This window comes from Flavobacterium sp. GW823-FHT06G12, assembly GCF_058794775.1.
This window is the reverse complement of the sequence record NZ_JBXAHE010000002.1, coordinates 386733-502075: the sequence shown is the minus strand read 5'-3', so window position 1 is coordinate 502075 and position 115343 is coordinate 386733. Positions and strand designations below refer to the sequence as shown.

Annotated in this window: 114 protein-coding genes and 1 pseudogene (1 of these 115 only partly in view); 47 read left to right on the top strand and 68 right to left on the bottom strand. The window is 33.8% G+C overall.

The features are described from left to right. Window positions 1-129: the final stretch of an acyl-ACP desaturase gene (locus AC1Q5Z_RS09140; RefSeq protein ID WP_198855107.1), read on the top strand. Its footprint begins 867 nt before the window's first position; 129 of the gene's 996 nt are visible here — the last part of the coding sequence; its start codon lies off the left edge, out of view; its stop codon occupies window positions 127-129. Window positions 130-278: 149 nt separating this feature from the next. Continuing rightward, on the top strand, window positions 279-932 hold the full coding sequence (locus AC1Q5Z_RS09135; RefSeq protein WP_198855108.1) for an HD domain-containing protein: 654 nt from the start codon (window positions 279-281) through the stop codon (window positions 930-932). Window positions 933-1266: 334 nt separating this feature from the next. Here the strand turns inward: AC1Q5Z_RS09135 and AC1Q5Z_RS09130 are convergent, their stop codons facing one another. From AC1Q5Z_RS09130 to AC1Q5Z_RS09110, 5 genes are all read right to left on the bottom strand, one after another. Further along, the gene (locus tag AC1Q5Z_RS09130) at window positions 1267-2193 is read right to left on the bottom strand and encodes an alpha/beta fold hydrolase (protein ID WP_343584651.1); all 927 of its coding nucleotides are present in this window, start codon (window positions 2191-2193) and stop codon (window positions 1267-1269) included. Between the two features lie 366 nt (window positions 2194-2559). Then, complete coding sequence (locus tag AC1Q5Z_RS09125) at window positions 2560-2685, bottom strand: FeoB-associated Cys-rich membrane protein (RefSeq protein ID WP_286972067.1); 126 nt, start codon at window positions 2683-2685, stop codon at window positions 2560-2562. A 7-nt stretch (window positions 2686-2692) separates the two neighbouring features. Beyond that, entirely contained in the window at window positions 2693-4792 is a 2100-nt protein-coding gene (gene feoB / locus AC1Q5Z_RS09120) for a ferrous iron transport protein B (protein WP_343584653.1), read from the bottom strand. After that, window positions 4792-5031: a FeoA family protein gene (locus AC1Q5Z_RS09115; RefSeq protein ID WP_008465698.1), complete on the bottom strand. Its 240-nt coding sequence runs from the start codon at window positions 5029-5031 to the stop codon at window positions 4792-4794. The genes feoB and AC1Q5Z_RS09115 overlap by 1 nt, the downstream gene beginning before the upstream one ends. A 103-nt stretch (window positions 5032-5134) precedes the next feature. Next, complete coding sequence (locus AC1Q5Z_RS09110; RefSeq protein ID WP_278020050.1) at window positions 5135-5800, bottom strand: SCO family protein; 666 nt, start codon at window positions 5798-5800, stop codon at window positions 5135-5137. A 226-nt stretch (window positions 5801-6026) separates the two neighbouring features. Here AC1Q5Z_RS09110 and AC1Q5Z_RS09105 point away from each other — a divergent pair, with 226 nt between their 5' ends. After that, entirely contained in the window at window positions 6027-8084 is a 2058-nt protein-coding gene (locus tag AC1Q5Z_RS09105; protein ID WP_488755575.1) for a M13 family metallopeptidase, read from the top strand. Window positions 8085-8152: 68 nt separating this feature from the next. On the opposite strand, the gene AC1Q5Z_RS09100 is transcribed toward AC1Q5Z_RS09105, so the two are convergent. From AC1Q5Z_RS09100 to hemB, 3 genes are read right to left on the bottom strand one after another with little or no spacing between them, the layout of a single operon-like run. Continuing rightward, window positions 8153-8551: a c-type cytochrome gene (locus tag AC1Q5Z_RS09100; RefSeq protein ID WP_492444450.1), complete on the bottom strand. Its 399-nt coding sequence runs from the start codon at window positions 8549-8551 to the stop codon at window positions 8153-8155. Between the two features lie 11 nt (window positions 8552-8562). Continuing rightward, window positions 8563-8904, bottom strand: a complete 342-nt coding sequence (locus tag AC1Q5Z_RS09095) for a cupin domain-containing protein (RefSeq protein WP_492444449.1) — start codon at window positions 8902-8904, stop codon at window positions 8563-8565. A 1-nt stretch (window position 8905) separates the two neighbouring features. Next, window positions 8906-9901 carry a porphobilinogen synthase gene (gene hemB / locus AC1Q5Z_RS09090; RefSeq protein ID WP_343584665.1) on the bottom strand — a complete coding sequence of 332 codons (996 nt, stop codon included), beginning with the start codon at window positions 9899-9901 and terminating at the stop codon, window positions 8906-8908. 266 nt (window positions 9902-10167) lie between these two features. On the opposite strand from hemB, the gene AC1Q5Z_RS09085 reads away from it, so the two are divergent. Both AC1Q5Z_RS09085 and AC1Q5Z_RS09080 read left to right on the top strand, forming a co-directional pair. After that, on the top strand, window positions 10168-10800 hold the full coding sequence (locus tag AC1Q5Z_RS09085; protein WP_492444448.1) for a hypothetical protein: 633 nt from the start codon (window positions 10168-10170) through the stop codon (window positions 10798-10800). Window positions 10801-10804: 4 nt separating this feature from the next. Then, entirely contained in the window at window positions 10805-12682 is a 1878-nt protein-coding gene (locus tag AC1Q5Z_RS09080; RefSeq protein ID WP_343584669.1) for a hypothetical protein, read from the top strand. Window positions 12683-12735: 53 nt separating this feature from the next. Here AC1Q5Z_RS09080 and AC1Q5Z_RS09075 read toward each other — a convergent pair whose 3' ends face one another. The 11 genes from AC1Q5Z_RS09075 to hemA form a co-directional block, all read right to left on the bottom strand. Further along, window positions 12736-13632 carry a fructose bisphosphate aldolase gene (locus AC1Q5Z_RS09075; protein ID WP_492444446.1) on the bottom strand — a complete coding sequence of 299 codons (897 nt, stop codon included), beginning with the start codon at window positions 13630-13632 and terminating at the stop codon, window positions 12736-12738. 83 nt (window positions 13633-13715) lie between these two features. Further along, a complete protein-coding gene (locus AC1Q5Z_RS09070) occupies window positions 13716-14654 on the bottom strand; it encodes a DUF4421 family protein (RefSeq protein ID WP_492444444.1) in 939 nt (312 codons plus the stop codon). Between the two features lie 143 nt (window positions 14655-14797). Continuing rightward, a complete protein-coding gene (gene hemF / locus AC1Q5Z_RS09065; RefSeq protein WP_492444443.1) occupies window positions 14798-15703 on the bottom strand; it encodes an oxygen-dependent coproporphyrinogen oxidase in 906 nt (301 codons plus the stop codon). Beyond that, window positions 15700-16245 (bottom strand): GNAT family N-acetyltransferase, encoded by a 546-nt coding sequence (locus AC1Q5Z_RS09060; protein ID WP_492444442.1) that lies wholly within the window; start codon window positions 16243-16245, stop codon window positions 15700-15702. The genes hemF and AC1Q5Z_RS09060 overlap by 4 nt, the downstream gene beginning before the upstream one ends. Then, window positions 16242-16625: a hypothetical protein gene (locus AC1Q5Z_RS09055; protein WP_198855124.1), complete on the bottom strand. Its 384-nt coding sequence runs from the start codon at window positions 16623-16625 to the stop codon at window positions 16242-16244. Before AC1Q5Z_RS09055 ends, AC1Q5Z_RS09060 begins: the two co-directional genes overlap by 4 nt. Before the next feature lie 3 nt (window positions 16626-16628). Beyond that, complete coding sequence (locus AC1Q5Z_RS09050; RefSeq protein WP_492444440.1) at window positions 16629-17306, bottom strand: hypothetical protein; 678 nt, start codon at window positions 17304-17306, stop codon at window positions 16629-16631. 120 nt (window positions 17307-17426) lie between these two features. Then, on the bottom strand, window positions 17427-17978 hold the full coding sequence (locus AC1Q5Z_RS09045; protein ID WP_492444438.1) for a transposase: 552 nt from the start codon (window positions 17976-17978) through the stop codon (window positions 17427-17429). A 113-nt stretch (window positions 17979-18091) separates the two neighbouring features. Continuing rightward, window positions 18092-19117, bottom strand: a complete 1026-nt coding sequence (hemE, locus tag AC1Q5Z_RS09040; protein ID WP_492444436.1) for a uroporphyrinogen decarboxylase — start codon at window positions 19115-19117, stop codon at window positions 18092-18094. A gap of 106 nt (window positions 19118-19223) precedes the next feature. Beyond that, entirely contained in the window at window positions 19224-19889 is a 666-nt protein-coding gene (locus AC1Q5Z_RS09035) for a uroporphyrinogen-III synthase (protein WP_492444434.1), read from the bottom strand. Next, on the bottom strand, window positions 19889-20812 hold the full coding sequence (hemC, locus tag AC1Q5Z_RS09030; RefSeq protein WP_343584690.1) for a hydroxymethylbilane synthase: 924 nt from the start codon (window positions 20810-20812) through the stop codon (window positions 19889-19891). The genes AC1Q5Z_RS09035 and hemC overlap by 1 nt, the downstream gene beginning before the upstream one ends. A gap of 103 nt (window positions 20813-20915) precedes the next feature. Beyond that, window positions 20916-22166: a glutamyl-tRNA reductase gene (hemA, locus tag AC1Q5Z_RS09025; RefSeq protein WP_111377704.1), complete on the bottom strand. Its 1251-nt coding sequence runs from the start codon at window positions 22164-22166 to the stop codon at window positions 20916-20918. Window positions 22167-22392: 226 nt separating this feature from the next. Between hemA and AC1Q5Z_RS09020 the strand changes: the two genes are divergently transcribed. The 8 genes from AC1Q5Z_RS09020 to AC1Q5Z_RS08985 all read left to right on the top strand — a co-directional run bounded on the left by AC1Q5Z_RS09020 (window position 22393) and on the right by AC1Q5Z_RS08985 (window position 29149). Then, entirely contained in the window at window positions 22393-23268 is an 876-nt protein-coding gene (locus AC1Q5Z_RS09020) for a helix-turn-helix domain-containing protein (RefSeq protein ID WP_492444433.1), read from the top strand. A gap of 263 nt (window positions 23269-23531) precedes the next feature. Further along, the gene (gene hemH, locus AC1Q5Z_RS09015; protein WP_343584693.1) at window positions 23532-24551 is read left to right on the top strand and encodes a ferrochelatase; all 1020 of its coding nucleotides are present in this window, start codon (window positions 23532-23534) and stop codon (window positions 24549-24551) included. Window positions 24552-24560: 9 nt separating this feature from the next. After that, window positions 24561-25007 (top strand): hypothetical protein, encoded by a 447-nt coding sequence (locus AC1Q5Z_RS09010; protein WP_492444431.1) that lies wholly within the window; start codon window positions 24561-24563, stop codon window positions 25005-25007. 4 nt (window positions 25008-25011) lie between these two features. Next, the gene (locus AC1Q5Z_RS09005) at window positions 25012-25560 is read left to right on the top strand and encodes a CopD family protein (protein ID WP_343584697.1); all 549 of its coding nucleotides are present in this window, start codon (window positions 25012-25014) and stop codon (window positions 25558-25560) included. A 234-nt stretch (window positions 25561-25794) separates the two neighbouring features. Next, complete coding sequence (locus AC1Q5Z_RS09000) at window positions 25795-27210, top strand: sensor histidine kinase (RefSeq protein ID WP_198855529.1); 1416 nt, start codon at window positions 25795-25797, stop codon at window positions 27208-27210. An 11-nt stretch (window positions 27211-27221) separates the two neighbouring features. Continuing rightward, window positions 27222-28004: an enoyl-CoA hydratase/isomerase family protein gene (locus AC1Q5Z_RS08995; protein WP_286969772.1), complete on the top strand. Its 783-nt coding sequence runs from the start codon at window positions 27222-27224 to the stop codon at window positions 28002-28004. A gap of 236 nt (window positions 28005-28240) precedes the next feature. Then, entirely contained in the window at window positions 28241-28639 is a 399-nt protein-coding gene (locus tag AC1Q5Z_RS08990; protein ID WP_492444428.1) for a hypothetical protein, read from the top strand. Window positions 28640-28663: 24 nt separating this feature from the next. Then, a complete protein-coding gene (locus AC1Q5Z_RS08985) occupies window positions 28664-29149 on the top strand; it encodes a DinB family protein (RefSeq protein WP_198855134.1) in 486 nt (161 codons plus the stop codon). A 50-nt stretch (window positions 29150-29199) separates the two neighbouring features. Here the strand turns inward: AC1Q5Z_RS08985 and AC1Q5Z_RS08980 are convergent, their stop codons facing one another. The 3 genes from AC1Q5Z_RS08980 to AC1Q5Z_RS08970 all read right to left on the bottom strand — a co-directional run bounded on the left by AC1Q5Z_RS08980 (window position 29200) and on the right by AC1Q5Z_RS08970 (window position 32290). Beyond that, window positions 29200-29853, bottom strand: coding sequence for a metal-dependent transcriptional regulator (locus AC1Q5Z_RS08980; protein ID WP_198855135.1), 654 nt, complete (start codon window positions 29851-29853; stop codon window positions 29200-29202). A gap of 101 nt (window positions 29854-29954) precedes the next feature. After that, complete coding sequence (locus AC1Q5Z_RS08975) at window positions 29955-31823, bottom strand: Nramp family divalent metal transporter (RefSeq protein WP_492444426.1); 1869 nt, start codon at window positions 31821-31823, stop codon at window positions 29955-29957. 74 nt (window positions 31824-31897) lie between these two features. After that, window positions 31898-32290 (bottom strand): Fur family transcriptional regulator, encoded by a 393-nt coding sequence (locus AC1Q5Z_RS08970; protein WP_198855137.1) that lies wholly within the window; start codon window positions 32288-32290, stop codon window positions 31898-31900. A gap of 93 nt (window positions 32291-32383) precedes the next feature. On the opposite strand from AC1Q5Z_RS08970, the gene AC1Q5Z_RS08965 reads away from it, so the two are divergent. The 6 genes from AC1Q5Z_RS08965 to AC1Q5Z_RS08940 all read left to right on the top strand — a co-directional run bounded on the left by AC1Q5Z_RS08965 (window position 32384) and on the right by AC1Q5Z_RS08940 (window position 38480). Beyond that, window positions 32384-32737, top strand: coding sequence for a MerC domain-containing protein (locus tag AC1Q5Z_RS08965; protein ID WP_198855138.1), 354 nt, complete (start codon window positions 32384-32386; stop codon window positions 32735-32737). Window positions 32738-32747: 10 nt separating this feature from the next. Beyond that, window positions 32748-33653: an NAD(P)/FAD-dependent oxidoreductase gene (locus tag AC1Q5Z_RS08960; protein ID WP_492444423.1), complete on the top strand. Its 906-nt coding sequence runs from the start codon at window positions 32748-32750 to the stop codon at window positions 33651-33653. 192 nt (window positions 33654-33845) lie between these two features. After that, the gene (locus tag AC1Q5Z_RS08955) at window positions 33846-36098 is read left to right on the top strand and encodes a TonB-dependent receptor (protein WP_492444421.1); all 2253 of its coding nucleotides are present in this window, start codon (window positions 33846-33848) and stop codon (window positions 36096-36098) included. A gap of 174 nt (window positions 36099-36272) precedes the next feature. Continuing rightward, on the top strand, window positions 36273-36737 hold the full coding sequence (locus AC1Q5Z_RS08950; protein ID WP_198855141.1) for a thioredoxin family protein: 465 nt from the start codon (window positions 36273-36275) through the stop codon (window positions 36735-36737). An 18-nt stretch (window positions 36738-36755) separates the two neighbouring features. Further along, window positions 36756-37916, top strand: a complete 1161-nt coding sequence (locus AC1Q5Z_RS08945) for a lycopene cyclase family protein (protein WP_492444419.1) — start codon at window positions 36756-36758, stop codon at window positions 37914-37916. 153 nt (window positions 37917-38069) lie between these two features. After that, window positions 38070-38480: a BrxA/BrxB family bacilliredoxin gene (locus tag AC1Q5Z_RS08940; RefSeq protein WP_111284876.1), complete on the top strand. Its 411-nt coding sequence runs from the start codon at window positions 38070-38072 to the stop codon at window positions 38478-38480. Between the two features lie 159 nt (window positions 38481-38639). Here the strand turns inward: AC1Q5Z_RS08940 and AC1Q5Z_RS08935 are convergent, their stop codons facing one another. Genes AC1Q5Z_RS08935 through AC1Q5Z_RS08925 form a run of 3 tightly spaced genes read right to left on the bottom strand, consistent with a single transcriptional unit; the run spans window position 38640 to window position 44337 of the window. Beyond that, the gene (locus AC1Q5Z_RS08935; protein ID WP_343584721.1) at window positions 38640-40007 is read right to left on the bottom strand and encodes an efflux transporter outer membrane subunit; all 1368 of its coding nucleotides are present in this window, start codon (window positions 40005-40007) and stop codon (window positions 38640-38642) included. After that, on the bottom strand, window positions 40000-43173 hold the full coding sequence (locus tag AC1Q5Z_RS08930) for an efflux RND transporter permease subunit (RefSeq protein ID WP_281634292.1): 3174 nt from the start codon (window positions 43171-43173) through the stop codon (window positions 40000-40002). The genes AC1Q5Z_RS08935 and AC1Q5Z_RS08930 overlap by 8 nt, the downstream gene beginning before the upstream one ends. Before the next feature lie 18 nt (window positions 43174-43191). Next, complete coding sequence (locus AC1Q5Z_RS08925; protein ID WP_198855145.1) at window positions 43192-44337, bottom strand: efflux RND transporter periplasmic adaptor subunit; 1146 nt, start codon at window positions 44335-44337, stop codon at window positions 43192-43194. Window positions 44338-44594: 257 nt separating this feature from the next. Between AC1Q5Z_RS08925 and AC1Q5Z_RS08920 the strand changes: the two genes are divergently transcribed. From AC1Q5Z_RS08920 to AC1Q5Z_RS08895, 6 genes are all read left to right on the top strand, one after another. Further along, a complete protein-coding gene (locus AC1Q5Z_RS08920; protein ID WP_343584726.1) occupies window positions 44595-45557 on the top strand; it encodes a polyphosphate kinase 2 family protein in 963 nt (320 codons plus the stop codon). A 63-nt stretch (window positions 45558-45620) separates the two neighbouring features. Further along, complete coding sequence (locus AC1Q5Z_RS08915) at window positions 45621-47297, top strand: SulP family inorganic anion transporter (protein WP_343584728.1); 1677 nt, start codon at window positions 45621-45623, stop codon at window positions 47295-47297. Between the two features lie 160 nt (window positions 47298-47457). Beyond that, window positions 47458-48816 carry an oxygen-dependent tRNA uridine(34) hydroxylase TrhO gene (gene trhO / locus AC1Q5Z_RS08910; protein WP_492444415.1) on the top strand — a complete coding sequence of 453 codons (1359 nt, stop codon included), beginning with the start codon at window positions 47458-47460 and terminating at the stop codon, window positions 48814-48816. A 24-nt stretch (window positions 48817-48840) separates the two neighbouring features. Next, entirely contained in the window at window positions 48841-49275 is a 435-nt protein-coding gene (tnpA, locus tag AC1Q5Z_RS08905; protein ID WP_343584732.1) for an IS200/IS605 family transposase, read from the top strand. 337 nt (window positions 49276-49612) lie between these two features. Further along, window positions 49613-50854, top strand: coding sequence for a peptidase U32 family protein (locus AC1Q5Z_RS08900; RefSeq protein WP_492444414.1), 1242 nt, complete (start codon window positions 49613-49615; stop codon window positions 50852-50854). Next, window positions 50854-51084, top strand: a complete 231-nt coding sequence (locus tag AC1Q5Z_RS08895) for a ferredoxin (protein WP_278020076.1) — start codon at window positions 50854-50856, stop codon at window positions 51082-51084. The genes AC1Q5Z_RS08900 and AC1Q5Z_RS08895 overlap by 1 nt, the downstream gene beginning before the upstream one ends. A 75-nt stretch (window positions 51085-51159) precedes the next feature. Here the strand turns inward: AC1Q5Z_RS08895 and AC1Q5Z_RS08890 are convergent, their stop codons facing one another. The 6 genes from AC1Q5Z_RS08890 to AC1Q5Z_RS08865 form a co-directional block, all read right to left on the bottom strand. Then, the gene (locus AC1Q5Z_RS08890) at window positions 51160-51627 is read right to left on the bottom strand and encodes an SMI1/KNR4 family protein (protein ID WP_492444412.1); all 468 of its coding nucleotides are present in this window, start codon (window positions 51625-51627) and stop codon (window positions 51160-51162) included. 50 nt (window positions 51628-51677) lie between these two features. Further along, window positions 51678-52715, bottom strand: a complete 1038-nt coding sequence (locus AC1Q5Z_RS08885) for an XAC2610-related protein (RefSeq protein ID WP_492444410.1) — start codon at window positions 52713-52715, stop codon at window positions 51678-51680. A gap of 27 nt (window positions 52716-52742) precedes the next feature. Beyond that, window positions 52743-53498, bottom strand: a complete 756-nt coding sequence (locus AC1Q5Z_RS08880; protein ID WP_343584742.1) for a hypothetical protein — start codon at window positions 53496-53498, stop codon at window positions 52743-52745. A gap of 81 nt (window positions 53499-53579) precedes the next feature. Then, window positions 53580-54122: a hypothetical protein gene (locus AC1Q5Z_RS08875; protein WP_343584744.1), complete on the bottom strand. Its 543-nt coding sequence runs from the start codon at window positions 54120-54122 to the stop codon at window positions 53580-53582. Window positions 54123-54141: 19 nt separating this feature from the next. Beyond that, the gene (locus AC1Q5Z_RS08870; protein WP_492444408.1) at window positions 54142-55482 is read right to left on the bottom strand and encodes an ankyrin repeat domain-containing protein; all 1341 of its coding nucleotides are present in this window, start codon (window positions 55480-55482) and stop codon (window positions 54142-54144) included. A 35-nt stretch (window positions 55483-55517) separates the two neighbouring features. Continuing rightward, the gene (locus tag AC1Q5Z_RS08865; RefSeq protein WP_343584748.1) at window positions 55518-56696 is read right to left on the bottom strand and encodes an ankyrin repeat domain-containing protein; all 1179 of its coding nucleotides are present in this window, start codon (window positions 56694-56696) and stop codon (window positions 55518-55520) included. Window positions 56697-57042: 346 nt separating this feature from the next. Here AC1Q5Z_RS08865 and AC1Q5Z_RS08860 point away from each other — a divergent pair, with 346 nt between their 5' ends. From AC1Q5Z_RS08860 to AC1Q5Z_RS08830, 7 genes are all read left to right on the top strand, one after another. After that, complete coding sequence (locus AC1Q5Z_RS08860) at window positions 57043-58437, top strand: PSP1 domain-containing protein (RefSeq protein ID WP_492444406.1); 1395 nt, start codon at window positions 57043-57045, stop codon at window positions 58435-58437. Then, window positions 58421-58900 carry a gliding motility lipoprotein GldH gene (locus tag AC1Q5Z_RS08855; RefSeq protein ID WP_198855159.1) on the top strand — a complete coding sequence of 160 codons (480 nt, stop codon included), beginning with the start codon at window positions 58421-58423 and terminating at the stop codon, window positions 58898-58900. Before AC1Q5Z_RS08860 ends, AC1Q5Z_RS08855 begins: the two co-directional genes overlap by 17 nt. A gap of 10 nt (window positions 58901-58910) precedes the next feature. Continuing rightward, on the top strand, window positions 58911-61217 hold the full coding sequence (locus AC1Q5Z_RS08850) for a penicillin-binding protein 1A (RefSeq protein ID WP_198855160.1): 2307 nt from the start codon (window positions 58911-58913) through the stop codon (window positions 61215-61217). Window positions 61218-61382: 165 nt separating this feature from the next. Next, entirely contained in the window at window positions 61383-62087 is a 705-nt protein-coding gene (locus AC1Q5Z_RS08845; RefSeq protein WP_492444403.1) for a CoA transferase subunit A, read from the top strand. Window positions 62088-62173: 86 nt separating this feature from the next. Next, window positions 62174-63055, top strand: coding sequence for a class A beta-lactamase, subclass A2 (bla, locus tag AC1Q5Z_RS08840; protein WP_492444402.1), 882 nt, complete (start codon window positions 62174-62176; stop codon window positions 63053-63055). Window positions 63056-63146: 91 nt separating this feature from the next. Continuing rightward, on the top strand, window positions 63147-63803 hold the full coding sequence (locus tag AC1Q5Z_RS08835) for a CoA transferase subunit B (protein WP_492444400.1): 657 nt from the start codon (window positions 63147-63149) through the stop codon (window positions 63801-63803). A gap of 151 nt (window positions 63804-63954) precedes the next feature. After that, window positions 63955-64374 carry a hypothetical protein gene (locus tag AC1Q5Z_RS08830; protein WP_492444398.1) on the top strand — a complete coding sequence of 140 codons (420 nt, stop codon included), beginning with the start codon at window positions 63955-63957 and terminating at the stop codon, window positions 64372-64374. Window positions 64375-64465: 91 nt separating this feature from the next. Here the strand turns inward: AC1Q5Z_RS08830 and AC1Q5Z_RS08825 are convergent, their stop codons facing one another. Both AC1Q5Z_RS08825 and AC1Q5Z_RS08820 read right to left on the bottom strand, forming a co-directional pair. After that, entirely contained in the window at window positions 64466-64993 is a 528-nt protein-coding gene (locus AC1Q5Z_RS08825; protein ID WP_198855165.1) for a DUF6646 family protein, read from the bottom strand. A gap of 49 nt (window positions 64994-65042) precedes the next feature. Continuing rightward, entirely contained in the window at window positions 65043-65777 is a 735-nt protein-coding gene (locus AC1Q5Z_RS08820) for a metallophosphoesterase family protein (protein ID WP_198855166.1), read from the bottom strand. 140 nt (window positions 65778-65917) lie between these two features. Between AC1Q5Z_RS08820 and dinB the strand changes: the two genes are divergently transcribed. Next, window positions 65918-67000 (top strand): DNA polymerase IV, encoded by a 1083-nt coding sequence (dinB, locus tag AC1Q5Z_RS08815; protein ID WP_492444395.1) that lies wholly within the window; start codon window positions 65918-65920, stop codon window positions 66998-67000. Window positions 67001-67103: 103 nt separating this feature from the next. Continuing rightward, window positions 67104-67604 (top strand): PAS domain-containing protein, encoded by a 501-nt coding sequence (locus AC1Q5Z_RS08810; RefSeq protein ID WP_198855168.1) that lies wholly within the window; start codon window positions 67104-67106, stop codon window positions 67602-67604. A 123-nt stretch (window positions 67605-67727) separates the two neighbouring features. Here AC1Q5Z_RS08810 and AC1Q5Z_RS08805 read toward each other — a convergent pair whose 3' ends face one another. From AC1Q5Z_RS08805 to AC1Q5Z_RS08760, 10 genes are all read right to left on the bottom strand, one after another. Next, the gene (locus AC1Q5Z_RS08805) at window positions 67728-69332 is read right to left on the bottom strand and encodes a fumarate hydratase (RefSeq protein WP_198855169.1); all 1605 of its coding nucleotides are present in this window, start codon (window positions 69330-69332) and stop codon (window positions 67728-67730) included. Window positions 69333-69409: 77 nt separating this feature from the next. Beyond that, window positions 69410-70153, bottom strand: coding sequence for a hypothetical protein (locus tag AC1Q5Z_RS08800; protein ID WP_343584770.1), 744 nt, complete (start codon window positions 70151-70153; stop codon window positions 69410-69412). A gap of 5 nt (window positions 70154-70158) precedes the next feature. Continuing rightward, window positions 70159-70620, bottom strand: a complete 462-nt coding sequence (gene tnpA, locus AC1Q5Z_RS08795; RefSeq protein ID WP_343584772.1) for an IS200/IS605 family transposase — start codon at window positions 70618-70620, stop codon at window positions 70159-70161. A gap of 328 nt (window positions 70621-70948) precedes the next feature. Continuing rightward, entirely contained in the window at window positions 70949-72388 is a 1440-nt protein-coding gene (locus tag AC1Q5Z_RS08790; protein ID WP_492444392.1) for a nucleoside recognition domain-containing protein, read from the bottom strand. Between the two features lie 110 nt (window positions 72389-72498). Then, on the bottom strand, window positions 72499-73572 hold the full coding sequence (locus AC1Q5Z_RS08785) for a winged helix DNA-binding domain-containing protein (protein WP_343584778.1): 1074 nt from the start codon (window positions 73570-73572) through the stop codon (window positions 72499-72501). A 75-nt stretch (window positions 73573-73647) separates the two neighbouring features. Continuing rightward, on the bottom strand, window positions 73648-74361 hold the full coding sequence (locus AC1Q5Z_RS08780; RefSeq protein WP_343584781.1) for a 3'-5' exonuclease: 714 nt from the start codon (window positions 74359-74361) through the stop codon (window positions 73648-73650). A 125-nt stretch (window positions 74362-74486) separates the two neighbouring features. Further along, window positions 74487-74963 carry a methylated-DNA--[protein]-cysteine S-methyltransferase gene (locus AC1Q5Z_RS08775; RefSeq protein WP_343584784.1) on the bottom strand — a complete coding sequence of 159 codons (477 nt, stop codon included), beginning with the start codon at window positions 74961-74963 and terminating at the stop codon, window positions 74487-74489. Window positions 74964-75130: 167 nt separating this feature from the next. Further along, window positions 75131-75946, bottom strand: a complete 816-nt coding sequence (locus tag AC1Q5Z_RS08770; protein WP_343584786.1) for a Rossmann-fold NAD(P)-binding domain-containing protein — start codon at window positions 75944-75946, stop codon at window positions 75131-75133. Between the two features lie 98 nt (window positions 75947-76044). Further along, a complete protein-coding gene (locus AC1Q5Z_RS08765) occupies window positions 76045-76494 on the bottom strand; it encodes a GNAT family N-acetyltransferase (protein ID WP_198855177.1) in 450 nt (149 codons plus the stop codon). Beyond that, entirely contained in the window at window positions 76479-77381 is a 903-nt protein-coding gene (locus AC1Q5Z_RS08760; RefSeq protein ID WP_343584788.1) for a LysR family transcriptional regulator, read from the bottom strand. The genes AC1Q5Z_RS08765 and AC1Q5Z_RS08760 overlap by 16 nt, the downstream gene beginning before the upstream one ends. Window positions 77382-77527: 146 nt before the next feature. On the opposite strand from AC1Q5Z_RS08760, the gene AC1Q5Z_RS08755 reads away from it, so the two are divergent. After that, window positions 77528-77923, top strand: a complete 396-nt coding sequence (locus AC1Q5Z_RS08755) for a rhodanese-like domain-containing protein (protein ID WP_492444388.1) — start codon at window positions 77528-77530, stop codon at window positions 77921-77923. 115 nt (window positions 77924-78038) lie between these two features. On the opposite strand, the gene AC1Q5Z_RS08750 is transcribed toward AC1Q5Z_RS08755, so the two are convergent. The 5 genes from AC1Q5Z_RS08750 to AC1Q5Z_RS08730 are packed head-to-tail and all read right to left on the bottom strand — an operon-like array spanning window position 78039 to window position 83643. Next, the gene (locus tag AC1Q5Z_RS08750; RefSeq protein ID WP_492444386.1) at window positions 78039-78458 is read right to left on the bottom strand and encodes an SRPBCC family protein; all 420 of its coding nucleotides are present in this window, start codon (window positions 78456-78458) and stop codon (window positions 78039-78041) included. Between the two features lie 2 nt (window positions 78459-78460). After that, on the bottom strand, window positions 78461-79330 hold the full coding sequence (locus tag AC1Q5Z_RS08745; protein ID WP_343584794.1) for a tetratricopeptide repeat protein: 870 nt from the start codon (window positions 79328-79330) through the stop codon (window positions 78461-78463). A gap of 30 nt (window positions 79331-79360) precedes the next feature. After that, complete coding sequence (locus AC1Q5Z_RS08740) at window positions 79361-81754, bottom strand: M28 family peptidase (protein WP_492444384.1); 2394 nt, start codon at window positions 81752-81754, stop codon at window positions 79361-79363. A 15-nt stretch (window positions 81755-81769) separates the two neighbouring features. Next, entirely contained in the window at window positions 81770-82117 is a 348-nt protein-coding gene (locus tag AC1Q5Z_RS08735; RefSeq protein ID WP_008465546.1) for a hypothetical protein, read from the bottom strand. Beyond that, window positions 82114-83643: a bifunctional GNAT family N-acetyltransferase/carbon-nitrogen hydrolase family protein gene (locus AC1Q5Z_RS08730; RefSeq protein WP_198855183.1), complete on the bottom strand. Its 1530-nt coding sequence runs from the start codon at window positions 83641-83643 to the stop codon at window positions 82114-82116. The genes AC1Q5Z_RS08735 and AC1Q5Z_RS08730 overlap by 4 nt, the downstream gene beginning before the upstream one ends. 177 nt (window positions 83644-83820) lie before the next feature. On the opposite strand from AC1Q5Z_RS08730, the gene AC1Q5Z_RS08725 reads away from it, so the two are divergent. Beyond that, window positions 83821-84153, top strand: a complete 333-nt coding sequence (locus tag AC1Q5Z_RS08725) for a single-stranded DNA-binding protein (RefSeq protein ID WP_198855184.1) — start codon at window positions 83821-83823, stop codon at window positions 84151-84153. Between the two features lie 74 nt (window positions 84154-84227). On the opposite strand, the gene AC1Q5Z_RS08720 is transcribed toward AC1Q5Z_RS08725, so the two are convergent. From AC1Q5Z_RS08720 to metG, 15 genes and pseudogenes are all read right to left on the bottom strand, one after another. Beyond that, entirely contained in the window at window positions 84228-84920 is a 693-nt protein-coding gene (locus AC1Q5Z_RS08720; RefSeq protein WP_343584802.1) for a DUF2461 domain-containing protein, read from the bottom strand. Between the two features lie 84 nt (window positions 84921-85004). Continuing rightward, window positions 85005-85190 carry a hypothetical protein gene (locus AC1Q5Z_RS08715; protein ID WP_026727441.1) on the bottom strand — a complete coding sequence of 62 codons (186 nt, stop codon included), beginning with the start codon at window positions 85188-85190 and terminating at the stop codon, window positions 85005-85007. A gap of 82 nt (window positions 85191-85272) precedes the next feature. Next, on the bottom strand, window positions 85273-85791 hold the full coding sequence (locus AC1Q5Z_RS08710; RefSeq protein WP_492444381.1) for a ferritin: 519 nt from the start codon (window positions 85789-85791) through the stop codon (window positions 85273-85275). A 95-nt stretch (window positions 85792-85886) separates the two neighbouring features. Continuing rightward, window positions 85887-87338, bottom strand: coding sequence for a hypothetical protein (locus tag AC1Q5Z_RS08705; protein ID WP_492444379.1), 1452 nt, complete (start codon window positions 87336-87338; stop codon window positions 85887-85889). Window positions 87339-87466: 128 nt separating this feature from the next. Further along, on the bottom strand, window positions 87467-88597 hold the full coding sequence (locus AC1Q5Z_RS08700) for an OmpA family protein (RefSeq protein WP_492444377.1): 1131 nt from the start codon (window positions 88595-88597) through the stop codon (window positions 87467-87469). Between the two features lie 178 nt (window positions 88598-88775). After that, complete coding sequence (locus AC1Q5Z_RS08695; protein ID WP_343584813.1) at window positions 88776-90125, bottom strand: hypothetical protein; 1350 nt, start codon at window positions 90123-90125, stop codon at window positions 88776-88778. A gap of 78 nt (window positions 90126-90203) precedes the next feature. Continuing rightward, window positions 90204-90833 carry a CatA-like O-acetyltransferase gene (locus tag AC1Q5Z_RS08690; RefSeq protein ID WP_343584815.1) on the bottom strand — a complete coding sequence of 210 codons (630 nt, stop codon included), beginning with the start codon at window positions 90831-90833 and terminating at the stop codon, window positions 90204-90206. After that, window positions 90833-91540, bottom strand: coding sequence for an HAD family hydrolase (locus AC1Q5Z_RS08685; RefSeq protein ID WP_343584817.1), 708 nt, complete (start codon window positions 91538-91540; stop codon window positions 90833-90835). Before AC1Q5Z_RS08685 ends, AC1Q5Z_RS08690 begins: the two co-directional genes overlap by 1 nt. Before the next feature lie 303 nt (window positions 91541-91843). Continuing rightward, a pseudogene (locus tag AC1Q5Z_RS08680) lies at window positions 91844-91963 on the bottom strand (DMT family transporter); the annotation flags it as partial. Between the two features lie 5 nt (window positions 91964-91968). Continuing rightward, on the bottom strand, window positions 91969-93075 hold the full coding sequence (locus tag AC1Q5Z_RS08675; protein ID WP_343584819.1) for an acyltransferase family protein: 1107 nt from the start codon (window positions 93073-93075) through the stop codon (window positions 91969-91971). A gap of 3 nt (window positions 93076-93078) precedes the next feature. Continuing rightward, window positions 93079-93972 (bottom strand): DMT family transporter, encoded by an 894-nt coding sequence (locus AC1Q5Z_RS08670; protein WP_343584821.1) that lies wholly within the window; start codon window positions 93970-93972, stop codon window positions 93079-93081. Window positions 93973-94099: 127 nt separating this feature from the next. Further along, entirely contained in the window at window positions 94100-95617 is a 1518-nt protein-coding gene (locus tag AC1Q5Z_RS08665; protein WP_492444374.1) for a flotillin family protein, read from the bottom strand. Between the two features lie 11 nt (window positions 95618-95628). Continuing rightward, window positions 95629-96192 (bottom strand): NfeD family protein, encoded by a 564-nt coding sequence (locus AC1Q5Z_RS08660; RefSeq protein ID WP_198855193.1) that lies wholly within the window; start codon window positions 96190-96192, stop codon window positions 95629-95631. A gap of 142 nt (window positions 96193-96334) precedes the next feature. After that, window positions 96335-96610: a hypothetical protein gene (locus tag AC1Q5Z_RS08655; RefSeq protein ID WP_492444372.1), complete on the bottom strand. Its 276-nt coding sequence runs from the start codon at window positions 96608-96610 to the stop codon at window positions 96335-96337. Between the two features lie 341 nt (window positions 96611-96951). Continuing rightward, window positions 96952-99087, bottom strand: a complete 2136-nt coding sequence (metG, locus tag AC1Q5Z_RS08650) for a methionine--tRNA ligase (protein ID WP_198855195.1) — start codon at window positions 99085-99087, stop codon at window positions 96952-96954. A gap of 389 nt (window positions 99088-99476) precedes the next feature. Between metG and AC1Q5Z_RS08645 the strand changes: the two genes are divergently transcribed. Both AC1Q5Z_RS08645 and AC1Q5Z_RS08640 read left to right on the top strand, forming a co-directional pair. Then, window positions 99477-100976, top strand: coding sequence for a family 43 glycosylhydrolase (locus AC1Q5Z_RS08645; RefSeq protein ID WP_492444370.1), 1500 nt, complete (start codon window positions 99477-99479; stop codon window positions 100974-100976). Window positions 100977-101230: 254 nt separating this feature from the next. After that, on the top strand, window positions 101231-101458 hold the full coding sequence (locus tag AC1Q5Z_RS08640) for a CDGSH iron-sulfur domain-containing protein (RefSeq protein WP_198855197.1): 228 nt from the start codon (window positions 101231-101233) through the stop codon (window positions 101456-101458). A 62-nt stretch (window positions 101459-101520) separates the two neighbouring features. On the opposite strand, the gene AC1Q5Z_RS08635 is transcribed toward AC1Q5Z_RS08640, so the two are convergent. Next, on the bottom strand, window positions 101521-102111 hold the full coding sequence (locus AC1Q5Z_RS08635; protein WP_343584832.1) for a hypothetical protein: 591 nt from the start codon (window positions 102109-102111) through the stop codon (window positions 101521-101523). Between the two features lie 13 nt (window positions 102112-102124). After that, window positions 102125-103027 (bottom strand): PhzF family phenazine biosynthesis protein, encoded by a 903-nt coding sequence (locus AC1Q5Z_RS08630; protein ID WP_278020107.1) that lies wholly within the window; start codon window positions 103025-103027, stop codon window positions 102125-102127. A 232-nt stretch (window positions 103028-103259) separates the two neighbouring features. On the opposite strand from AC1Q5Z_RS08630, the gene AC1Q5Z_RS08625 reads away from it, so the two are divergent. Further along, window positions 103260-104816: a patatin-like phospholipase family protein gene (locus tag AC1Q5Z_RS08625; protein WP_492444367.1), complete on the top strand. Its 1557-nt coding sequence runs from the start codon at window positions 103260-103262 to the stop codon at window positions 104814-104816. Here the strand turns inward: AC1Q5Z_RS08625 and AC1Q5Z_RS08620 are convergent, their stop codons facing one another. The 3 genes from AC1Q5Z_RS08620 to AC1Q5Z_RS08610 all read right to left on the bottom strand — a co-directional run bounded on the left by AC1Q5Z_RS08620 (window position 104817) and on the right by AC1Q5Z_RS08610 (window position 106384). Beyond that, window positions 104817-105266 (bottom strand): protease complex subunit PrcB family protein, encoded by a 450-nt coding sequence (locus AC1Q5Z_RS08620; RefSeq protein ID WP_343584838.1) that lies wholly within the window; start codon window positions 105264-105266, stop codon window positions 104817-104819. A gap of 186 nt (window positions 105267-105452) precedes the next feature. Continuing rightward, window positions 105453-105875, bottom strand: a complete 423-nt coding sequence (locus tag AC1Q5Z_RS08615) for an SMI1/KNR4 family protein (RefSeq protein WP_343584840.1) — start codon at window positions 105873-105875, stop codon at window positions 105453-105455. Window positions 105876-105880: 5 nt separating this feature from the next. Then, entirely contained in the window at window positions 105881-106384 is a 504-nt protein-coding gene (locus AC1Q5Z_RS08610) for a hypothetical protein (RefSeq protein WP_492444364.1), read from the bottom strand. 299 nt (window positions 106385-106683) lie between these two features. Here AC1Q5Z_RS08610 and AC1Q5Z_RS08605 point away from each other — a divergent pair, with 299 nt between their 5' ends. The 8 genes from AC1Q5Z_RS08605 to mgtE all read left to right on the top strand — a co-directional run bounded on the left by AC1Q5Z_RS08605 (window position 106684) and on the right by mgtE (window position 115232). Further along, window positions 106684-107223 carry a DMP19 family protein gene (locus AC1Q5Z_RS08605; RefSeq protein ID WP_198855203.1) on the top strand — a complete coding sequence of 180 codons (540 nt, stop codon included), beginning with the start codon at window positions 106684-106686 and terminating at the stop codon, window positions 107221-107223. 77 nt (window positions 107224-107300) lie between these two features. After that, window positions 107301-108221: a hypothetical protein gene (locus tag AC1Q5Z_RS08600; protein ID WP_198855204.1), complete on the top strand. Its 921-nt coding sequence runs from the start codon at window positions 107301-107303 to the stop codon at window positions 108219-108221. A 158-nt stretch (window positions 108222-108379) separates the two neighbouring features. Next, window positions 108380-109651 (top strand): serine--tRNA ligase, encoded by a 1272-nt coding sequence (gene serS / locus AC1Q5Z_RS08595; RefSeq protein WP_198855205.1) that lies wholly within the window; start codon window positions 108380-108382, stop codon window positions 109649-109651. A gap of 79 nt (window positions 109652-109730) precedes the next feature. Then, window positions 109731-110573, top strand: coding sequence for a prolipoprotein diacylglyceryl transferase (gene lgt, locus AC1Q5Z_RS08590; RefSeq protein ID WP_492444362.1), 843 nt, complete (start codon window positions 109731-109733; stop codon window positions 110571-110573). A gap of 76 nt (window positions 110574-110649) precedes the next feature. Then, on the top strand, window positions 110650-112431 hold the full coding sequence (locus AC1Q5Z_RS08585; RefSeq protein ID WP_492444360.1) for a tetratricopeptide repeat protein: 1782 nt from the start codon (window positions 110650-110652) through the stop codon (window positions 112429-112431). 140 nt (window positions 112432-112571) lie between these two features. Beyond that, entirely contained in the window at window positions 112572-112883 is a 312-nt protein-coding gene (locus tag AC1Q5Z_RS08580) for a DUF4286 family protein (protein WP_198855208.1), read from the top strand. Between the two features lie 173 nt (window positions 112884-113056). Continuing rightward, window positions 113057-113845 (top strand): 16S rRNA (adenine(1518)-N(6)/adenine(1519)-N(6))-dimethyltransferase RsmA, encoded by a 789-nt coding sequence (gene rsmA / locus AC1Q5Z_RS08575; RefSeq protein ID WP_198855209.1) that lies wholly within the window; start codon window positions 113057-113059, stop codon window positions 113843-113845. After that, a complete protein-coding gene (gene mgtE, locus AC1Q5Z_RS08570; protein WP_198855210.1) occupies window positions 113826-115232 on the top strand; it encodes a magnesium transporter in 1407 nt (468 codons plus the stop codon). Before rsmA ends, mgtE begins: the two co-directional genes overlap by 20 nt. Window positions 115233-115343 lie beyond the last annotated feature (111 nt).

Genomic DNA, 115343 nt, shown 5'->3' with positions numbered 1-115343 from the left:
AATGACGAAGCAGAAAAAGCACGTGATTACTTAATGAAATTGCCAGCACGTATGGCTAAAATCTCTGAAAGAATTGTGATTCCTAAAGAATCTCATATCTTTAAGTGGGTTGAACCAGCGAGACTTTAAATTTTAGATTCCTGATTTTAGATTTGAATTTGAAATTTTTAGATTAAAATTTAAAAAAGCAACATTGTTGCTTTAAAGTATATTGTTGATTGTTGGAGAATTAAAATTTTCAACAATCAACTTTTTTTATAAACCGTAAAAACTTCTGTATGAGCGATTCAGCATTGATTATTAAAACTATTGCTTTTGTTAAAGAAAAACTAAACGATGCCGAAGGCGGACACGATTGGTTTCATATAGAACGTGTTTTTAAAAATGCTCTTTTGATTGCCAAAGAAACAGAATGTGATCTTACAGTGGTGCAATTGGGTGCTTTATTGCATGATATTGCCGATAGCAAATTTCATAACGGAGATGAAACTATTGGACCGAAAACAGCAAGAGCGTTTTTAGAAGCCGAAAATGTTTCTGAGGATATAATTGCACATGTTGTTAATATCATTGAAAATATCTCTTATAAAGGCGGAAATTTCGAAAGAAAGTTCTCTTCGGTTGAATTGGATGTTGTTCAAGATGCAGATCGCTTAGATGCAATTGGAGCAATTGGCGTTGCAAGAGCTTTCAATTATGGAGGATTTAAGAACAGAGCTTTATATAATCCAGAAATTGCTCCTGTAACCAATATGACAAAAGAGGAGTATAAAAACAACAACGCCCCGACGATAAACCATTTCTATGAAAAGCTTTTGTTGTTAAAAGATAAAATGAATACCCAAAAAGGAAAAGAAATCGCTGCCGAAAGACATCGTTTTATGGAAATTTTCCTCGCTCAGTTTTATGCAGAATGGGAAGGGTTGAAGTAGATTTAATTTAGATATAAAAAGAAAAACGGCTCTAATCTAGAGCCGTTTTTTTATTTGGTGATGAATTTCTCTATAGAGATTTATGCAGATTTATAATCTCGATTTTAAAAAACACATAATTATAAAAGCGCATAAGAATCCTATTGAAAACCACAATAACTTTGTAATGCTATTATTTCTAACCATTTCTCTTTTTTCAAACCTTGTCATTTTGAATGTATTTTAAACACTTCAAAAGTAATTTTATAGAGAGTATGATGATGCCAAGAAAAGTCTTTAAATCATTAGAATAAGACAATTTTTATTTTAGTCTCAGTCGTCTTTCATCTTTTCCTTATGTAAGTTTCTGAACAAATCTCTCAATCACATTTTTAAATTCCTTGTTTTGTTCGTAATACAAAATATGTCCGCCCTTAATAATCTTAACTTCTTGATTTGGAAATTTGAACAGACGATAATGTTCTGGACCAATATTGTTGTCTTTGGTTCCTGAGATTATTAGAGTTGGAACTTTAATAGAAGCAGTTTCTTTTGTAAAATCACTAAAGTATAACGGACCGCTTAGTGCATGCTGTGCAAAAGAGGAATTCCTTTTTTCACTATTATCGATGCTGTCTAGTTTTTCTACATTTGCTCTATTGTCAGACAGCATTTTATAATCTAGGTCAGCTTTTTTAATTTTTGTTTTGGCTTCAAAAAATGTGTTTAAGATTGAATCCTTGCTTTTTACTGCAAAATCTTCTCCAAGAGTTTTACCCATAAAAGCAATTTGATTCAAAAGAGAGTCGTTAATATCTAGCGTAGCATTCAATAGAATTAAACCTTTTACATGTTGAGGATATTTCTCGGCATATTTGGTGGCTAAAATTCCCCCGAACGAATGTCCGATTACAAATACTCTATCTGTTTTAAGATGAACTCGAATTTCTTCAATATCAGCAATCATTCTGTCCATGCTGTAATTGTTATCTGCAGAAGATCCTGAGCGACCGCATCCTCTTTGATCGTAATAACACATTTTGAGTTTATCTTCTAAAACATTTCCGCCAAATTCTTCAAACGACTTGCTCCAAGCGCCAGGACCGCCATGTACAAAAATGCAGACATCTCCTTTTCCTGAAACTTTCAAAAATAAAGGAACTCCGTCTGAAGTTAGGAAAGTATTATTTGAATTTTGTTTTGCATCTGTTTTTGTTTGAGAGATTCCGCTCTGAGCAAAACATAAAAATAGAAAGAAAAATAAAGGAGTTTTTAGATTCATTTGAAAGTTTTTTTTGCTGTTTTAATATGATAAAAGTATAATTAAAACAGCAGAGAAAAAACTAATGATTATTTTTCATCATTAAATAAGTGATAATTGTCGCGCAGAAAAAACCTATTGCAAACCATAGTAATCGAGCAACTCTGTTATCTCGAATTATTTCCATTCTATCTTCTGGTGTCATCTTAAATAAATTTTAGAAGACAAAATTAATTTCAGAAAATATACAAATATGCCATTTCAGGTTTTATAAATAACATAATAAGGCATTTTTTAGGTTTGCAAAAAAGCTTCAAATAGAAATCAAAATCTACTTGAAGCTTTTAGCATTTAGTCTTAGTACCTTAGAATCTTAGAACCTTAAAATTACGAACATCCACAATCGGTTCCGCTGCCGCAATCTTTTTTCTTTTTAGATTTAAAGAAGAATTTTTTGATAAGGAAAGCAACCGCTAATCCTAATATCGCAAAGGCTATAATTTCTTGAAACATAACTTTTTTATTTTAAAAGTTGATACGCAATTAATGCGGCAAAATAAGCCAATCCGCTCATGAAAACTAACTGCATTGCAGGCCATTTCCACGAATTGGTTTCCTTTTTTGTAATGGCCAATGTACTGGCACATTGCATAGCAAAAGCATAAAAGAACAATAAAGAAATTCCTGTTGCAAAGTCAAATACTTTTTTTCCAGTATCTGGGCGAACTTCTGCTTGCATTTTGCTTTTTATGGTCGATTCGTTATCAGTATCTCCAACGCTGTAAATAGTCGCCAAAGTTCCAACGAAAACTTCACGCGCAGCAAACGAACTAATCAAGGCAATTCCGATTTTCCAATCGTAACCCAAAGGCTGAATTACAGGTTCAATAGCGCGTCCCATTAATCCGATATAAGAATTCTCTAATTTTTGAGAATTAACTTCATTTTCAAATTGTGTTTCGTCTAAAGTTGTATTGGCAAATCTTTCTTTTACAATAGTTTCTGCTTCGTTGAATTCTTTTCCTGGTCCGTAAGAAGCCAAGAACCATAATATAATTGAAATGGCAAGAATGATTTTTCCTGCTCCAGCAATAAATGCTTTCGTTTTTTCTACCACATTGATTCCGACGTTTTTGAAAAGAGGCATTTTATAGCTTGGCATTTCGACCACAAAATAAGTTTTAGATTCTAATTTTAAAACTTTATTCAAAATATAGGCAGATAAAATTGCGGCAAAAAAGCCTAAAACATACAGCGCCATTAGTGTTAATCCTTGAACATTTAGAAATCCGAAAATACGTTTGCTAGGAACAACAAGCGATATAATAATGGCATAAACGGGTAATCTAGCAGAACAGGTAGTAAATGGCGTTACTAAAATCGTAATAAGACGTTCTTTCCAGTTTTCAATGTTTCTAGTTGCCATAATTGCCGGAATCGCACAAGCTGTTCCAGAAATCAAAGGCACGACACTTTTTCCTGAAAGTCCAAACTTACGCATGATTTTATCCATCAAAAACACTACGCGGCTCATATATCCGCTCTCTTCTAAAATCGAAATAAATAAGAACAATACGGCAATTTGCGGAATGAAAATAACGACTCCGCCAATTCCCGGAATAATTCCTTGCGAAAGTAAATCGGTTAAAATACCGCTTGGCAATTCTTCTGCAACCCAGCTGCTTAATGAAGCAAAAGTGCTGTCAATGAAATCCATCGGAATAGTTGACCAGCTGAAAATCGATTGGAAAATCAAAAATAAGATAGCAAAGAAAATGAAATAGCCCCAAACCTTGTGAGTTAAAACACGATCAAGTTTTGCACGAATATCATTTGCCATTGAAGCATCGACCTTTAAACCTTCTTTTAAAACATCATTGATAAACTGATATCTTTTGATGGTTTCTTTTTGCTGTAAGCGCTTTAATTCTGAATGCGATTTGGTAAATGTACTTCTGATTTCATTTCGATCTAAATTCAAGAAATTGACATCTTGTGTAATTACCAACCACAATTTATACATTAACTGGTTTGGAAAAGCTTTTTGTAATTTTTCAAAATATTCTGGATCAATTACAGAGGCATTTAAACAAGGCTCGCTCGGAAGTGTTTTATAAGAAACAATTAGTTCTTTTAATTCTTCAATTCCTAAACCTTTACGCGAACTTACTAAAGCAATTTTTGTTTTTAGTTTATCTTCTAAATGCGGAATATCTAAAGAGATTCCTTTGCGTTCCATACGATCTGACATGTTGATGACCAAAATCGTTGGAATTTCAAGATCTTTTATCTGTGTGTAGATTAGCAGATTTCGTTTCAGATTTTCGACATCTGTTACAACAACTGCTACATCTGGATATAATTTATCATTTTTGTTTAGCAAAAGCTCGATTACCACACTTTCGTCCATCGAACTTGCGTTCAAACTATACGTTCCAGGTAGGTCTAGAATATTCGCTTTTACGTTATTAGGTAATTTACAGAATCCGATTTTCTTCTCAACCGTAATTCCAGGATAATTTCCGACTTGCTGGTTAAGACCTGTTAATTGATTGAAAACAGAAGTTTTTCCTGTATTAGGATTTCCGATAAGGGCAACATTAATATTCTGAACACTCATTACAAATTGGTTTTGATAAGTTCAACTTCAATTTCACGAGCTGTTTCTATACGAATTGCAACATGAGAACCATTAATATCTAAATATAACGGATCGCCAAAAGGTGCAACTTGAAGCAATTCAACTAAGCTGCCAGGAAGACAACCCATTTCTAATAATTTAAGTGGAATAAGATCGATATCAAAATCTTTGATAATGGCTTTTTCGCCTTTTTTCAGAGTGTGTATTGTATTTTGCAAGCTTATTTAGATTGAATTTAGATTGCAAAAGTAGGCAATTATTCTTTATTTCAAGGCATTTAACACTTCGACAAATGCTAAATGTTTCTAAAAATAAGGGATTTTACTCTTGAGACAGGAATTCGATGTCTTCTAAAAGGCGTTTTATATCTTCTTTATTTGTCCCATCATAAAAACCCCTAACTCGGCGTTTTTGATCGACCAAAACAAAATTCTCGGTATGCACCATATCATAAAGCTGATCTGGCCTTCCTAATTTAACAGCCAAGTATGATTTTCTGGCCATAGTGTAGATTTCTTTTTTATCGCCAGTAACCAAATTCCATTTGCTGTCTACAACATGATGTTTTATAGCATATTCTTTTAAAACCGAAACACTGTCTACTTCTGGAAAAACAGTATGAGACAACAACATTACTTTCGGATTATTTAAAACAGCTTTTTGCACCTCTTCTAGATTAGTTGTCATTTTTGGACAAATTGATCCGCAGGTTGTAAAGAAGAAATCGGCAACGTAAATTTTTCCTTCGTAATTTTTCTGAGTAATGGTATCTCCGTTTTGATTGATGAAAGAGAAATCGGCAATGGTGTGGTACTTGCTTTTGTACTGAACGGTACTGTCAACCAATTCAGGATTTACATCGGCAGGATTGTAAATTGGAAGTGTCTTTTTTGGTTTTAATGCAGAGTAAAACAAAGATATCGTAACAACCGAAAATACTATTAAAACAATAAAGAATTTGCGGTATTTGTATAAAAGCGATTTCATAAAAATAATTTGGCGCAAAAATACAAAAAGCAGATTTTAAAAACTTTACTGAATTATTTTTTTAACAGGCTTTTGTAACTTTTACTAAGTATTGTAGACAAATACCTCAGTGCTAATTTTCTATTTGTGAAATTTATCTGTCTTTTTGACTTTGCAGTTAGAATTTTAACACAATTTTTGAAATAATAACAATATGTTTGTATTTTCCCTTAAACTATAATTTTTTATGAAAAAACAATTTGCTAAACCTGTGTTTGGTGTGATATCTGCAATGTTTGCAATTACTGCATCCCAGGCACAAAATGCTCCAAAGGAACCGGGTATCAATGTTTCGTATATGGATACGAAAATTAGTCCAAGTCAGGATTTTTTCAAATATGTAAACGGTACTTGGCTAGAAAAAACAGAAATTCCAAGTGATCGTACGACTTGGGGAAGTTTTAATGAACTGATTAAAAAGACTGACAAAGATGTAATGGCAGTTTTGCAAGATGCTTCAAAAAATCCAAAGTACAAATCTAATACAGATCAAGGAAAAGCAATTAACCTGTACAATACTTATTTAGATTCTATTGGAAGAAATAAAAGAGGAATCGAGCCTTTAAAACCTTATCTGAAAAAAATCGATGCAATTAAAAATATTGCTGATGTTCAGAAATATTTGGTTGAAATGGAAAAAGAAGGAAATGCTGGATTTTTCGGAATTTACATTGGAGCTGATGATAAAGACAGTTCTAAAAACTCTGTAAATTTAGGTCCAAGCGAATTAGGGCTTTCTGATAAAGATTATTATACTTCTGACGATAAAGATTCGAAAGAGAAACGTGCAAAATATGAATTGCATGTTGCGAGAATGCTTCAGTTTATTGGAGAATCTCCAGAAAAAGCAAAACAAAGTGCTGCTGAAATTTTAGCTCTTGAAACAGAGTTGTCGCAACCAAGATTAAACAGAGTTGAAAGAAGAGACAGCCGTTTGCAATACAATCCAATGACAATTGCTGAACTTCAAAAGCTAACTCCATCGATCAAATGGAACGAATATTTTGCTGGTTTAGGAATCGTTAAATTAGAAAGTGTAATTGTGTCTGAGCCTAAATATATGACAGCTTTAGAAACTGTTTTCAAAGAAAACAAAGTTGCACAATGGAAAGAATACTTAAAATGGGATCTGTTAAACAATTCTGCAACTAAGTTGACAACAGCAATTGATAATGCTAATTTTGATTTTTATAGTAAAACATTAAGAGGAGCAATTAAACAACTTCCTGCAGATGAGAGAGGGCTTGCAGTCGTAAATCGCAATGTTGGAGAAGCACTTGGTAAATTGTATGTAGAGAAAGTTTTTCCTGCTGAAGCAAAAACTAAAGCGCTTGACATGATTCATAACGTTATTACGGCTTACCAAAACCGTATAAACAATTTGACTTGGATGTCTACAGATACAAAAGCTAAGGCAATCGAAAAGTTGAATAAAATTACCATTAAAGTTGGATATCCTGACAAATGGAAAGATTACTCTGCATTAACGATCAAAAGTATTGCTGAAGGCGGAACATATTTTGAGAATAATAAAAACATTGCAAAATGGAATTTCCAAAAAGGCATTGAAAAATTGGGTAAACCAGTTGATAAAACAGAGTGGCATATGTCTCCTCAGACAGTAAACGCCTATTACAATCCGTCTTATAACGAAATTGTATTCCCAGCAGCAATCCTTCAGCCACCTTTCTATAATTATCAAGCTGATGAAGCAGTTAATTATGGTGGAATTGGTGCGGTAATCGGACACGAGATTTCTCACGGATTTGATGATTCTGGAGCACGTTACAATGCAGAAGGAAATTTAGTAGACTGGTGGACAGAAGATGATTTGAAACAGTTTACCACTTTAGGAAACGATTTGGCAAATCAATACAGTGCTCTTGAGCCATTGCCAGGCATTCACGTTGATGGTCATTTTACATTGGGTGAAAACATTGGAGATTTGGGAGGAATTAATGCAGCTTACGATGGTTTGCAATTGTATTTGAAGCAACATGGAGACCCAGGTTTAATTGACGGATTTACTCCTGAACAAAGATTCTTTATTTCTTGGGCTACCGTTTGGAGAACAAAAACAAGAGATGAAGCAATTAAAAATCAAGTAAAAACAGATCCACACTCTCCTGGAATGTACAGAGCTTATGTGCCAATTCAGAATGTTGATGCTTTCTACAAAGCGTTTGATATTAAGAAAGGTGATAAAATGTACGTTGAACCAGAAAAACGAGTTAAAATCTGGTAATCATAAATTTTTATAATACTAAAAAAGGCGCTTGATAAAAGCGCCTTTTTTTATGGGATAAAAGTCAATTATTTCAAATGACTGTAGATGTAAGCTTCAATTGCTTTTAATTCTTCATCAGACATTGACTGCGTAATTGCAAAATTGGCTTTCATAACCTCAAACTGACTTGGGTCAACAATTGGTTCTGCATTTCCTTTCAGGAAAGTAACAATATCACCATTTTTGTCTTTATAGATTTTGGCAATTTCTTTAATGCTTGGCCCAACTACTTTTTGATTTGGCTGATGGCAAGCAAAACAATTTCCAGCTCCTTCAAAAAGCTGTTTTCCTAGTTCTTCTGGACTTTTGGCTTTTGCTGATTCTCCTTCAGAAACAGATTCTGTTGTTGCGTTTGTTGGCTCAGAAGCTTCTTTTTTGCAAGAGGCCAATGCTAAAACTGCAGATAGGAATAATACCTTTTTCATGTTTTTAGATTTTATTCAATTGTAATTCTGTCATTATTTGTTGAAGGCTGCGAAATAACCAAAAAATCTAATTGTTCTTGACTTTCATTAGCAATATAATGCTGTGTTTTCGCCTCAATCAATAAACCTTGATTTGCATTTACAATTTCAGTTTTTTTTCCGTGATAAAAAGTTGCTGTGCCTTTTAGAATGAAAAAGAACTGCTGAGAATGATTATGAAAATGCAGTTTTTCTTTGGTTCCGCTTGGCATGCTTTCTTGTTTAACAGATAAACCTTCAGTATCTGCCAAAATCCAGCTGTCGCAATTGTCTCCCCATAAATAATGAGAAGCATTTTGTTTGTCGACGATCATTTTATTTGTTTAATAAAATTGCCGCTTCTTTTGCGAAGTATGTCGAAATAAGATTAGCACCCGAACGTTTGATACACATTAACTGTTCCATCATAATTTTGTCGTGATCCAGCCAGCCTCTTTCAGATGCCGCTTTAATCATAGCATATTCTCCAGAAACCTGATAAACAGTTACAGGAACATGTACAGTATTTTTTATTTCGCGAACAATATCCAAATAAGCAATTCCTGGTTTTACCATAACCATATCTGCGCCTTCTTCTACGTCAGACAAAGCTTCTTTAATTGCTTCGATACGATTGGCATAATCCATTTGGTATGTTTTTTTGTCTTTTGGAACCACAACATCAGCTTCTTTTGGAGCAGAATCTAAAGCATCTCTAAACGGACCGTAAAAAGCGGAAGCGTATTTAGCAGAATAACTCATGATTCCAACATTTTGAAATCCAGCAGCATCTAAACCTTCGCGAAGGCGTAAAACGCGTCCGTCCATCATATCACTTGGCGCAACAAAATCGGCACCAGCTTCTGCGTGCGAAACGGCCATTTTTACTAAAGCATCAACTGTGCTGTCGTTTTCTACATCGCCATCTTTTATGATTCCGTCATGACCATAAATTGAATACGGGTCCAAAGCCACATCTGGCATAACAATCATTTCTGGACAAGCTGCTTTTATGGCACGAATAGCTTGTTGCATTAATCCGTTAGCATTCCAAGCTTCTTTTCCAGTATTGTCTTTTAGATTTTCGCTAACTTTTACATAAATATTTACAGCGCGAATCCCTAAATCATAAAGTTCTTTTACTTCTTCAACCGTTAAATCTATTGATCTTCTGAAAATTCCTGGCATAGACGGAATTTCGACTTTTACATTTTCTCCTTCAGCAATAAACATTGGAAACATAAAATCCGATGGACTTAAACTGGTTTCACGTACTAAAGAACGAATTGATTCATTTACTCTTAATCTTCTGCCTCTTTGTAATGGGAACATATAAATTTAGATTTTAGATTTTAGATTTCAGATTTTAACCTGAATTATGAAAACAGATTGATAAATCCTTATTCTAAAACTGCAGTTGTTTTTATTTTTTTTGAAGTTTATCTCACTTTTTAATGAGTGGTGCAAAGTTAAAGAAAAAGGAACAGAATAAGGCGTTTAGCTTGCCTCAGAATCCGTTAATATTATCTAAAAATTTAGATTTTTTATTGTTTGAGTCAAAGCATGGTTTTTCAGAATATTCCATCTAAATTTGTAAAATGAAGAAAATTCTCGCTTTATTTTGCTGTTTGCTCTTAACGAGCTGTTTTGAGATTACTGAAAGAATCAAACATCACGACAATCAAAGTGGTGAATATACACTGATGGTTGACTTTTCGAAATCTTGGTTTAAGACCAAATCGGCTATTTGGCTGGAAGAAGTTGATGGTGTGAAAATTCCGAACGAACAGGAAATTACCGCGAAACTTAGTGATTTTAAAGAAAAAGCGTTGAAGATTGATGGAATTTCAAATGTTGTTACAAAAACAGATTTTCAGAATTACGTTTTCATTATCAAACTTAATTATGCCAATTTAAAAGCTCTAAACGCAGTTGTAAATACGATAAACAATCAGCGCGATCAGATTCACTTTAGCGGAAGCGGTAAAACTTTTGAAAGAATTGCCTCGTATCCAATTCCCGAAAAAATAGTAAATGACCCAAAGAAAAAGAAAGATCTGGAAGAAGCCAGCATTATTTCTATTTATACTTTCGATAAAGATATTTTGTCTGTTGATAATGCAAACAGTCAAATTTCAAAAAATAAAAAAACGGTTTTTTTAAAGCAAAGTATGTACAGTGTTTTTAAAAAATCGACCTTAATGAATAATACAATCCAATTAACGCCTTGATTTTATGAAGTACTTTTACACTCTAGTTTTTCTATTTGCCGCCTATTTTACTTTTGGACAAACGAGTCCAGACAAATACGATTATTTTGTTCAGTTTAACGGAAATCAGCTTTCGAAGAAAGTAAACATAAACGAAGTGCTGAACCACTCAATTATTACTAGATACACTAGTAAAAAACCTGATTTTGATCTTCGTCAATATACTTCGATCATTCAATTAGATCAAAAAATTACGGTTCATGGGAATTTCTTAGATAGCGTTCCGTTTTATCAAGTTACCATTCCGATAAAAAACAAAGAAGCAGTAAGACAATATCTGATTGAAAAGCAAGGCGCAAACGGGAAGAATAGTACAATTGAGGAATTTGGAAAATATGCTGTTTTTACACCAAGCGGTTTAAAAAGATCATTTGTATGGAATGATAATTATTTGGTCATATTTGAATTGACAAAAAGACTTCCTAATAAATTTTACGCTTCTCCAGACGGACCTCCTGTTTTAAATGATTCAATAGGAATTTCAGAGCCGTATGAAGAAACGGTAATTGTAGATGCTCCGCCAGTGTACGGAGTAGAAGAAGCACCAAATCCGCCAAAAATAGCAGAACCATCTGTAATACGAGACGAACCAATAGCCGTTGAAGCACCAGCTGGATCAGTAGAAACAACAGACCAAGATTATCTGTACGATGGAAATCCTTATGAAGAATATACCGCAGAGCAGGCAGAATTTGATAAAAAACTAGCCGAACAGCAAAGCCAAATTATAAAAGGTTTATTTGAAAATGGTTTTACAACGCCAAGTTTTTCAAAAATAAATGCTTCGGCAGATATTTCGACTTGGGTAAATTATGGCGGACTTATGTCTAGTTTTTATTCTTTATACAATTATCCTTTAGCATTATTTGGAGGTTATGATAAATACCTGCCTATGCAGAAGAATTTCGGAAATTTTATAAAAGGCATTAATCTGGATTTTTATTTTGATAATGATAATTCTCGAATTGAAGAGGTGGTTGAATATGCTCCAGAAATTGCAAGTGTTGTAAGCAAAATCAGCGATAGAAAAATCAATAAAAATATCTTTAATTATTTTCCTGCAGAAAAACCTCTAGGATACATTTCGTATCACGTAAATACCAAAGCAGCGCTCGAAAATTTTCCATCATTAATGTCGGAATTATTTCAAAATCCAAAATTTGCGAAAGAAGATATTACGCTAATTACAGATTTGATTTCTACAATTGTTGACGAAGAAGCAACAGCAAAGCTTTTTGACGGTGATTTAAGCGCTTTTTTATATGATGTGAAACAAGTTGAGGTATTGAGCAAAAAATACGGTTATGACGAAAATTATGAAGAAACAATAACCGAAGAAAAAGTGAAAAAAGATGTTCCGTTGTTTTCTGTGATTTTTACTTCTACGCATCCAACATTTGGAGATAAATTATTGCAATTGGGTGTTCGTAAAAAAGTATTGATCCCAAACGGAAATTCATATATTGTTGCAGGTACACAAGATTATGGTGATATTTTTATTGCAAAAGACAAAGATGTAGTAATTGTTGCTAACACAAAAGATTATTTTGGTTCTGGGAAAGGATCTTTTGCAAAAGACACAAAGAAAGATTTGAGTAAAAACTATATTTCTGGAAAACTGGATCTTGCGAAAACCGTGAAAACATTTGGCAAAAAAGCAAAAGATTCAGAATTGGATCGAATGACTAAAATTTCATCTCAGTTTTCAGATATTTCTATTGAATCTCCTAAAAAGCTAATCGACAATAAATTGAAATTTGTTTTTAAACTAAACTCTTTTAAGTCTGATAAAAACATTATTCTACAGACATTGGATTTAGCCGAAGAAATGACTTCTAAATAATTGAAAAGAAAAATCCCTGAAACAATATTGCTTCAGGGATTTTTTTATGTTTTCTAAGTAATTGAAGCCTGATAAATACCTTTGATGGTTTCTTTTAATTCAGCATTAAAATCTTCATCAGACTGATTTGCGGTTAATCCTTCAGACAATGCTCTAGAAAAACTGGCAATCAATCCTTGGTTTTGAGAGAGTTTTTGATTTGCTTCTTCGCGTGAATAGCCACCAGAAAGCGCTACAACACGAACCACATGCGGATCTGAAATGAGATCTTTATAAAAATCGTTTACAGTCGGAATTGAAAGTTTCAGCATTACTTTTACCTCTTTATCCAATGAATTAAGCTGTTTTTGGATTTCTTGTTTCAGAATCTCTTCCGATTTTTCTTTATCAGGACTGTAAATATTAACTTCAGGTTCTATAATTGGAATTAAACTTTTGCTGAAAATTTGTTTTCCCACTTCAAACTGCTGGGCAACAACATCTCGTATTCCTTCGGGATTGGCTTCTTTTATTACAGAACGCATTTTAGTTCCAAAGATATTACGTTCTACAGCCCGATCAAGCAATTCGTTTAAGCCAGAAATGGGTTTCATTAGTTGTACGCCATTTGCAGTTTCTGCAAGACCTTTATCTACTTTCAAAAAAGGAATAATATGTTTTTTCTCCCATAAATAATCTGCTGTCCACTGTCCGTCGATTTTACGATCCATTGTGTTTTCAAACAAAATGGCACCGAGAATATATTGGCTGTCAAATGCAGGACTTTTAATAATTCTAGTTCTCATTTCATGTACAAGAGTGTACATTTCTTCATCGTTTGTATATTGGTTTTCTGCCACTCCATATTGTAAAAGTGCTTTAGGAGTACTTCCACCGCTTTGATCTAATGCTGCAATAAATCCTTTTCCAGAATGCATGAGATTTAATTGTTCTGTGTTTTTATTTCCCATAATAATGAATTTTAGTTTTTCATAAATCTCTGTAATTTAAGCATTTTTATCCTGTTGGCCGTTTATTTCAGATTAAGATTTCATCAAAGACCTATTTTTTCATTCACCTTATCGTAGACTTCTTTTACTTTTTTTGGAGGATCAAATCGATAACCAACAGACAGTTTTAGAGTAGAAATATTATCATTCAATCGCGGATCGACTTTGTCATCTTGCGCAAAACCAATTGTGTTAAGACTGGCAAAACCAAAAAAACGATCTTTGTTATAAGCCAATTTCAAATTGAAATCTGCTTGATACAAAGCAGAGGTGTCTCCGTCAATAATATTAATTCCGGCACCCAAAGCGAGTCCAGCGCCAATTAAGACGCGATCACTAATTACGAAATTGTAAAAATAGGAGGGCGCAAGTGTTATAACATAAATATCGCCAGGTGACGAATCGGGAGTATTTAAATCTAAATTGGTGTAATAAAAAGAGAAAGTCGGAATAAAACTTCCAGAACTTTTGGTCTGCCATTCGTTTTGACTTACCAATGTTTTAAAAGAGAATTTATCATTAAAAACATAAGCGGTCGATCCGCCAATTTTTGTTGTTCGCATGTTTGGCAATTGCGCAATTATATTATCATCACTAATATAAAATCCTTTCTGATTGATAAAAGTAAACGACTGCATCCATTTTTTTAAGTAAAAACGGGTATTGAAATTAAAATTCTTGGAATGAGAATCACCTTTATTTTGACTTAGAAATTTAGGAGCAAAACCAATTGTGATATCAATGATTTTATAGTTTAATGTAAAACCTATTTGTTCTCTTCGATTCGGAATTAGATTTACATATGTTTTCGGATCGGTATTATCTGAAGCAATCTGAAAACTATTGGAAGTATCTAGATAATAAATACTAGCAGTAATTTTATCATTATATGATTTAAAATACGGATTTTGCAGGGAATCTTTTTGGGCAAAGCACCCAAAAATGCTGATAAAGAATGTGGCGTAAATCAGTTTTAAACGCATAGAAACATAGTTTTAGATAAATTTCAAAAGAAGTTCCATTTTAATAATTCACATAGAGCTATGTGAAAAAATATAATTTTCTAAAATTACCTCTAAGATAGGTCTTTAAATCTATGTTTCTATGTGTTAAATAAATTTTTAGATTAAGAAATCCACTCACGAGGATTTGCCAATACATGGATTAATTTCTCTTCTTCACTACCTGCTTCTGGATGATGATCGTAAACCCATTGCACATGCGGAGGCAAACTCATTAAAATACTTTCGATTCTTCCGTTGGTTTTTAAACCGAACAACGTGCCTTTATCGTGAACCAGATTGAACTCAACGTAACGTCCACGTCGAATTTCTTGCCAGGTTCTTTGCTCTGGAGTATAAGAAAGGTTTTTTCTTCTTTCTACAATTGGAACATAAGCTTCAAGGAAACTATTTCCCACTTCGGTTACAAAATCGTACCAGTTTTCCATAGACATTTGCTCATTTGCTTTGCAGTAGTCAAAGAATAAACCGCCAAGTCCACGGGCTTCATTTCGGTGTGCATTCCAGAAATATTCATCACATTTCTTTTTATATTTTGGATAAAACTCTGGATTGTGTTTGTCACATGCTGTTTTACAAGTTTGATGAAAGTGTTTTGCATCTTCTTCAAACAAATAATATGGCGTTAAATCTTGCCCGCCGCCAAACCATTGTTCGATTACATTTCCGTTTTCATCGTACATTTCAAAATATCGCCAATTGGCGTGCACGGTAGGAACTATCGGATTTTTGGGATGTAAAACCAAACTTAATCCGCAGGCAAAGAAATCTGCTTCGCCAACACCAAACATTTTCTGCATTGTTTCAGGAAGTTTTCCGTGAACGGCCGAAATGTTTACGCCACCTTTTTCGAAAACAGCTCCGTTTTCAATAACGCGAGTTCTTCCGCCTCCGCCTTCTGGACGTTTCCATAAGTCTTCACGGAATTTTGCAGTTCCGTCAACCGCTTCTAATCCAGCGCAAATCTGGTCTTGTAAATTTTGTATGTATGCGTAAAATTTGTCTTTCATGATTTTATATATTCTGATTTAAGAAGTCCGAAATAGACGGTATTTTGCAAAGTGCCGTCACCATTTCTAAATTCATCTCTTAAAATTCCTTCTTGTTTAAAATTATGTTTTAATGCAATTCGTTGACTTGCTAAATTTACTTCTGATGTACAAATGAAAACTTTATTCATTTTTAATTCATCAAAACAAAATTCAAGCGCGTCTGAAACCATTTTGGATGTAATTCCTTTTCCCTGAAAATCTTCGTCAATAAAATAACCTAATTCACATTTTGAAATTCGATAATCGATAGTTTTTACACATAAATAACCAATTAGATTATTTGTTTTGATGTCTCGGGCGAAGAAATAATATCCTTCGCTATTTCTTTCCTTGTTTTTATTAACTGAGATAAAATTTTCTGCCTTTTCTGGTGAGTCAGAATTAGCTAGTGTTACAGGAAATGTTTTTCTAATATGATTTTTATTCTTGTCGATTAGTTTGTAAAACTCCTCAGAAAGAACTTTCTCAATTCGATCTGTTTTCCAATCTATAAAACTCATATGCGGTTGTTTTTTAAAGATGCGATTTTAGTATTTATTCCAAAAGAAAAAACCTTGCTTTCTTGCTGAATATATTGATAAACCGCTAATGCTTTTTCTGAAAAATTATAACTTTCGGTTTTAGAAAATTCAATTAAAATATCAGCAAATTGTTCTAATTGATCCCAATCAAGATGAAGGCGCATTAATAATGTGATTAAATCCTCATTGGAATAATCGACTAAAGTTTCAATGTTTAAAGCGAATTCTTTTAGTTGATTTTCAATTTCTGTCTTTTGTAAATCATCCAAAGGATAAGGCACAAAAACAAGAGTTCGTAACGTTTTGAGAACGTTATCAATTCTTATTTTTTCTTCATCTCGTAAGCCTTTATTTAGCATAATTTAGAATTTATTCGATTTGACAGTTGTTCGGCTAAAAATTAATTTCCCATTTTGAGAAGATTCCTTTTTTCCAAAGCCTTTTAGTATTCGATAAACAAAATACAAAACAGGCAAAGCATAATAAATAAATCCCATACAGATAGGCACATAAGGCTTTTCTATAAATAACCCGCTTGATTTAACGGTTTGGAAATAATGTGATTTTTCTAAAAACTCATTTGTCAGTCCGAATGGAGGGACTATAGAATTTCCAATGCAAACTGCTAGGATTAGGAAAAAGTAGAAAACCGCTTTTGCTGCAGATTTTCCCATTTGATACATTCTGACTTCTGGCGCTACATTTGAAAAGGCAAATCGCATTCTATTTAAAACCGTAAGCAGATAAATATAAAGAATGTTAGTATTAACTACTGATTCATTAAAAGAGTAGGCAAATAATCCGTAGAGTGGGAAAAACACAAAAAGTGACCATTTTTTTGGCATAACCGCCATAAAAACTCCTGAATGAACCATTATAAACTCAAAAGCCATCAAAACCGCTAAGTCATTTATAAGACTTACTGGGTGCAATTCTGGATGCGTCCAAACCATCAAAAACACATAAGCGTAGTACGCCTGAAATCCATATTCGATAAATGAAAACGGTGAGTTTCTGTTGAGGTTTAGATTCGCTAGCATATTTTTTCTTCCTGCAAGGTTTCCAAAACCTTGTAGGTATTAATTATATTGTATTTAAAAATAAACATTTAATAAACCTACAAAGTTTTGAAAACCTTGCAGGAGAACGGAACATAACAATCATTCAAATGTATAAACTTCATTTAAAATATCATTTTTTTGATTATGACAAAAAAGAAAATTAGTAGCTCCTCCAAACAATTCTATAATTTCATCACGTTCAATTTTTGTTTCCTTATTGGAAAAGAAAGCTTGATAAGATGAAAATTTGAAATTTTTAAAATCTAAATCAAAATGATGTTCCGGATTTAAATGAACATAAAGAATCAGTCGCCTTAAATAATTTTCATCTTTTAATCTTATTCTTTTAAAATGTTTTTCGAATAAACTTCCTGTTCTATTGGTTTGTTTATTAAATGCCTTAGCATAAGAATTAAATAAGTTTGAAAATGCTTGTGTAACCTCTTTTTCTTCTACATTTAGACGAATAACTAAGTGAAAGTGATTATTCATCAAGCAGTATGCAAAAACTGAAATTTTATGTTCTGTATATTTAGCTAATTGTTTTAAGAAATAAAGTTTGTTAGCGTCATTTTCAAAAATAGTTGTTCCGTTAATTCCTCTATTATAAATATGATAACAACAATCCTTACTAAGTGTTTCAAGTTTCATTTTTTATATTTACTAAAAAAGTAAGTTTTTACTGTAAATATAAAGAAGAACTTTTATACCTACAAGGTTTTGAAAACCTTGCAGGAAATCAAATCGAGATTGAACACTAAATACTAATTTCCGTATTCTTTCACAGCGTCAATAAACGCTTTTGCGTGGTCTACAGGGATATTTGGTAAAATTCCATGACCTAAATTTACAATATATTTATCTTTTCCGAACTCGTCGATCATTTCGTGAACCATTTTCTTGATAGTCGGAATCGGAGAAAGTAATCTTGACGGATCAAAGTTTCCTTGCAAAGTAATGTTTCCGCCAGATAAATAACGAGCATTTCTAGCCGAACAAGTCCAGTCAACTCCTAGTGCAGAAGCTTTACTTTTACCCATTTCGCCAAGTGCAAACCAGCATCCTTTTCCGAAAACAATAACCGGAGTAATTTCAGCTAAAGCATCAACAATTTGGTTGATGTATTTCCAAGAAAATTCCTGATAGTCAACAGGAGAAAGCATTCCTCCCCAAGAATCAAAAATCTGAACGGCGTTTACTCCCGATTTTACTTTTTCTTTTAAGTATAAAATTGTTGTATCTGTGATTTTTTGCAATAAAGTATGCGCTGCAACCGGGTTTGAAAAGCAAAATCCTTTTGCAGTATCAAAACTTTTAGAACCTTTTCCTTCCACAGCATAACAAAAAATTGTCCAAGGCGAACCAGCGAAACCAATTAACGGAACTTCATCATTCAACATTTCTTTAGTCAATTTCACAGCGTCAAAAACATAACCTAAAGTTTCATTTACATCTGGAACAATAAGTTGATTTACTTGTTCCATTGTACGAATTGGATTTGGAATAATCGGACCTAAATTATCTTTCAATTCAACATGAATTCCCATTGCGCGTGGCACTACTAGAATATCTGAGAATAAAATCGCAGCATCTGGAGCAATTCTACGAATTGGCTGAACTGTAATTTCAGCTGCTAATTCTGGAGTTTCACAACGTGTAAAAAAATCATATTTATCGCGAAGTTCTCTAAATTCTGGTAAATATCTTCCTGCCTGACGCATCATCCATACCGGCGGACGCTGAACTGTTTCTCCTTTTAATGCTTTTAAAAATAGGTCGTTTTTTAACATCTCTTATTTGTTTTTCCTGCAAGGTTTTCAAAACCTTGTAGGTATTATTTGTTGATTTATATTTAAACCTACAAGGTTTTGAAAACCTTGCAGGAAGTCGTAAACATTATTTGTATTCGTGAATTACATCTTCGATCACGTCGTCAATTGTTGGTTGATCTGCGATGATGATATTCTTTGTTATTTTTGATAAAGCTTCTGCGGTGGTATCTCCAATGCAGAAACAGATTTGTTTATTTATGGTATTGTGTTTCAGATAACTTTTAACTCCAGACGGACTAAAAAACAAAATTGCTTCGGGATTTGCTTTTATTTTCTGAGGTTGCAGCGTAGTTTCATAAACCTGAATTTCATTGAATTTAATTCCGTTTTCTTTTAAAGCTTCCGGCAAAGTATCTCTTCTAAGGTTTCCGCTGAAAAAAGTATAGCTTTCATTGCCATAAATCAAAGTGATAATTTCGGCCAAATCTGATGCATAACCGGTGTAGGCAATAACATTAAAACCGTTTTCTTCTAAAAGATTTTTGGTTTTAAGTCCAACGCAGTACACATTTTTCTTTTTTAGTTCTTCTGATTTTGGATCTGATAAAACACTATGAACAGCATTTTGACTTGTAAAAATTAGACTTTCGTTGAGGTCTTTTAATTCGAAAGGTTTGTTTTCTGTTTTAATAAAATCGGCTTCAAGTAATTCAACGCCATATTTCATTAGTTCTTGCTTATGAAAAGGAGATAATATTTTAGTAGATAATATTTGAACTGATTTTGCCATTATTTCTTCAGAGATTCTTTGATTTTCTGCATTAATTCCGTTCCTCCATTATTCAAAATCTCTTGCGCAGAGTTGAAACCTAGTTTTTTCCATTCTGAAATGTCAACCGTTTTATCAATTTCCAATTTTTGTTTTCCGTCAATAGAAAGCAAAACACCTTGAAAATGTAGCGTGTCTTCATCTTCGTTATAAGTCACCAAAGCTCCAATTGGGGCAGTACATCCGCCTTCTAAAGTTCTCAAAAACTGACGCTCGATATGTGTACAGATTTCAGTTTCAATATCATTTAATTGAGAAAGAGCATCCAAAGTATAGTTGTCATTTTCCATTGCCACAACAAGCATTGCTCCTTGTGCCGGCGCGGGAATCATCCAATCTAAATTGATAAAATTTTCTGGTTTTAAGTTGATTCGCTCTAAACCTGCAGCTGCAAAAACAGCTCCGTCCCAATCATTGTCTTGTAATTTCTGCATACGCGTATTTACGTTTCCGCGTAAGTCAACTACTGTATGATTTGGGTATTTGTTGAACCATTGTGCCTGACGTCTAAGACTTCCTGTTGCAATGGTACTTGGATTTGTAAAATCAGGATTTCCTTTATGCACTAGAATATCTAAAACATTGGCTCTTGGTAAAACTGCACCTTGAACGATACCTTTTGGCAAAGCCGTTGGAACATCTTTCATAGAATGCACCGCAATATCAATATCGCCATTGATCATAGCAATGTCCAGCGTTTTGGTAAAAATCCCTGTAATACCTAACTCATAAAGAGGTTTGTCCAGAATAATATCACCTTGAGATTTAACAGCCACAATTGAAGTTTTATAACCTAAATCGTTTAGTTTTTTCTCTACAGTGTGTGCTTGCCAAAGTGCTAATTCGCTATCGCGCGTTCCTATTCTGATTGTTTTTTCAGCCATGTTTTATTTTTTGAACCATATAAGTTATATAAGTAATTTAAGCAGTTTGGGTAAAACACAGTTTTTAAATGAACTTATATAACTTATATGGTTTAAATTTTATTTAAGATGCTTTTATTTTGAAGACTTTTTCGATCCATTCGATGCTTTCATCAACCATGGTATCGTCGTCTTTTAAATGATTGGCAAAATGTGTAGTGATTTTTTGAATGATTCGGTTACTGATGATTTCAGCTTGCTCTTCATTAAAGTCTGCGATTTTTTTACTTTGAAAATCTAGTTCCGAAGCTTTAATAGCGTTTAATTTTTCTTTTAAAGCATTAATTGTCGGAGCAAATTTTCTTCCTTTCATCCAAGTAACAAATTCTTCTTTGATTTCTTCGATGATCGCTTCTGCAGCCGGAATGTGTAATTTTCTATTTTCTAGAGTTTCATCTGTCAATTGAGACAAATAATCCATGTGAATTAAAGTTACACCTTCTAATTCCTCAACATTTTCATGTACGTTTTTCGGAATCGATAAATCCAGAATCAACAAAGGTTTTTTAAGATTTAAAATGGCTTTGTCAACCGTTGGGTTTTGAGCACCGGTTGCTACGACTACAACATCGGCTTTTTGAAGTTCTAAATGTAATTCAGAATAATCTTTAACAATCAGATTTAACTTTCCTGCTAATTTCTCTGCTTTATCTTTAGTTCTGTTGATTAAAGTGATATGCTCGTTTTTAGTATGTTTTACTAAATTCTCGCATGTATTTCTTCCGATTTTTCCAGTTCCAAAAAGTAAAATATTTTTGTTGCTGATATCTTCTACATTTTTAAGAATGTATTGTACCGATGCAAAAGAAACCGAAGTAGCTCCAGAGCTAATCTCCGTTTCGTTTTTAATTCTTTTGCTCGCTTGAATAACAGCATTTACTAGTCTTTCCATAAAAGCATTCGCTAAACCTAAAGATTTTGAATGAATGAAACTAGTTTTAATTTGAGATATAATTTCGAAATCGCCTAAGATTTGACTATCTAAACCAGTTCCTACGCGAAATAAATGATTTATTGCTTCTTGATTTTTGTAAACGAAACCAACTTTTTGAAAAGCATCAACAGAACCGTTGCTGTTGTCGCAGATAAGTTTTATTAATTGAAATGGATGTTCAGCAAAACCGTAGATTTCAGTTCTGTTGCAAGTTGAAGTAACTAGTAAACTTTCTATTCCATCGTTTTTAGCTTGTTCCAGCAGGCGAGTTTTCGCAACGGCGTCCAAACTAAATTGACCTCTAACCTCAGCATCAGCTTTTTTATAACTCAGACCAACTGAGTAAAAATAAAGGTGTTTCGGTACGTTATTGTTTTCCATAAATTCACTTTCATAAAAGTGCAACAAAATTATTACTATACCATCGATAAAAATAACGCTAAAAGTACTTTTTATGTCGCTGTATGTTTTTTTGAACCTAAATAGGTGTTTTGAGTAAAAAGGACTACTTTTGTAGCAAAATCAACTCCTTTGAAGTGATTAGTTTAGAGTCGTTCTAAATAACATTTTGAGTTTGTTTTGATTTTCGTTTCAAAAAAATATCGCTATGAGTTCTCAAGAAGTTATAAAAATTGAAGACGACTTTACGCTGATCCGTTTTCAAAACGATGATTCAGAACCTTTTTATGCACAGCACGAAATAATAGGTACTGGCCTGATACAGTTTCACTTCGGGATAAAAGGAAATGCAAAATTTTTATTCAATCAAGGCAATTATGCTTTAGAATTGAAAGAAGAAAAATCGTTGCTTTTATACAATCCACAGAAAGAATTGCCGCTAAATTTAGAGCTGGCTCCAAACTCGTGGGCAATTTCGGTAATTGTATCAATCAAGAAATTTCACGCCTTATTTTCTGCCGAAGCCGATTATATTACTTTTCTAAGTCCTGATAATAAGGATAAAAAGTATTATAACGAAGGAAATATCAGTCCGTCAATGGCAATTGTGCTGAGTCAGTTGTTTCATTATAACCTTCATCCTTCTATAAAAAACCTCTATTATAAAGGAAAAGGATATGAATTGTTGAGTTTGTATTTCAACAGAACCGAAGATCCAAATGCAGAACAATGTCCGTTTTTGATTGATGAAGATAATGTTTTGAAAATCAGAAAAGCTAAAGAAATTATTATCGCTAATATGGCCGAACCACCAGGACTGCAAGAATTGGCAGATGAAATTGGTTTAAATTTGAAAAAACTCAAAATGGGTTTTAAACAAATTTATGGCGATACAGTTTATGGTTTCCTTTTCGATTATAAAATGGATTTCGCTAGAAAATTATTAGATAGCGGTTCTTATAATGTAAACGAAGTTGGACTGAAAATAGGTTATAGCACAGGAAGTCATTTTATCGCGGCATTCAAGAAAAAGTTTGCCACGACTCCGAAGAAGTATTTGATGTCGATTAATGCGAATGTTTAAATTTTTTTGCCACTAATTTGCTTCGCCTATTCGCTATCGCTCGGGTCACTAATTAGCACGAATTAAAAAATCTGCAAGATCTGCGAAATCTGCGTGAAAAAAATTTTCGAATTAGCTAAATCAATTTTGAATATTCAATAATAAAGAAAAAGTAATAATTATCATATTTCGAATAAAGTACAGCGTTTACTTTTGCCGAAATTTTTAAAAACAAATAAAAAGCTTAAAGCCTAGCGCTTAAAGCCTAAAGCAAAAAACACATAATGAAAGGCGCACTTTTAATAAACTTAGGATCACCAGACAGTCCAACTCCAAAAGACGTAAAACCTTATTTAGATGAATTTTTAATGGATAAATACGTGATCGACGTTCCGTATTTATTAAGAGCATTATTAGTTCGCGGTATTATTTTAAGAAAAAGACCAGAAGAATCGGCTCACGCGTACGCGAAAATCTGGTGGAAAGAAGGTTCGCCGTTAATTGTTCTTTCTGAAAGAATGCACAAAAAAGTACAGCCTTTATCAAATGTTCCAGTTGCGCTTGCAATGCGTTACGGATCTATGACAATCGAAAAAGGTTTGCAGGAATTAAGCGATCAAGGCGTAACAGAAGTTTTGCTTTTCCCGCTTTATCCGCAATATGCGATGGCTTCTACATTAACGATTTTGGTTTTGGCAGAAGAAATTCGCAAGAAGAAATTCCCTCACATGAAATTCTCAGATGTTCCTGCGTTTTATAATAAACCAGATTACATTAAAAACGTTGCAGATTCAATTAAAAAACATCTGCGTGATTTCGATTACGATCAGTTAGTGTTCTCGTACCACGGAATTCCAGAGCGTCACGTTCGCAAGACAGATAAAACAAAATCACATAAAAAATTCGTAACCAACGAAATGTGTTGCGAAGTTGGAACTCCAGAAGCTGAATTCTGCTATAGAACACATTGCTACGAAACTACTCGTTTGGTAGTTGAACAATTGGGAATTCCAAAAGAGAAATATTGCGTTACTTTCCAATCAAGGTTGGCGGGCGACAAATGGCTTGAGCCATATACAGATGTTGAAATCGACAATATGCCTAAAAGAGGAATCAAGAAAATTGCGGTTGTAACTCCAGCTTTCGTTACGGATTGTTTAGAAACTTTAGAAGAAATCGCAATGCGCGCCAAAGAAGATTTTGAAGCAAATGGAGGAGAAGAATTCCTTGCGATTCCTTGCTTGAATGATGATGACGAATGGTGCCAAACGGTTTCTAATTGGATTAATGATTGGGCTAAATAATTTACATCAGTGAAAAAATCTATTGTATTGATGTCAATTATTTTGATTGTTATTCTTTTTGTCTCTATTGCAAAATTATTTTTTGGGACAGATAATAAAATCTTAAAATATTCAACATTAAATAAGAACCAAATAATTTTGGCAGGCGAGTGGTATAATACAAAAGATTCTACGGCAGGAATAAGTTTCAGAGATGATAAATTAGCCTTTTTCAAGAATTTTGTTTTTAATGATAATGAAATATATAAGTATTCAATTATCGATTCTATATATGAGGAAGGAAATTACAAAAATATTAAAGGTCAATACTTGATGATGTTGGGAATTTCTAATGACACCATTTATAAAAAAATTATAAAGAGAAATAATAATGTCTTAACCTTAAAGATTGATTCAGAAAATCAATCATATATCAGAAAAGGGTTAATTAAACATTTTAGAAAAATAAAGGAATAAAGGGATGGAATATTATAATTATTTAAAATCACTGCATCTTATATTTGTGATCACTTGGTTTGCAGGTTTGTTTTATATCGTGCGTTTGTTTGTTTACCAAATTGAGGCAAATGAAAAACCTTCGCCAGAAAAAGAAATTCTACAGGCACAATACAAAATAATGGCCTACCGTTTGTGGTATATTATTACATGGCCATCGGCGGTTTTGGCAAGTATTTTTGCTTTTTGGATGTTGTTTTTTACAGATGCGGGCCATATTTGGCTTTCGCAGTCTTGGATGCACGTAAAATTATGTTTCGTTTTCCTATTATATTTATATCACGGAAAATGTCATCAAATTTTTAAGCAATTACAAAGAGATGAGGTAAAATATTCCAATAATTTTATGCGTTTGTGGAATGAAGGCGCGACCATTATTCTATTTGCTGTTGTCTTTTTAGTAGTTTTAAAAAGTGCCATCAACTGGATTTTCGGTGTAATCGGAATTATTTTATTCTCGGTTTTAATTATGCTGGGATTCAGGTTTTATAAGAGAATACGAGAAAAAAAATAAAGAGTTTGCCACGAATTTCACAAATTAGCACGAATTAAATTTTATAATTTTTTGCCACAGATTAAAAGGATTTTAATGATTTTTTAGCGTTGCGTATAATCCCATCAATCATTTTAATCTGTGGCAGAAAAAAATAATTAGCGTAAATTCGTGTAATTCGTGGCAAAAAAGAAAATTATGCTAAACAACTTCAAAATGTCAATGCTATCGCTTCGTACCAGGATTTTCCTGTCGATGATTGTATTGATTGTTGTGGCATCTTTTTTATTGGCTTCGATTTCTATTATTCAGTTTAAAACTGAGGCCAAAGAATATCATCAGGAACGTTTAGAACGAAAAGAAAATGCGGTAAAAGAACATATCAATTACGTTCTGGCAACTACGACTTATCCGTTAAAAACTCAGAATCTGGATTTGATTTTTAAAGATAAAATCCACGAACTGGCACAGATTCATAAAATCGAAATCAACATTTACAGTCTTGACGGCAAACTTTTAAAATCTTCAAAAGAGTCTTTTGCGGTTGACAAAGCACCGCCACCAATTCCAGAATACATTCTCAAATTAGTTCGATCTTCGATTGAAAAGCGGTTTGTAGACATAAAAACGATTGATGGAGTTAAAAACCGATCTTCATATAGTTTAATAAAAGACGAAAAATTCAAACCACTCGGAATTCTGAATCTTCCGTATTTAGAAGACGACGGATATTACGATAACGAATTGAATACTTTCCTGATCCGTTTAAGTCAGGTGTATTCTTTTATGCTTATTGTGGCTTTTGCATTAGCATATTTCCTTTCAACTTATATTACAAAATCACTTAAAACCATTTCAGATCGTTTGGAAGAAACCAATTTGGATCAGAAAAACGAAAAAATTGTGTTAGAAGCTAACAGTAAAGAAGTCAATTTCTTGATAAAAGCGTATAATGGAATGGTTGACAAACTGGAAACCAGTGCGATTAAATTGGCACAAAGCGAACGTGAAGAAGCTTGGCGCGAAATGGCGAAACAAGTCGCACACGAAATTAAAAATCCGCTTACGCCAATGCGTTTGACGGTTCAGAGTTTCCAGAGAAAATTTGATCCTACTGCTCCTGATGTGAAGCAGAAAATGAATGATTACTCCGAAACCTTGATTCAGCAGATTGATACTATGACAGCTGTGGCCTCGGCGTTTTCGAACTTTGCTTCAATGCCGGCGCAACAAAATGAAACGCTGAATGTAGTTGAGGTTGTCGAACTGGCTTTGGACATTTTCAACGAAGATTATATTTCTTTCGAAAAAGAAGAAGAAGAAATCATTTCTAAAATGGATCGTACGCAATTGATCCGTGTAATTACCAATTTGGTTAAAAATGCAACTCAGGCCATTCCCGAAAGCCAGTTTCATAAATCAATTGTCGTATCTGTAAAAAGAAGTGGCAATAATGTTGAGATTGCAGTAAAAGACAACGGAATCGGAATTCAGAAACAAGATATAGGAAGGATTTTCGAACCAAAATTCACTACCAAAACCAGCGGTATGGGACTTGGACTCGGAATTATCAAAAACATTATAGAAAATTACAAAGGAACAATTACCTTTGAGTCAACTTATGGAAAAGGAACTACGTTTACAGTTTCTCTCCCGATCACGAACTCATAAAATATAGCGTCATGAACTACGAAAATCTTTTAATTTCTATTGAAGAAAATATCGCGACAATTACCATAAACAGACCAACAAAATTGAATGCTTTGAATAAAGCAACAATTAGTGATCTAAGTAAAGCGATAAAATTATTGGGTAAAAATGATGATATCCGCGTTATTATTTTAACGGGAAGCGGTGAGAAAGCATTTGTCGCTGGAGCTGATATTTCAGAATTTGCTAATTATACTATTGTTGAAGGCGCGCAATTAGCTGCTGAAGGTCAAGAATCCCTTTTTGATTTAATCGAAGGGTTGAAAAAACCTGTTATTGCAGCAATAAACGGATTTGCATTAGGAGGCGGATTAGAATTGGCAATGGCATGTCATTTTAGAATTGCTTCTGACAATGCAAAAATGGGACTTCCAGAAGTTACTTTAGGATTAATTCCTGGTTATGGAGGAACACAGCGTTTGCCTCAATTGGTTGGAAAAGGCCGTGCGATGGAGATGATCATGACCGCTGCAATGATTTCTGCAGAAGAAGGAAAACAATACGGTTTAGTAAATCACGTAGTTTCTCAAGCTGAGCTTTTGTCTTTTACGAATGTAATTGCTCAAAAAATCATTAAAAATGCGCCTTTCGCTATTGCGAAAGCTATAAAAGCAATCAATGCTAATTTTACAGATGGTAAAAACGGTTTTGATGTTGAAATAAAATCATTCGGAAAATGCTTTGGAACTGCTGACTTTAAAGAAGGAACAACAGCATTTTTAGAAAAACGTAAAGCCGAATTTACAGGAAAATAAAATTTTCTTAACCGTAAAAAATATTAATTTTTAGCCACAGATTATTTGGATTAAAAGGATTTACAGGAATCTGTGTTAATCTCTATAATCTGTGGCTGATTTTTTTGCTCAATTCTTGTGTTCTTTGCGTAAATCTTTGCGACCTTTGCGGTTAAAATAATAGACAAAGATTGTAAAAGCCTTAGTCCCGATAGCTATCGGGATAACATCTCAGAACCTTAGCACCTTTAAAAAAAATGTACGAACCAATATTTGCCCTTTTTTGTGAACGAGTTAAAGAAAGCATCCAAAACGGAACTTTTGCAAAACTGACTTTGGCCAAAACCATGGGCGATACAGAACTTAAAAATGTATATTTCCGATTGGTTCTCAATGAAGATAATACATTCTCAATTTCGCTGACTTTTAGATATAAAACAGAAGAAGTAGAAAGCATTCATACTTTAGATGAAGCCTTATTGATTTTAGGCACTCACATTAAAAACCCTTTTTTAACCGCGCTTTTATTTACAACTAATGATGATGTTACTTTTAAAGTAAATAAAAAAAATGCTGGAAGTATTATCGAACAGCTTCCAACGTTTAAAAATGCTTCGCCGGTTATGTTGGAAATGATTGAGAAGGGAATTGTTTAGAACTCTAATTTTCAAACTCAAATAATGGAAGAATTAAAGGGGATATTATGGCGACAATTTGGAGCTGTAATAGATATGCTGGAAAGTTCAATTTTAGTTTGTCCTGATAATTTTTGGGATAAAAAAGATTTTTGGTATTCTGTTTATCACACCATTTTTTGGATTGATTATTATTCATCTGTAAAACCAGACGAATTTTCTCCGCCACAACCATTTTCCTTATCTGAGTTTGATCCAGAAATAATTTTGCCTGAAAGGATTTATCTAAAAGAAGAATTGCTTGAATATCTTGAGCATTCCCGTAAAAAGGTTTTCCTTTTAATTGAAGGCTTAAATGAAGAAACTTCAAAAGAAAGATTCATTACAAAGAATAAGGATTTTAACAGAATTGAAATGATTTTATACAACATGAGACATGTTCAGCATCATGTTGGCCAGTTGAATTTATTGCTAAGACAAAACGTAGATGTAGCTGGAGAATGGGTTTCTCAAACGGATAAAAAATATTGATATTTGTGAAGATCCTAAGAACCGTTACATATAGCTCTGCAAAACAACCTCTAAACCAGCTTTACAAACAAATTAGAAGCAATTTTATTCGAAATAGATAATTCCGTACCATTCACTTTAATTTTAACTGATAGATCGAAGGATTCTTTAGAAAGCAATTCAATTTTTGAACCCAAAGCAATTCCTTGTTTGTCCAGATATTTCAAAAACTCCGAAGAAGTATCTTTTACGCCAACACAAACTCCAGTTTGATTTTCTTCAAGCTCTGATAAAAGGTATTTTTCAATTTTAATGATTCGCCCATTTGCATCTGGAATAGGATCTCCGTGCGGATCTTCGGTTGGATTTCCAAGAAAATCATCCAAACGATTAATCAATTGTTCCGATTTGATGTGTTCGAGCTGTTCTGCAATATCGTGCACTTCATCCCAGCTAAAGTTTAATTTTTCAACCAAAAACACTTCCCAAAGACGGTGTTTTCTCACAATCATTTTTGCAGCTAACTTTCCATTTTCAGTTAGTGATACACCTTGGTATTTTTTATAATTCACCAAATCTTTCTCTGCTAGCTTTTTAAGCATATCGGTTACAGAGGAAGCTTTCGTTTCCATAATTTCCGCAATAGCATTCGTGCTAACTTCTGTTTCTGAAGCAGCAGTCAGATGATAGATCGATTTTAAGTAGTTTTCTTCTGAAAAGGTCATTTTTTTAAGCTTCTAAGTTTCTAAGATGCTGAGATGCTAAGTTTTCTTTTAGGCTTTTAATAAAAAGCTTAGAATCTTAGTAGCTTAGCATCTTAGAAACTTTATTTAACAATCAACAAAGGTATCGAAATTTTATGTCTCAATTTATCTACTGTTGTGCCGAAAAGAATATCTTTCAATCCAGTGTGACCGTGGGTTCCCATGACTAGAATATCGAAACTTCCTTCGTTTATAATTTTCGGAATTACGCTGTTTGGTTTTCCAAATCCAAGTTCGGTTTTAATTTTGAACCCTTTTTCGGAAAGCATTTCTTTATATTTTAATAATAATTTTTCATCGATTGTAGTTTCGTGATCGTGAATATTAACGCCATACATTAAAGCACCAACGGTTTCTACAATGTGAATGAGGGTATATTCTGTGTCAATGCCACCCAATTCAAAGGCTTTGTTTAAAGCCACTTCGTCTGCACTTGAGAAATCTACTGAAATAGCAATATTTTGAATGCTCTGACTTTGTTTAGGCGAAAAATGAAGATTCAGCTTATGCGGTGAATGGTTTATTGTTTTTGATTTGAATTTGGCGATAAATGGTTTGAAAATGATGTATAATAATAACGCCGAGAATCCAAAAGCCAAAGGAACAACAGTAAGCCAGAGAATTGTCGGATGATTCGAACTTGCTAACCATGAAGTGATTTCGTCATAAACCAATTTCGCATTCAGAGAAACAATAATCGAAGCAATAATCCAAGAAACAACCTGTGTGGTTCTAGAAATATGAAAACCATTCATTTTAGATTTATCGCTCACAAAGTGAATCAGCGGAATAATGGCAAATCCCAATTGTAAACTCAAAATCACCTGACTTAGAATTAAGAGCTTTCCCGTGACGCTTTCGCCATAAATTAAAATTACGATTACAGCAGGAATAATAGCAATTAAACGCGTTATGATTCTACGAACCCAAGGTTGAATTCTAAAATGCAGATAACCTTCCATTACGATTTGACCGGCTAATGTTCCTGTTACCGTCGAACTTTGTCCAGCAGCGATTAAGGCGACAGCAAATAAAACGGGTGCCCATTTGGTTCCTAACAACGGTTCAAGAAATTGATGCGCGTCTTGAATTTCTGCGACTTCAAACATTCCGTTTTTATGGAAAGTGGCTGCGGCAAGAATTAAAATGGCAGCATTTACGAAGAAAGCAAGATTTAAAGCTATGGTTGAATCGATTAAATTGTATTTTAAAGCTTGTTTGATTCCCGCTGGCGTTCTGTCAAATTTTCTTGTCTGCACTAAAGACGAATGCAAATATAAGTTGTGTGGCATTACAGTCGCTCCAATAATTCCGATCGCGATATATAAAGCCGCAGAGTTTGGAATTGAAGGAATAAGTCCTTCGAAAATCTTATGAACTTCAGGTTCTGCAAAAATCATTTCAAAAATGAAAGAGAGGCCAATAATCGCCACTAAAGCAATAATGAATGCTTCCATCTTGCGAATTCCTTTATTGATTAGAAAAAGCAATAAAAAGGTGTCTAAAACGGTAATGAGAACAGCTTCGAGTAACGGAATTCCGAAAAGCAGATTTATTCCTATCGCCATTCCAAGAACTTCGGCAAGATCACAGGCTGCAATTGCAATTTCGGCAAGAAAATATAAAATGTAATTAATGTATTTGGAATAGGTTTCTCTTGATGCTTGTGCGAGGTCGCGCTGAGTTACAATTCCGAGACGGGCGCTCAAACTCTGCAAGAGCAAAGCCATTAAGTTGCTCATTAATAAAACCCAAACTAAAGTGTAGCCAAATTGGCTTCCGCCGGCAATGTCTGTGGCCCAGTTTCCTGGATCCATATAACCAACGCTTACTAAATATGCAGGGCCTAAGAAGGCTAAAATTTTTCTAAAACCTTTTTTTTTGTTTTCGGTTGAGACCGATTCATGGACTTCTTCTAAAGATTTAGTCATTGTAAAAGTATTGTTTTCACAAATATAGAGAAAAATTATATTCGCGAAACAATATTTTTAGACGAGTCTAAAAGTTAAATGTTAGAATTTAAACAATTCGGGCATAATCCAGATAACGTAAAATTGATTTCGTTAACTTTATAATTGTGTGGCATAATATAACTCGGTTTTACACTTTCAAGACAAGTTATCTCATGACAATTCTCACAGCTAAAATGAGCATGGTTATGAATGTGTACACGCTGATGCGAATGATTGCATTTGGCATATTTTACGGTCCCGTCTAGATTCGAAATTTTATGAATGACATCTTCATTAACTAATCGATCTAGAATTCTGTAAATGGTTACGCGATCGCACAAATCATTTAATTGTTTTTGAATTTCGGTATGCGAAAGAGCGGTCTTAGATTTCTCAAACACCTCTAAAACGGCCGTCTTTGCTGCGGTATTACGTGTAGTTTTCATTTTTTACGGAATTAAAAATTAAACGCAACTTAGTTGCAATTAATAAAATTGTATATATTTGCAACAAAATTGCATTAAGCAAAAGTACACATAATGAAGAAAATAAGCACATCCTTTTACGATATTTTAGGAATTTCGAGCGCAACCATTTGTTTGGTCCATTGCTTGATTTTTCCTCTTTTAACGATTCTTCCTTTAGGTTTGAGTCACAACCCAATTATAGATTTACTATTTGCTTCGATAGGTTTATTTGCAATTCTCAAAATTATAAAAAAATCAGCTCTTTTGGTATCGTCCATTTTAGTTGTTTCAATGGCTCTAATTTGGATTAGTATTTTGACAGAACTCTTTTTCGAAATTCATCTTGATTTGATCTATTTTGGTGGAATTGGAATGATCATCGGGCATTTAATCAATTACAAATTACATAAAAAACAAAATCATTAAAAATAGAAATATGGAACAGAAGCATTTTGAAGTGATTATTGTTGGCGGCAGTTATAGCGGATTGTCTGCAGCAATGAGTTTAGGACGTTCTTTGCGCCAGGTTTTGGTTATTGATAGCGGTTTGCCTTGCAATAGACAGACACCACATTCGCATAATTTTATTACACAAGACGGTGAAAAACCAGCTGTTATTTCGGCGAAAGCCAAACTGCAAGTTGACATTTATAAAACCGTTCAATTCTATAACGGATTAGCTGTACAAGTTATTAAAACAGAAAACGGTTTCGAAATCACGACCGAATCTGGCAATATTTTTACTTCGAGAAAAATATTGTTTGCAACTGGAGTTAGAGATTTGCTTCCAGAAATTGAAGGTTTTGCTTCATGCTGGGGGATTTCGGTTTTGCATTGTCCGTATTGTCATGGTTATGAAGTTAAAAATGAAAAAACGTCCATTATTGCCAATGGAGAAATGGGGTACGAATATGCCAAACTGATTTCAAACTGGACAAAAGACCTTCGCTTGTGTACTAATGGAAAATCAGAACTGACTGCAGAACAAACAAAAATGCTTAAAAATCATGGTGTTCTAATTTTAGAAGAAGAAATAGATTCTTTAGAACATAATGATGGCTATGTTTCGAACATCATTTTCAAAAATGGAGAAAAAGTTGAGGTAAAAGCTATTTATGCGAGACCAGCGTTTGAACAGCATTGTCCTATCCCCGAAACTTTAGGATGTGATAGCAGCGAACAAGGATTATTGAAAGTAGATGCCATGCAGAAAACTAATATTTCTGGCGTTTTTGCAAGTGGCGATTGCACAACGCAAATGCGATCTGTAGCAATTGCGGTTTCTACGGGCTCTTTTGCTGGAGCGGTGATTAATAAAGAACTTATTGACGAAGATTTTTAGTCAATAGAAAAGAATGTTAAACCACATAAGTTATATAAGTTCATTTTAGCACTAACTTAAATTAGCTTATATAACTTATATGGTTTAAAAAAATGTAACATCTTGAATTCAATCAGTTTGAAAATTTTTGTTTTAAGAATAAATATTTGTCAAATTTAATTTTTAGTTTTGTCTAAATTTAATTTTATAATAATGAAATATTTATTTTTGACAATATTAATAATTTTAGCTAAAAGCCTTTATTCCCAAAATATATCTGGAAAAATAGCAACATCAATTCCTGTTAGTCAAGAAATTAAAGTTAGTTTGTTAAATACAAACTTTAAAGCTCAAACAGATTCTTTAGGAATTTATCATCTTCAAGATATTCCAAAAGGAACTTATAAAATACATGTAACCTCTGCAGGATTTAAACCGATAACTCAAAAGATTTTAGTTTTAGAAAATGAAAGTTTGAATTTAGATTTTGAACTAGAAGAAGATCAAAATGAATTGAACGAAGTTGTCGTTTCTGGAACTTTAAAACCTGTAAAACGATTGGAAAGCGCCGTTCCGGTTGAGGTTTATTCACCAACATTCTTCAAGAAAAACCCAACGCCAAGTATTTACGATGCGCTTCAAAACATAAATGGCGTTCGTCCGCAGTTAAATTGTGGTGTTTGTAATACAGGAGATATTCACATAAACGGACTCGAAGGTCCATACACTTTAGTAATGATTGATGGAATGCCAATAGTGAGTAGCCTTTCGACGGTTTATGGTTTGTCGGGAATTCCGAATTCTTTAGTCGAACGAATTGAAATTGTAAAAGGTCCAGCGTCGTCGCTTTACGGAAGTGAAGCCGTTGGAGGTCTGATTAATATTATTACAAAAAATCCAACGACAGCACCGACTTTTTCAGCCGATTATTTTACAACTTCTTATTTTGAAAGCAATCTCGATTTGGGAACGAAGTTTAATGTCGGTAAAAAAGCGACTTCTCTTATTGGATTAAATTACTTCAACTACGATCAGGTTATTGATAAAGACAAAGACAATTTTACCGATGTAACGCTTTCTGAACGTATATCGGTTTTTAATAAATGGAGTTTTAAGCGAAATTATAATCGTCTTTTTACCATTGCAGCACGCGGAATGTATGAAGATCGCTGGGGCGGAGACATTCGCTGGGAGAAAAAATACCGTGGAGGAGATGAAATTTATGGTGAAAGTATTTATACCAAAAGAGCTGAGTTAATTGGAAGTTATCAATTGCCTTTTGAAGAAAAACTGATGCTCTCCTTTTCTGGAAATGTGCATTATCAAGACAGCCGTTACGGTACAACATCTTATATCGCCAATCAGAAAATTGGATTTTTGCAATTGACTTGGGATAAAAAAATTGGAAGAAATGATTTGTTGGCAGGAATTGCCAGTCGATATACATATTATGACGATAACACAACTGCAACAAAAGAAGCCGAAAATACTTGGCTTCCAGGAATTTTTGTTCAAGACGAAATTACCTTTTCTCCAAAAAGTCAGGTTTTGCTAGGAATGCGTTATGATTACAATTCGATTCACGGATCTATTTTTACACCAAGATTTGCTTACAGATTTAAGGCAAACGAAAACACGATTTTTAGGTTAAATGCTGGAACTGGATTCAGAGTTGTGAATTTGTTTACCGAAGATCATGCTGCTTTAACAGGTTCTAGAGATGTTATTATTAAAAATGATTTGAAACCGGAAAAATCTGTAAATGTGAATTTAAATTACATTCAGAAAATCAATTTTGGGAATGGAACGTTTATGGGGATTGAGACGACTGTTTTTTACACGAGATTTAGCAATAAGATTATATCAGATTATGAAACAAATCCAAATGAGATTATTTACGACAATATTGATGGTTATGCCTTAAGTCAAGGAATTAGCACTAATATCGATCTTAATTTTCCATCGGGGTTAAAATTTATTGTTGGAGCAACGGTTTTAGATAATAAAAATGTCGAGAATGGAATTTCAGAAAGACCGTATTTGACGGAGAATTTTACAGGAACTTGGAGTATTTCGTATAAAATTCAGCCTTGGAACTTGTCAATGGATTATACCGGAAATGTTTACAGTCCGATGAAATTGCCGTTGTTGAGTGAAACCGATCCAAGAAGTCCGAAATCACCTTGGTATAGTATTCAGAATATTCAGTTTACCTATTCGGGTTGGAAAGATTTTGAAGTTTATGGCGGAATCAAAAACCTGCTTAACTTTACTCCAAAACAAAATAATCCGTTTTTGATTTCGAGAACAAATGATCCTTTTGATAAAAATGTGCAATACGATTCTGCAGGAAAAGTTCTAGTTACACCAGATAATCCGTACGGTTTGACATTTGACACGACTTATGTTTACGGGCAGAACCAAACAATTCGAGGATTTTTGGGATTGAGATATACTTTTAGATGATTTTTTATAGCCACAGATTTCACAGATTTAAAGGATTTTTTACTTATTTTGATTGCATTTGTTAGGCTGAGCGAAGTCGAAGCCCTTTTCCAATTGGCGTACCCTTTGACTTCGCTTAGGATGAAAAAGTAAAATCCGTTTAATCCTTCTAATCTGTGGCTAAAAAATAAAAAAATGAAAAAGCTATTTTTCTTCATAATTCTTTTCGGAATAACTTCAACAGGATTTTGCCAATTAAAAAGCAGAACTTTTGAAGAAATAGATAGCTTGCAACGAATTCAAAAACGAAAAATCATTGTTTTCATTCATACCGATTGGTGTCAGTTTTGCCAGCGAATGAAGGCTACAGCTTTTAAAGATCAAGAAATTATAGAAAAACTAAACTCCGATTTCTATTTCATTGATTTCAATGCTGAAGAAAAACGAAATATTACGTTTGCTAACCATATTTTCAAGTATCAGCCTTCAGGAAATAATGTTGGCGTTCATGAACTGGCTTTAGAATTGGGGAGAATAAACAACCAAATGTCATATCCCATTTTATGTGTTCTGAATGACAAGAATGAGATTGTCTTTCAGTACAACAATTATTTAGCATTAAAAGATTTTAAACTGTTATTAGAAAATCTGGAAAAGTAAATTTTCTTATTTTTGAGAATGAATTCTTCGCAAATCCGACATTTCGACTACATCTTTACAGGAACAGGACTCGCATCTTTGATGACGGTTTACAAAATGATTTTGTCTGGAAAGTTCTCCGATAAATCGATTTTACTTCTTGATCAGGATTCAAAGAAAATGAATGACAGAACTTGGTGTTTTTGGGAAAAAGAAGCTTCTATTTGGAATCCGATTATTTCAAAAAAATGGAATTCAGCTCTTTTTGCTAATCAAGATTTTAATCGCCATTTGGCTCTAAAGCCTTATCAATACAATCAAATTAAAGCAATTGATTTTTATAATTTTGTTTTTACGGCACTTTCCCAATATTCAAATATTACTTTTTTAAACGAAAAGGTAACTGACATTAATGAACTCGAAACGCATGTTTTTGTTGGTACTGAAGAAAACCGATACACAGGTGATTATCTTTTAAATAGCATTTATACTAAGGCTTTCGCCGAAAGGCAAAACAAATATCCTGTTTTGCAACAGCATTTTGTGGGTTGGTTTGTGAAATCAAAAGAAGAAGTTTTCAATTCAGAAGAAGTCACTTTTATGGATTTTTCGGTAGAACAGAAAGGGAATACGCGATTTATGTATGTTCTGCCAACTTCAAAAACCGAAGCTTTGGTTGAGTATACTTTGTTTTCTGAAAACTTGCTTGCCAAAGAGGAGTACGAAAATGAGATTAAAATCTACTTGCAAAAGCTTGGAGCGTATCAATATGAAATTACAGAAAAAGAGCACGGAAGTATTCCGATGACGTGTTATCCGTTTTGGAAAAAAAATACTAAAAGAGTACTTAATATCGGAACTGCGGGCGGCTGGACAAAAGCCAGTACAGGTTATACTTTTAAAAACTCGGATAAAAAATCTTCCAATTTGGTGGAGTTTATTCAAAGCAACGATTTTAAAATGAAGAACTTTCAAGGAAAGTCTAAGTTTTGGTTTTACGATTTATTGCTTTTAGATATTCTTTATCGACATAACGAATTGGGAAGTTCTATTTTTTCATCATTGTTTAGAAAAGGAAATCCCGAACTGATTTTTAAGTTTTTAGATGAAGAAACAAATCTTTTTGAAGATCTTCAAGTGATCCTAAAATGCCCGAAAGTGCCATTTATAAAGGCTTTATTTAAAGTTGTTTTTAAATAAAAACAGACAGAATTTAGGCTTTCAACTTTATGATTTTTCAACTTTCAAGTAAATCGATTGAACTATAACAAAACTTTATACTTCAAATTAACTAGTTGCGAGTAAACTTTGTAACTTTGCAGTTCAAAAAGTACAATTTAAAAGACAAAAAATATGTATCCACTAGACATGGTAAAACCAATGGAAGCTGAATTAACAGCTGCAGGTTTTCAAGATTTACATAGTGCTGAAGCTGTTGAGAATGCTATCAAAGCTGAAGGTACCACTTTAGTTGTTGTAAACTCTGTTTGCGGGTGCGCTGCAAGAAATGCACGTCCGGGAGCAAAAATGAGTTTGGATAATGCTAAAAAACCAGATCATTTAATTACTGTTTTTGCAGGCGTTGACAAAGAAGCTGTTGATGCTGCAAGACAACATATGTTCCCATTTCCTCCATCTTCGCCATCTATGGCTTTGTTTAAAAACGGAGAATTGGTTCACATGTTAGAGCGTCACCACATTGAAGGACGTCCAGCTGAATTAATTGCTGAGAATTTACAAGACGCGTTTAACGAGTTCTGTTAATTCTAAAGATACTAAGTTGCTAAGATTCTGAGATACTAAGTTTAGGATTGAAGTGACAATGATTTAAAAACAAAAAGCACTATGAAAATAGTGCTTTTTGTTTTTTATGCGTTTCAGTTCAAAAAACTTAGAACCTTAGCAGCTTAGAATCTCAGAACCTTAGAGGTTCCATCCTCCGCCAAGTGCTTTGTACAATTCAACCATTGAACTTAATTGTCTTTCAGATAATTGTGCTAGACTTAACTGTGCATTGAATAGGTTGGTTTCTACATCTAAAACTTCTAAGTAAGAAACATAACCGCTGTCATATCTTTCGTGAGATAGTTTAAAGTTTATTAAAGCCGCTTGCACTTGTCTATTGCGGGCTTTCCATTCTTCTTGATAAGTTCTAACGTTTTGTATAGATTGTTCTACTTCAGAAACAGCACCAATATAGGTTTGTTGATAAAGAAATTTGAACTGTTCTGCTTGTTGTCTGTTTATTTCAACTCTTCTTTTGTTTTTTCCGAATGCAAATATTGGTCCCGCAATTCCGCCTGATGCATTTTGCATATAAGAGCTTCCTAAAAATAGGTTACTCAAATCGGCACTGGCAAATCCGGCAATTGCAGCTAAATTGATAGATGGAAAACGCATTGCCTGAGCTACGCCAATTCTTTCGTTTGCTGCTGCATATCTTAATTCAGCCGCTTTTACATCGGGTCTGTTTTCTAATAAGGCAGACGGAATTGATAACGGAATTTTGCTGACTATCTGTAACTCGGTATTGCTTTTTCCTCTCGGAATTTCAGTAGGTAGCTGACCTGTAAGCAACGCAATCGCATTTTCTTGATAGGTTATTTGTCTTTCAATATTAGGAATTGCTGCTTCGGCAATGGCAACCTGCTGTTCAATCTGTACTTTGTCCACTTCTGAGATGTATCCTTTTTCAAATCTCTCACTTATAATTTGATAGTACTTCTCTCTTGTTTCAAGAGTATGCTTGGTTATTTCCAGCTGATCATCAAAATTTCGCATCTGAAAATACGCTATTGCAATATTGGCAACGATATCAGACAATATTACTTTACGAGCTTCTTCTGTAGCTAAAAGTTCATCTTTGACAGCATTGTTTTCATGGCGAAATTTTCCCCAGAAGTCAAGTTCCCAAGACATACTTGCTCCAGCGGTCGATGGAGTAATGTATTTCTTGTTGCTGTTTATAGTAGCTCCATATTGAAAAGCTGGAAATAAATCGGCTTTGGAATACCCTAATTCAGCACGAAACTGTTCAATTCTTGAAACTGCAATTTTTAAATCGTAATTATTCTCAAGACCTTTTTGAATAAGACCTTTTAAAACATCATCATTAAACAAATCAAACCATTTTAAGTTGGTTACCGAAGCGAGACTGTCTAAATTTCTTTCGTTTTTATAAGAATCTGATTTTAACTGCTCAGGTTTTTTATATTTTGGTCCGACCATACATCCCACCGGAAGTAAGGAAACAACCAATACAATAACGATTATTTTATATTTCTTACTCATGGTCTGTAGTATTTGATTCTACATTGTTTTCTCCTTCTACGATTGTTTCCTCTTTCTTATGTCCAATTCTTTCAATCATAACAAATAGACCTGGTACAATTAATACACCGAGAACTGTAGCGATTAACATTCCGCTAAATACGGCCATTCCCATTACAATACGGGCTTGAGAACCTGCACCTGTAGCGGTTAATAAAGGCACAACTCCAAGAATAAAGGCAAAAGCAGTCATCAGAATCGGGCGAAAACGAAGTCTTGCCGCATACATTGCCGATTCGTAAAGCGGTTTTCCTCTTTCGTATTCTTCTTTGGCAAACTCAACAATAAGAATGGCATTTTTTGCCACTAATCCGATAAGTAAAACGAGTCCGATTTGGGCAAAAACGTTGTTGACATAAGCATCACTTCCAAATCTTGCCAAAAGAAGTCCTAAAAAGGCTCCAAATACTGCAAAAGGCGCTCCAAGAAGTACACTAAATGGCAGCTTCCAACTTTCGTATTGCGCGGCTAGAATTAAGAATACAAAGACTAACGCCATGATGAATACAGAAGAACCTCCAGGCGAATGCTTTTCCTGATACGATAAGTTGATGTAATCGAAACTCATGTCTGCAGGTAAGGTCTCTTTGGCGACTTCTTCTAATGCGGTCAGAGCCTGCGAGCTACTATAACCATCATTCGGACTTCCTCCAATTTCTGCAGATCTAAATAAGTTTAAACGATTCGTAAAATCGGGACCAGATACTTTAGTCGCCGTAACCAATGTCGAAACCGGAAGCATATCTCCTTTATTATTTTTTACATAAATCAGGTTTAGATCTTCTGGTTTTACACGATTGACAGCTTCTCCCTGTACATAAACTTTATATTGACGACCAAATCGGTTAAAATCATTCACATAACTTCCTCCCAAAAAGGCACCGAGCGCTTCGGTAACTTTAGAAACAGGTATTCCTAATTTCATGGCTTTATCATTGTCGATATCCAATTTAATTTGTGGTGTACCAGCATTAAAAGTGGTGTAAATTCGTTTAATCTCAGGACGCTGTTGCGCGGCAGCAATAAATTTTTGTGTTTGTTCTGCTAAGTATTGAGGCGTATTTCCTCCTCGGTCTTGCAGCATCAAACTAAATCCGGCTGAAGCACCAAGACCCTGAATTGCGGGTGGACCAAATGAAAAACAAGTCGCAGTTGTAATTTGAGTGGCTAGTTTTTTATTGAATCGGTCTACAAACTGTTTAGCCGTTTCTGCTCTATCTTCCCAAGGTTTTAGGGAAATAAATATAAAAGCATTATTTGGCTGATAAGAGTTTGTCAACATACTAAATCCGTTTATCGTGGTATAGGATAAAATAGATTTTTCTTCTTTAAGGAAACTATCTACTTTTTTCGATATTTCATCTGTACGTTGTAATGATGATGCAGGTGGCAAGGCAATATTTACTAAAACATATCCTTGATCTTCTTCTGGAATGAATCCTACAGGAATCTTTTTGCCTAAAAGCACAATTGAAACAAGAATAACAGCTAGTAAAACAACAATACGCATTGCTTTTTTGGCGAAAAATGTTGCTCCACCAATATATTTTCCTGTAACATTTTCGAAAACCTTATTAAACCAAGTAAAGAATTTGGCAAGCCATCCTTTTTGCTGATCAATAGGTTTTGTAGGTTTTAATAGCATGGCACAAAGTGCCGGACTTAAAGACAAAGCACTAAATGCCGAAAAGGCGACCGAGACGGCAATGGTTATGGCAAATTGCTGATAAAAACGTCCCGTAATTCCGGGTGTCATAGCTACTGGAATAAAAACGGCACATAGAATTAATGCAATCGCTATTACTGGTCCCGAAACCTCTTTCATTGCTTGAACTGTGGCCTCTTTAGGGGTTTTTCCATGCTCGATATGATGTATTACAGCCTCTACAACCACAATCGCATCATCGACCACGATACCAATTGCGAGTACTAATCCTAAAAGTGAAAGGGTATTGATCGAAAATCCTAACATTGGGAAAACGGCAATGGTACCAATAAGCGAAACGGGAACGGTAATTAACGGAATTAAAGTAGCGCGCCAGTTTTGCAGGAATATAAATACTACTATAATAACCAATATAATAGCTTCAAAAAGAGTGTGAACAATATCATCAACCCCTGCAGTGATAGCAAGTGTTGTATCTAAAGATTCTTGGTATTCGATGTCTTGCGGAAATCTTTCAGACAATTGTTTCATGGTGGCTTTTGCAATTTCTGCCACCTCGAGAGCATTACTTCCTGGCATTTGGTACATAGCAATAACGGCACTTGGAGAACTGTTTCTTCTGGCTGTTGAGCTGTAATTTTCGGTTCCTAATTCGATTCGGGCAATATCGGCAAGTAAAACCTGTGCTCCATCTTCTTTGCTTCGAACTACGATGTTTCCAAATTCTTTTTCGGTTACCAAGCGGTCTTGAAGTGTTACACCATATGTAAATTCAGTATTAGGAGGCGCTGGTTCAGCTCCAAATTTTCCTCCTGGACTAATCATGTTTTGTGCGTTTAGCGCATTTTTTACATCTTCAACCGTTACGCCGAGTTTACTCATCATGTCAGCTTTTAGCCAAATACGCATTGAGTAATCACTACCTCCAAAAAGTGCAACTTCTCCAACCCCTTTGATACGAGCCAGCTGGTCAACGACATTGATACTTGCGTAGTTATTTAAAAATTTAGCATCGTATTTCGGATTGGTAGATGTAATGGTAAACAACATCATTGGAAACGAAAGTGATTTTTTTACCACAACACCCTGTTGTTTTACACTTGATGGCATAAAAGGAGCAGACTGGTTTTGTCTGTTTTGCGTAAGCATATTAGCGTTGTCCAGATTTGTTCCTACGTCGAAAGTTACCTCGATAGTACAAGCACCATCAGAAGTGTTGATCGATTTCATGTACAACATGTTTTCAACACCGTTTACCTTTTGCTCAATTGGAGTTGCAACTGCTTGTTCAACATTCAGCGCATTTGCTCCAGTAAAAGAAGTGGTAATTTTTACAACTGGCGGATTAATATCCGGATATTGCGAAATAGGTGTTTTTTGTAATGCCAGTAATCCAAGTATCACAATAATAATACTAATAACAATGGCAACAATTGGTCTTCGGACGAAAAATTCTCCCATAATAGTATGTGATTTAGATTACTTTGCAGCTACAGTTTCTGGATCGCCCAATTGCCATTGAACGATTTTTGGGGTAATGACACTTCCATTCTTCAACAAAGAAGTACCTCCCATGGCTATCTTGTCGCCAGGTTTTAATCCATCTTCAATAATATATCCGTTTTTAACGGTAGGGCCTGGTTTTACAATTTGCATTTGCACTTTATTGTCATTACCTACAACATATACTTGATAAATTCCTTGAATTTCAATAACTGCGCGCTGCGGAATTACGATCGCTTCTTTACGAATATCGGTAAGCAAAGCAATTTTTACATATTGGCCAGGACGCAGTAATTTATCTGGATTAGGAAAAGCGGCTTCAAAAGTGATGGCTCCTGTAGAAGGATCAATTTGTCTGTCGGCAAAACTTACTTTTCCGGTATGCGGATAAGTGGAACCATCAGATAGTTTTATGGTAACACTTGCTCCAGAGCCTTTTAAAGGAGAATTTGGTTTGTTGAATTCTCTAAAAAGACGCAAAAATTCCTGTTCGCTTATTGTAAATCGAACTCTCACATCTCCTAGATCAGAAATTGTATTTAGAACTGACAAAGGCCCAGGCTGTACATAATCGCCTACTCTTACTTTTGATAAACCAATTAATCCTGAAATTGGTGCCAAAATTTGACAATAACCCAATTCAATTTTAGCATTTTGAACAGAAGCGTCGGATGCTTTAATCTGTGCCAATGAAGCATTGTACGCCGCTTTTGCAGAAACCAATTCTCTTTGGCTGACAGCATTCATTTTTGCCAACGGAGTAATCATATCCAAATCTGATTTGGTTTTAGATAATCGTGCCTGCGATTCTGCGGCAACTCCTTGAGCTTCGTTAAGTTTCGCTCTATATGGTAAAGGGTCAATTGTATAAAGAACCTGTCCTTTCTTAACAAAACTTCCTTCTTTGAAGTTCATGCTTTCAATTATACCATCAACTCGCGGGTTAATTTGTATATCAGATTGACCAAAAGTCTGCCCCGTATATTCAGATTCTAATTTTACATCTTGCTGTAAAACCGTTGTGACTGAAATTTCTAATGGTTTGGGGCTTGGTGGTGTTTCTTTTTTGCAAGAAAACATCAATAGACTTAGTAAAATTGCGGAGGAGTAGATTTTGTTCATTGTTAAATTCTTTAGATAAAATTCATTAAACACAACTAACTAAAAACCAGTAAAATGCATAGCTAAGTTAGCGTTTTTTTAGATAGATGGATATATATTGTCTGAATTTTGTTAATTTTAGTTAAAACTTTATGTATCTGTCTATCAGTTTATAGTGGTAAATGAGATGAAGTGCTATTTAATGCCGATAAAATGCATTTTTTGTAAGATTAATTTATTCTGTAGACAAGTAATAATAATTCAAAACTTTTGTAATCATGTCAAAAAATAACAAGAAAAAACACAAAAAAGAGGAGAGGGATGATAATGATTTAAAAAAATTAACTAAAAAGGAATTATTACATCGGGCAAAAAAATTTTCTGAGCAATATTGTGTTGGAGACGATAAGAACTTTACATTAAAAGGTAAACCAACTTCTTATTCTATAGAAAATGACAATATCTCAGTTCGAAAAACATTAAAAATGGGAGTTAAGGCTCTAGCTGCCATGCAGGATATTTTGTATGCGCAAGATAAGTGGTCTGTTCTTATTATTTTTCAAGCTATGGATGCTGCTGGAAAAGATGGTGCTATAAAGCATGTAATGTCAGGAATAAATCCGCAGGGTTGTCAGGTTTCTTCTTTTAAAGGGCCCAGCTCAGAAGAATTAGATCATGATTATTTATGGCGTTGTCAAAAGCACCTTCCAGAAAGAGGCAGAATAGGAATCTTTAATCGTTCTTACTATGAAGAAGTATTGGTGGTTCGTGTTCATGAACAAATATTGAGAGGGCAAAAACTTCCTGAGAAATTGATCACCAAAGACATTTGGGATAATCGTTTTGAAGACATTCGAAACTTTGAAAGATATCTGAATAGAAATGGAACAGTGGTCATTAAGTTTTTTCTAAATGTTTCTAAAGAGGAACAAAAAAGAAGATTTATAGAAAGAGTCGATAACCCTGATAAAAACTGGAAATTCAGTGCAGCCGACGCCAAAGAGAGAGGCTATTGGGATGATTATATGCATGCGTATGAGGAATTAATTAAAAACACATCGACCAAAAAATCGCCTTGGTACGTAATTCCTGCCGATGATAAGTCTTATGCTCGAATTGCGATTGCTTCTGCAATTATTCATGCTTTAGACGAAATGGATCTGGAATATCCTAAAGTAAGTCCAGAGAAAATTGCAGAACTCAATGAGGTTAAGAAAGCATTGTTAGAAGAGAAAGAGTAACCTTTTGCAGCTATAAACATTCATTTATAATTGTGAATTAGTACTATCTTAATCTTTTTTAATATGATTTCTAAGTTTTTACCCTCACTAGATTGGATTAAAAATTATGAAAAACAGAATTTCAAAAGAGATTTCATCGCAGGAGTAACTCTTGCCGCTTACGGAATTCCTGTTTCTCTTGCCTATGCAACTCTTGCAGGTTTGCCTCCTCAATATGGAATTTACGGATACCTCATTGGCGGCATATTTTATGCTTTGTTAGGATCCAGCAAACAGCTTGCGATAGGTCCAACATCTGCAATTTCTTTATTAGTAGGCACAACTATATCAGGTATGGCAAACGGAGATGTACAGCGTTGGTCAGAAATTGCCTCGCTTACAGCACTAGTATTTGCTGGAATGGCCATTGTTGCCTATTTGCTGAGGTTAAGCGGAATTATTAATTTTATTAGTGAAACCGTTCTGGTTGGATTCAAAGCAGGCGCAGCGATCACTATCGGTTTGACACAATTGCCGAAATTATTTGGAGTTAAAGGTGGCGGGGATAATTTCTTGGAGCGAATTGTTATTCTCGTTCATCAAATTCCAGATATGAATACAGCTGTTTTTATTTTTGGAATAATTGCTATTCTGATATTAATTATAGGAGAAAAAATAGCGCCACAGTTTCCAGTTGCAATAGTAATTGTCATTTTATCTATTATTCTTATTTCGGCTACATCATTAAAATATGCCGAATTCAATACAGTTGGGATTATCCCGAATGGTCTTCCTGAATTTCATCTGCCTTCACTTCGAATTCGAGATGTTGACGGAGTTTTACCGCTTGCGATGGCTTGTTTTTTATTGTCTTATATAGAAAGCGTTTCTGCTGGACGAACCTTAGCACAAAAAAACGGATATGTTATCGATCCGCGTCAGGAACTTTTGGCACTTGGAGTTGCTAATGCTACCGTTTCACTCGGACACGGTTATCCTGTTGCAGGCGGTTTGTCGCAATCAGCTGTAAACGATGCTGCGGGTGCAAAAACACCGTTGTCACTTTTGTTTGCTTCGGCTACAATTGCTTGCTGCCTCTTGTTTTTAACAGGGTATCTTCAAAATCTGCCTACCGTAATTTTGGCCGCTATTGTTCTTGTTGCAATTAGAGGTCTTTTTGATTGGAAAGAAATGAAACATCTTTATAAAATAAACAAACAAGAATTTGCAGTTGTGATGATTGCGCTTGCAGGAGTTCTTATTTGGGGAATCCTCGCGGGGGTTTTATTGGCTACCATCGTAACTTTGCTATTATTGCTTAAAGCCGCGTCAAAACCGCACGTAGCTTTTTTAGGCAGAATTCCAGGAACTAGAATTTATACCGATTTGAAAAGGCATCCTGACAATGAGATAATGGAAAACATATTGATCGTAAGAGTAGAATCTTCCATCTTTTATTTCAATGCAGAATACATTAAAGAACGGATTTTGGAAAAAATCTACAGCGAACGAGATTCGTTAAAAACAGTAATATTAGATCTCAACTCTTCACCTCGCATCGATATTGCTGGCGCACGTTTCTTAAAGAATTTATTTATTGATTTGCAGGCAAAGAACATTACTCTAAAAATAGCCGAAGCCCGTTCAGATGTCAGGGATAGCCTGCGTGCAGAAAATGTTGAAATTCTCTTTGGGCATATTAGCCGTTCTGTTTCTGTCGATGATTTAGTGCAGCATACTTTACAAGATAATAGTAAGTAAAAAGTGAAGTTCTCAAGTAATACAATCCTTTTTTCATGTTAAAAAAATCAGATAATTAAGGGAAGATCATTTTTAATCTCAAAATAAACCCTAAATTTGCCGCAGATTTAGAGAAAAATCTAAAAAAAACATATATTCTTAACTTAAAACTGTTTATAGCATGCAACTGTATAACACTTTGAGCGCAGAAGAAAGAGCCATCATGATCGATGATGCAGGTAAACAACGACTAACGTTGTCTTTCTATGCGTATGCCAAAATTCAAGATCCACAAAAATTTCGTAATGACTTATTCGTAGCCTGGAATGCCCTTGATGCATTAGGTCGAATTTATGTTGCCAATGAAGGAATAAATGCTCAAATGAGTATTCCTGAAGAAAATTTGGAAGCTTTTAGAACAACTCTTGAAGCTTATGATTTCATGAAAGGCATTCGTTTGAATGAAGCTGTAGAGCATGATGACCATTCGTTTTTAAAATTAACAATCAAAGTTCGTCACAAAATCGTTGCCGATGGATTAAACGATGATACTTTTGATGTAACCAATATAGGCGTTCACTTGAAAGCCAAAGAATTCAACGAAATCCTTGACGATCCAAATACAATTGTAGTTGATTTTAGAAATCATTACGAAAGTGAAGTTGGACATTTTAAAAATGCGATTACTCCAGATGTTGAGACATTTAGAGAAAGTTTGCCAATTATCAACGATCAGCTTAAAGATCACAAAGACGATAAAAATCTGGTAATGTATTGTACTGGAGGTATTCGTTGCGAAAAAGCAAGTGCTTATTTCAAACACCAAGGTTTCAAAAACGTGTATCAATTAGAAGGTGGAATCATCAACTATGCGAAACAACTGAAAGAGGAAGGTTTAGAAAGTAAGTTTATTGGTAAAAACTTCGTATTTGATAATCGTCTGGGCGAAAGAATCACGGATGATATTATCTCGCAATGCCACCAATGTGGAAAACCTTGCGATAATCACACGAATTGCGAAAATGACGGCTGTCATTTATTGTTTATTCAGTGTGATGATTGTAAAGCAGCCATGGAAAACTGCTGTTCTACAGAATGTTTAGAAATCATCCACATGCCTTTAGTTGACCAAGTTCGTTTGAGAACTGGAAAACAAGTTGGAAATAAGGTTTTCAGAAAAGGAAAATCTGAAAACTTGAAATTCAAACATTCAGGAGAATTACCAGAAACTGCTTTGGCAACAGCTCAAAAGCCAGCAGATATCCGTCAGAAAATAAAAGTAAAAAAAGTACTTCTTGGGAAAGCTGAACATTATTATGTAAAAGCGCAAGTTGGACAATTTACTGTAGAAAATCACGAATTAAATGTTGGAGATAAAATCCTTATTTCGGGTCCAACAACTGGAGATCAAGAATTGATTTTAGACAAAATCATTGTTAATGGCGCAGAAACTCAATCTGCGAAAGTTGGTGATAAGGTTACTTTTGAAGTTCCATTTCGTATTCGTTTGTCAGATAAATTGTATAAAATTGTAAATTAGCAAAATTTTTATGCTAATTTATTTATGTCACAATCGTTTACCAAATTATGGATTCATGTAATTTGGGCTACCAAAAATCGTAAGGATTTGATTGATTTTTCAATTGAGAAAACACTCTACGATTATATTTGGCAAGAGTTAACAGAACTTGGATGCCCAGTTAGAATCATTAACGGAATGCCAGACCATGTGCATGTTTTATTTTTACAAAATCCACAAAAAACTATCACAGATATTGTAAAGCAAATAAAAGGAAGTTCTTCTCATTTTATGAATAGAGGAGAATTTATCCTTGAAAAATTTGCATGGCAAACTGGGTTTGGTGCATTCTCTGTCAGCGAATCTCAGTTAAATGCTGTTTACAATTACATTAAAAATCAAAAACAACATCATCTTAAGAAAAATGGACAAGATGAATTTGATGATTTTGTAAAATTACATGGGTTAGCGGGTAAATGATTTTAGCTCAACGGAGCGTTTTTATCGTTTGAAATGGATAACAATACGTTTCCCGTGGTTTAAACCACGGGCTATATTGAAAAACATAACGAATAAAACATAGCCTGCGGTTTCAACCGCCGGAACGCAAAGAATGTTCTCAACGATACGTTTCCCGTGATTAAAACCACGGGCTATATTTGAGAAAACATAAGGAAAGAAAACATAGCCCACGGTTTCAATCGTGGGCTTTTTTAATAATATCCTGCGAATAATTTTTAAAATATAGACATGATAAAAATCATAGAAATCTAATCTATACCCACATTATTTTTGTCATTTTAATAATAAATCGAAAATGACAATTAACAATACAATTGAACTCATGTCTCCAGCTGGAGATTTTGAGTCGCTTCAGGCTGCATTAGATAATGGCTGTAATTCAGTATATTTTGGAGTTGAGCAACTTAATATGCGCGCAAGATCGACAGTGAATTTTACTATCGAAGATTTAAAAGAAATCGCCAATCGGTGTGAAGCAAAAAACGTTCGAAGCTATTTGACTTTAAATACCATTATTTACGATCACGATCTATCGGTCGTAAAAACATTATTGACTAAAGCCAAAGAGGCAAACATTACAGCTGTAATTGCATCAGATCAAGCCGTAATTGCGATGGCAAGATCAATTGGAATGGAAGTTCATATTTCGACCCAATTGAATGTAACGAATATTGAAACCATTAAATTTTACAGTCTATTTGCTGATACAATGGTTTTAAGCCGAGAATTGAGTTTGCGTCAAGTAAAGAAAATCACGGAACAAATAGAAAAAGAACAGATTAAAGGACCAAACGGAAATTTAATTGAAATCGAAATCTTTGGTCATGGCGCTTTGTGTATGGCGGTTTCGGGAAAATGTTATTTGAGTTTACATTCGCATAATTCATCTGCAAATCGTGGTGCATGCAAACAAAACTGTCGAAAAAAATATACCGTTATCGATCAAGAAACTGGTTTCGAAATCGAATTGGATAACGAATACATGATGTCGCCAAAAGATTTATGCACATTAGATTTCTTAGATCAGGTTATCGATTCGGGAATTAAGGTTTTAAAAATCGAAGGGCGCGGACGTGCGCCAGAATATGTGGCAACGGTAACCAAAACCTATCGTGAAGCAATTGATGCTTACTATGACGGAACTTTTTCAAAAGAAAAAACGGCAGAATGGATGAAAGCCTTGGAAACCGTTTACAATCGCGGTTTCTGGTCTGGATATTATCTAGGACAGGAATTAGGCGAATGGAGCGATATTCCAGGATCTGCAGCGACTCAGAAAAAGGTTTATGTTGGAAAAGGGACACATTATTTCCCCAAAGCAGAAGTTGGGCAGTTCACAATAGAAGCTTACGATATTAAAGTTGGAGATAAAATATTGATAACAGGACCAAGTACTGGAGCTCAAGAGATGATTATCGACGAAATGTTTGTGAACGATCTTACAACAGAAAAAGCCACAAAAGGAGATGACTGTACTTTCAAATTGCCATTCAGAATTAGGATGTCGGACAAACTGTATAAAATTGTTGAAGCATAATGGTTATCATCACTTTACAAAGAGATAAATGCATTGGCTGTAATTATTGCGTTGAAATGGATCCAATTCATTTTCAAATGTCTAAAAAAGATGGGAAATCGGTATTGCTTCATTCGCAGAATGCAAAAGGATTTTTTACTTTAAAATCTCCAAATCATGCGATTGTGGAAAGCTGCGAATTGGCGGCAAAAGCTTGTCCAGTGAAGATTATTACCGTTAAGGAAACTTAAGCAGTTTTTTTTAGCTTCCATTTCCAAGAATAATCCAAAAACTAAATGCTGAATAACAGAAACTAAGTAGTTTTGTTATTCAGCATATTCAATATCATATTGACTTAAAAAGTCTTTAAAATTATCAGCTATTTTTCCAACACTGCCATCATCTAACCAAAACTCCCAAACAGAAAAATTATCTAAGGGATCAAAATAGAGGTAAACTCCATCATAACCTGCAATAATGATACTGCTGTTAATACCTTCTATTTCTATAAAACTGTTATTTGAATGGCAGGATACATTTCCTGTAGTTAGGGAATCTTCTTTTACAAGATATCTAAGTTTCTCAAAGTAATAAATATCTTCATCTTTTTTAATCTGTTCTTTTTCTAATAAAGCTTTAATAGGATCAAAATAGAAAATGTTTCCTGTATCTTTTTTCTCTTCTGCTATTAAAAAATTAGTAAAAAGTTCAAGAAACTCCTTGTATTCATCAGGAAGTTTATTGGCTATTAATTGCTCAAGTAAAAGTATTGAACTGTTAGATGTATATGACATTTGTTAAAATATTTCGTATTGATATTTATTAGAATAAGGTAGTTTAGAAATTATTCCTTAGTTACATTTTTGAAATTAGCATTTACTAATTCGGCTAGAGTTCCAGTTTTAGCTATTCCTTTCCAATCAGATAATTTTCCACTGACATAAATCTTGATTCCAAATTCATTGGAGGTTTCATAAATTGTATATTTTATACTACCGCTATTAAACTCCAATTCATAATTGGTGTTTTGTTTTTTGAATTTAAATGTTGCTTTGTCAGCTTTCTCTGGACTTGACGGATATGCGAACGATACAAATTTATATTCATCGTTTTGTTGAAATGCATAATACAAAACATCCTTATCTTTGAATAGGAGCACACGGCCTTTTTCATTTTTTGTATCAAAAGAAAATACTTTATCTAAGTTTGGCTCATAGACAGATAGAGAAGAGAATGAAACCCAATTATTGTCTTTCCATTTTTTACCTGTTATTTTAGAAAATGGAGAATATGGATCGCCTTCTTCTTCAAAATTTGCAACCTCTTTCGCCTCCATCCCAGAAATGATGTAGTACGAAGAGACATGAAGTGCCGCACCGCCACTACTCGAAGTAATAATGCGTTTGTTTTTAGTATCAATTTCAAATGAACCACCTCTTACACAATAAGCATCATTATACAGGCGACTTATACTTGGACTGCTAAGAAAACCGTTTGTTGTATTGATGAAAACATGAGCTGTTGCCTGAGCGGTATAACAGCCGTCGTCGTTAATTTCGGTTTCATGGATTACGATATCCTGCCTTCCGTCAAAATTCAGATCTCCCAAAACACGAATGTTGCTTTCAGGAATACTTTTGAAAGAAGTGATTTTAGCCGTTTTTAGCGTTTCTGAATTAGAAAATTCTTTAGAGCCATATTCGAGTACCGTTTTCTTGGTTTGATTCTCTATAAGTTTATAATATTCTTTTATTTCTGAATTCTTGGTTTGTTTCAGAAAATATAAAGTATAACCTTTTAAAAAATCATTACTTATATAAGCTTTCTGGGCATTTGAGATGTAAGCCTGTGCAATTAGAAAAAGGAGAAGCTTTATTTTCATGCTTTATTCGGGATAAGGTTTATGAAACTATTCATCAAAAAAACGAAGTTCATCAAAATCTTTAATTCCAGATAATTTCAGAAGCTTAGTTCTTGCAATTTTTGTTTCGGTTTTTTCGAACACTTCTTCACCACTGTCTGCATCATCATTTGTATTTACATTAGTGATCTTTTTTCTGGTAAGGAAGTTTATACTGGTTTCGACATTTACTACAGGACCATTATTACTGCTAGAATCATAACCAATAAGAGCCAAATCATTATCTTGAAGCCTAAACATATATTGCCAGTAACCGTATCTTCCATATGCGTAACTTATAAATAGTTTTTCTTTCGTTATTTCTACTTCTAACTCAGGAGCATAATAAGCGCCGCCATCTTCATTTTCAGAAGAAAAACAGCTTTCATTTTTTGTAAACAATTCGTAACTGCCTTTTTTGTTAAGGAGAACAATAATACCTCTTCGGTTTCTATCCAATTCACCACGATATTCATCTGTAATTACTTTGCTTTTATCGGTGCCTTTAATAATTAGTACACAATCGTCTAACCCGTCTTTATTTAAATCGCCGTAAATAGTGTCAAAAGCCACAAAGTTTTTAGGAATAAAGTCGGTTGGATTCTTTTTGGTCAAAATAGCCGTTTCATCTACTTCTGGAATTTCTTTTAAATCTGTGATTTCGGCATTATTTGATTTTTTATTACTGTTTTTATCATCTTTACAACTAATAGTAATTGCTAGCAATGCAAATGTTCCAATAATTAGAAAGTATTTTTTTATCATATTTTTTGAGCTTGTTTTGCAATTTTCTTGCTAAAATCTAATGCTGGCGTCAGTATAAAACTTGCGCCAGCAGAAGAAAATTTAGATTCCAATTTTAGCATTTATATTATGCTTATCAACATAAGTTTGTGCAACATTCATCAATTTGGTGAATTTTGCATCTATTTCGGTTTGAGTTGAAGCGTCAAAATCAGCTATCGCTTTTTCAATTTGCTCTTGCGAAGCTTTTTCGTCTTTTAGTTTAGCAATTGGCAAATAACCTTCTTTTTGTTTAGCAATTGCATAAGAAAATAAATCTTTTGATGCTTGAAGAAGTTCTTTATTGTCATCATCCTCAGGTATATCTTTGATAGTTTGAAAACGTGTTTCCAGATTCGTAATGTCATATTTAAAGGCATCGTAGTAAGAAGAAGAAACCATCTTTTTTTGACTTTCATCATAAACTTGCGCTTCTGATTGCAGTTTTTCATTTATTTCTTTACTTCCAAAACGAGACAATAAATTGGAGTTTAAAGCAGCGATTTCAAAGGTTTTTTCTGGAGAAAGGTTATTGCAAGATGTAGAAAGTAGACTTCCGGCGATTAATACTAAAAATAGGGTTGCGGTATTTAAGATTCTTTTCATTTTTTAAGTTTGTTATTATTTATCCTTTTAAAATTTTACTTTTCTCAGCGTCAAATTCTTCAGAAGTTAAAATTCCAGCATCCAAAAGTTCTTTTAAGTCTAATAATGCTTTTTTCTTGGCCTCCATCGAATTTGAAGCTTCAGTTTTTGGTGCTTCTTGCGGAACATTTATTGAGGTTACAACTGTTCCAGACGGAGCATATTTCAGAATCAGTTCTGTAATTTCATTAAAACCTTTTACATTCGAGTAATCAATTGCTTTTTGTTCTTTTACGTTTACGATTGAAGCATCTGCTTTGTTGTCTAGTAAATACTTTACAACATCTTTCTTTCCGTTGGCAGCGCTATAATGTAATGGTGTATTTCCAGATTCGTCTTGGATGTTGATGTTTGCTCCAGCTTCAAGCAGTAGCTTTACCATACTTAGGTTTCCTTTTTTGGTAGCAACATGCAGCAGACTTTCTCCGCCGTAAGTATAAGAATTGTTTAAGGTAAAACTAGATTCGTTAGAGATATTAGTCGCGGTAACAATCCAGTCCAAATAATCATTCATTGAAGAAGTATCTTGAGCGACAGGTTTGCTGTAATTAACGTCAACTCCGTTTTCTAAAAACAAAGCCACAATCTCCTTTTGATTATTCGCGCAAGCGTACCAAATCGGGGAATATCCATTGTTACTTGAAGTAAATACGTCTGAACCCCTTTCAATCAATAATTTAGCTAACATTCTGTTGGTTTCGTAACAAGCAATTAAAAGCGTATTTTCACCAGAATGATTAGTGTGGTTTATATCAGCGCCATTGTCCAAAAGCAAAGTCACCATCGGAATCGATTTGGTATAACAAGCATAAATAAGTGGCGTATTTCCCTGTTTATCGGTTACGTTAATATCGGCTCCATTGTCTAAAAGCAGTTGGATAATTTCTCTGTTTAATTTTGTTGAAGCCAATATTAAAGGAGTTTCTCCATTGTTATTCAGTAGATTAACGTCAGATCCAGCTTGAAGCAACTTTGTTGCGATTTCGATTTGAGCCGTTTGAACGACTAAATGTAGCAGACTATTTCCGTATTTGTCGTTTTTGGTAATTTCTGCTCCATTTTCTAAAAGATGCAACGCCGTTTGTTTTTGTTTTTGAAGACAAGCAAAGTACAAAGGCGTTTCTCCTTGATGGTCTTCGTAATTGATATCGGCACCATCTTCTGTTAGAATTTTTACGATATCAAGGTAACCTCTATGCGCTGCGTAATGAAGTGCAGTTCTTCCAAGTTCGTCTGTATATTTTACATCTACTTCTTTATTTTGAAGAAGTAATTCTGCTATTTTTCTGTTCCCGTTTTCGCAGGCAACTATAAATGACATTGACATGTGTGTTATTTTTTAAATAGATAATCGATTTATTTCATTAAAAGTTCAACCGTTTTGATTTTTAGGTTGTCATCAGAAGCAAGTTTTAAAGCCGTTTCGTCTTTATCGTTGGTAATTTCTTTATCTGCACCGTTTTCAAGAAGTAATTTTACTTTTCTATAGGTTTCTTTTGCAGCTTCAGCATCATAATTAACATTATACGCGCAAACTTTGTGTAAAACAGTGTTGCCTTGATTGTCTTGTTCGTTAACATCAACAGATCCACTCTCAAGAACTGATTTTAAAATACCCGATTTTTTCTCAACAATATAATCCACACCCGATTTCGGATTTCCATAATATTCAGCGCAATGATTTAAATCGGCTCCATCTGACAATAATTTTTGTAGTGAATTTAGATCATACTCAGAATCAGACATCATTCTGATAAACTCGGTAAGTAAGGTTTTTCCGTTTTTATTGATATTATTAAAATTAGCTGATGATGATTCTGCTAAAAGTTCGTACATCTGAAAAGAAAACTGTTCGGCTGCAGCGTAATAGAAAGCACTGTTTTCTTGGTTATCAGTTTCATTAGGATCTGCGCCATTTTCTAATAAAGTTGGCAGAAGTTCTTTTTGGTTTCTTTTCACAGCACACATTAGAGGTGTTGTCCCAACAATGTTTTTCTCATTAATGTCAACTCCGTTATCTATTAAAATGGTAATGTATTCTTTTACTTTCTCTGGATCAAGACCATAAGTATTCAAAATTGTATAGATAAAATTTTCGCCTGCATTGTTCTTATACTGAGTGTTAGCTCCAAAATCATCAACTAATACTTTAACTATTTTTGGCGAAATTCCTTTTTCAAGAAAATAGCCAAGAAGGATTTTATCGCTTATTTCGTCATTAATATTGTCCATTTTCGACATCAATTCCTTAAAAAAAACAATCGACTCTTCATTATCTTTTAAGTATAAAGCTAATGGCTTAAAAATAGATTGATCAAAACTATCCAATTCGTAAATATCGGTCTCTATAAATCCAGCTTTTATTAATTTTTCAATGAAGTCAATTTCTTTGGCTTCAATAATTTTGGACATTATCTGCGAAAAATTATTTTTCAAGTATTGGTCATTAAATTTTTCCCCATTATTTAGGCATTCTCTGGCCTCGTCAAATTTTCCCTGAAAAAGGAAACTTTCAATCTGGTTTTGTGTTTGCATTTGAAATATATTTAAAAATAAAAGATAAGTTTAATCGCTTTTTACTATGAATTTATTGACTTCATAAACGAGACTGTAAGATAAAACATAAAAATCGTAAATATATTTTAGGATAAAAAATTAAAAAGACTATTTACAAATTAAAAGAGTCAGAAAACATCAGTTTTAACATTCTATAAGAATAAACTTAATTTTTTTTGAAAGATTTGATTTGCAAAAAGTACATTGTTTTATTTAACAGCCCTTTAATTTTTATCCATAAAAAGCAAAATAAAAAAAATACTATCTTTACCGATCAAACGTTTATGAACTTAAGCTGCATTTTGGCAGCACTACATATATAATTATGGCATGTACAAGTTGTTCAACCTCAGATGGTGGCGCACCAAAAGGTTGTAAAAATAATGGGACTTGCGGCACCGATAGCTGCAATAAATTGACGGTTTTTGACTGGCTTTCGAACATGAGTCCGTCTAATGGAGAGGCGATTTTTGATTGTGTTGAGGTTCGTTTTAAGAATGGACGCAAGGAATTTTTTAGAAATTCGGAGAAATTAACTTTAAGTATTGGCGATATTGTAGCAACTGTTGCTTCGCCAGGACATGATATTGGAATTGTGACTCTTACAGGAGAATTGGTAAAGATTCAAATGAAGAAAAAAGGAGTGAATTACGAAAGTAATGAGGTTCCAAAAATTTACAGAAAAGCATCTCAAAAAGATATCGACATTTGGTCTGTAGCACGTGATCGTGAAGAACCGATGAAAGTTCGTGCCCGCGAGTTGGCAATTCAGCATAAATTGGAAATGAAAATTTCGGATATCGAATTTCAAGGAGACGGATCTAAAGCGACTTTTTATTACACAGCAAATGATCGTGTCGATTTTAGAATGCTGATCAAAGATTTTGCTAAAGAATTCAGCACTAGAGTAGAAATGAAACAGGTTGGTTTCCGTCAGGAAGCGGCACGTTTAGGAGGAGTTGGTTCTTGCGGACGTGAACTTTGCTGTTCGACTTGGTTAACCGACTTTAGAAGCGTGAATACATCAGCGGCTCGTTATCAGCAGTTATCATTAAATCCGCAAAAATTAGCGGGACAATGCGGTAAATTAAAATGCTGTCTAAACTATGAGTTAGACACTTACATGGATGCTTTAAAAGATTTTCCTGATTACGATACCAAACTAATCACAGAAAAAGGCGACGCAGTTTGCCAAAAACAAGATATTTTTAAAGGATTAATGTGGTTTGCTTACACCAACAACTTCGCAAACTGGCATGTTTTAAAAATTGATCAGGTAAAAGAAATTATCGCTGAAAATAAACAGAAAAATAAAGTTTCTTCTTTAGAAGATTTTGCTGTTGAGGTAATTTCAGAACCTGAAAAAGATTTCAACAATGCAATGGGTCAAGAAAGCTTAACTCGTTTTGACCAACCAAAAAGAAAGAAAAAGCCAAATCGCAAGCGTAAACAAAATGCAGAAACGGCTGGTGTTGCAACTCCAGTAAAACCGCAACAGGATAAAAATGTAAATAATGCTAAACCAGCAGCAAATACTAATAATCCGAACAATGGCAATGCAAATAAGCCAAACAATCAAAACAATCCGAATAAGCAAAATCATAAGAAAAAGCATAATTCGAATAAGCCAAACAATCCGAATAAGCAAAATTCAAATGAAAATAAACCGGCTGAACCTAGAAAACCAATAACGAATATTAAAAATGAGAATAAAAAATAGCGGAATTCTTCTTTTGGTAGCAATACTTCTTTTTTCTTGTGATAAAAAAAGAGTATTTGATCAGTATAAATCTGTTGGAAGTGCTTGGCACAAAGACAGTATTGTGAGCTTTGATCTGCCAGTTTTAGATTCTACAAAAAAATACAATGCTTTTGTAAACATTCGAGACAACAATAATTATCCGTTTAATAATTTATTTTTAATTGTTGCTCTTGAAACGCCAAGCGGATTTACAAAAGTCGATACATTAGAATACCAAATGGCAGAGCCAGATGGAACATTGTTAGGAAACGGATTTTCTGATATAAAAGAAAGCAAGCTTTTTTATAAAGAAGATGTAAAGTTTACAGGAAAATACAAAGTGCACATCAAACAAGCTGTTAGACAGTCGGGTAAAATTCCTGGTGTTGAAGCTTTAGAAGGAATTACAGACGTTGGTTTTAGAATAGAACAAAAAGATTAGATAAATATTTATGGCTGCTAAAAAAAACAATCAATCCAATACCACTAAGGATATTAATTACTACAAAAAGAAATTTTGGCGAGTTTTTGCCTACTCTTTATTAGGGGTTTTAGCCTTCTTTTTATTTGCTTCTTGGGGTTTATTTGGATCCATGCCTTCATTTGAAGATTTAGAAAATCCAGATTCAAACCTTGCTACAGAGATTATTTCTTCTGATGGAGTTTTAATTGGTAAGTACTTTAAAACCAATAGATCTCAGCTTAAATATTCTGATTTGCCTAAAAATTTAGTAGAAGCGCTTGTTGCAACTGAAGATGCACGTTTTTATGAACATTCTGGAATTGACGGGCGCGGAACTTTAAGAGCCGTTTTTAGCTTAGGAACAAATGGTGGTGCAAGTACATTGACACAACAGCTTGCAAAACAGTTGTTTCATGGTGAAGGATCTAAATTCTTACCTTTTAGAATTGTACAAAAAATAAAAGAATGGATTATTGCCATTCGTTTAGAAAGACAATATACAAAGAATGAAATCTTAGCGATGTACTGCAACGTGTATGATTTCGGAAATTATTCGGTTGGAGTAAGTTCTGCCGCACAGACTTATTTCTCTAAAGATCCAAAAGACTTAACCATTGACGAATCAGCTATTTTGGTTGGAATGTTCAAAAATTCAGGTTTATACAATCCAGTAAGAAATCCTCAGGGAGTAAAAAACCGTCGTAATGTAGTTTTGTCGCAAATGGCAAAAGCAAAAATGATTTCTGAGGCAGAAAAAGAAAGACTGCAAGCGTTGCCAATTACGTTGAAATTTAAATTGGAAAGCCACCGTGAAGGTATGGCAACTTATTTTAGAGAGTATCTTCGTGATTACATGAAAAAATGGGTTACTGAAAATAAAAAACCTGATGGATCTGAATATGATATTTACAAAGACGGACTTAAGATTTATACTACGATAGATTCTAGAATGCAGTCGTATGCTGAAGAAGCTGTTGCGGCGCACATGAAAAATCTTCAACAGCAGTTTTTTATTGAACAAAAAACTAATAAAAATGCTCCTTTCGTAAATATTACACAAGCTGAAACAGATAGAATCATCATGCAAGCAATGAAAAATTCTGTTCGTTGGGCTCAGATGAAAGAAATGGATAAAAGCGAAGATGATATCATTGCTTCATTCAAAGTAAAAACAAAAATGCGTGTCTTTACTTGGAAAGGGGAACGTGATACTATAATGACGCCAATTGATTCTATTCGTTATTACAAGCACTTTTTGCAATCTGGTTTAATGGCAATGGAGCCTCAAACAGGAGCAATTAAAGCTTGGGTTGGAGGTATTAATTACAAATTCTTCCAATATGATCACGTAGGACAAGGAGCAAGACAAGTTGGTTCTACTTTCAAGCCTTTTGTTTACGCAACAGCTATCGAAGAACTAAATATGTCACCATGCGATTCTATTCTTGATGGACCTTTCATGATTCATAAAGGACGCCATCACGTAACAGAAGACTGGGAGCCTAGAAACTCTGATTATAGATATAGAGGAATGGTTACTTTAAAACAAGCTTTGGCAGCTTCTATTAATACCGTTTCTGCTAAATTAATTGACAGAACTAGTCCAGAAGCAGTTGTTGAGCTGACTAAAAAATTAGGAGTAAAAACAGAAATTCCAGTACAGCCTTCAATCGCATTGGGAGCGGTAGATATTACAGTTGAAGATATGGTTGCGGCGTATAGCACATTTGCCAATCAAGGAGTTTATGTAAAACCACAATTTTTAAGCAGAATTGAGAATAAAAGCGGTGAGGTAATCTACGAACCAATTCCTGAATCGCATGATGTTTTAAATAAAGATATTGCTTTTGCGGTAATCAAATTACTTCAGGGGGTAACAGAAAGTGGTTCTGGTGTACGTTTACGTACTCAAGGAGGCGGAAGCGGAGACAATCGTTGGACAGGTTATCCGTACATGTTTACAAACCCGATCGCAGGAAAAACAGGAACAACGCAAAATCAATCTGATGGTTGGTTTATGGGAATGGTTCCTAACTTAGTGACTGGAGTTTGGGTTGGATGTGAAGATCGTTCTGCACGTTTTAAAAGTTTGACCTATGGACAAGGAGCAACTGCAGCATTACCTGTTTGGGGTTATTTCATGAAGAAATGTTATGCAGACAAAGATCTTCAGGTTTCTAAAGGAGAATTTGAACGCCCGGCAAATCTTTCTATCAAGGTAGATTGTTACCCAAGACCAGCAGTTGTAAAAGATACAACGCAGACTGAACAAAATACTGATGAATTTGAATTGTAACAATGTTGCAATAAAACTCAATTAATTATATATCAATCCCTTTATAAATCTTTTAAAAGATTTATAAAGGGATTTTTCTTTTGGTTTTATTTTTACGAAATCGTTATAATTTCATCTAAAAATCTTATTTTTATCAAAAATATTCAGCATTAAAGATAGTTTGTTATGATAACAAAAAAAGTAAATGGCGTTCAAGAAGCTATTGAAGGAATTAATAGTGGTATGACAATCATGTTTGGTGGTTTCGGTTTATGCGGTATTCCTGAAAATACAATTGCAGCTCTGGTAAACACATCAATTTCAGATTTAACTTGTATTTCTAACAATGCAGGTGTAGATGATTTTGGTTTGGGATTGTTGTTGCAGAAAAAGCAAATCAAAAAAATGATTTCTTCTTACGTGGGAGAAAATGCCGAATTCGAGCGTCAGATGCTTTCTGGAGAATTAGAGGTTGAATTGACACCTCAAGGAACTTTGGCAGAACGCTGTCGTGCTGCTCAAGCTGGAATTCCTGCTTTCTTTACACCAGCAGGTTATGGAACTGAAGTTGCAGAAGGAAAAGAAGCACGAGAATTCAACGGAAAAATGCACATCATGGAAGAAGCTTTCAAAGCTGATTTTTCTATTGTAAAAGCTTGGAAAGGTGATGAAGCTGGAAATCTTATTTTTAAAGGAACAGCTAGAAACTTCAACGCTTGTATGGCAGGTGCTGGAAAAATAACAATTGCAGAAGTCGAAGAATTAGTTCCTGTTGGGATCCTAGATCCAAATCAGATTCATATTCCTGGAATTATGGTGCAGCGCATCTTCCAAGGAGAAAAATTTGAAAAACGAATTGAACAACGTACAGTAAGAGCTAAAATTAGATAATTAGAAAATGAGGCAATTAAATAATTAATTTAGGTTGCGTATAGAATTATCTTATTATCAAATTGACTAATTGACACATTAAAAATATGACCAGGCTTAGTATAGTTCTTTTTTCGTTCTTATCGTTTCAGGCTTTTTCTCAGGGTACAAATGAGCTTCGAAATCAATTGCAGCAAATTATATCGACTAAAAGTGCTACTGTAGGTATTTCTATGAAAGGCATTGAAAATAAGGATACTTTGAGTATTAATGGAAATTTAAAAATGCCGATGATGAGTGTGTTTAAATTTCATATTGCATTGGCAGTTTTGCATAAAGTTGATGAAGGTAAACTCAATCTTACGCAAGAAATCTTTATAAAAATGAAAGATTTAAAGGAAGATACTTGGAGCCCAATGAAGGAAGATTATCCAGAGGGAAATGTAAGTTTGACTTTAGATAAAATACTCCGCTACACGGTTTCTCATAGCGACAATAATGGATGTGACATTCTGATCAATTTAGTTGGAGGTACAAAGTACATTCAAAAGTTTATAAATGAGCATGGAATCAAGGACTTTGTTATTAAAATGAACGAAGATCAAATGAAGACGTGGAAAAATCTTTATGTCAATACTACAACTCCGTTGGCAACAACAGAATTGCTTGAGAAGTTTTTTAAAGGTGAAATTTTAAAAGAAGAAACCACAAAGTATTTGTATCAAATAATGGTAGAAACCTCAAGAGGGCTCACTTGGATGAAAGCTGGACTTCCTGAAAACACCGAATTAGCACACAGAACTGGAATTTCTGGAACTAATGATGCTAATTTGAGAGTTGCAATGAATGACGTTGGAATTGTAAAACTTCCAAACGGAAAACATTTCATTCTGTCGGTTTATTTAAAAGATATTACAGAGAAAAGAGAGGACACAGAAAAAATAATAGCTGACGCAACAAAAGCAGTCTGGAATTATTTTAATAATTGAGATAATTAGACAATGTGCCATTAGATAATTAATTTAAAATGCAGATAGCATTATCTAATTGGCAAATTCACAAATTGACACATTAAAAATTATGGCACTTAGTAAAGAAGATATAGCAAAACGAATTGCAAAAGAGGTAAAAGACCGTTATTTCGTAAATCTTGGAATTGGGATTCCGACTTTGGTCGCAAATTACGTTCGAGAAGATATAGCAGTTGAATTTCAAAGTGAAAATGGTGTTCTCGGTATGGGGCCTTTTCCTTTTGAAGGAGAAGAAGATGCTGATATCATTAATGCAGGAAAACAAACCATTACGACACTTCCGGGAGCAAGTTTCTTCGATTCGGCTTTTAGCTTCGGAATGATTCGTAGCCAAAAAGTAGATTTGACGATTCTTGGAGCAATGGAGGTTTCTGAAAACGGAGACATCGCAAACTGGAAAATTCCAGGTAAAATGGTAAAAGGAATGGGAGGCGCAATGGATTTGGTGGCTTCCGCCGAAAATATCATCGTTGCCATGATGCACGTAAACAAAGCAGGAGAATCTAAAATCTTAAAAAGATGCACTTTGCCATTAACGGGCGTAGGATGCGTTAAAAAGGTTGTAACCGAGCTTGCAGTTCTCGAAGTAACAGAAAAAGGTTTTAAGCTCTTAGAACGAGCGCCAGGCATCTCAGTCGAGCACATCATAGCTTCAACCGAAGCTGATTTGATCATTGAAGGCGAAATTCCTGAGATGGCGATTTAAGGTTGAAAGGTTGAAAGTTGAAAAATTTCATAATGATTTAGAGAAGAGAACTTTCTTAAATGAAAGTTCTCTTTTTTTGTTTTCTGTTAGAGCGTATAATTAAAACGTAATCTTTTTCTTTACATTTGCTATGATTAAAAAAAATACACCTTTGGAAAAGTTTGAAATTGATGTTAAATGGGGAAGTTATTTGTTTATAGCAAATGTGGTAGCTTCAATTGTAATATCACTTTTAGTGTTGTTAGTTGGTTATCATAGTTTAAGACATTTGTCTTATGTTTTTATATTAACATTTGTAATTCAATTGTTTTACTTAACAAGTAAAGCAATAAAAGAAAGAAATGATAAAGGTGTTTTTCGAAATCTATTTGTTTTTGTTAGAATTTTCGCGTTTAGTTTTTCTTTAATTACCATGTTAGTAGTGTCTAAAAAGATGCCTGATACTTTTATGACGACTATTTGTATAAGAAAAGAATCTTCAGAATTATTACAAGATGATTCAAACGAATATAAAGGCATTACACTTAATGAGTTTATGGATGCATTAAAAAGAAAGTTTAACCGAGCCTAAATCAACATATATAAAAAAATAAAAGACCACTTATATAGGGGTCTTTTATTTTTTAAAGTCTTAGAAACTTAGTGCCTTAGTATCTCCAAAATTATAAATTAAACGAAGCTCCTAAACTAAAAGTAGCTTGATTATTCAAATGATAGAAAGGATCATTGTTTGAACCGTATTTTGCAATTGGGAATCCGATTTCTGTGAAAACACCAAATCCGTCAGTAAAGAAATAACGACCACCAACGTGTCCGCCGAAATTATGTAAACCTAAGCTTAATCCAGGGTAAACGTCTAATTCTTTTACACCAATTACACTAGATAAGTTAGCATTGATTCTTGCTTTTGCATCAAAACGATCTGAGAAATCTGGTTCGGCATCGTTATAAGGATTTGTGCTACCGTGGTAGAAACCATTAAAATTATCAAATCCTAGTATATAGTTTGCTACAAAACCAAAAGAGAAATTTTCTCCTAAACCAAAATCAACAGAACCTTGAATTCCAGAACCACCATCTTGTAAATTAGCTCCTACGTTTACTTTAATATCTCCCTTTCCTTTGAAAGCTTCTTGAGCATTAACAAATCCGAATGTCACTAAAAACACAAGTGTAATTATCTTTTTCATAAAAATTTAATATTAATTATTTGGGAAGCAAATGTAACTTTTAAACAAATTAATTCCTACCTTTTTCGTTAAAATAGAGTTCGTTTAATGGTTCACTTTGCCAGTATTCCTTAGTGTCAACGTCTAAAATAGTAAGCGGGCCTCTAAATGCTGCACCTGTATCTACATTCCAGACACAAGCTCTATTTACAGGAACCGTTTCGCCGATTCGGGTAACTGGTGTATGACCAATATAAACTTCCTTATAAACGGTAAATCTTTTAGGATAGTGTAAGTCGTCTATTTTTAATTTTGGGTCTAATGACAAAGCTGTTTCCCAAAGAGTTCTGTCCCAGTAAAATAGCTTCGAAAAATATTCCCATTTTACACCATTTAAATTGGTGAATCCGGCATGAACGAACAATCGGTTTTGATCATCAAGGTAATAATCCTGAAGGTTTTCAAGAAATTCTATGTGAGTTCTTTTTTTCTCTTCCGAAATCTTGGCGTAACCTTCAACAGTTGCTTTCCCTCCGTGTTTATACCACGTTTCTTCGTCAAAATCATCATGTCTGTTTTCTAACCAGTCCAGAGTAAGCTGGTCGTGATTTCCTCTTATGCAGATGCAGTTTTGTTTGCTTTTTAAATCGATCAAATAGTCGATTACTTCAACAGACTGACTCCAGCCGTCAACATAATCGCCCAAAAAAATTAGAGTATCTTCTGTGGTAACTTTAGCTCTCTCGATTACTTGTTCAAGTGCAAGTAATCCGCCATGAATGTCACCTATAACAAATGTTCGCATTATTTAATTTTTCGAGTAGAAGAACAAAAATAGAAAGAATAATTGGTTTGAACTCATTGAATTCAGATTCTTTAAAAATTGATATGATTTATAACTGTTTACAGTACTTTTTTATTGTTTTTCCTCAGTAAATTTGCAAAATGTCTGAAACACCAACATATCGTAAAATTATTCATATTGATATGGATGCCTTTTATGCATCGGTAGAGCAGATGGACAATCCAGAACTAAGAGGCAAACCAGTTGCAGTTGGAGGTTCGGAGAATCGAGGCGTGGTTTCGGCCGCAAGTTACGAAGCAAGAAAGTTTGGTGTTCGCAGTGCCATCAGCGGAGTTTTAGCCAAAAAATATTGTCCAGATATTATTTTTGTAAGACCAAGATTTGATCGATACAAAGAGATTTCATCCAAAATCCATAAAATTTTCCATGAATATACCGATTTAGTCGAGCCACTTTCGCTTGACGAAGCTTATTTGGATGTTACCAAAAATAAAAAAGGAAATCCTAGCGCAAGTCTTTTAGCACAAGAAATTAGACAAAGAATTTTAGATGAAGTTGGACTAACCGCTTCGGCAGGTATTTCAATCAATAAATTTGTGGCCAAGATTGCCAGCGATTATAATAAACCGAACGGACAAAAAACGGTAAATCCTGATGAAGTAGAAGCTTTTTTGGAAGATCTTCCAATTCGTAAATTTTATGGCGTTGGAAAAGTGACAACAGAAAAAATGTATCAGCTCGGAATTTTCACAGGAACCGATTTGAAAAGCAAGTCTTTAGAGTTTTTAGAAAAACACTTCGGAAAATCTGGAGCATTTTATTACCATGTTGTGCGTGGCATACATAATAGTGAAGTAAAGTCTTCGAGAATAACCAAATCTGTGGCCGCAGAACATACTTTTGATGTGAATCTGTCTTCTGAGATTTTTATGATGCAACAACTAGAACGTATAGCGGTTTCGTTAGAAAAACGTCTGCAAAGGCATAATATTTCTGGAAAAACAATTACACTTAAAATCAAGTACAGCGATTTTTCGCAGCAAACGAGAAGTAAAACTCTCCCTTATTTTATTTCTGATAAAAGTCTGATTATGGAAAATGTTGAGGAGTTGTTATATCAGGAAAAGATGAAAAATTCGGTACGATTGCTCGGAATCTCATTAAGCAACTTAAATAACGAGGAAAAAAAGGCAGTGGTGGTGCAGCTAAAATTTACTTTTTAATAACAATTTTTAAAAGTTCAAAATAAGGAATGGAATGCGAGCGATAAGATTTTTCTGCTACCTTTGAGTAAAAAGATTTATCTGTCTTCTGAATTGATTTTGTATGAAAAATAGAAATTCTGATGATCCGCTGCAGCGAAATTCAGTTCCAATCCTATCTTGGGATTTCCACTATGAATATCTGAATGAACTAAAAGCACTAAGTACTGATTTAAAAAGGGTAAGCCAAATCTCAGATGAATTTATCTGGGATGAAAAAATGCTCAATATTCAGGAAAGACTCAAAAACGAAGTGGTTTTAGTAACCGATTTAGATTTGAAAATAGTTTTCGCGTCAAGCGGAATAAAAAAAATGACGGGCTACAAAGAGGAAGAAATCTTAGGGAAAACACCAAAGATGTTTCAAGGCCCAGCAACTTCACAAAAAGATTTAAAGGAAATAAGAGAAGCGGTAAAAAAGAAGATTCCTTTTGTAAAAACACTTGAAAACTATAGAAAAAACGGCCAAACGTATAAATGTAAAATCGAGGCTTCGCCAGTTTATAACCTAAAAGGCGAAATATCGCATTTTATAGCTTTTGAAAAACAGGATTTAAGCGCTTAGTTTGCCACAAAGGCACTAAGGCGCAAAGATGAATTTGATAAAAAATATAAAACCGCCCAAAAAGGCGGTTTTGTATTTTATAAAAAAAACGTTGTGTCTTAGTGCCTTTGTGGCAAAACAACTTTATAAATTAGCAAAGAAATCATTCCCTTTATCATCGGTAATAATAAAGGCAGGGAAATCTTTAACAGTGATTTTACGAACAGCTTCCATTCCTAATTCTTCAAAATCAACCACTTCTACTTTAAGAATATTGTCTTGAGCCAAAATAGCTGCAGGACCTCCAATAGAACCTAAGTAGAACCCGCCGTATTTGTTGCATGCGTCAGTAACTTGTTTGGTACGGTTTCCTTTTGCCAGCATAATCATACTTCCGCCATTTTTCTGGAATTCATCCACATAAACGTCCATACGTCCAGCAGTTGTTGGTCCGAAACTTCCTGAAGCCATTCCGTCTGGAGTTTTTGCAGGCCCAGCATAGTAAACAGGGTGGTTTTTGAAATAATCCGGCATTGGTTTTCCAGCGTCTAACAATTCTTTAATTTTTGCATGAGCAATATCACGAGCCACAATTACAGTTCCGTTTAATTTTAAACGAGTTTTAACGGGATATTGAGATAATTTAGCTAAAATATCTGCCATTGGCTGATCTAAATCAATTTCTACAGGAGCTTCTAAATGCGGAGCCGTTTCTGGTAAAAATTGTTTCGGATTTACTTCTAATTGCTCAACAAAGATTCCGTCTTTAGTAATTTTTCCTTTGATATTTCTGTCTGCAGAGCAAGAAACTCCTAACCCGACTGGACAAGAAGCCGCATGACGAGGCAAACGAATTACACGAACGTCATGTGTGAAATATTTTCCTCCAAACTGCGCTCCAATTGCACTTTCCTGGCAAATTTTCTGAACTCTTTCTTCCCATTCAAAATCACGGAAAGCCTGACCTGCCATGTTTCCTGAAGTTGGAAGATGATCATAATATCCAGCAGATGCTTTTTTAACAGCGCTTAAGTTCGCTTCTGCAGAAGTTCCGCCAATTACCAAAGCTAAGTGGTATGGAGGACAAGCAGAAGTTCCTAAATCTTTGATTTTTGTGCGAATGAATTCATCTAGAGATTTTTCATTCAGCAACGATTTTGTTTGCTGATATAAGTATGTTTTGTTTGCAGATCCTCCGCCTTTTGCCATGAACAAAAAGTCGTATGAAGCTCCTTTTTTAGCATAAATATCAATTTGCGCAGGAAGATTTGACCCTGAATTTTTCTCTTCAAACATCGAAATCGGAACAATCTGCGAATAACGTAAGTTTCTTTTTTGGTACGTGTTGAAAATACCACGGCTTAACCATTCTGCATCATCAACACCAGTAAAAATGCTTTCGCCTTTTTTAGCCATTACAATTGCAGTTCCTGTATCTTGGCAACTTGGCAACTGACCCTCGGCAGCTACAGAAGCATTTTGAAGTAAATTGTAGGCTACGAAACGATCATTATCTGTTGCTTCTGGGTCGTCAAGAATTTTTCTTAATTTTTGTAAATGTGTCGTTCTCAACATAAACGAAACATCAGTCAAAGCTTCTTCAGCCAATAACTCTAAACCTTTTGGATCAACTGTTAAAACTTCGCGTTCTCCAAATTTCTCTACTTTCACAAAATCAGAAGTGATTTTGCGGTACTGCGTATCATCCTTTAAGATCGGATAAGGATCTTGGTATATAAAATCGATCATTGTTTTGTTTTTTTACAAATTTAGAAATTATTTACCTAAGAAAGAATTTGAATTAGGGCTCTTCTGCAACTGTTTTTTTATTCTGCAGCGTTAAATTGATCAAACGTCATCTTTTTTTCAAAATACGGTTTGTCTTTTGCAGAAAGCAACATCTTTTTCCATTTATTGTCTTTTAATTCAAAAGAGATTGAGTCTGAGTGTTGAAGAATTCCCATATCCATGTTCTCATCTTCGTCTGCAGGTAAAAACGCAACAGTTTTGCAATAAAAAGATTTTGGATCAGATTTGGTAGAAGGATTTACGATTTCAACCCAGTTCCCCCAGCCGCTGTCAGACATTGAGCTCCATTGGTGTACTAATTGTAGTCCGGTGTTTTTTAAATAATAGAGATAGTTTTCGTGTGAATAACCACAAGCAGGATATCCAAAATTGATTTGTATAAAAGGAGAATTTTTAGCAGTCTCAGATGTTAATCCGTAAGAAGCTGTCCACTCAGAACCTTTTTGAAAACTTTTAATCGCAACTTTAGAAGATGCGGTTTTGGTTTTATTCTGATAAAAGTCTAATCGGTATTTTACAGTAACAATGCTGTCTTTATCTGCGTGCTGATCTACCAAATGCGCTAAGATAAAATCTGTCGAAGATTCTGTTTCTCCAGTATAAATCGCTACAGTATCGGTTTTAATAATTTTTTCATTAGCTGAAACTTCTAATGTCTCCTGTGGTTCAATGATTTCTGCTGTTGGTGGTGCAGCATCTGTAGGTTTTGTTTTTTGACATCCGATTAAGAGCAATACGAAGAAAAAGGGGGCTATTTTCATAAGGTTTATATTAGATTTTCAAATATAAATTTTTCATCGTAATCGACATTAAATTTATTTAGAAAATTCAGAAATTCATCATTAAAATTTTGCTTTTTATGATGTTCCTTTTGATTTTCAATGTATTTGTAAACAGAATTAATTTGAGATTGACTATATGAGAAAACGCCATATCCGACTTGCCATGAAAATTTGGATTTGGTTAATTGATTGTCGTTGATGTACTTTGAAGATTTTGCCTTAACATTTTTCATGAGTTCAGATATGGAAATGGTTGGCTTAATGGCTAATAAACAATGTAGATGATCTTCGACACCATTTACAATAATTGTTTTACCTCCATTTTCATTAATTAAATTTCCAATCACGCCAAGCAATTTTGATTTCCAGCTTTCCTCAATTACAGCATTTCTATATTTGACTGCAAAAACTACTTGAATGTAAATTTGATGATAGGTATTTGCCATACTTTTTTTGGCAAAATAAATCATATCTTTTTAATAATTGTAGTATTTATCTTTCTTTTTTTGAAATGTGTCGTTTCGCTGGAACTTTTGGAATTATTAATTATATTGCTTTCCACGGATTAAAATCCGTGGCTTCAATATTTAAACGTTCCTACGGAACTTTGTCAAATGTTTATTTGATCGTAAAAGAGCCATTGGCTCGAAATATTTTGTAGGGCCGGATTTTAATCCGGTTGACCATGAAAAATCCGCATTTAATTTGAAGAGCCATTGGCTCGATTCATATTTTAACCCCAAATTTTAATCTGTCCGTAACATTTAATTTCTACTAAAAAAACCAAGTAGCTACAAAAATTGCTGTAATCACACAAATCAAATCTACCAAAAGCATCGTGCCTAAAGCGTATCGGGTGTTTTTGATATTTACAGATCCAAAATAAACCGCAATTACATAGAAAGTACTTTCGGCGCTGCATTGGAAAATACTGCTTAATCTTGCCGTTAGAGAATCGGCTCCAAATGTATTCATAGAATCAATTAAGAAACCTCTTGAACCAGCAGAACTAAATGGACGCAGCATGGCAACAGGAAGTGCATTGGTAATTTCTTTATTTACTCCCATATTCGAGAAGACAAAAGCAATTCCGTCACTGATAATTTCAAATAAACCGCTGTTTCTAAATAGCGAAATCGCAACCAGCATTCCTAAGACATAAGGAAAAATCGTAACTCCTGTTTTGACTCCGTTATTGGCTCCAACGACAAAAGTATCGAAAACAGTCGTTTCAGCTTCTTTGAATTTCTTTTCATGTCGGAATGAGAAAATCAAAGTAAATGCTATGATCGCAATTAAGATTAATCCAGAAAGGTTAGAGGTAAAATAGTTTTTTCCAATCAAATCCAAATGATTTACATACATCAGTAACCCCACAATTGCGGCAATTAAAACCATTAAACCAATAAGAAGAGAGGCGCTTTTGAAATTGATTTTCTGTTTGATTCCAACAATCAAGAAAGCAGCAATGGTGCCGATAAACGAAGTTATGATACAAGGCAACATTACATCGGCAGGATTACTTGCGTTTGCAGCAGCTCGATAACCAATAATAGAAGTTGCAATTAAAGTCAATCCAGAAGCGTGAAGACACATAAACATGATTTGCGCATCACTCGCTTTGTCCTTTTCGGGATTTATTTCCTGTAAACTTTCCATAGCTTTTAATCCAAATGGAGTTGCAGCCGAATCTAATCCCAAGAAATTGGCAGCAAAATTTAAAGTCATATAAGATATCGAAGGGTGATTTTGTGGAATGCTCGGAAATACCTTAACAAAAACCGGACTCAGTGCTTTTGCTAATTTTCCAGAAGCTCCAGAAACGATTAAAAGTTCCATCAAACCACAGAAAAAAGCTAAATAAGCGATAAGCGGCAGAATTAAATCAACCAAAGTGCTTTTACAAGTTGGCAATAAACCATCAGATTTTTGAAGTCCGCTATAAATTTTTACGGTTTTGTTTTTGTAAACATACGTTGTATCGGCATTTAGTGTATCACGATTGATGACCATGGTCTGATCTGGCGCTTTCTTAATACTGTCTTTTAAGAAAGCAGGAAGTTCTTCAACGTATTTTTCAGAAACTAAAATAGGGTCGTCTTTTTTTCCATTTAAAATAGAATCAATGGTATATGTATTGGCAGTAAACAAACTGACTACAATAAAAACAATCGAAGAAATAAAAATCGCTAACCAAAATCTGCTTAATACCATAATTGTAATTTTTTGTAAATGTAATTATTTAGCAATAATACGCATAAAGATTTTAGGAGTGAAACCCGAAGTAAGAGTTATGAGCAACAAAATTTTTATAAAAATTCTGATTATTCAATAACAATTTTGGTTCCCAAATAGGTTTCAAAAGATTTAATTCCTTCAAATAAGATGTGTTTTTTGTTGCTTTCGATTTCTTTGAAAAGCTCCGTTTCTATTTTAGCATGATCTTTTTTGATTGTCCTTTTCCAAATGCCAATCACTTTTCCATTTTCTAAAATTATGGGTTTAAAGATGCCATTATTAGTAAAAACTTTCGATTGATGATCTGTTTGAAAAGAAGCTTCTCGTGTTTTATACGAAATTAGGATCTCATCAAAAGCGGGAAGAAAATGTACGCTTTCGCGAAAGTTATCTGTATTGTTAATGTCTTTTTTAAGCCAATATTGCTGATTATCAATAGTAATTTTATTTAATTGCAACTCTATTGCATTAATTGTTTTTTGGCAAATTGTGGGAGGAAAACCCGACCACCAAGAAAAATCAAGTACTGTTGCAGGACCATGACTTTCAAAATAACGTAAAGCAAGTTTGGCTAAAGCTTCTTCTTTATTTAGTTTGGAGTTTGGTTTAGAAACTCTTTCTTCGAGCAAAGCATACGTAATTTGTTTGCCTTTCATTTCTCCATTGCAGACTAAACCATCCAATTCGGCATTCATCATAATGGCAGCACTCAAGAAATCGGCGCTTGAAGTTTTCTTGATGCCAAGTTCCTGCATGATTTCATCTCGAGTCAAATGATTGTTTCCTGCCAATAGTTTTTCGATAGAAGTATTAGCTTGGTTTAGCTTTTTCTCATCAAAACCATATTTTTTAGCTGCAGAAGAAGTGAAACGTTTTACTTGCGGAGCCGAAAGATCCAGCATCCAATAAATATCATCAGGAGAAACAAAATGCCAAGTCGGACGCAGAATATGAGTTCGGATAATTTTGCCCGAATTTATAGCTTCTTCAATCTCTTTTTCGCCAGCATCACAACGAGAACCAATGGCCCATTTTGCCATTGCATAATCTTGAGCCTGCATAGCACCAAGATGTTTTACAATTTCTTGTGGCGAACAAGAACTTGTTTTATAAAGCTTTTGCGAAACCAAACGGTAATGCGAAATTTCCTCGTGTGTCATTTTTAGACCATTTAAGTCGTTGAAGTTTATTTTAACACGATGGTTAAAAATCTTGGCATCTTAGTAGCTTAAAAGCTATACATGAATAATCTCTTCATCAATCAATAAATCTTCTCGACGCAAGCGCAAAAAAACCTGAGCAACTGCAATGGTGTCTTTTTCGCAATAGGTAATGATTCGGTCAATATCTTTTTCAACATAATAGACATGCGCAACCTGACTTCCGTCAATATCACCTTTTGGAGAAGGAACTCCAAGAATCTTGGTGAGCAATTTTAAAGATGTAAAATGCTTATAATCGCCAAATTTCCATAATTCTAAAGTATCCAAATGTGGAACTTCCCAAGGCTTTTTACCAAATAAATTCAGTTTATCTGGAATTGCCATTTGATTGATGATCATTCTTCTTGCAATAAACGGAATATCAAATTCTTTTGAATTATGCCCGCACATCAAATGTTGTGGCTGATTAAAATGATTGTTAACCAGATTCGAAAAGTCTTTTAGAATTTTCTTCTCATCGCCAAAAAATGAGGTAACTCTAAAATTTCTAACATCTCCTTTGATTGTAAAAAAACCAACCGAAATGCAAATTATCTTTCCGAATTCAGCCCAAATTCCAGCACGTTCGTAAAATTCTTCTGGAGAAAACTCGTCTTTTCGTTGATATTGTGTTTTTAAATCCCAAAGCGTTTGCATTTCTGCGTCAAGCGAATTGAAATTATCTTCTTCAGGAACTGTTTCTATATCAAGAAATAAAATGTTATTTAGGTTTATTTTTTCAATCATATTTTTTTGCCACGAATTCACGAATTGAACTAATTTTTTATTCTGTATAAATGTACATAAATTTAGATTTTTAATTTATCGTAAATTAAAAATGAATGAATTATCCTTCTTTTTGTACAGTAAAACTAAAATAAACTTTGTTGTGGAGATGGACTTTCGTGTTCCAAAAGCCATTTTTTACGAGATAATCCTCCAGCATATCCAGTCAAGGATCCGTTTGTTCCAATCACGCGATGACAAGGAACTACAATCCAAAGCGGATTTTTACCATTTGCCGAGGCTACGGCACGAATTGCTTTTACATCTCCAAGTTTTTTGGTCTGATCCATGTAACTTACCGTTTTACCGTACGGGATTTCCAATAAAGCTTTCCAGACTTTTTGCTGGAATTCGGTTCCTTGCGGATTCAGTTTTAAATCAAAATCGGTTCTTTTTCCTTCAAAATATTCATTTAATTGCAAAACTGCATTTTGTAAAACTTCTGGAATAGTTTCTGAAACCTCATTCGTACCAATATCAGAAACAGAAATTACCGAAATGCCGTTTTCATCTCCAATGATTTTGGTGATTCCTAAAGGCGAATTAATGAAAACTGTTTCCATGATTTTTTTAATTTTAACCGCAAAGAAGCAAAGTTCGCAAAGTTTTTTAAAACTATGTAAGTAATTTAAGTTTTTGCACGACAGTTTAGACGATTGTCACCCTTAGAGAAGTCGAAGGCTTATGAAAACGAAATGGGCTTCGACTTCGCTCAGCCTGACAGTAAGATTTAATAATCTCCCAATCTGAATTTATAATCTAAAACGGTTTCAATTTTTTCACTTGAAATTACCTTTTTAATATTCGATTTTTCTGAACTAAAATTTGGCAAAGGCAAATTCATTTCGATAGCTTTTTGAGTGTAGTAATCTTTTCTTGACAAATGAAAGGGCGCAACGGCGTTATAAACATCATTCCATTTAGATTGATTTAGGATTTCTTCAATAATACCAATGCAATCTTTTTGATGAATTAAGTTTACAGGAGCATCTGGATTTTCTAGGTTTTCTTTTCCTGCTAAAAACGTAACAGGATGACGATCTTCGCCAATTAAACCTCCAAAACGAAGAATTGTGGTTTCAAAGTTTTGATTTTGCTGAAGAAGATTTTCGACTAAAAACAATTGTTTACCACTTTCCGTTTCTGGATTCGGAATGTTTTCTTCTGCTATAAAACCATTATCATCACTATAAACAGAAGTTGAACTTACAAAAAGCACTTTCTTAATCGTTGATTTTTCTATAAACGGAATTAAATTTTTGATTTTATCTACAAAAGCTTTCTTTTCAGAATTAGGATCGACTGCTCTTAATTTTGGCGGAATATCTATAATTAAGATTTCGCTTTTTGCTAAAAAAGAATCAATGTTTTGAGAAACTTCTTTTTCTTCAATTTCAACCAAAAACGGATTTATTCCCGCATCTTTTAGAATCGAAAGTTTATTCTCTGAAGTTGTAGATCCGTTTATCGAATTACCTTTCGTAATTAATGTTTTTGCTAAAGGAAGTCCCAGCCAGCCACAGCCTAAGATGCTAATTTGTTTCATTTTTTTTAAGGTTACTGCAATTAATAATCTCGAAAAGTCGCTAAGTTTAATTTTCTTTACGACTTTGTGAGATTAAAAGTCACAGAGATATTCTTTGGTTACAAAGTTAAAGTAAATCGGACTTTGTCTTTTCCTTTTGCGCCCATTCTGTTATAAAATTTAATCGCTCTTGTATTGAATTCCGGCGTTTGCCATTGAATGTTAACGCAATTGTTTTGTTTTCCGATTTCTTTTAATCTCTCAATTAAGATCTCGCCAATCCCAAAACCTCTCGTTTCTTCTTCCAAAAACAAACAATCCATATAGAGAAAGTTTTGTGCGTTCCAGGTCGAAAAATCAAACGTATAAGAAGTGTAACCAACAATCGTTTCGTTTGTAGCCACAACCAAGCAAAATAATTTTGGATTTTGGCCAAATAAAGCGTTTTTTAAACCATCTTCTTTTCCTTCAGGAGAAAACTCAGCTTTTTCAAATTCTGCGTGTTTTTCAATTAAAACAAGTAGTTTGGGTAAATCTGTGATTTCACAGTTTCTTATTGAATATTCCATTGTAAGTTAATTTCATTTTGTAAAAAGCTAATGAAATGATGAAAATAATCGGGATAGCTTTCTTTAGCACGTGTGGCAATAAAGTGTTTTCTTTTCAATCCATTTTTTCCAACTTTCACTGCTCGTAAAGAAGTGGTTTTTAAATAGGGTGTAAATGCCCATTTTGCCATCGACATCACGCCCATATCGGCTTTAACCATTTCGAGCGAAGCTTCGGTTAATGGCATTGGCGTTATTTTCTTCGGACTTACTTTGGCTGGAGCCAAAAGAAATTGGTGAATAGTAACGGTCTCCAAAGGAAGTGAATGAATAATCAAATGTTCGTTGATGAAGTCTTCTGCAACTACATATTTTTTATCAGACCAAACATGGTTTTCTGAAACTACCATAACCATTTCATCCTGAAAAAGCTCTTGATATTTGATGTTGTTGTCTTTTATCTGATCGCTTACAATGGCAATGTCAATGGTGTTTTCCAGCAATTTTTGCAACGGAATATGGGTTGCCTCGGCTACGATTTTCAATTCTACATTCGGATATAAAAGATGAAATTGCTTTAAAACCGAAGGAAGCCAATGATAACTTGAGAAACATTCAGTACTGATTCTGATTTCGCCATGTTCACCAAAGACCATTTGTTTGATTTGAGTTTCGGTTTCGGCAAGTTTATTCAGTATTTCGTTGGCAATTTCGTAGATTTTTTCACCAGCTTTTGTAAGCACCAATTTTTTGTTTGTTCTTAAAAATATGGCGGTTCCCAATTGATATTCGGCTTCTTTAAGCTGATGGCTCAAAGCCGATTGTGTCAAATGAAGTTTATCGATCGCTTTTGTGATGCTTCCTTCTTCGACAATTGCTTTGATCAATTTTAAGTGGCGTATTTCCATTTTTGGAGAATTAATACGCAAAGTAACAAAATTTCAGACTGGCTTTTGTATGAAAAAAAGTAATGCTCTTGATGAATTCTTTTCGTTTTTATTGTGTTTGATGTTCATCTACTTTTGAAAAAGTAAAACATTAAAACCTAAACAACATGGAAGCACAAATTAAACATTATGAAAACAAGTTAGCTTTTGAAATGGATCCGTCAGATTTATTTGAAGCTTTAAATAACGGTGAAAAAATAATCGTAATCGATGCCAGAAGAGCTTTTGGTTATGATGAAGAGCATATTCCGAATGCGATTAATATTCCGCATCGCGAAATGAATTTAGAAACGATAAAGGATTTAGATAAGGATGTTTTGTATGTAACATATTGCACCGGAATTGGCTGTAACGCGTCTACAAAAGGAGCCTCGAATATGACGAAATTAGGTTTTAAAGTAAAAGAGCTAATTGGCGGACTGGAATGGTGGAAAATCGACGGATATGCAACCGAAGGAACAAAAGGCGAAAATCAAGGTTTAAAAATAGAATGCGCTTGTTGATTTTGAGTTGCAAAGGTTCAGAGAAACAAAGGCGTAAAGGTTTCTCAACATATCTTAAAAAACAAAAGCACTATGAAAATAGTGCTTTTTATCTTGGTGTCTCTAAACTTAAATTTTACGATTCTATTAAAGCTTTTAAGCCTTGTAAAATCGGATTCTCTTCGCCTTGCGGTTCTTCTTGAACTGTGCCTGGACGATTATCTTCTTGAATTATTTCAAGTTTTGTTTTCTGATTTTCTTCAGTCAAAACATAATTCATTATAAAATAATTTTCCGGTTTATCTTCTAAACCAGGTCTTGGAAAAAACAGAGAGTATTTGATTTTCTGATTTGGAACAACTTCTAAAACTGTTCCCCATTGTTCAAAAACTTGACCATCCCATTCATTTCTAAATCTGATTTCGCTTCCAGTTTTCCAAGTCGTAAGCAAATCGCTTCCGTATTGCCATTGTTTGACTAATTCTGGTTGTGTTAATGCATTCCATACTTTTTCAACTGATGCATTTAAAACAATTGTAGAAATATTTGTTGCCATGTTTATTCTATTTTAACGTTGTTTTTCTCAGCGATTTTTTTGAATAAATCTTCTTTGTTTTCCGATTTCATTTTCTGATAAATAGCGCCAAGCAGTTGTTCAGAATCTTTCGCATATTCAGAATTTTCGTTGGTATAAATGATATGTGCAATAAAAATATTATCTAATGCTTTTTCATCGTCTTTGAGCATGAAATAGTTTTTTCCTGCACCAAAATAACCTTCGGCGTTGTCTGGATGATATTGAATTAGTTTTTCGTAATAACCGATCGCGGTTTTAAAATCAGATTTTAAAGTATAAACAACTCCAATGTTCATTAAAGCAAAATTTCCTTCGGGATAAATCTCTAGTGATTTTTTGTAATATTTAATGGCATTATCATAATCGTTTAACTGTCTATAAGAAACAGCAATATCATCAAGTGCAAGAACAAAGTTTGGATCTGATTTTAAAGCCAGCTGAAAACTCTCAACAGCCATTTTATAGTTGTTCTGACGCATAAAATCTTTTGCAATTATATAAGAGTTCTGTGCGTTTTTGTCTTTTGATTCGCTATAGAAAATATTGTCTTTGTTTTCTATTACTTCTGGAGCTAAGTTTGGACATTTTTTTGAAATGATACCTTGAACTCTCAGAATCATGCCTTGAATGCCTTCAACTGTATTGATAGATTCTCTAACTTTTGGATCTTTATCTGTCAGAATCAGTTCGCCCATTGGTTTAGTTAGACAGTCCCTAAAAACATCTTCAGTAATTTTTGAACTTTTTTCTAAACACTCACATGCTTTTGCTGCTATTTTTTCTTCGACATTTTGTGCATTAAGTGCTAGAAAGCTGTTGAAAGTCAAGAACAACACGAAGTTTTTTTTCATTTTAAATGATTTTGGGTTAGTCCAATTTCCTTATTCTGGTTTAACAACTACAGGTTTCAAACTATCTTTACTTACAGTCAAACTATCTACAGGTACAACAGGGGCAATTGGTTTTACTGGTGGCGTATATCTTTTGATTTTTTGCTGTATTAATACTGCGTCATTTAAAACGAATGGCGTTGGCATCATCCAATCATTTCTTGGTTTAACATTTAATAGCGGATTGCTCATTAAATCGAACGAACTCTCGATTAAATCCATATCAAAAATAGATGATTTATTGATGTAGAATTCCATTTCAAGCGGTTCGTTGCCTACAACATAATAACATAAAATTTTACTGTCTTCTCTTTGCAGACGGTTTCCTTTTTCGCCAGAAGTTGTCACTCCGTTTGCTTTAAAGTTAAAAAATGTCATTTTTGGATTAGCATAAATGTCATAACGGTTTACTTTTCTGTTTGGAGTAATTTTGATTTTCAGATATCTATTATTTCCAATTACGCTGTCTCTTAAAAATTGAATTGTCGGTTTTGGCACTTCAACAACAGGAGCAATTGCGCTATAAGTAAACGTTGTATTGTATTTACTTGCCAGCGGAAGCGTATTTAACCCAACTGCTTTTTGATTTTTTTCGCCTAAATACGATTTAGTCCATTCGTCTAAATTTGTGTCATAAGTGGTCCAAACAGCAGAATTGTTATCGGCATTGTAAACATATAACAAGCTGTTTGATTTGGCTTTTCCGTATTCGTAGCCAGAATTGTATCCTGCGTAAACGAAGAATGCGATAGAAGCAAGGAAGAAAACAACGATCCAAGCTCCTTTTTTAGCAAAAGCTCCAAATATCGGAAGCAATAATCCGAATAGTAAAACGGTTAAAACGGCACTTCCATATAATATTTTAAGTCCTAAACCAATCGGAAACATTACAATAAAAGGCGCAATAATTGCTAGGGCAGGAATAGAGAATATTAAATTCAATCCTAAACTATAGTGCTGTGTAAAGACAAAGATTCCGAATAATAAAATTCCGAAATATACAGGAATGATTAAAAAGCCTGCACCAGTTAAGCTGTTGGCTAAAAAAGCATTAATGATAATCCAAAGCAATAAAGGCGCCACAAAATGGTTCATGGTAATTTTAGCTTCAGAGAAATGATGATAGAAAGCAAAACAAATAGCAATGCTCAAAGTAACAAAAGCACCAATATAGGCATGCCCGTTATAGGTAAATCCGTTTAGAAGATCAGAATATTGCGGATAAATTTCAAGAAGAAGTTTCCATCCTAAAAAGGTTACTAATCCTGCAATTATAATAGACCCTAGAAGCGGAACAAACCCTTTGAAAATTTCTGTGAAAGTGATGATTCTTTTTGCTTTTCCAACAAAAATGAAAACAATCAATAAACCTAGAGCAATAAGCGTCATTGGCATTACCCAAGTAAACGGATAACTAATGAATGTAAAAGGAACATTGAAATAAACATTATCTTCTGTAGACTCCGTTTGGTTTAAATCAATATTGGTGAAGTATTTCAGCAAAGGCATGATGTAAGTGCCTTGATGTGCTAATGTAGTTTTGTTTAGATGCTGAACATCATCTTGTTGTGTGTGATAGTTGAAATGACCATCGATAAAAGCAAAATTGAAACCTTGAATGTTTCCTTGTTCTCTAAAGACAGTCAGATCAGTGTCGTTAGGAAGCATTTTGTAAATACTATACATCAAAGAATTTGAGACTGGGTAAGAAGGTTTTGCTTTAGTAAATTCTTTAACTAGCGCTTGGTTTCCTTTATTGGTTTCCATTAGCATGTAGCTTGGCCCAGAACTTCCTCTTGCTTCAAAATTTAAAACCAAACCAACATCTTTTGCCCAAGGATGCTTGTTTACGAATAAAGCTGCTCCGTTTAACCCTAATTCTTCTGCATCAGAAAATAAGATGATAATATCGTTCTTTTGAGGATGTTTTGAATATAAAAAGGCACGTACACCTTCTAAAATTGTTGCAACGCCAGAAGCATCATCGCTTGCTCCTTTTGAAAAAGAGTGAGGTGCACTGTCATAATGAGAAAGAAGTAAAAGTGCTTTTGTATTGTTTGTTCCTTTAATTCGAGCCAAAATATTTTTTGACTTTACCAAAAGACCTTTATCATTTAGAGTAAAACCTTCCTGAACACTTGTTTCTAAACCTATTCTGTTTAATTCAAGCTTAAGATAATTAGCAACTAGTTCGTGATTGGTAGATCCGACATAGTGTGGTTTCTGTGCAATAATTTCAACCTGATTTAAGGCTCTTTCGGTCGAAAATTCGGCCAGCGCTTCGTCATCTTTCGAAATTCCTTGCGGCATCATCGTGGCATATACAATACCGAGTAAAGCTAAAACGCAGACTATGGCGAGAATTGAGGTGGGGTTTTTTCTCATGGTGAATAATACTAACTATATTTCTTTTTTAACAAGCATAAAATAATCATTGTCCAAGGAACGATAACCTTGATCGTACAAGAAATAATATGTATTTCCTGTCTTGGTTTGTAAAATGTTTGTAAAGAACTCAAAATCAAAGCCTTTTGTTAATAATTTGTCTCGAGAAGCTTTCGATTTTCCGTCTACATTTAACTCTGCCAAAATACGGTAATTTTTGCGTAACTTGTTGTTTATATTTCGCATGAAATTTGTACTATCTTTATTTATTTTGTTATTGTACGCATTTCTACAACTATCGGAACAGAATTTCTTGTCTTCTCGTCCGAAAATTTTGGCTGAGCATTCGAGGCATGTTTTCATGAATTCAATTTTTTAATTTCGTAAAGGTCAGATCTACGGTCTTTTAATGTTTTTACACTTCCATGTTCGTGAAGCTCTTTTAATAAATTTAAATCAACATCGACAATTAAAGTCATTTCTGTGTTTGGAGTAGCTTCTGCTTTGATTCCGTTACTTGGAAAAGCAAAATCTGATGGCGTAAATACAGAAGACTGTGCATATTGTATATCCATATTATTTACTTTCGGAAGATTTCCAACGCAACCTGCTATGGCTACATAACACTCATTTTCGATAGCACGCGCTTGCGAACAATGTTTTACACGAGTATAACCGTTTTGAGTATCGGTTAAAAATGGCACAAACAAAATATCCATTCCTTCATCGGCTAAAAGTCTCGAAAGTTCAGGAAACTCGACATCATAGCAGATTAAAATTCCGATTTTACCACAATCGGTATCAAAGGTTTTAAATTGAGATCCGCCTTTCATTCCCCAATGAATAACTTCATTTGGTGTAATATGAATTTTGGTATACATTTCTGAAGTTCCGTCTCTTTTGCATAAGAAACCAACATTGTATAGATTTCCGCCTTCTAAATAAGGCATACTTCCTGTAATAATGTTGATATTGTATGAAATGGCAAATTCCTGAAAACGCTTTCTAATAGGGTCAGAGTGACGGGCAAGTTCACGAATGGCTTCTGCCTCAGACAGATGATTATAATCGGCCATTAATGGCGCAATAAACAATTCTGGAAACAAAGCAAAATCAGAACCATAACCCGAAACGGCATCAATAAAAAATTCTGCTTGTTCAAAAAGTGCTTCAACATTATTAAGCGGACGCATTTGCCACTGAATTAATCCTAAACGGATAATGTTTTTCTTTAAATTAATCAGTTTCGGACTATCATCATAGTAAATATTATTCCATTCCAATAGAACCGCAAATTCTTTCGATTCTTCGTCACCTTCCAGATAATTCTTGATGATTCTCAAAACATGAAAATCATTGCTTAACTGAAAAGAAAGAACTGGATCGTACAATTCTTTGGTACGCACTTTTTCGATATACGTTTTTGGAGACATCTTTTTGGCATGTTCTCTATAGTTCGGAATTCTCCCTGCAAAGACAATCGCCTTGAGGTTCAATTGTTCGCAAAGTTCCTTTCTTGCATCATACAAACGTCGCCCTAAACGCAAGCCCCTATAATTGGGGTGAATAAAAACATCTATGCCGTATAAAATTTCAGCATTTGGATTATGGGTCGAAAAGGTATAATCGCCACTAATTTGCTGATAATTATGTCTTTTTTCTACTAATTTTTCGTCAACAATAAGAGATAGGGCAGAGCCAACAACTTTTCCGTCAACCAAAATCACCAGCTGTCCTTCTGGAAAAATTGAAAGAAGTCTTTCTATATCCTCAGATCTCCAATAAGAATCTGCCATTTCTGGATACGATTCAATCATTGATTTCTTTAATTGTTTATAGTCTTCTATTTCAAGATTTCTTAACTCTACTTTTTTAATTTTTGCTTGCATATCGTAAGATTTATCTCAAATATACAAAAAACAAATTCCATTTACAAACGCTTACAAATAGTTACAGTCGATAGTAAATAGTTAACAACCGACTGTCAATGTTGAGGTTTGGCATCTTTGCAGTGTTGAATTCAATAAACGATTCAATTTAATAATAACATTAAAACAGTATACGCCATGAGTGCAATTAGAAACAAAGTACAATTAATCGGGAATGTTGGTAATGACCCAGAAATTAAAACATTAGAAAGCGGTAGAAAACTTGCGCATCTTACAATCGCAACAAATGAGATTTATAGAAATGATAAAGGCGAAAAAGTAGAGCAAACCGAATGGCATCGCATAACTGCTTGGGGAAAAACTGCTGAGATAATTGAAAAATATGTTGTAAAGGGAAAAGAAATCGCTGTTGAAGGAAAACTGACGCACAGAAGCTACGATGACAAAAACGGCGAAAAGCGTTATATAACGGAGGTTGTTATAGATGAAATTTTACTGTTGAGTAAATAATCTTTTTTGCGAAATAATTAAACCCGACAGGTTTTTAAAACCTGTCGGGTTTAATACTTTACGGAAAATTGTTTTTATAAAATGGAAACTCCATTAGCGTCAGTTGTAAGTACTTCGCTCATATAATCAAAAAATGGTCTCATGTTTTTGAAAGCATCCAAAGCTAATTCTAAAAATTGCGGACTCAATACTTCTTCATCAGTAAAACGTTTTATGACCAAAAATTGTTTGTAGCGGAGTAAATCTATAGCAGGGTGATCTACATCAAAACCTTTTGGTTTTGTTTTAAGCTGTTCGCCTTGCAAAGCTCCAAAATTGCTTTTAAAAGATTCTGAATTCAATATTTCCTGAAAGGTTTCAGGATCTTGAGCAAATTCTGTTCTTATTCGTTTTAAATCTGTTGCGTTTGGTCCCCAAAAACCACCTGCAAAAAAACTGTTTCCTTTTTCGAGATGAAAATAATAACCGCCGCGTCGTGCTGCAGTTGCACGTGTGTAGCTTCCGCCCCAATAATGTTTAAAAGGTGTTTTATCTTTAGAAAAACGAATATCACGATAGATTCTATAAACGCTTTTTTTGCCAGAAGCATTTTCTAAAACATCAGTTTTGGAAAGCTCTTTTAGTAAAGCGCCTGCAAAGTTTTCAATATGATTAAGTTCTATTAAATATTGCGATTTATGCTCTTCGAACCAGGGTTTGTTGTTATTTTGTTTTAGCTCAACCAAAAAGTCAAGACTTGATTTCGGTATTGTAATATCGTTTTTCATAATGGAGTTTAAGAATCGAGAAATGACTGCAATTTAAAACTAAAAAACCCACCAGAGAAATCTGATGGGTTTTTCTATATCGTGTTAAGCAGTTTTTTTGAATAAATCAAACATAGGACAGCGTGAGCAGCGTTTCTTTTCACTTTTCTTATACTTCTCGCAGCAAGAAGATTTACAATTTTCGATCTTCTTAATTTTGTCAAGGATAACAGCGTTTTTCTTTTTCTTCTTATCCTTTTTTTTGTCCTTGTCTTTTTCTTTCTTGCTCACTTTTTCCTCTGAATTTTAAAAACAGAGACAAATATAAACCAAAAAAGTTATTTTTAAATATTCTAAATAAACTTTAACTTTTTTATTTAGGATTGATAGCGATTGAACTAGTAACTGTTAATTGCTGAATATCACGATCAAAAAAATAAAGTCCTCCTTTGTCCTCACCAATCAAGTTGATTTTGTCTAAAATAGATTTAGCTGTTGCTTCCTCTTCAATTTGTTCAGAAACGTACCATTGCAAGAAATTATGAGTGGCATAATCTTTTTCTTCAAAAGTAATGTGCACTAATTCGTTGATAGATTTTGAAACAAAAAGTTCGTGGTTATATAGTTCCTCAAACATTTCTTTAAAAGTAGAATATGTTATTTTAGGTGCTTTTAAATCTGTAACTTGAGCATGTCCGCCACGTTCATTTACATATTTTACCAATTTAAGCATATGTGCACGCTCTTCGTCTGATTGTGTGTACATAAATTGAGCAATTCCTTCCAATCCTTGTACTTCTGCCCAACAAGCCATTGACAAGTAAGTTTGCGAAGATTCTGCTTCTATTCTGATTTGCTTGTTTAAAGCCGATTCAATATTTTTTGATAGCATAATAGGTGTCTTTTTTGTAAAATTAAGAAAAATTATTCATTTCATTTTTGCGAAAGCTCGAAAACATTAGACTTTTAGATCGATTTTCGTTGAAATTAATAGGAACTGATTTTCTCAAAAGTAGCGGGATTTGAAAATATCGATTTGTTTATGATTGAATTTCTATTGTTTTCCATCATAAAACCATCGGTAAATTTTCTCATAATAAATTGCTTTGAAGCATCATCGTAATAGCTTAGAATGTAATAGTTCTTTAATTCTAGAGCATCGTACAATGTTATTTTTTTATTGAAATTCAAATAGTAAAACAAGTTCTCACTTGCCATTGGTTCTGATTGTTTGTCGCTTATGAAATCTAAATTTTCATTTAACATTGCATCAAAATAAACGATTTTACTTATTGAATAATATTCGCGAACTCCAAACTCTTCGGGAGAATCAGATTTAAAATAGTAATCGAAAGATTCTCCAAAACCACTAAAAGTAATAAAACTGTTTTTTTTGTTTTTAATTACAGAAATACTAAGAGTAAGTCCGTCCAAATCTTTAAGAAATTTTGCAGTGTTTTTTAATTGCTGAGGTTTCTTGTTGTTAATCTGAAGAAAGAAAGACGAGTTTTTAAAGGGAATAGTATCATTTTTTGAAAAGGAATATTTCTTAATGCTGTTTTTAGTATCAAAATCTTTTACTTCAAACAACAATTCGTCTTTATTTGCTGCAATTTGAAATAGCTTTTTATCATTATAAAATGAATTTACTGTTCTTAGCTGGCTTTTAGAAACAGAACGATCAAAAGTTCTTCCCTTCATAATACCAGTATTCAGGTTAACCTCAAAAACTTGTGTTCGTTCTAGACGATCATCAAATGTAAAAATGAGACGTCCATCAGCCAAATAGAATTTGCTTATTTGTGATGTGAGATTAGGAGGATTAAGTACTCCCGATTCTATTTTTTTAATTGGAAAGTATTTGAGGAGAGCATTGAAAGAAATATTTACATTCTGTTTGTTTTTAAAAGTAAAAGCAGAAAAATCAAGCATTTTAATTTCACACTTTTGATTCTCAAATTTGTAAAGAAGCAGATGTTCAAGTTCTTTTTCTTTGGCAAGAATGTAAAAGGTATTATTCTCTTGAAAAAAATTTATAATGTACTCGTGATTTCTCGGAAAATCAAAATTTAAGGATTCTGATTTTTTTTGAGCTAGATTGTAAGTGGTAATGAGAATATTTTTATTATTTCCTGAAATCCAATATAATGTTGGTTTTTGTCCCGCACTAATAGTAGCGCCCAATAGGTTTCTATTTGCTTCTTTCTTTATTAAATCTGTAAATTGATTGGTTAGAAACAATGACTTATTGTATTTCAAAATATTTATGTTCTGATTGTCCCAAACAAAGGCATAAATGTCTTTGGATTCTTTGTCTTCAATATTTAGAATTTGAGTTTTTTCCAGATTATTTAAAGATAATGGTAGCGAATTTAAGACTGTTTGACTGAACAGAACGCTTTTAAAAAATAATAGAGAAAGTAGTAGAAGTTTTTTCATAAATGAATTTTATCAAATTTTATTCCAAATTTTATGAGATATTTCTGCTGTTTTAAATTTTGAAGCATAAAAAAAGCCCTTAAGAAAAAATCTTAAGGACTTTTGAATCAAATCTTCTTAAAAAGGAATTATTTTACAATAAAAGTAACTCTTCTAGCCAATCTTCTAGCTTCATCAGAATCTTTTTGAATAGATGTATCTGCACCGTTTGCAACAACATTTAAACGAGAAGAATCAATTCCAGCTTTTTCAAAAATAGTTTTTACGTTTTTTGCTCTAGTATTAGACAGTTTCTCGTTGTACTCAGCTTTTCCAACTTGATCTGCATAACCTACAAGGTCAAGAGTAGCAGAAGGATTTTTTCTTAAGTAATTTAAAACAATATCAATTGCAGCAGTTGAGTTCTCAATTGGAGTTGTTTTATTGAAGTCGAAATAAACACTGAAATACTTGTCATTAATCATTTTTCTGATTAATTCATTATCATTTGGTTGTGGTGCAACTACTTGTTTTTCTACAACTACCTCTTTTTGTGCAGGTCTGTTTTTGATTTGTGATTCTAGATCTGCTACTTTGCTTTCTAAAACAGAAATATCACTGTCCTCATTTGAAATTACAGTCCAGTCTGCATGTTTTGTGTTTTTACCTAAGTAAACATTTAAACCAACAGTTCCGTTAAAAATCAATCCAGAAAAACCTCTGTTACCAGGAACATATGCTCCGTCAAAAGTACGATCTTGCGATGCGTTTAGAATAGTTGAGAAATCACCCGTTAAAGCAACTCTGTTTGATAATCTAATTTGTCCAGTTACACCAGCAATGAAGTTACCCATTTCATCTGCTCCTTTGTAATTATCGTTACGTAATTGAGCATAACCAAAACCAGCATGTCCTAATAAACCAATAGTGTTAGTCCAGGTTTCAAAATTCATGATGCGCCCTAAGTTAGCAACAGCTTGTAAATCTACTCTATAGTATTTTGAATCAAAATCGATAGAGCTTCCTTTTGCAGTAAAACTGTTGTATCCAAAATCTGCTTTCAAACCAAATTTGTTGTTCAACATGTAACGCACACCGATATCTCCAGTCCAAGGACTTAAAGTATTGGTAGAGTACCCAGCATTAAATGGTCGCTGCGGTTTATTAACCCCTGCGCCTAAATCTATAGACCATTTATTATACCCGCTATTGTTTTCTGTTTGCGCATGTACTCCAGTTAACGCTAGGGCAAATGCAAGAGTCATTACAACTTTTTTCATTGTTTCTAAATTTTAAATTTTAGCCCAAAACAACGACAAATTGTAGGTAAAAACTTTCTTTAAAAGCCAAAAAAGTATTAAAATAAGATTAGTGATGAAAAATTTAAGACTATAAAAACAGTAGAAAAACCAAAACAGATGAATCGTTTTGATTATAAGTTATTGATAGATAAACTCTTTAGTCAAAGCCATCGGTAAATTTGCGTAATACAATCTGTCTTGACAAAATATCATAATAACTCAGAAGAATGTAATTATTTAACTTAAACGTATTAGGAAGAACAGCTTCTTTATGTGTATCTAAGAAGTAAAAGACTTTATCAGTAGCAAAAGGTTGGTGCGTTTCTTGAGTTAGTTCTAGCTTTTTTGTCCAGATGCTTTCGAAAAATACAGAATAGTTGGTCTCAATATTGTAAAAATTGTTTGAAGGAAAATCTCCCATAGGATCATTAAAATTAAAACCGTTCATAGATACGGTTTTCAAATCACTGCCCGATCCTCCTAAAGTGATAAAAAGATTGTTTTGATTTTTGTACACCGAAAGTCCTGCATCAAGAGAAGATAATGTTTTTAAAAATCTTGCGGTATTCTTTAATTTTCGGGGTTCACGGTCTTCAATCTGCATTAGTAAAGGCGAATTACTAAAGCGAATTGTGTCTTTTTTTGAAACCGTAAAGCTTTTTATCGATTCTCCAGATTCATAATCTTTAATATCAAATAAGAGTTCATCAGGATTTACATTGATTTGATATAGTTTGTTTTCGTGGTAAAAAGAATTAGACGTTTTTGGATTTTTCTCTCCAACAGGTTTCATAAATGTCTTCTCTTTTATTTCCATACTTTCTAAATCAATGTCAAACAGTTGAGTTTTTCGGAAACTTTGATCCAAAGATAAAATCAAACGGTTTGGAAGAAGATACATTTTACTTTTGGCTGTAACTTTATACAACGGATTGTATTCGCCCGAATCCATTTTTTCGATAGGATTTTCATTCAAGATTTGAGAGAATGTTTTGGGTTGCGTTCTACGATCAATAAATTTGAAAGAACTAAAATCTAAAAACTTTTCTTCAGCCAATCCGTTTTTAAAGATAAAAGCCGTTAATGCTTCTTTAGTTCTTTCTTTCATTATCAAATAGAAATTATTGTCTTTTTGATAATTCGTTAGAATGAATTTATCTTCCAGCGGAATCTGAAATTTTAAGGCTCTAGAAGTTTTATTTTCCAGAAAATATTTAATTAAAATGATTGATTTTTCTTCTCTAGAAAACCAATATAAAGTTGGATTTCCGTCTTCGCTAAAGCTATATCCCATCAAAGATTTATTCTCGGTATATTGACGGTTGGTTATAAACTTATCTCTTAAAAATAGGGCGCTATTGTATTTTAATATTGAAAGACTATCTGGGCTGGCCGCAAAAACAAACACATCATGAGTAGCGGTGTTTTCGCCAGTCATAATTTGAGATTGAGCTATTTTGTTTTTTAAATCAATTGCATAAGAAGTCAGCACTGTTTGACTTAGCATAACAGTACTAGAGATTAAAAACAAAAAAAGAAAAATTCGTTTCATGTGTTTTTAGGGCACAAAAATTATTCCGTTTATTTATTGACTCATAAGCTCTTGAAAAAGATCTACAAATTGCCCCATGTGCATTCCATCCATTAATGCGTGATGAACATAAACCGCCATTGACATGGTTCTTTTTCCTGTTTCTGAAAGCATCATTTTTCCAAATGAAACTTTAGGACAGCTGTCAGGATAAGTAAAACTTCTTGCATGAGTAAGTGACGTAAAATTCAACCACGGAATTGCTGAGAAATGTATCAAATTATCAGTGTCAAATGATCTTGTAAAAAGCCCAGTTGTGTTTTGAATGCGTTCAATTTCTGCTAATGCATTTTGTTCGAATGTTTTAAAATCCGAATGGTATTCAATTAAAGAGAATCCAAAAGTGCCATCTTCCCGTCCAATCGTTGCCGAAGCGTCTACACGGTCGTTAATGTAAATTTGATCTCCTGAAATTCGGTATTTAAAGTTCTCGATGGCGTTTACCGCAACTAAAGTTTTGTGTAAATAGAAAATGAAAAAAGAAGCGTTTAAACTTTTGGCCGTTTCATATGCTTTAGTACAATCGATTTCTACGGTTGCGCCAAAAAAAGGTTCTTCCATTTGTTTGAAATGGGCAAAATGCTCTTTTCTATTCCAGTTTTCTAAGTCTAAAAGTGTTTTCATTATAATAAATTCGGAACGACTTCTGCAATAGTTTCAAATGAACTAAAATGCTCGTGTTCTATAGTATGATTAATTTTTTCGTGTTCCCAAGTAGTATGAAACGGAATATGAACAGCATAACCGCCAATTCCTAAAACTGGAAGTACATCTGATTTTAATGAATTTCCAATCATCAAAAATTCGTGCGCTTCAATGTCTAAACGCCCTAAAAGTTTTTGATAATCAATCTCTTGTTTGTCTGACATTACTTCGATATGATGAAAATAATGACCCAAACCAGAACGATGCAATTTGCTGTGCTGGTCTTTTAAATCGCCTTTTGTGGCAACAACCAATTTATATTTTCCTTTTAAAGCTTCAAGCGTTTCTTCAATTCCGTCTAAAAGTTCGATTGGTTTTTCGAGTAATTCTTTTCCGTATTGAATGATTTTTTCAATGACTTCAACAGGAATGGTATTGTTCGAAATGTTCATCGCAGCTTCAATCATCGAAAGAATGTAACCTTTAATTCCATATCCATACAAAGGCAGATTGGCAATTTCAATTTTAAATAATTCCTGAGAAATACCTTGATGTGAAAGGTAATCTTCCATCAAAGCACAAAATTTATGTTCGGTTTCTTGAAAATAAGGTTCGTTTATAAACAAAGTATCATCGGCATCAAATGCGATTACTTTTAAGTTCGGTATTTTAGTTTTATGTAACATAAGTTTTTTGTTTCAAGTTTTTTTTGTTTCAAGTTTTTTTTGTTTCAAGTTTCAGGTTTTTCGCCACGACCTGAGCGATAGCGAACAGGCGAAGCAATTACTCGAATTGCACTAATTTTTTTGCCACAGATTATTGGGATTAAAATGATTTTTAAAAATCTGTTCAATCTGCCAAATCTGCGAGAGACTTTTTTTAGCAACAAATTACTCGAATTGCACTAATTTTTTTGCCACAGATTATTAAGATTAAAATGATTTTTTAAAATCTGTTCAAATCTGCTGGATCTGCGTGAAACCTTTTTCTTAATTCTTAGAAAAAAGCTCTTTCAAAGAAATCGTTTTATCGTAAAAAGTAATTCGGATTCCGAAAAGCAGAATGATTCCACCGAAAACCATCTGTAAAGTTATTTGTTCTTCCAAAAAACTAATTAATCTTTTGAATAGTGATTAATCTTTATTGCTAAATTTGAATCATATTTTGTTTTACCAAGTTTTATAAAATATAATTCAATGTATCTATATGTTAAATGAGAGATTAATATTGTGAAAAATGCACCTCCAAATAGAATAGATATTGAGAAAATCAAAACAGAATTAATTTCTAGTTTTTGCAAAATATTAATTAAAATTATTAAAACTATCATATGCATGCAATATACCGAATAAGATATTTTTCCTAAAAACTGAATAATTCTGCCTCCAAAAAGAATATCAAAAAAGCTGTTTTTGTATTTTTGAAAATATAGAGTGATTCCCCAAATTAGAATTAAACAGCTAATCATCCAATTTTTGAAACAATAAATTAAAGCAATAGAGCTTAAGAATATAAAAATATATTTATTATTCGAGGATTCAAATTTTTTAAAGAGTGGCATCGAAAAATAGCCTATTAAAAAAAATATAATCATGTTCGGTAAAAAAGACGGCTGTGTCATATGATTTTTTGAAAATAACATTATGAGAATAAACAGTACTATTATTAGACCATTTTGGATTACTTTCTTTTTATTTAGAAAATAATATAAAAAAGGGATTAAAATATAAAACTGCCATTCTAAGGTTAAACTCCATGATTGCCCCATTATTGTATAAGTAAAAGGGAATCTACTTTCAGGAAATAGACCGTGTGATAGAGTTAAGTGACTAAGTATATTTAATGTTTTATTAGAATTATAATAGGTTTCAATTAGTTTAATTCGTCCATATATTTTCGAACCTTCAAAAGGTATTTGCTCTAGCGTATGCAGGGAAAATTTTAATAGAAATAGTGAAATTAGTAAACAAATTAAATAAATTGGAAACAGTCTTAGAGCCCTTCTTTTTAAATAAAAAAAATAAGTTTCATTTTTTTGAAGTAGCAAATGTGTTACAAAACCACTAAGAATAATGAAAATAATGACGGGAAGAGATCCATCGAAAAAAAAGCTTAGAAATTTATTTTGTGTTTTAGCTTGAGGAAGAAAACCAGATGCATGGTAAAAAAATACCCAAAGTGCCATATATCCTCTCAAACCTTCTAAGTAATTGTATCTCATTATTTATATTTGATTTTTACAAAATAGCCCTTTCAAAGAAATCGTTTTATCATAAAAAGTAATTCGGATTCCGAAAAGCAGAATGATTCCACCGAAAACCATCTGTAAAGTTATTTGTTCTTCCAAAAACAACCAAGCTAAAATTGAGGTAATTACAGCTTGACTCAATAAACTTAGTGAAACTCTCGTTGCGCGCATGTGCTGAGTGGCATAACTAATAGAAAGCCAAGCACACAATTGACAAATTACGGCTTGAAGTACCAAAACAAACCAGCCGGCATCAGAAAAACCAGTGAATGGTTCGCCTAATGAGTAACACAAAATTCCTAAATAAATGCTAGAAGCCATTAAACTTATCGTCATAAACGAAAGAACATCAACAGTAGAAAGCACATTCTTGCTAACTAAAAGATAAATTGAATATAGAATTCCAGACAAAACCGCAAATAGAAATGCCTGATCGAAGTTTAAATCGATAAAAAATTCAAAACCGACTAAAGTTACCATTCCGAATAAAGAAACAATTGTACCAATCCAAAAATTAGTAGCAGGTTTTGTTTTTAGAAAAAAGAAAGAACCAATACCAACCCAAACTGGTGATAAATTTGTCAAAAGCGAAGCCTGCGTAGCACTCGATTCCTGAATCGCGATATTCCAAACTGCAACATCTGAAGCAAACAAAATACCACAAAGTGCCGCTAAAAGTGCAAATTTTAGATTTGGAAGTTTAAAGTTTCCGCTGAAAAGTACATAAGGCAACAACAAAACCACAGCAAAAAACATTCGGTAAAAAGCCGAAATTAATCCTGGAGTTAAGCGTAATTTTACTAATATTGGAAAAATCGATATGCAAAGTATACCGCAGATTAGGGCTAATCTTGGTTTTGTGAGTTTCATTAGATGTATTTTATTCTTGTATTATTTTTCAAAGATAACTTAGAAAACGAGTATTTTGAAAGCAAAAAGCGCAAATCGATTAAAAATCTTAATCGGTTCGCGCTTTTTTATATTAAAAAAAAGGTTTTTATTCTTTTGTTTCTTCTACTTGAATAGTTGGAGGAACTTCAGGAGGAGTATCTTCGCCTTTTAAATAAGTTGGAAGATTTAAACCTGCCATATTGAATAGATCATTTAATGGCGGAACTGTCTTCATCATTCCAGAAACAAAATTAGCTGTAGAACCGTTTTCGCCTTGACCATTTCCAGAATCCCAAACCGTGATTTTGTCAATTTTGATATTTTTAACCGCTTCGACTTGAGTTTTAACCAATTCAGGAAGTTTTTCCAATAATAAAAGTTGGAATGCTTTGCTTGGATCTCCGCCTGCTGCAGCCACAACATCTTTATAACCTTCGGCTTGTTTCTTTAATATTTCAAATAAACCTTTTGCTTCTGCTTCCATTTTAGCAAAGATTGCATCAGCTTCTCCTTTTGCATTCTCTCTAATAGTTTCTGCAGCAGCTTGTGCTTCGATAATTGCTCTTTGTTTGGCAATTTCGGCAGGAACTACAATGTTGGCAATTTGAGTAGAACGCTCTCTTTCAGAACGAGCTAGCTCGGCTTTTTGTTCAGCAAGGTAAGATTCTTCCAAAGCTTTTGCCTGCTGTACTTTTTCTGCAGCAATTGCAATACGCAACGATTCTGCTTCTTTTTCTCTACGAATAGCTTCAGAATTGGCGATAGCAATTTTCGCTTCGTTCTCTCCCTGAATCGCAATTGCGTTTGCTTCAGATGTTTTTACCCTTGTATCTCTTTCTGCTTCAGCTTTACCAATCGTTTCGTCTTTAGCAGCTGTTGCAATGCTAATTTCACGATCTTTTTGAGTAATCGCGATTTTTACATCTCTGTCTCTATGTGTCTCTGCAATTTGAGTGTCTTTTTCTCTATCAGCAAGAGCTTTACCAGTTTCTCCGATTTTTTCTTGTTCAGCCACGCTAATTTTAGCTTCGTTGATTGCTTTTGCAGCAGCTTCTTTTCCTAAAGCTTCGATATAACCAGACTCGTCACGAATATCGGTAACGTTTACGTTGATTAGTTTAAGACCAATTTTCTTTAATTCGCTGTCAACGTTTTTAGAAATATTGTCTAAGAATTTATCACGATCTGAGTTAATTTCTTCAATAGTCATCGTTGCAATAACCAAACGCAATTGACCAAACAAAATATCTTTTGCAAGCTCTTGAACTTGTTCTGATGACAAACCTAATAGTCTTTCTGCAGCGGTATTCATACTGTCAGTTTCCGTAGAAATGGCGATGGTGAATCGACAAGGAACATCGACTCTAATGTTCTGACGGCTTAACGCATTGGTCAGATTTGCTTCGATAGAAAGCGGTTTTAAATCTAGAAAAGAGTAGTCCTGAATTACTGGCCAGATAAAAGCACCGCCACCGTGTACACAACGTGCTGAGGTTCCGCCAGTACGACCATAGATTACTAAAATTTTATCTGAAGGACAGCGCTTGTACCTCGAGATTAATGCTGAAATGGTTACGAATAGAACGATTGCCGCAACTGCAATCAAAATAATTGGGTTGATCATTATAATTTATGTTATATGGTTTCTACGATTAAAAGGTTGTTGTTTTCTATTTTGACAACTTTTACAGCCGAACCAGACGGAATTCTTTCATTTTCTGTCATAGCTTCAAGTTCATGAAAAGCGCCATTTACGCTAATCATAATTTTACCTTTTCCGGTTTTATTTTCTGGAATGGTCAAATAAACTTCAGCAGTTTTATTTAGCGTATTAGTGATTTTAAAAGAATTGTCTTCGGCTAGTTTTTGCACTTGTTTGATTACAAAGAAAAACAATAGGACAAATAAAACTCCAACGACAAAAGCGAGTGTAATAAGAAACCATGGCTTTTCGCCAATTGTAGCATAAAATGAAATTCCAGTCCAGCTAAAACCTAAAAGAAAGTTGATTAGATTTCTTAACGAGAAAAGCTGAAAATCGCCATCGTGAACATGTGCATCAAAATCGGTATCGAAACCATCGGCAATGTCAAGACCCGAAAAAGTAATAATGGTTTGAATAAGAAAAATTAAACTTGTTGGAATCGCGATGTACCAAAAAGATTTAAGCAACGTAGGTAAACTGTCTAATAGCTCCATAATTTTCAGTTTTTCGAATAACTTTTGGCGCTAATATCTCATTTTTTTTGTAAGAAAACTAATTTTAAAGAAAAATGTGCTTTACAGTATTTGCAGAATAAAAAAAGCGTGAAATCAATAAAGAATTTCACGCTTTTATTTTTTAAGCCACTAAAATTTTACTGCAGGCTTTCTGAATTTGTTGATCCGAAAACGGTTCGAGTGTTTCGGCAAGCATTTCACTGGTTTTGATACATTCCATCATTTTTGATCTTAGCTCTTTGTCTTCTCCCAATTCTGTTTCAAGAATTCGCTTGAAAATTTCAGACAGATAATGGGGCTGTTCTCTAAAATCTCCTTCAAACCATAAGTCTGAAAGGAATTTTGCCATTGATGGCATTACATCTAAATGTGTCGGTTTTTGATTTTCTTTAGTCATTTCGAAAATATTAAACGCACGAAACCCTCGCTTTAGGTGTGACTAAATATTCAAAAGAATAGATTTAGGATAGTTTCCTTATCCATCACCATAACGAGGGTTCGCTTATTTTAACTTTAAATAAGTTTTATATAAGCTTTTAAATATTTAGTCGACACAAATGTACAACTAAAAATATATTTTGTAAGAAAAATAAACTTTTTTATTCCTGCGAGGTTTTCAAAACCTTGTAGGTATGGCAATTTATTCAAACCTACAAGGTTTTGAAAACCTTGCAGGACAGCCAAAATCAATATAAAAGAGATAAAAAAAGATGTGCAATAACACATCTTTTAAAATCTTTAATTTACCGTAGCTCCATTTGGCGCATCAGCATCTGGATTTACAAAAACCAGTTTTCCTTCTGCATTTGTTGTCATCAAGATCATTCCTTGACTTTCAACACCACGTAAAGCTCTTGGAGCAAGGTTTGCTAATACAGAAACACGTTTTCCGATGATTTCTTCTGGCGAAAAACTCTCAGCAATTCCTGAAACAATCGTACGAACATCAATTCCTGTATCTACTTTAAGAACCAAAAGTTTGTTTGCTTTTGGCATTTTTTCAGCCTCAAGAATAGTTCCGATACGAATATCCATTTTCGCAAAATCCTCAAACTGAATTAAATCTTTTTGCGGATCTGGTTGTTTGCTCTCAGCCAAATTAGCTGTTTTTGTTGCTTCCAATTTATCTATTTGTTTTTGTATTTCTTCGTCTTCGATTTTAGCAAAAAGTAATTCTGCTTCACCAATTTTATGTCCTGCTGGCAATAAATCTGAATGCTCAGAAATATCATTCCAACCTAATGTTTTATCCAAAATAACATCTGTAGCTCCAGGATGGTTTTCTTTTAAGAATTTGCTAAATCCTTTAAAGTGTTCTTTCAAATCACCTAAATTTAAGATTCTTGACAATTTAGCCGCTGTGAATGGTAAAAACGGCTCAGCTAAAACGCTTAACGCAGCAGCAATTTGCAAGGCCACATACATTTGAGTTTTTACACGCTCTGGATTGTCTTTCATAACTTTCCAAGGCTCTTCGTCTGCAAGATATTTATTTCCTAAACGAGCCACATTCATCAATTCGCCCAAAGCTTCACGGAATCTGTAACGCTCAACCGAGCTTGAAATCACGGCTGGATACGCTTTTAATTCTGCCAAAGTTTGTTCGTCAACTTCTGTAAATTCGTTTGGAGTCGGGATTACACCATCATAATATTTGTTGGTTAAAACCACAACACGATTTACGAAGTTTCCAAAAACAGCAACCAATTCGTTGTTATTTCTAGCTTGGAAATCTTTCCAAGTAAAGTCGTTATCTTTTGTTTCAGGAGCGTTAGATGTTAAAGCATAACGCAAAACATCTTGCTTATCTGGGAACTCTTCTAAATACTCGTGCAACCAAACCGCCCAGTTTTTAGAAGTCGAAAGCTTGTTTCCTTCCAAATTCAAGAACTCATTTGCTGGAACGTTGTCTGGTAAAATATAGCTTCCTTCAGCTTTTAACATCGCAGGGAAAATGATACAGTGGAAAACAATATTGTCTTTTCCGATAAAGTGAACCAGTTTTGTATCTTGATCTTTCCAATACGGTTCCCAATCTTTTCCCTCGCGCGCTGCCCATTCTTTTGTAGAAGAAATGTAACCGATAGGTGCATCAAACCAAACATAAAGTTTTTTGCCTTCGGCACCTTCAACAGGAACATCAATTCCCCAATCTAAGTCACGCGTTACGGCACGAGGTTCTAATCCTGCGTCGATCCAAGATTTTACTTGTCCATAAACGTTGGTTTTCCAGTCGCTTTTATGCCCAACTAAAATCCACTCAGTTAAAAAATCAGTATATCTGTCTAAAGGTAAAAACCAGTGTTTTGTTTCTTTAAGAATTGGAGTTTCTCCAGTAATAGTCGATTTTGGATTGATCAAATCAGTCGCGTTCAAAGTCGATCCGCATTTTTCGCACTGATCTCCGTAAGCTTCTGGATTATCACATTTCGGACAAGTACCGACAACAAAACGATCTGCTAAAAACTGATTTGCTTTTGCATCGTACAATTGTTCCGTCACTTCTTCGATAAAATCTCCTTTATCATACAATGTTCTAAAGAATTCCGAAGCTGTATCATGGTGAATTTTCGCCGAAGTTCTTGAGTAATTATTGAATGAAATTCCGAAATCTTCAAAAGATTTGCGGATAATTCCATCATATTTATCAATAACTTGCTGTGGTGTAACTCCTTCTTTTTTAGCTTTCATAGAGATTGCAACCCCGTGTTCATCGCTTCCGCAAATAAATGCTACATCTTTTCCTTGCAATCTTAAATATCTGGAATATATATCTGCAGGCACGTAAACCCCAGCCAAATGCCCAATATGAATAGGCCCGTTGGTGTAAGGCAATGCCGCCGTGATCGTATATCTCTTTGGATCTTGTATCATAATTCAATTTTATTGAGTGCAAAAATAAGCAATAGAATTGAGATTTTAATATTACGTGGAGATTCGCTGAGTTTTTCCTAGAGATTCGTTAAGATTTTTGCCACGAAGGCACTAAGACACAAAGCTTTTTTATTGCCATAGAGTAAAAGGATTAAAAGGATTAAAAGATTTTTAATTATGAATTGCCTCCAGCTTTAGCTGGAGGTTAATAATGTAAAGTTGTGAGGCTTTAGCCAAACGTTCATTTTTGGCTAAAGCCATTTTATCGAATCACTATTATGACATCCAGCTAAAGCTGGACGCAATTCAAAAAATCATTTAATCCTTTTAATCTGTGGCATATTTTACTTATGGTCTTTTTGACTATATTTGAAAAAAATATCAAAAACATGAAGAAAATATATCTAACCATTTTAATATTGTTTGTGTATTGCGGTTATTCTCAATCACAATCAGAAAAAAGTTTAAAGCAAGGACAATATTCAAACCCGATTTTTGCGGGTGACTATCCAGATCCTAGTTTGTTGCGCGACGGAAAAGATTATTATGTCGTTCATTCTTCTTTTGATTATTATCCCGGGCTTTTAATTTGGCACTCAACCGATTTAATGAATTGGGAACCTGTAACCAATGCACTTCATAAATATGTTGGAGCCGTTTGGGCGCCAGATTTAATCAAATACAACAATAAATATTACATCTATTTTCCTGCGAATAATACCAATTTTGTAGTTACTGCAGATTCTATTAGCGGACCTTGGAGCGAACCAGTAGATTTGAAAATTGGCAACATAGATCCTGGACACGTAACAGATGATAAAGGAAACCGCTTTTTATATTTTAGTAACGGCGGTTATGTGGCTTTATCAAAAGACGGACTTTCGGTAACCAGCGAATTAAAACATGTTTATGACGGTTGGAAAATTCCGCGCGAATGGAGTATTGAATGTTTTTGTATGGAAGGACCAAAATTATTCAAGCGCGGAGAATACTATTATTTGACCGTTGCCGAAGGTGGAACTGCTGGACCAGCGACAAGTCATATGGTTATTTCTGCAAGATCAAAATCGCCTTTGGGACCTTGGGAAAACTCACCACATAACCCGATTGTTCGCACGAACAACAGTTCTGAAACTTGGTGGTCAAAAGGACACAGTACTGTTTTTGAAGATGCAAACGGAAAATGGTGGATGATTTTTCATGGTTATGAAAAAGACTATTATAACTTAGGCCGTCAAACTTTGCTACAACCTATAGAATGGACAAAAGACGGTTGGTATAAAATTTCTGATAACATTCAAACTGATAAACCGATTGCAAAACCTGAGGGAAAGACGCTTCCTGAGTTTTCTTTGAGCGATAATTTTGGAGGTTCGGCCTTAAAGCCACAATGGAAGTTTTATAATGAAGTGGAAAACTCAAGATTTAAAGTGGCTAATAATACTTTGACAATTGAAGGAAAAGGCGATGGAGTAGGAAACAGTTCTCCGCTAGTAGTTGTACCAGGCGGACATTCTTATTCTGCAGAAGTTGAAATGGAAATTGAAGGTGACGCAACTGGCGGATTGGTGCTTTTTTATGATAATAAATATTATTCGGGAATCTTAGCCGATCAAAATAACATTTTGGCCAATTTGAGAGGATGGCAGTTTCCAACGGAGAAAAATACGCATACGCGAAAAGTCTTTCTTAAACTGAAAAACATTAAAAACACTGTAGATATGTTTTACAGTATTGATGGAAAAGACTGGAAAAAAATCGAAAACTCTGTAGAAGTTTCAGGATACAATCATAATGTTTTGAGTGGATTTTTGGGATTAAGGATTGGTCTTTGCTCTATTGGAAAAGGAAGTGTGAAGTTTAAGAATTTTGTTTACAAGGCGCTTTAGTTTTTTTTTCTGCCACAAAGGCGCTAAGGTGCAAAGATTTTTTATTAAGAATCTAAGTTTTTTAAGTTAGTCATCTGTGCTAATGTGCTTAAATCTTTTAATCCCGATAGCTATCGGGAGCGTGAAACAATAAAACTTTGTGCCTTCGTGTCTTCGTGGCAAAACCCACATAAAATAGAACCAGTTTAAACTACGTTTCGAGCTTATAAATGAGAATATATTTCGCAATCTTTGCAGCGGAAAAAAACAAATTTATGAGCAAGACTAAATTAATCATCAATAAAAATGGTTCTATCAAAATTGAAGGAGATTTTGAAATCATGGATCCAGAAGGAGCACTTTACGGTTTACAAGGAAGACAAGCGCTTGGACTTTGCCGTTGCGGACATTCTTCAAACAAGCCATTTTGCGATGGGGCACACAGAAACAACTTCGAACACGATTCAAAGGCTTTCGATTTACCGCCAATGAAAACGAACTAAGAAGTTCTATAGTTTTAAATATTTGAAACCGCATTCTGCCAGATGCGGTTTTTTTGTTTGATTTAATAAACGATGCAGTTTTTGGTTTTTAAATAAAAACCTTGACTTTTTATGCTTTTCAGTTGCCCCAAAGAATCAATAGAAGCCAGAAATGATTCTTTAGATTCAGGACAGCTAATATATTTCATGACTTTTAAATCATAACCATTTTTTGTTTTGAGATAACCATTTCCTTTTGGATTATATGGGTCAATATCAAAATCTTGAATTTTAGCAATTAGAAAAGCTTCTTCTGGGTTATCAATTTTATTTATATAAGTGATTAATTCTTCTTTTTTTAAAACATAGTTCCATTTATTATTATCGAAATAAATTATAGTGTAACTACAACTCATAGGTTGACAACCCGTGAAAAAACCACTTTGGATGGGTTGGTAATTGTTTTTTTGTTTTAGCTTTTTATCTCCCTTGTAAAATATCACTTTAGGAGTAAGTGGCATAGAAAAGTTAATTTCCCAATAAGCATATTCTTTATTAGGATTGATCTTTTTTAGCAAACTTTCAACATCTGCTTCTTTCGAAGTTAGAGGTTGGTATTTTGTATCCTTGCAAGATATCAGAACCAGAAAGATCAATAGAATAATTTTTTTCATGAATATTTCGGCATTAAATATAAAGTTCTCCTTTCATGGTTATAATCGAAGAACCTCCAACCAAAATATCTTCCTGACGATTCATAACTTCAATCAAAGAGGCCTGTTTTAGTTTGACACCTTGAAGAATTTTATATTCTTTATCAGATTTAGTGAATTTCTTTTCTGTTAAAAATCCAATTAAAGGTCCCGCAGCCGTTCCTGTTGCAGGATCTTCATTAATTCCGATTATCGGATTAAAGAATCTTGTTTCAACGATATGATCTAGACCTTCATCTGCTGGAGCGAAACAATAAAAACCTTCAAAATTATATTCTTTAGAGATCTGAATTAAGAGCTGATTGTCTGGAACAAAGCTGTTTAATATTTGACTATTCTTTATAGGAACCATTGTATGGGCAACTTCTGTTTTAACTATTGTTGGAACAAAAGAATTTACATCCAAGTCCTCAATTTTTAAACCTAGCGCCACCGCAATTCTATACGTTGGGATTTCCTGTTTGATCACAGCCGATTTCTGGTGCATTTTAACAACCGGAAAAAAAGTATCCAAATCAAAACTTACCGTTACCGGAATTGCCGAATGATTCATAATTACAAAAGGTTCACTTTCGTTTTGTTCATCAAAAATTGGCATTCCTTTTAAAAGAGCGCCACAAACTGCACCCAATAAATTATGGCCTGCACCGTCGATTTCGATTCCGGTTGGGGTAAATGAGCGAACAACAAGTGCTTTTTCTCTTGTAGAATAATAAACAAAAGAAGTTTCAGAATAGCCAAATTCTTTAGAAATATCCTGATAGGTTTCTAATTTTAAATTTCCATCTGTAAAAACAACCGAAAGCGGATTTCCTTTGTAACTTTCGTTTGAGAATACGTCTAAAACGTAATATTCTAATGCTTTTCTTCCCCCCATATTTTCTTGTTTTTAAGCTTAACCCTCTCTTAAAGGAATAAAATTACGCTTTATTCTTGTATTTCATAAACACGTTTTATTTTTCAAGGTTATTTTAAGATTACTGTTTAATTAAAAATTTGTTTCTAATTCAGAAAATAAAATCAGAAAAAGTTAAAAATCAATGAACAAGCATTTTAGTTTGAATTAATTCAAGTAATTTTAAACTTTAAAAAATAATGTTGTTATTTTTATGATGGTTAAGAGACTTTCGATAGGATTCTTTTTTCTTTTTCTAGTCAATGAGGGAGTTGCTCAAAATAAGATTAATCTATTTTCTGAGATTAACTATAACTCAATTCCTGCGGTCAATTTGAGTGAATACAAATCGGTTCAGGATCGAGACAGCCGACTTCAAAACCCTAATATTGCTTTGGGAGTTGCTATTTCTGGCGGAGGATCTAGAGCGCAGTTTTTTAGCATGGGCGTTCTTTTAGGTTTGGAAGAAATTCAAGAAGACAACTCGAGCCGTAATTTTCTTAATGAAATAGATTATTTTTCGACTGTTTCTGGAGGCTGTTATTCGGCAGGTTATTATTTGACCATTCTGAAAAACAAATTGCAATATGATAATTGTAGTTTTAATGAGTTTTATTTTTCTAAAGCCGATGCTTTCAAATCAGATGTCAATAAATCGGCCACTATTTTTTCTCTTTTAAATAACAGCAGAAACGAAAAAGGAGAAAAAATTTCGATGGCACAACGGCTTGATCTGGAAGTTTTGCAGTATGATAGCGCTAACCCAGAAAATCAGAATAAGTTTAAGACTCAAATGTTATTGTCTGATTTCTTTATTCCAAAAGACAGCAAACTTAATCCGCAATTGCCTATTATGGTGGCAAATGGAACGGCTTATAATAACGGAGAACGATTTCCATTCATGCCACACATTATTCGTGCTTTAAAAATTGATGAGTCTTTGGCTCCTAATAAAGCTTCACTTTCGCTTGACGAAAATCATATCAATAACGGTTACGACTTTCCGCTGACTTATGCGATTACGGCAAGTTCTGCTTTTCCTGGAGTTCTTCCTAAGACCAAATTCGGAATCAAAAATCAAGATAAAATTTTATGCGTTATTGATGGTGGTGCGTCTGATAATATGGGATATGAAACCTTAATAGAACTGCTTCACAACGATTCTAAAGTGAAAGATAAGAATAAAAAAGCGCTTTTTATTGATTGTTTAGGGCAAGGAAAAAAAGCGCCTTTTATAAATGATGAAAAGATTAGGTTGCTTTCTTTGTTAGAGACTGCTTCTTTGTATACGGTTCAAACTAGATATATGACTTTTGAAAAAGATGTCGAAAATGTGCTGGATAAATACAAAATCCCAACTTCAAATTATCAAGTAATTGGTTTTACAACTTTGCGTGATTATTTAATAACCTTGAAAAAAGATCAGGCTTACGAAGAGTTGGTAACACAATTAAAAGATACTGATGATGAAGCTGCAAGTTGGCTGAAACTTCACGATGATTTTCGAGCCAAATTGATTGCAAAGTTTGGTATAGACAGTTTTAAAAAAGATAAATTTGGTGAACCCCAACTGTCTAGTTTAGATAGAGAAAAGTTTAAAGATTTTGATGCAAGCGAACTTTTAATGCTTTATGAGTATGCTTCGCATGTTGAAACCAAATTAAAAATAACCCCAGAAGAAAAAGAAATGCTATTACTGTCTGGGCGTTTTGCGGCTTTTTTGAAAACCAATGAACTGAAAAACTTGTTAGTAGAAAATAAAGGAATTTAGCTATTGCTCAAAAATAACCTTTTTGTCTGTTTTGTCTGTTTTGATGATATCGTAAGGTCTTGATAGCTTTAAAGTGCTATTGCCATTTTTTAGTTTTTCTACTTTGACGATAATGGTATTTCGGTTTTCGGTAATTTCGACAACATCTATAGAATGTCCGCCACTGTTTTGGGTTTTGTCTATAACAGCAATGACTTGATATTTACTGAAATCGATGTTTATTTCTTTAAAATCTTTTGATAAATCACTAGAAACATTCATTTCTGTAATTAATTTATCCCAACTTTTTTGATCTTTAATTATTAAATGTCGCGGAGCAAGACTTTTATCATTAGGAAAAGAATCTCCTTTGGCAACTAACGAATATTGTACATCAGAGTTTGGTAAATCATCATTTTCACAACTTGTCAAAACAAGCAGAATGCTAAGAATTAAGATGATCTGTTTCATGATTTTGGTTTTGGTTGCAAAAACTTTTATATAAAGTTTTATCTATATAATCAGATGCATTTGTCTCCAAATAGTTGCGTTAAAGGTGTTTAATTTATTAGCATCTTTATATTAGATAAAGATAACGCTAATTTTGATTAAAGATTGTGCTCAATAACAAATAAAAATAATGCAAAAGGTATAATTTTATTTAATATCATTCTCATCCATTAACATTTGTTCTCTTATATAAGTTTGAAACGACTTATTAGTGTAATAAAGTTCTCCGCTTTCGTGCCAAAATTCAACGATTTTACCATCATTCCGATCAAAGTCAAAACCAGAAAAATCGCCAGAAAAATTATCTCCAAAAAACCAAATGTTTGATTTCAATTCGTAGTGATTCTCCAAGCCTAAGTCTTCTAAATTAAATAATGAAGAGGCAATATTAAATTGACAGTTTCTAAAACTTCCCGAACCAACTTCTTGTAAATAAGCAATATAATCTTCGGGTAGTTTTGGGAATTCTGAAAGAAGATCTTCAATTTGATTTACAGTTAAGGCTGTTCTGTTATTGTTGTCTTCTACCTTTTTGAGGAATTCTATTTCTAAATTGTAGTTTATTGCCATAAATTTTAGTCTTCAAGTTCTTTCCAGCAAATATCTATTTCGCGTTGTACTTCTTTTTCCAATTTTGGTAATTCATTGGTAGTCCAATCTTGGCTTTCTTTGCTGAGGTAGTTTTTATTCTCGTCTAGCTTGTACTTCATAGCGCCATTAATCACTGTTATCATTTCTTCGACTTTACATGTGCCGTTTGCAAAGTTTGGATCTATTAAATATTTTAAAATTTCTTTTTCGGACATAGGTTTGTAATACAAAATATGACTGACTAAAGGAAAATAAAAGTAAAAGTAATTATTGGTGTTAGAAGCAAATCGTATTTTGTGTAAGGCTAATATCAAAGAGTCTAATTCTGAATTTGTAGTTTGAAAATTCAACTTTTTTAAAAGATCAAAACAAATTTTGGAGTGAGGCAGTATTTTTCCAACTTCTTCCAGATAAGTAAATGTCTTTTCAAAATTATTACAGTCGTTATTTCCAAAAGAATTCATAAGAGAGCGAATTTTATTTTTCATTTTAAATCTATAGAGTAGTCTAAATGATACATTTTTGAGGTGTATTTATTTGGAAGTTTTTAATTGATGAGGAAGAGTTTCAGATAGTGCTAAAATACAGTTTTTCTATTTAAAAGAATTAATACATTTTTTGTTGTCATTGAGTAAAAAATAGCAAGATAACTATTGTCTTCAGTTTTGTTAATGCTTGAAATAAGTAATTTTTCTCTCTTTTTATTTTTTCAATTTTCAATTAGTTTTACAGTCATCTTAATTATTTCTCGCAACTTTGCAAAACAAATTTTTAAATAAAAACTCAAATGGAATTCGGTAAAATCATAATTTCAGAAACTGCTTCAAAAAGCGAAAACCCGCAAGATGTTGTTAATTCGAATATTTCGGTAATCAATTTAATGAGAGAAGAAAAAATAGACGACGACTTGATTCACGAAGATGCTTTAATGAGTTACTATCTGGATTTTTACGCCTCAAAATATGCGGAAGGTAATTTTTCGAAATTCGTTTATGATTCAGGATGGAATAAAGAATTGAACGAGTTAATTGAAGAAGGCTTAGCTTTAATAGGCGCAGAAAAACATTTGGAATTGTTTAAAGAGCAATGCCGTAAACTGCGTTTGCAAAGCAACATTAAATTAGGAAAATTTCTAAAAGAAAAATACGACACACCAAATGCTTTCAAGGATTTGCTAAACAATAATGCTTATTTTGAATTGGATGAAAACTTGGCAGAGTTGAATGCCGCTTTCTTAAAATCGCATCCTGATACAGAAGTACTTTCGGTAGAAGAAATGTTTAAAACACTGGAAGAATTTGTAGGACACGAAATTAAGAGAGATTAAGTTTTTATTTTTTTGCTATGGTTTGTAAGAAAATTATATATTTGGAATGCCCTAAAATTTCTAACAAACCAAAGCCTATGAAAAAAACGATTCTTTTAAGTGCCGTTTTGATGTTTTTGTTTTCCTGTGGGAAAAAGGAAAATGTTAAAAACGATGCCGAAGTTCAGTATCAGGAATTGCTTTCAGAAACACAAGCACATCTTGGTCTTGGTAAGAAGCCGATAAAAAAACTCATTTTTAAAAATCCTGATGAAATTGAAGATTCAGAAGAATTAAATCTGGAATTACTTTCTAAAGTCGCTTCCAATCTACAAATCAAATATTCTAGCATTAGAATTAAGGAAACAAGTTCTATCAACTACGATGATAAAACGACATTTTTTGTTTTGACTACAGTTGAACATAGGAAGAAAGCACTTCGATCGGAGGATGAAGAAGAATTAGGAGATTTTTTTCAGCGTAAATATTTATTTGTAAATAGAGAAGACGGAAGTGTAATTGCTGAAGAATTTGATGAGAACTTAGGTTATTATGATAATGAAGCCATTCAGTTTTCTAAATCTCACATCTTGAGAGATTTGGTTTTTCTAAATGAAAAAACTCCTGCTATTGCTTTTTATACAGAAGCCAGTGCAAGCAGCCGAATCGTACTGTATTCTGAACAAAAATTTACGTTGATTACTTTGGCTGACAATGAAATTAAAAAGGTTTTATACGAATATCCTATTCGATTGACCAACGGTGATTCTAACGGAGGCGGAACCTTTCAGGTAGAAACTTTAGAAACGGGAATGAGTTTTTCTGATCAGAAAACAAACGGTTATTTTGATTTGATAATCACCAAAAACTTTTCTTATGAAGAAGCTGTCGAAAGTGATTTGGAAAACGGAATTGAAGAAAAAAGTGATCTGAAAACCAAAAAAGAACTTGAAAAAATTAAGTTTAATGGTAGAGATTATGCTTTTCATAGAGACGATAGACATCGTTTTTTGGAGTAAAACTTTATAAAATTCAAATAATAGCAAGAGCACTTTTAGAGTGCTTTTGCTATTTATAGGAGATTTAGGTTTTCCTGAGAAAGTTTGTCCTTTTGTTAACAAACATTTCCTTAAATTTGCTTCCGTTATAAAAATACAATAGTTATAAAAATCAAGCTATGTTACAAATTGCATTTATTAGAGAAAATCAAGAGAAAGTAATCAAGGCTTTAGCAAAACGAAATATCGATGCTAAAAGCGTTGTTGAAGAAGTGGTTCAATTAGACGAAAATCGTCGTGCTGCACAAGTGGAATTAGACAATACTTTATCAGAATCTAATAAATTGTCCAAAGATATTGGTGAATTGATGAAAGCTGGAGAGAAAGCTAAAGCAGCAATCTTAAAAGAAAAAACAGTTTCGCTAAAAGAAAAAAGCAAAGAACTTAGCGAAAAAGCAGAAGCTTTGGCCGTTGAGTTAACGAATAAATTATACACTTTACCAAATCTACCGGCTGATATTGTTCCTGAAGGAAAAACTCCAGATGATAACTTAAATGTTTTTCAAGAAGGAGATATTCCCGTTTTGCACGAAGGAGCACAACCACACTGGGAATTGGTGAAGAAATATGATATTATCGATTTTGAATTGGGTGTAAAAATCACTGGTGCAGGATTTCCTGTTTATAAAGGAAAAGGAGCTCGTTTGCAACGTGCTTTAATCAATTACTTTTTAGACAAAAATACCGCTGCAGGATATAATGAAGTTCAGGTTCCTCATTTAGTAAACGAAGCTTCAGGATTTGGAACAGGACAATTGCCAGACAAAGAAGGACAAATGTATCATTCTACAATTGATGATCTATATTTGATTCCAACAGCTGAGGTTCCAGTTACCAACTTATTCCGCGATGTTATTTTAAACGAAAGTGATCTTCCTGTTTTACATACAGCATATACACCATGTTTTCGTCGTGAAGCAGGTTCTTACGGAGCTCACGTTCGCGGCTTAAACCGTTTGCACCAATTTGATAAAGTAGAAATTGTTCGTGTAGAGCATCCAGATAATTCTTATGCTGCGCTTGATGGAATGGTTGAACACGTAAAAGAGATTCTTCAAGAATTGAAGTTACCTTATAGAATTTTACGCCTTTGCGGAGGTGATATGGGATTCACATCTGCGTTGACGTATGATTTTGAAGTGTTTTCTACAGCACAAGATCGTTGGTTAGAGATCAGTTCTGTTTCTAACTTTGAAACTTTCCAGGCAAATCGCTTGAAATTACGTTTCAAAGACAAAGACGGAAAAAACCAATTGGCTCATACGCTTAACGGAAGTTCATTGGCGCTTCCGCGTGTTTTAGCTGGAATTATTGAAAATTACCAAACTCCAGAAGGAATCGTAATTCCAGAGGTTTTACGTCCTTACTGCGGATTTGATATTATAAATTAATTTAGTTTACAGTCTCAGTCTCAGTTTACAGTTTCGGCTGTGGACTGTGACTGAAAACTGTGACTAAAAATTACAACTTATGAAAAACGGAATATTAAATTGGAACGTAGATCCTGTCATTTTCTGGATTACGGATAGTTTTCCGTTAAAATATTACGGAGCTCTTTTTGCCTGCGGACTTCTTCTCGGGTTTTATATCGTCAGAAACATATATAAAAAAGAAAATCTTTCCTTAGACAATCTCGATTCTTTACTTATTTATGTCATTGTCGGAACCGTTTTAGGTGCAAGACTTGGACATTGTTTCTTTTACGAACCAGACTATTTCTTCAAACATCCGATAGAAATTCTTTTACCAATACAAAAGATAAAAGGAGTTTATCAGTTTGTTGGGTATCAAGGTTTGGCGAGTCATGGAGGTTCGATCGGAGTTATTACGGCAATGATTTTATATTGTCGAAAATTTAAAGTTCAATTTTTAGGGCTTTTAGATAAAATGTCTGTTGCGGTTCCTGTAACGGGGGCTTTTATTAGAATGGGAAATTTTATGAACTCTGAAATTTATGGAAAACCTACCGACGGAAGTTGGGGAGTGATTTTTCAGAGAGATGATTTAATTCCTAGACATCCAACGCAATTGTATGAAGCTTTTGCTTATATATTGATTTTTGGAATTCTGTTTTATATGTACAAATCAGAAAAAATCAGAAATGCGCAAGGATTAATCTTCGGAACTTTCTTAACTTTATTATTTACAGGTCGTTTTATAATTGAATTTTTCAAAGAAAATCAAGAAGCTTTCGAAAATAATATGCTGATTAATATGGGACAAATTTTAAGTATTCCATTTATTTTAATTGGTTTGGGCTTGATTTTTTGGAAAAGTAAAAAAGTCTCAGTTTATGGTAACAGTTTACAGTAGCTAAAAACTAAAAAGTCAATATTTATAGTCCTAGTGTTGGCTGAGAACTGCGACTGAAAACTAAATAAAAAGCAGTATGAAAAACATATTGATGGGTATCGTTTTATTATGTTCTGGTTTTGCGTTTGGACAAAACGAGCAGTTGGCTCAATACTATTACGACAAAGGAGATTTTGATAAAGCGAAAATTAGTTATGAAGAGCTTTTGCGAGCTGCGCCATCTAATACTCAGTACTTTTTAAGAACGATCGATTGTTATCAGCAATTGCAGCAATTTGCAAACGCCGAAAAAGCAATTCAAGATCGTTTTAACCGCTACAAACAAGGTGTTTTTTTAGTTGAAATGGGTTACAACTTTCAATTACAGAAAAACGATTCGAAAGCCAAAAATTACTACGAACAGGCAATCGAGAAAATAAAAACAAGCCCGAATGATGTTTACGGAATTGCAAATTCATTTGAGAAAAAAGTATTGCTAGAATATGCTTTAAAAGCCTATCAGACCGCAATGCAAATTCAGCCCAACTTTAATTTCAATTTCCAAATAGGAATGCTGTACGGTCAGTTAGGAAAAACCGATTTAATGATTGATTTGTTATTGACAGAATCTTTCACAAATCCGCAGAATACTAATTTGATTCAGACGCAACTTTCTCGATTCATGAATGGAGAAACCGATAATACCGCTTTTAAAGATGCCATGCGAAAAGCATTAATCTTAAAAACTCAGAAGGATCAAGATGTTTTCTGGAATCATTACTTAAGCTGGTTTTATGTGCAGCAAAAAGAATTCGGAAAAGCATTCATTCAAGAAAAAGCCATTTACAAACGCGAACCAGAATCGTTGATGAGCATCGTCAATTTAAGTCAGTTTGCATTGAATGAAGGAGACAATGATACGGCAGAAGAAATTCTAAATTTCATTCTTCAAAATACTAAAGACCGTGATTTGCTGATTCAAAGTAATGCGAGTTTAATGCAAATAAAGATCGATAAAGCGCAGGAAAAAGATTATCCAGCAATCAGTCAAGAACTGCAGCAATTGTTGGCAACTTACGAAATAAATCCTTTTACCTTATCTTTGCAAATCATTCAAGCTCATTTTCTGGCTTTTAATTTGAAAAAAATAGAAGAAGGGAAAGCTGTAATGAAAAAGGCTTTGGAATTGAATTTAAACGAATATCAAAAAGCCGATGCAAAAATGGAGTTGGCGGATATTTTGCTTTTGGAAGAAAAATACAATCAGGCGCTTATTTACTATTCGCAAATTCAATTGGATTTAAAGAATGATGTAATGGCGCACGAAGCCAGTTTGAAAGCGGCAAAAACAAGTTATTACAAAGGTGATTTTGAATGGGCAAATAAACAGTTTAAAGAATTAAAAGCCGCAAACACACAATTGATCGCCAATGATGCTTTAGAATATTTTCTGTTAATTAATGATAATACCGCAGCAGATTCGACTCAAGTGGCGCTGAAACAGTTTGCAAAAGGAGATTTTTTAATTTATCAGAATAAAAAGCAAGAAGCGATAGCGCAATTTCAAAATATTCTAAAAACGTATAAAGGGCAAGAAATTGAAGCGGTAACTTTATTGCGTTTAGGCAAAGTTTATGAAAGCCAGAAAGATTTTGCTTCGGCTTTAAGCCAATATCAGCAAATTATTGACAATCACAGCGACGGAATTTATGTAGACGAAGCGCTGTTTTTCTCGGCTGAAATTTATAACGATGAATTAAAAGATCCAGAAAAGGCAAAGCCTTTATACGAAAAGGTAATTTTCAACCATCAAGACAGTATTTATTTTGTCGATGCCAGAAAAAAATACCGCGAGTTAAGAGGAGATAAGAATTTATAGTTCGGTTTAATCGATTAACCGAATAAACGATTAAACAAGAAAAATTAGTAAAATGATGATTTGAAAAGATTTAAGAATCAAGAGAAAAAAACTCAGAACCTTAGAATCTTAGCATCTCAGAACCTTAGATTAGAAAAGAAATGATTATTTATAACGTTACCACAAACATACACGAAAGCGTTCATGACCAATGGTTAAAATGGATGCAGGAAAAACACATACCCGAAATTCTAGCAACTGAAAAATTTTCTTCTGCACGAATTGTAAAAGTTTTGGTTGAAGAAGAAATGGGCGGAATTACATATTCTGTACAGTATATAACAGACAGTAAGGAAACTTTGGAGAAATTTTATATCGAAGATGAACCAGAATTTCATAGAGAAGCTTTAAGTCTATTTGCAGACAAAATGCTTTCTTTCAGAACAGAATTAGAGGTTATTTCGGAGCATTAAATTTTTAATTCTCGGTCTCGGCTCTCAGTTTTTGGTTTATAATTGAGAAAAAAGCATAAAAACTTGCCGTCTTTGAGACTTTCTTGCAAAAAAAACAAAAATAAAGCTTTGCTTCTTAGTGCCTTTACAACAAAAAGAATACTTTTGCAGCCTCGTGGCAAACAAGAAATGAAATGGAAAAAGTAAAAGCCAAAAAACATTTAGGACAGCACTTTCTTAAAGACGAAAGTATTGCAAAAGCTATTGCAGATACTTTGACTTTTAAAGGATATGAGGAGGTTTTAGAAATAGGACCAGGAATGGGTGTGCTTACTAAGTATTTGCTCGAAAAACCAATTAATACACACGTTATTGAAATCGATACCGAATCTGTAGCGTATTTGGATGCCAATTATCCGAAATTAAAGAATAAGATTATCTCTCAGGATTTCCTGAAGTATAACATAAATGAAGTTTACGAAAATAAACAGTTTGCCATAATAGGTAACTTTCCTTATAATATTTCTTCTCAGATTGTTTTTAGAACTTTAGATCTTAAACATCAGATTCCAGAGTTTTCTGGAATGTTCCAGAAAGAAGTAGCTGAGCGCATCTGCGAAAAGAAAGGCTCAAAAACCTACGGAATATTATCAGTTTTAGCTCAGGCTTTCTATAATACAGAGTATCTGTTTACGGTTGATGAAAACGTTTTTATTCCTCCGCCCAAGGTGAAATCGGGTGTGATGAGAATGACCCGAAAGGAAGATTATAACCTTCCTTGTAGCGAAAAGTTATTTTTTACAGTTGTAAAAACGGCTTTTCAGCAGAGACGAAAAACATTACGTAACAGTTTGAAAACATTAAATTTATCAGACAATTTGCGAGAAGACACTATCTTTGATAAACGTCCGGAGCAGCTTAGCGTAGATGAATTTATTGAACTAACTCAAAAAATAGAAGCCAATGGAGTTCAAAATCAGTAAAGAATTAATCAAACAGATTGCTCAACTTATTCAGGCAAAAAATAATAAGGAGCTTGAAATCTTGCTAAATGATATTCACCACGCAGATTTCGCCGAAATTCTTGATGAAGTAGAAATTGATGATGCAACTTATATTTTCAAAGTTTTAGACAGTGAAAAAACCGCCGAAATTCTACTTGAATTAGACGATGATTTACGTGAAAAAATCTTAAGCCGACTTTCTCCAAAAGAAATTGCGGAAGAACTTGATGAGCTTGAAACCAATGATGCGGCAGATATTATTGGTGAACTTTCAAAAGATCGTAAAGCTGAAGTTATCTCAGAACTTCAGGATGTTGAGCACGCAAAAAGCATCGTAGATTTACTTCGATACGATGAAGATACCGCTGGAGGTATAATGCATAAAGAATTAGTGAAGGTAAATGAAAACTGGAATGTTTTAACCTGTGTCAAAGAAATGCGAATTCAGGCAGAAAATGTTTCCAGAGTACATTCTATATATGTAGTTGATGATGAAAATCGTTTAAAAGGAAGATTATCACTTAAAGATTTATTGACTACTTCGACCAAAACACAAATCTCGGATATTTACATTAGAAAATTAAATTATGTAAATGTTGAAACGCCAGATGTTGATGTTGCTCGTTTAATGGAGAAATATGATTTAGAGGCAATTCCGGTTGTTGACGAATTAGGGCGCTTGGTGGGTCGCATTACAATTGATGATATTATCGATGTCATTAAAGAAGACATCGAGAAAAGAGATACCGAAGATATTCAGAAATTCGGGGGATTAGAAGCCTTAGAATTGCCATATGTGCAAACACGACTTGTAGAGATGGTTAAGAAAAGAGCGACATGGCTTGTTGTTCTTTTTATTGGAGAAATGTTCACTGCTTCGGCAATGGGATTTTTTGAAGGAGAAATCGAAAAAGCTGTTGTTTTGGCATTATTTGTTCCGCTTATTATATCGAGTGGAGGAAATTCAGGGTCACAAGCTGCAACTCTTATTATTCGTGCAATGGCTCTAAAAGAGTTAACGCTAAAAGATTGGTGGTATGTAATGAAAAAAGAAATCGCCTCGGGTTTCTTATTGGGTGCCATTTTAGGGATTGTCGGTTTTATCAGAATATTTATTTGGCAGCAAACTGGGCTTTATGAATATGGAGAACATTGGCTTACAATTGGTCTTGCCGTATCGCTTTCATTGGTGTTTATCGTTTTATGGGGAACTTTGTCTGGCTCGATGATTCCGTTTTTATTAAAAAAACTTAGGCTAGACCCCGCAACTTCATCGGCACCTTTTGTAGCTACTTTAGTAGATGTAACTGGATTAGTAATCTATTTTACAATTGCTTCTTTGCTTTTAAAAGGAAAGTTGCTTTAAAATAATCTATTTGTTTCTAAAAAAATAGCTAGATCTGATTCTTGAATTCTAGATTTTTGCCACAAATTAGCAGTTTGCAGTGATTTAAAATCTCTAAAATCTGCGTAATTT

Coding starts and splice junctions, on each gene's coding strand:
- rsmA (WP_198855209.1), top strand. CDS start 113,057: ATGGAAAAAGTAAAAGCCAAAAAACATTTAGGACAGCACTTTCTTAAA.
- AC1Q5Z_RS08645 (WP_492444370.1), top strand. CDS start 99,477: ATGAAGAAAATATATCTAACCATTTTAATATTGTTTGTGTATTGCGGT.
- AC1Q5Z_RS08895 (WP_278020076.1), top strand. CDS start 50,854: ATGGTTATCATCACTTTACAAAGAGATAAATGCATTGGCTGTAATTAT.
- AC1Q5Z_RS08975 (WP_492444426.1), bottom strand. CDS start 31,823: ATGACTAAATCTTTAGAAGAAGTCCATGAATCGGTCTCAACCGAAAAC.
- AC1Q5Z_RS08705 (WP_492444379.1), bottom strand. CDS start 87,338: ATGAAAAAACTTCTACTACTTTCTCTATTATTTTTTAAAAGCGTTCTG.
- AC1Q5Z_RS09080 (WP_343584669.1), top strand. CDS start 10,805: ATGAAGTACTTTTACACTCTAGTTTTTCTATTTGCCGCCTATTTTACT.
- AC1Q5Z_RS08950 (WP_198855141.1), top strand. CDS start 36,273: ATGAAAAAGCTATTTTTCTTCATAATTCTTTTCGGAATAACTTCAACA.
- lgt (WP_492444362.1), top strand. CDS start 109,731: ATGAAAAACGGAATATTAAATTGGAACGTAGATCCTGTCATTTTCTGG.
- hemF (WP_492444443.1), bottom strand. CDS start 15,703: ATGAAAGACAAATTTTACGCATACATACAAAATTTACAAGACCAGATT.
- AC1Q5Z_RS08805 (WP_198855169.1), bottom strand. CDS start 69,332: ATGATCGATTTTATATACCAAGATCCTTATCCGATCTTAAAGGATGAT.
- AC1Q5Z_RS08965 (WP_198855138.1), top strand. CDS start 32,384: ATGAAGAAAATAAGCACATCCTTTTACGATATTTTAGGAATTTCGAGC.
- AC1Q5Z_RS08735 (WP_008465546.1), bottom strand. CDS start 82,117: ATGAAAACATGCCTCGAATGCTCAGCCAAAATTTTCGGACGAGAAGAC.
- AC1Q5Z_RS08985 (WP_198855134.1), top strand. CDS start 28,664: ATGGAAGAATTAAAGGGGATATTATGGCGACAATTTGGAGCTGTAATA.
- AC1Q5Z_RS08785 (WP_343584778.1), bottom strand. CDS start 73,572: ATGACACACGAGGAAATTTCGCATTACCGTTTGGTTTCGCAAAAGCTT.
- AC1Q5Z_RS08845 (WP_492444403.1), top strand. CDS start 61,383: ATGATAACAAAAAAAGTAAATGGCGTTCAAGAAGCTATTGAAGGAATT.
- AC1Q5Z_RS08850 (WP_198855160.1), top strand. CDS start 58,911: ATGGCTGCTAAAAAAAACAATCAATCCAATACCACTAAGGATATTAAT.
- AC1Q5Z_RS08700 (WP_492444377.1), bottom strand. CDS start 88,597: ATGAAAAAAGTTGTAATGACTCTTGCATTTGCCCTAGCGTTAACTGGA.
- AC1Q5Z_RS08820 (WP_198855166.1), bottom strand. CDS start 65,777: ATGCGAACATTTGTTATAGGTGACATTCATGGCGGATTACTTGCACTT.
- AC1Q5Z_RS08810 (WP_198855168.1), top strand. CDS start 67,104: ATGAAAAATAGAAATTCTGATGATCCGCTGCAGCGAAATTCAGTTCCA.
- AC1Q5Z_RS08885 (WP_492444410.1), bottom strand. CDS start 52,715: ATGAAAATAAAGCTTCTCCTTTTTCTAATTGCACAGGCTTACATCTCA.
- AC1Q5Z_RS08995 (WP_286969772.1), top strand. CDS start 27,222: ATGAACTACGAAAATCTTTTAATTTCTATTGAAGAAAATATCGCGACA.
- AC1Q5Z_RS08765 (WP_198855177.1), bottom strand. CDS start 76,494: ATGGAATATTCAATAAGAAACTGTGAAATCACAGATTTACCCAAACTA.
- AC1Q5Z_RS08990 (WP_492444428.1), top strand. CDS start 28,241: ATGTACGAACCAATATTTGCCCTTTTTTGTGAACGAGTTAAAGAAAGC.
- AC1Q5Z_RS09020 (WP_492444433.1), top strand. CDS start 22,393: ATGAGTTCTCAAGAAGTTATAAAAATTGAAGACGACTTTACGCTGATC.
- AC1Q5Z_RS08860 (WP_492444406.1), top strand. CDS start 57,043: ATGGCATGTACAAGTTGTTCAACCTCAGATGGTGGCGCACCAAAAGGT.
- AC1Q5Z_RS09100 (WP_492444450.1), bottom strand. CDS start 8,551: ATGAAAAAGGTATTATTCCTATCTGCAGTTTTAGCATTGGCCTCTTGC.
- AC1Q5Z_RS09050 (WP_492444440.1), bottom strand. CDS start 17,306: ATGCTAGCGAATCTAAACCTCAACAGAAACTCACCGTTTTCATTTATC.
- AC1Q5Z_RS08730 (WP_198855183.1), bottom strand. CDS start 83,643: ATGCAAGCAAAAATTAAAAAAGTAGAGTTAAGAAATCTTGAAATAGAA.
- bla (WP_492444402.1), top strand. CDS start 62,174: ATGACCAGGCTTAGTATAGTTCTTTTTTCGTTCTTATCGTTTCAGGCT.
- AC1Q5Z_RS08620 (WP_343584838.1), bottom strand. CDS start 105,266: ATGAAACAGATCATCTTAATTCTTAGCATTCTGCTTGTTTTGACAAGT.
- AC1Q5Z_RS08625 (WP_492444367.1), top strand. CDS start 103,260: ATGATGGTTAAGAGACTTTCGATAGGATTCTTTTTTCTTTTTCTAGTC.
- AC1Q5Z_RS08970 (WP_198855137.1), bottom strand. CDS start 32,290: ATGAAAACTACACGTAATACCGCAGCAAAGACGGCCGTTTTAGAGGTG.
- AC1Q5Z_RS08825 (WP_198855165.1), bottom strand. CDS start 64,993: ATGAAAAAGATAATTACACTTGTGTTTTTAGTGACATTCGGATTTGTT.
- dinB (WP_492444395.1), top strand. CDS start 65,918: ATGTCTGAAACACCAACATATCGTAAAATTATTCATATTGATATGGAT.
- AC1Q5Z_RS08665 (WP_492444374.1), bottom strand. CDS start 95,617: ATGATCAACCCAATTATTTTGATTGCAGTTGCGGCAATCGTTCTATTC.
- AC1Q5Z_RS08690 (WP_343584815.1), bottom strand. CDS start 90,833: ATGAAAACACTTTTAGACTTAGAAAACTGGAATAGAAAAGAGCATTTT.
- AC1Q5Z_RS09000 (WP_198855529.1), top strand. CDS start 25,795: ATGATTGTATTGATTGTTGTGGCATCTTTTTTATTGGCTTCGATTTCT.
- AC1Q5Z_RS09005 (WP_343584697.1), top strand. CDS start 25,012: ATGGAATATTATAATTATTTAAAATCACTGCATCTTATATTTGTGATC.
- AC1Q5Z_RS08745 (WP_343584794.1), bottom strand. CDS start 79,330: ATGAAAAAAAACTTCGTGTTGTTCTTGACTTTCAACAGCTTTCTAGCA.
- AC1Q5Z_RS08855 (WP_198855159.1), top strand. CDS start 58,421: ATGAGAATAAAAAATAGCGGAATTCTTCTTTTGGTAGCAATACTTCTT.
- AC1Q5Z_RS09130 (WP_343584651.1), bottom strand. CDS start 2,193: ATGAATCTAAAAACTCCTTTATTTTTCTTTCTATTTTTATGTTTTGCT.
- AC1Q5Z_RS08945 (WP_492444419.1), top strand. CDS start 36,756: ATGAATTCTTCGCAAATCCGACATTTCGACTACATCTTTACAGGAACA.
- AC1Q5Z_RS08955 (WP_492444421.1), top strand. CDS start 33,846: ATGAAATATTTATTTTTGACAATATTAATAATTTTAGCTAAAAGCCTT.
- AC1Q5Z_RS08720 (WP_343584802.1), bottom strand. CDS start 84,920: ATGAAAAACGATATTACAATACCGAAATCAAGTCTTGACTTTTTGGTT.
- AC1Q5Z_RS08775 (WP_343584784.1), bottom strand. CDS start 74,963: ATGGAAACAGTTTTCATTAATTCGCCTTTAGGAATCACCAAAATCATT.
- AC1Q5Z_RS08695 (WP_343584813.1), bottom strand. CDS start 90,125: ATGCTAAGTCAAACAGTGCTGACTTCTTATGCAATTGATTTAAAAAAC.
- AC1Q5Z_RS08930 (WP_281634292.1), bottom strand. CDS start 43,173: ATGGGAGAATTTTTCGTCCGAAGACCAATTGTTGCCATTGTTATTAGT.
- AC1Q5Z_RS08790 (WP_492444392.1), bottom strand. CDS start 72,388: ATGGTATTAAGCAGATTTTGGTTAGCGATTTTTATTTCTTCGATTGTT.
- AC1Q5Z_RS08670 (WP_343584821.1), bottom strand. CDS start 93,972: ATGAAACTCACAAAACCAAGATTAGCCCTAATCTGCGGTATACTTTGC.
- AC1Q5Z_RS08915 (WP_343584728.1), top strand. CDS start 45,621: ATGATTTCTAAGTTTTTACCCTCACTAGATTGGATTAAAAATTATGAA.
- AC1Q5Z_RS08605 (WP_198855203.1), top strand. CDS start 106,684: ATGGAATTCGGTAAAATCATAATTTCAGAAACTGCTTCAAAAAGCGAA.
- AC1Q5Z_RS09095 (WP_492444449.1), bottom strand. CDS start 8,904: ATGATCGTCGACAAACAAAATGCTTCTCATTATTTATGGGGAGACAAT.
- AC1Q5Z_RS08890 (WP_492444412.1), bottom strand. CDS start 51,627: ATGTCATATACATCTAACAGTTCAATACTTTTACTTGAGCAATTAATA.
- AC1Q5Z_RS08900 (WP_492444414.1), top strand. CDS start 49,613: ATGACAATTAACAATACAATTGAACTCATGTCTCCAGCTGGAGATTTT.
- hemA (WP_111377704.1), bottom strand. CDS start 22,166: ATGGAAAACAATAACGTACCGAAACACCTTTATTTTTACTCAGTTGGT.
- AC1Q5Z_RS08940 (WP_111284876.1), top strand. CDS start 38,070: ATGTATCCACTAGACATGGTAAAACCAATGGAAGCTGAATTAACAGCT.
- AC1Q5Z_RS08870 (WP_492444408.1), bottom strand. CDS start 55,482: ATGTCATTTATAGTTGCCTGCGAAAACGGGAACAGAAAAATAGCAGAA.
- AC1Q5Z_RS08750 (WP_492444386.1), bottom strand. CDS start 78,458: ATGGCAACAAATATTTCTACAATTGTTTTAAATGCATCAGTTGAAAAA.
- AC1Q5Z_RS08600 (WP_198855204.1), top strand. CDS start 107,301: ATGAAAAAAACGATTCTTTTAAGTGCCGTTTTGATGTTTTTGTTTTCC.
- AC1Q5Z_RS08580 (WP_198855208.1), top strand. CDS start 112,572: ATGATTATTTATAACGTTACCACAAACATACACGAAAGCGTTCATGAC.
- AC1Q5Z_RS08615 (WP_343584840.1), bottom strand. CDS start 105,875: ATGGCAATAAACTACAATTTAGAAATAGAATTCCTCAAAAAGGTAGAA.
- AC1Q5Z_RS08725 (WP_198855184.1), top strand. CDS start 83,821: ATGAGTGCAATTAGAAACAAAGTACAATTAATCGGGAATGTTGGTAAT.
- AC1Q5Z_RS08865 (WP_343584748.1), bottom strand. CDS start 56,696: ATGCAAACACAAAACCAGATTGAAAGTTTCCTTTTTCAGGGAAAATTT.
- AC1Q5Z_RS09060 (WP_492444442.1), bottom strand. CDS start 16,245: ATGAGTTTTATAGATTGGAAAACAGATCGAATTGAGAAAGTTCTTTCT.
- hemH (WP_343584693.1), top strand. CDS start 23,532: ATGAAAGGCGCACTTTTAATAAACTTAGGATCACCAGACAGTCCAACT.
- tnpA (WP_343584732.1), top strand. CDS start 48,841: ATGTCACAATCGTTTACCAAATTATGGATTCATGTAATTTGGGCTACC.
- AC1Q5Z_RS08980 (WP_198855135.1), bottom strand. CDS start 29,853: ATGACCTTTTCAGAAGAAAACTACTTAAAATCGATCTATCATCTGACT.
- AC1Q5Z_RS09105 (WP_488755575.1), top strand. CDS start 6,027: ATGAAAAAACAATTTGCTAAACCTGTGTTTGGTGTGATATCTGCAATG.
- hemE (WP_492444436.1), bottom strand. CDS start 19,117: ATGTTAAAAAACGACCTATTTTTAAAAGCATTAAAAGGAGAAACAGTT.
- hemB (WP_343584665.1), bottom strand. CDS start 9,901: ATGTTCCCATTACAAAGAGGCAGAAGATTAAGAGTAAATGAATCAATT.
- AC1Q5Z_RS08660 (WP_198855193.1), bottom strand. CDS start 96,192: ATGGAGCTATTAGACAGTTTACCTACGTTGCTTAAATCTTTTTGGTAC.
- AC1Q5Z_RS08770 (WP_343584786.1), bottom strand. CDS start 75,946: ATGAAACAAATTAGCATCTTAGGCTGTGGCTGGCTGGGACTTCCTTTA.
- AC1Q5Z_RS08760 (WP_343584788.1), bottom strand. CDS start 77,381: ATGGAAATACGCCACTTAAAATTGATCAAAGCAATTGTCGAAGAAGGA.
- AC1Q5Z_RS08880 (WP_343584742.1), bottom strand. CDS start 53,498: ATGATAAAAAAATACTTTCTAATTATTGGAACATTTGCATTGCTAGCA.
- AC1Q5Z_RS08755 (WP_492444388.1), top strand. CDS start 77,528: ATGGAAGCACAAATTAAACATTATGAAAACAAGTTAGCTTTTGAAATG.
- AC1Q5Z_RS09125 (WP_286972067.1), bottom strand. CDS start 2,685: ATGTTTCAAGAAATTATAGCCTTTGCGATATTAGGATTAGCGGTTGCT.
- AC1Q5Z_RS09055 (WP_198855124.1), bottom strand. CDS start 16,625: ATGCTAAATAAAGGCTTACGAGATGAAGAAAAAATAAGAATTGATAAC.
- AC1Q5Z_RS08640 (WP_198855197.1), top strand. CDS start 101,231: ATGAGCAAGACTAAATTAATCATCAATAAAAATGGTTCTATCAAAATT.
- AC1Q5Z_RS08925 (WP_198855145.1), bottom strand. CDS start 44,337: ATGAACAAAATCTACTCCTCCGCAATTTTACTAAGTCTATTGATGTTT.
- AC1Q5Z_RS08655 (WP_492444372.1), bottom strand. CDS start 96,610: ATGACTAAAGAAAATCAAAAACCGACACATTTAGATGTAATGCCATCA.
- AC1Q5Z_RS08610 (WP_492444364.1), bottom strand. CDS start 106,384: ATGAAAAATAAAATTCGCTCTCTTATGAATTCTTTTGGAAATAACGAC.
- AC1Q5Z_RS08635 (WP_343584832.1), bottom strand. CDS start 102,111: ATGAAAAAAATTATTCTATTGATCTTTCTGGTTCTGATATCTTGCAAG.
- AC1Q5Z_RS09045 (WP_492444438.1), bottom strand. CDS start 17,978: ATGAAACTTGAAACACTTAGTAAGGATTGTTGTTATCATATTTATAAT.
- AC1Q5Z_RS08630 (WP_278020107.1), bottom strand. CDS start 103,027: ATGGGGGGAAGAAAAGCATTAGAATATTACGTTTTAGACGTATTCTCA.
- trhO (WP_492444415.1), top strand. CDS start 47,458: ATGCAACTGTATAACACTTTGAGCGCAGAAGAAAGAGCCATCATGATC.
- AC1Q5Z_RS09110 (WP_278020050.1), bottom strand. CDS start 5,800: ATGAAATCGCTTTTATACAAATACCGCAAATTCTTTATTGTTTTAATA.
- AC1Q5Z_RS08740 (WP_492444384.1), bottom strand. CDS start 81,754: ATGAGAAAAAACCCCACCTCAATTCTCGCCATAGTCTGCGTTTTAGCT.
- metG (WP_198855195.1), bottom strand. CDS start 99,087: ATGATACAAGATCCAAAGAGATATACGATCACGGCGGCATTGCCTTAC.
- AC1Q5Z_RS09075 (WP_492444446.1), bottom strand. CDS start 13,632: ATGGGAAATAAAAACACAGAACAATTAAATCTCATGCATTCTGGAAAA.
- AC1Q5Z_RS08685 (WP_343584817.1), bottom strand. CDS start 91,540: ATGTTACATAAAACTAAAATACCGAACTTAAAAGTAATCGCATTTGAT.
- AC1Q5Z_RS08835 (WP_492444400.1), top strand. CDS start 63,147: ATGGCACTTAGTAAAGAAGATATAGCAAAACGAATTGCAAAAGAGGTA.
- AC1Q5Z_RS08935 (WP_343584721.1), bottom strand. CDS start 40,007: ATGAGTAAGAAATATAAAATAATCGTTATTGTATTGGTTGTTTCCTTA.
- AC1Q5Z_RS08710 (WP_492444381.1), bottom strand. CDS start 85,791: ATGCTATCAAAAAATATTGAATCGGCTTTAAACAAGCAAATCAGAATA.
- hemC (WP_343584690.1), bottom strand. CDS start 20,812: ATGGCTGAAAAAACAATCAGAATAGGAACGCGCGATAGCGAATTAGCA.
- AC1Q5Z_RS08875 (WP_343584744.1), bottom strand. CDS start 54,122: ATGAAAAGAATCTTAAATACCGCAACCCTATTTTTAGTATTAATCGCC.
- AC1Q5Z_RS08800 (WP_343584770.1), bottom strand. CDS start 70,153: ATGAAAATAGCCCCCTTTTTCTTCGTATTGCTCTTAATCGGATGTCAA.
- AC1Q5Z_RS08585 (WP_492444360.1), top strand. CDS start 110,650: ATGAAAAACATATTGATGGGTATCGTTTTATTATGTTCTGGTTTTGCG.
- tnpA (WP_343584772.1), bottom strand. CDS start 70,620: ATGGCAAATACCTATCATCAAATTTACATTCAAGTAGTTTTTGCAGTC.
- mgtE (WP_198855210.1), top strand. CDS start 113,826: ATGGAGTTCAAAATCAGTAAAGAATTAATCAAACAGATTGCTCAACTT.
- serS (WP_198855205.1), top strand. CDS start 108,380: ATGTTACAAATTGCATTTATTAGAGAAAATCAAGAGAAAGTAATCAAG.
- AC1Q5Z_RS08960 (WP_492444423.1), top strand. CDS start 32,748: ATGGAACAGAAGCATTTTGAAGTGATTATTGTTGGCGGCAGTTATAGC.
- feoB (WP_343584653.1), bottom strand. CDS start 4,792: ATGAGTGTTCAGAATATTAATGTTGCCCTTATCGGAAATCCTAATACA.
- AC1Q5Z_RS09070 (WP_492444444.1), bottom strand. CDS start 14,654: ATGCGTTTAAAACTGATTTACGCCACATTCTTTATCAGCATTTTTGGG.
- AC1Q5Z_RS08920 (WP_343584726.1), top strand. CDS start 44,595: ATGTCAAAAAATAACAAGAAAAAACACAAAAAAGAGGAGAGGGATGAT.
- AC1Q5Z_RS09135 (WP_198855108.1), top strand. CDS start 279: ATGAGCGATTCAGCATTGATTATTAAAACTATTGCTTTTGTTAAAGAA.
- AC1Q5Z_RS08675 (WP_343584819.1), bottom strand. CDS start 93,075: ATGAGATACAATTACTTAGAAGGTTTGAGAGGATATATGGCACTTTGG.
- AC1Q5Z_RS08780 (WP_343584781.1), bottom strand. CDS start 74,361: ATGATTGAAAAAATAAACCTAAATAACATTTTATTTCTTGATATAGAA.
- AC1Q5Z_RS09085 (WP_492444448.1), top strand. CDS start 10,168: ATGAAGAAAATTCTCGCTTTATTTTGCTGTTTGCTCTTAACGAGCTGT.
- AC1Q5Z_RS09035 (WP_492444434.1), bottom strand. CDS start 19,889: ATGGCAAAATCAGTTCAAATATTATCTACTAAAATATTATCTCCTTTT.